Consider the following 115,343-nt stretch of genomic DNA (forward strand, 5'->3'; position numbering starts at 1 on the left):
AGCACTGTTCTAGGATGGGCTGATGGCACAGCCCTGAACTTGGGAGTTGCACGAAGCAGAAATGCACAGAGTGCGCTAACTACCCAAGAATCCCACGCCTTTAGCCGTGTGGAGTGTCAAGCCAAATAGAGAAACGGGAGTGTGGGAGTAGATGGCATTGAGAGCAGTTGTGTTCGACTTCGACGGAACGTTGGTAGATACGGAGACTAGTGCTTACGAGTCTATCAGCAGCGTCTATGCGGATCATGGGCAAAAGCTTGAGCTGGAAACTTGGGCCGTATGCATCGGAACGCTCGGCGGCTTCGATCCTCATGCGGATCTGCAGCGCAGGACGGGGAAAACATTGAACAAAGATGAACTGTACAAGTTGCACCGGGCTAGACATGCCGAGCGGCTGCAAAATGCTACCCTACGTCCCGGCGTACTTGAACGGTTGGCAGAGGCGCACAGCTTGGGCTGGAAGATCGGCCTCGCTTCTAGCTCGGACCGTGCGTGGATAGAGAAACATCTAGGCAAACAAGGAATCAGAGATCGTTTCGAAGTTATCTGTTCCTCTGATGATGTGAAGCGGGTGAAGCCCGATCCTGAGCTGTATATCCGCGCGGTCGAGGCACTCGGCGTCAGGCCGGGCGAGGCGCTTGCGATCGAGGATTCGATGAACGGGCTGCGCGCCGCGAAAGCCGCCGGCTTATGGGGCTTGGCCATTCCGAATCCGGTGACGGCGCAGATGAACTTCTCGGAAGCCGACGTCCTCGTCGACAGCTTGGATAGAACGACGTTCGCTCAAATTGAAGCGACGCTGCAATCGCGTATCGCGCAGAAATAAATGTAGAGGCTGTCTCATAAGTGAGATGAGTAAGTCCGGTTTGAGAGACTGTCGACTAATTTTTGAGGGAGCAATTTACTGCAGAGACTGCTAAAACACGGCTGTCAGATCGATTTTATTTTTTCTCACTTTTGATGATCCTCCATAAAAACCGATCTGGGAGCGGAAATTGCTCATCATTAATCGACAGTCTCTTTACCTGACTAAGCGCTCGTTATCTCGCATCCGCGCCGCTCTAATTCGGTTCCACCTGACTACGTGCTCGTTATCGCGCTTCCGCGCCGCTCTAATTCGGTTCCACCTGACTACGTGCTCGTTATCGCGCTTCCGCGCCGCTCTAATTCGGTTCCACCTGACTACGTGCTCGTTATCGCGCATCCGCGCCGCTCTAATTCGGTTCCACCTGACTACGTGCTCGTTATCGCGCTTCCGCGCCGCTCTAATTCGGTTCCACCTGATTACGTGCTCATTATCGCGCTTCCGCACCGCTCTAATTCGGTTCCACCTGACTACGTGCTCGTTATCGCGCTTCCGCACCGCTCTAATTCGGTTCCACCTGATTACGTGCTCATTATCGCGCTTCCGCGCCGCTCTAATTCGGTTCCACCTGACTACGTGCTCGTTATCGTGAAGGCCAATTTGTTCAATTTGTTCGTCCGGTGACTCTCCACGAGACTCAGCTTAATTTTCTCATGAGCAACTCTACCGGCCCCCTGTCCATCCGCCTTCTCCACACTGTCGAGAAAAGGATGGCGAAGATGAAGTAGGCGGTCGCGTAGGCCAGCGCAAAAGCGAGATTGCCATTTTCCAAATATCCGAATACCTCAAGCACCCCTAATCCGATCACGACATGCCCGATATAATGAGACAAAGATAATTGCCCTGTGCTAATTACAGCTTGAGTAAGACGAGACGGCTCGAACTTGTCGATCGCGTACAGACAGATTGCAATGATGCCCAAAGACGAACAAGTGCCCGAGAGAATGTACAAAGCGGTTGGCGGCATCGGTTTCGTTCCGAAAAGATAGGTCGCGGATTCGTGGTCTAACCATGGAGAAGTCCACCTGATCAGCAAATAAGACACGGTTTCCAAAGCTACGACACCCAGCAATGAAAACGATAGCAGCCTCGCTCGATTTTCCCGGTTCAGCCAATCCCTTCTCCCGATCCACATCCCAACGAGGAAAAAACACAACCAAGGAAACACAGGATGAAATCCGTTAAACAACAGATTTCGAACGAACCCATCCAACGTCCAGAAGCCGCTGTATTCGTGGAACTCTGCATTCCATCCTGCGCTGTAATCGAGTACGAGCAACAACATCTGCGATACAAGCAATACGATCGGGATCAGAACGAGAAGTATGCGATCGGATGCTGTGAAAAGGAAGGCAGCAACAAACAGGAACACGGCATAGTAGTGTAAAATATCGGCGCTCCAGCCGATGAGCAATAGAAACGTGCCGGCGGCAAGCAGGAATGCGGCTCTGCGAAATAAGCTGTTTCGGCTCTGGCGGATGAGCGAAGAATCCATCGTTCTCCGTGCTTTCGATGTCATTAACGATACCCCGACTCCGGCCAGCACAACGAACAAAGCCGATGCTCGCCCTTCGAACACCCCCGCGATTGCGCGTAACCACGCAGGTCCATCATTGTCCGCCTTCATGGCGGGCTTATAGTTCACGATAATCATACCGAAGATCGCCAGCGCTCTGGCCAGATCGAGAGCGGTGATCCGTGCTTTCGATGAAGGATTCATCTGCGAACCTCCTTGCAGGTACGATCCGTAGGCGAGATCAGAGCTTGCAGTTCGTAATGCAGCTTGTGTTTGCTGAACAAGGATAAATACGATTTCTCAATCAGGACCATAGGCCCCTGGATGATGTAACCCTGATCGGCCGCGCAGTTGCTGAATTGCTCGATCATTTGATCCATTTCGTCATCCTGATCAGCAGGCCGCTGCAACGTAAGATATTCGCCCTCTGGCATAACGAGATCGCCAGGCGCTTCCGTTTCGGTGTACAACGTCAGCCGATTCGAATCATCCCAAACATAATGAATGTCCGACTCGAACAAATGGGGAACTCGCCGCGCCCGTTCGACTATCTGTCTAGCGCCAAGGTTCGCGCTCGGATCCATTTCGACCAACCTTGCGAGGTGAACGGCGTCTCGCTGCTTAATCGCATATGGGCTGCTCAGGGAGCTGTAGCTTTGCTGTTCATGCAGCACTTTACGGATGAATTGCCGAAGCTGCTCCAACCGCTTCAATTCGTCCTCTACGTCATGCAAAAAGTGCTGAAGAAGATGTCGGGATTGATCCGCAGAATAATTGTCCATGCACTCTTTCAGAAGTCCGACGGGCACGCCGAGCTTTCGCAGCAGCAAAATATGCGAAAGCCGATAAATTTCGTCCATACCGTACATGCGGTACTGGTTGTCGCTTGTATAGGCCGGCTCGAGCACGCCTTTTTCCTCAAAATATCGAATTTGATGAACGGACACATTCATGAGTCTAGCCAACTCGCTGATCGTAATTTCGCTTTTCATGGGACACACTCCACTTCTGCATAAAGCTTGGGATGCCTATACTGTACACTTTAGGTCAGACCTAAGGTCAAGGGGCATAGCAAATGTTGAGCGCACAAAAAAGGCGATGCCGCCGAATAACGGAAATCATCCGTTCGTTCGGCGGCATCGCCCTACTCTTTTATTGAGAAGTTACTTGATAATCTCCGGTTCCGGAGCGTCAGCACCGCGCGTATCGACAGTTACTTTCTTCATAACTGGAGGTGTCTTCGGACGATCGTTCGCACCTTTTGACGAGTTCACGATCTCGTTAACGACGTCCATGCCTTCGGTTACTTTGCCGAAGGCGGCATATGCGCCATCGAGGTGAGGGGCGGGAGCGACCATAATGAAGAACTGGGAGCCAGCGCTGTTCGGGTTCCCGGAACGCGCCATAGAGAGGACGCCTTCCGTATGTTTCAGGTTGTTCTCGAAGCCGTTCTGTGAGAATTCGCCGGCGATCGAGTAACCTGGTCCGCCCATGCCGGTGCCTTCAGGGTCGCCGCCCTGGATCATAAAGTTAGGAATTACGCGGTGGAAAATGGTGCCGTCGTAGAACCCTTTTTTGACGAGCGAAATAAAGTTGTTAACGGTGTTCGGGGCGATTTTCGGGTACAGTTCGATGGTGATTGTTTTGCCGCTGTCCATCTCGATTGTTACGATTGGGTTATCTCCGCTAGTGTCTACTCCGTTCATTGCAGAAGCCTCCTGTGTGGCGGCAGCTCCGTTGCCGGAAGTTGCCTTTGAATTTTGGTTTTCTTCTTTCTTGCCGCAGCCTGAAGCTACGAGCAACAGAGCGATGAGCGCGATTAGCGCCAGGGTCAAGCGATTACGCGAAGTGCTCATTACAAGTCCCCCTTTGATCTCTCTATTTCCCTTCGAAATTATATCATTTGACTGGCGAGGAATCCAACCTCTCCCGTGTCGGAATATTGGCCGCAATCAAGAAAGCGTGAAAGATAGCGAGCGTAAAAGAGCTTTCTGGAGCTTGGGACCGTTGTAAGCGGTACAAAAAACAGGGCTGGCAAAATATGCGTGCAGGCCGCTTGCGGCATTGCTTTACAAGGAACGGAGTCAGGAGTAATATTCGATTCAGCAATTCAAATGTTCCATTCGTAATCGCTGAGTTTCCGCGAAAATGCGGAAAACGGGGGAACCAATCGATGGCGCGCGTGCGGTGTGAGAGCCGCGCCCGCGCCGTCCGGGGTGAATCCCGAAGCGCCGTTCCTAGGGCGGCGCTTCGGGTAGGGCGACTCTCACCGCCCGAATCCGACAGCTAACCTCGTAAGCGTTGAAGTGCTTCGTCTTGATCGGTGTTGACCGGTTCCGGGCGTTCGCACGTTGGGGAGAGGATGATGGACTTGTGACCTTCACGGCCGCAGGGTTTATTCCTCTGCGGTTTTTGTTATGCCATTTTATCGCTGAATTCCTGTGAGCAGGAAGCGGGGGAACCAGACGGACGGGCTTTAGCGCCGACGTCCATGGGGTGAATCCGGAAAGGCGGGAGCTGCAGCTCCGCCGACCGGTAGGGCGACTCTCGAGCCCGAATCCGACAGCTAACCTCGTAAGCGTACCGAGAGAGGCGACTCATGATCGTGACGGCACGGTTTATTCGACCATGTCCGGAAGCCACGAGAAGTTCCCTCTTCCTGCGGCTTCTTTTTTTATGCCAGCCGCGGGTCCAATTTCAGGAGGAGAAAACATTGGCCCATCCCAATATCGTACTCGTGTCGGCGCCTACGCCGGCCGGCGAGTCGTTCGTCAAGCTGCTTCAAACCCGGAACGTCCCGTTCGCGGTTATCGTGAACAACGCGGCGGAACGCAAGCGTATGTCCATAATCGGCGCCGATCGCATCGTCGAAGTGAATACCGCCAAAGAAGAAACGTGGATCGTTCCCGAAGTCGAAGTCGGCAAAGTATTTTTATTCGAATCGAGTCTCGCGCTCATCTGCCGATACATTCAAATTTGCCGCAGTTGGACAACGGAGCCGATTTACGTCCTGACGGAAAGCCATCAGCCGCGCCATGTGTACAAAGGACTGGGAGCCAGTTATGTCATTCATAGCCACGGGTTGAACTGCGAGTTTCTTGTCACCGACGATTTGATCGAAACTGCTAAAGGGGGCTCTTTCCATGCTTGATCTTTATATGATTGCATTGTTGGCGGGTGTTTTCGCACTGTTTTACGGTTTCCTTGTCTGGTGCGGCCGGGTCGTCGACGGAGAGAAAGGGGATCGCCCATGATTATCGTATCGATCGTCGCGGCGGCCGTCTTTCTGTATCTGATATACGCATTGGTGAATCCGGAGAAGTTCTAGGGGAGGAAAGGCTATGGGCCTGTTGCAAATCGTCATCGTTCTGGCGGTGCTGGCGCTGCTAGTGAAACCAGTCGGAAGTTATGTATATCATGCGTTCTCTAATGAACCTAGTCGGCAAGATCGTATTTTCGGCGGCTTCGAACGGTTGATCTATAAGCTTATCGGGTTGAAAAATCGGGAAGGCATGACGTGGAAAAAGTACGCGCTCGCGTTTCTGCTGACCAATATCGTTCTTGTGGCGGTTGGTTACTTGATTTTACGGGTACAGAAATATTTGCCGTTGAACCCGAGCGGCATCGATAACATGGAACAGACGCTTTCTTTTAACACGATTACGAGTTTTATGACCAATACGAACTTGCAGAACTATAGCGGGGAATCGGGCTTGTCCTACTTCTCTCAGATGGCTGTCATCATCATGATGATGTTCACGTCGGCGGCGACCGGCTTCTCGGTGGCGATCGCATTCGTCAGAGGTATCACGAGCAAGGGCGAGACGATCGGGAACTTCTTCGAAGATTTCGTGAAGGCACATACCCGGATTTTCCTGCCGACGGCCGTTCTTGCGACGCTGCTGCTCGTCGCGCTGCAAGTGCCGCAAACGCTCGATCCAACGGTGACGGTAACGACGCTCTCCGGTGCCGTGCAGAACATCGCGATCGGTCCGGTTGCCGCGCTGGAGTCGATCAAACATCTGGGCACGAACGGCGGCGGTTTCTTCGGCGCCAACTCGGCTCATCCATTCGAGAATCCGACCCCGCTGACGAACGTCATCGAAATATTGTCCATGTGGACGTTGCCCGCGTCTCTTCCTTATGTATACGGGCGCTTCGCTCGCAACCGCAAGCAAGGCTGGGTTGTGTTCGGGGCAATGATGACACTGTTCCTTGCATTCCTCGCGCTCATCTACTTCTCGGAGCTGCGAGGCAATCCCGCGATCAACGCGATGGGAATCGATGCGTCGCAAGGCAGCATGGAAGGCAAGGAAGTCCGCTTCGGCATTCCGCAATCCGCCTTGTTCACTGCCGTCACGACTGCGGCGACGACCGGAACGGTCAACAACATGCACGACACGCTTACACCGCTCGGCGGCCTTGGCGCGCTCGGCGAGATGATGCTGAACGTTGTATTCGGCGGCAAAGGCGTAGGGCTGATCAATATGCTGATGTACGCGATATTGGGCGTTTTCTTATGCGGGCTGATGGTCGGACGTACGCCGGAATTTCTCGGTCGCAAAATAGAGCCGAAGGAAATGAAGCTGATCGCGGTAGCAATTCTCGCCCATCCGTTCATTATTCTCGTTCCGACGGCGATCGCGTTCCTGACCGATCTCGGGCAAGGGTCCATCTCGAATCCGGGTTCCCACGGCATCACGCAGGTGCTGTACGAATACACGTCCTCAGCTGCCAATAACGGTTCCGGTTTCGAAGGGTTGGCCGACAATACGCCGTTCTGGAACATTACGACGGGGCTCGTCATGTTACTTGGCCGTTACGTCTCGATGATCGCCATGCTGGCAGTGGCCGGTTCGCTTGTGCGCAAGATGCGAGTACCGGAGACGGTCGGTACGTTCCGGACGGATAACACGCTTTTTTACGGCATACTGATCGGCACGGTATTAATCATCGGTGCGCTGACTTTCTTGCCGGCCATCGTACTCGGTCCGATCGTGGAACATTTGAAATTAGGATAATGACGAGGTGAACGCGCATGAGCGCCAATCGCAAATCAATGCTGACGGCTGCGATCGTAAATCGCGCAATCAAAATCAGCTTTCTGAAATTAAACCCGCGCAGCATGATGAAAAATCCGGTCATGTTTGTCGTCGAAGTCGGGACGGCCGTCGTGCTGCTGATGACGCTTTTCCCGGGAGCTTTCGGCGGGACGAAGGACGATGTCGGATTTAATGCGGCGGTATTTTTTATCCTGCTTGTAACCGTCCTGTTCGCGAACTTCGCGGAAGCTCTTGCGGAAGGCCGGGGCAAAGCGCAGGCCGATGCTTTGAAAAACACCAAGAAGGACATTCAAGCGAGAAAACGCGTCGGCGCTCAAGGCGTCGCGATCGTAGCTTCGACTGAACTGCGCAAAGGCGACATCGTCATCGTGGAACAGGGAGAGATGATTCCGGGAGACGGCGAAGTCATCGAAGGTCTCGCTTCTGTCGACGAATCGGCCATTACCGGCGAATCCGCTCCGGTCATCAAGGAAGCGGGCGGCGATTTCAGTTCCGTCACCGGCGGCACGCGCGTCGTCAGCGACCGAATCGTCGTTCGCATCACGAGCGATCCGGGGGAAACGTTCATCGACCGGATGATCTCGCTCGTCGAAGGCGCGAAACGGCAGAAAACGCCGAACGAGCTGGCGCTGAATACGCTGCTGACGAGTTTGACGCTTATTTTCCTCATCGTCATCGTAACGCTCGGCCCGATCGCGAAGTACTTGGGCATCGAATTGCAAGTACCCGTGCTGATCGCCTTGCTCGTATGCCTGATCCCGACGACGATCGGAGGATTGCTGTCCGCCATCGGCATCGCGGGGATGGACAGGGTTACCCGGTTTAACGTGCTGGCGATGTCCGGGAAAGCGGTTGAAGCGGCAGGAGATATCAATACGGTCATTTTGGATAAAACCGGCACCATCACCTACGGGAACCGGATGGCGTGTGAATTTGCGTCCGTCGGACAGTCGAGCGAGAAGGAGCTTGCGTCATGGGCTGTCATCAGCTCCTTGCAGGATGAAACGCCGGAAGGTCGCTCGGTACTGGAACTATCGAAGAAGCTCGGGTTCTCTTATGACGAAGCAATAGCCGCGGATGGTGTTTTTGTCGAATTCAAAGCGGAAACTCGCATGAGCGGCGTCGATCTGAGAGACGGACGTCAAGTGCGCAAAGGCGCCGTGGATGCGGTGAAGAAATGGGTAGCGGCGCAAGGCGGAACGATTCCCGTCGATCTGGATGCCGGAAGCGACGCCATCGCAAGGGAAGGCGGAACTCCGCTGGCGGTTGCCGTAGATCATCGAATTTACGGGCTCATTTATTTGAAGGATACGGTTAAGCCCGGCATGCGGGACAGGTTCGAGCAAATGCGCCAGATGGGCATCAAGACGATCATGTGCACCGGCGACAACCCGCTGACCGCCGCGACGATCGCTCGGGAAGCGGGCGTGGACGAATTTATCGCCGAAAGCAAGCCGGAAGACAAAATCGCGGTCATTCGACGCGAACAGTCGGAAGGCAAACTTGTCGCCATGACCGGTGACGGTACGAACGACGCGCCGGCGCTTGCTCAGGCGGATGTCGGACTTGCGATGAACAGCGGCACGGTTGCCGCCAAAGAAGCGGCGAACATGGTCGATCTCGATTCCGACCCGTCCAAAATTATCGAAGTCGTATCCATCGGCAAGCAACTGCTCATGACGCGTGGCGCTCTAACGACGTTCAGCATCGCGAACGATATCGCCAAATATTTCGCCATCATCCCGGCGATGTTCATACTGGCGATTCCCGAGATGAGCGTCCTTAACATCATGGGGCTCGGCTCGCCGAAGTCGGCGATATTATCGGCGTTAATCTTTAACGCCATCATTATTCCGCTTCTGATTCCGCTAGCGATGAAGGGCGTCGCTTACAAAGCGCTGAGCGCGTCGAAGCTGCTCTCCCGTAACATCATCGTCTACGGACTTGGCGGCGTAATCGTTCCGTTCATCGGCATCAAGCTGATTGACCTGATTGTGCATTTGTGGGTGTAAGGTGTTCCATCCAGGCTGTTTCTGAATGAAAGGGGAGTTTTCTATGGAAAATCAAATGGCAACGGTTCGCGGCGGTGTCGGCGTCTCTTATGCAGCGGTTGCGGTGCGAGCTAGTTTAGTATTCATTCTATTGTGCGGCATCATTTATCCGCTTGCCTGCACGGGCCTTGCACAGTGGCTCATGCCGCATCATGCGAACGGCAGCTTAATCAAGGACGCGTCCGGCCGAACGGTCGGTTCCGAACTGATCGGTCAGACGTTCTCCGATCCGAAGTATTTTCAGGGGCGTATCTCGAGCATAGATAATAACGCGGCAGGCTCCGGCTCGAACAACTACGCGCCGTCCAACCCGGATATGCTGCAACGGACGAAGGACTCGATCGAAGCGTGGAAGCAAGCCAATCCGGACGTTCCGGTCTCCAAGCTGCCGATTGCCCTCGTGACGAACTCCGGCTCTGGACTTGATCCGCACATAACGCCGGCCTCCGCCGAAGTGCAAATTCCGCGAATCGCCAAGCTGACGGGAATAGCGGAAGAGAAGCTGCGGGAACTCGTCGCCAAGCATACCGAAGGCCGGGATCTCGGTTTGTTCGGGGAACCGCGCGTGAACGTGCTGAAATTAAATATCGATTTGCAAACGTTGCTTCAATAAATAAGGAATCCCGCCTGCCGTCCGGGTAGGCGGGACATCGTGCGCAAACGGGAGGGAAGTCCCAAATGGACGGGTTTCGTCGCAAGACGCCTGAAGAGCTGCTCGAATCGATCGTTAAAATCCGCAGCGGCAGGCTCAAAGTGTACATCGGGGCGATCGCGGGCTCGGGCAAAACCTATCATATGCTGCGGGAGGGACAGACGCTCAAGAGCCAAGGCATCGACGTCGTGGTGTGCGCCGTGTCGACGAAACGAAGGCCGGAGACGGTCGAGCAGCTCGAAGGACTGGAACGCGTTCCGAGCCTACATTGGATGGAGGGAGAGACGGAGAAGAAAGATTTGAACGTCGAAGCGCTGCTCGAGCGCAATCCCGAAGTGGTGCTCGTGGATGGACTTGCGCACCGCAATCGACCGGGCGCGAAATTCGCAACCCGGCTGGAAGATATTCAATTTCTGCTTGGACGGGGAATCAGCGTCATCGCGACGGTGAATGTCTATGAGCTTGAAGGGATGAAGGAACTGGCTCATAAGCTGACCGGCATTGAGGCGGAGGCCGCGATTCCAGCGGATACGCTCGAGCAAGCGGACGAAGTTCGCTTGATCGACGTCAGCCCGGAGACGATATTGAAGAGGCTCAATGAGGGTAACTTGCGGAATATGAGCTTGAAGGATTCGGCGCTGCTCAGGAGAGGCAATATCGGCAAACTCCGCGAGCTCGCGTTACGGCTGATGGCCGAAGACGTGAACGAGTCGTTGGAGCGCCACCGGGAGAGGCAAGGCTTAGTTGGCCCATCCGGAGCGGCGGAGCGGATTCTCGTCGCCGCGCAATATCATTGGAACAGCTCAATCTATATTCGCCGAGGTCAGCAGATCGCGAAGCGCCTCGGAGGAGACTTGCGCATCGTCGCGTTTACGAAACCAGGTCTTCCGCTGCCGAAGGAGAAAGCTGCGTTCAAGAGAGCGATCATGAAGTTGGCCGAGAAAGTCGGCGCCGAGTTCGAGGAACTCCCGCTGCGAAGCCGCCGCCGATTGCCTAGCGCGCTCGTTCGATACGCGGTGAAACATAACGCGACCCGCATCGTGCTCGGTCATTCCAAGACGAGCTTCTGGCAAGATTTCTGGCGGGGATCGGTCTCAGAAGGCATTTTGCGCAAGACGAAAAACGTCGACGTATTTTTTATGGCGGACCGCGCGGATTACGACGGGGAACGCGTGCTGCCGACGAAGTCTGCCCCAACCCGATTGCGTTCGGAAGACGAAACCTACCGACGGCTGACGGAGGAAGAAATCGAGCGGAAAATCGAGCGGATTCGCCGGGGCAAGTTCAAAGTATATGTTGGCGCGGCCCCTGGCGTCGGGAAGACGTACATGATGCTGCGGGAAGGCAACGATCTGCTGCGCCGGAATATCGACGTCGTTATCGGGTTACTGGAAACGCACGGACGCGCCGAGACGCTGGCGCAAGTCGGAGAACTGGAGACGATCGCTCGCGCGAAGCGAGTGTACAAAGGCGTTGAGCTCGAGGAAATGGACGTGCCGGCCATCATCGCGAGAAATCCCGAAGTGGTCCTGATCGACGAACTGGCTCATACGAACGTGCCGGGCAGCGACACCCGTAAAAGATACGAAGACGTACTTGCCGTGCTCGAAGCCGGCATCTCCGTCATTTCGACGGTGAACGTGCAGCATCTGGAAAGCCTGAACGACGCCGTGGAACAGATTACGGGCGTACGCGTCCGGGAGACGGTGCCGGACAGCATCTTGAAGCTCGCAGACGAGGTTGAACTGATCGACGTCGCGCCGAAGGCTCTGCAGCAGCGCATGCGCGAAGGTAAAGTATACGCGATGGACAAAGTCGCTCAGGCGCTCGGCAACTTCTTCACGACGGGCAATCTGATCGCGCTCAGAGAGCTGGCGTTGAGGGAAATCGCGGACGATGTAGACGAGCGGCTGGAGGCGTGGGAGCGGGGCGGATCGCTGCGCGGACCATGGCGCAGACGGGAAAGTATTTTCGTCTGCGTGACGACGAGCCGCAACGCGGACCGTCTGATCCGCCGGGGATTTCGGATCGCTCATCGGCTGAAGGCGGAATGGCATGTGATGTTCGTCTGCCGCGGAGGCATGATAAGTGAGGAAGAGCGCGGCAGAATCGAGGCGATGCGCGACTTGACGGAGCGGCTCGGCGGCAAGTTTGAGATCGGGCAGGCAGCCTCGAGAGGCAAAGTGGCGGACGCGCTTCTGCAGAAGGCCGGGCAACTTCGCGCTACGCAGATGATTGTCGGACAGTCTGCCCGCGACTTCAAGTCTGCGTTGTTTCGGGTTTCCGTCGTTGGCGCGATTGTGCGGCATGGCCGGCGTATGGATGTTCTTGTCGTCGCCGATTACGATCCGCGCATTCGGTTGGACGACGGATGACGAGTTTCCATGTGCGGGAAAATGGGAGTACAATGGGGAGAGCTACTCGGCCCGGAGGAACGCCTATGAAACTCGTTTTTCATTATTTGAACAAATATCGAGGGGCCGCCTGGATGGCGGTTTTTCTCATGCTTGTCGAGCTCGCGGTGGAGCTCGCGCAGCCTTTGCTGATCTCCCGTATTATCGACGACGGCATCGTTCCCGGCGATCGATCCGTCGTCCTGCTATGGAGCGGAATTCTGATTGGCGGCGCTGTAATCGCGTTCGGCGCGGGCGTATTAAGCTCCTTCTACGCGGCGCATGTGAGCCAGAGCATCGGCTACGATTTGCGTGAAAGACTGTATGGCAAAATCCAAGGTTTCGCCTACGCGGTGTTTAACCGTTTTCCGACGTCATCGCTCATTACCCGGCTTACGAACGACGTCACCCAAGTACAAGATACGACGTTCATGGGATTGCGATTCATGCTTCGCATGCCGCTCGTTGTCGTAGGAAGCATCATCATGGCGCTTGTCGTTCATGCCCAGCTTGGCTTCTTGTTGCTACTCACTGTTCCGCTTCTTGTCTGGTTCGTCGTATGGATGGTGCGGAAGGCGGCCGGATTGTTTGGCAACGTTCAGCGTAGGCTAGATGCGGTGAACGGCGTCATGCAGGAAAACTTAAGCGGCATGCGGCTCATCCGCGTGTTCGTCAGAAGAACGACGGAAGGCGAACGGTTTGCTCGCAGCAGCGGCGAATTGATGCGGGCGACGATGTCCGCTTTGCGTCTCACGGAGATGACGCAGCCTTTCATTGTTCTCATCATGAACGCAGGCATTATCGCCGTGCTTGCTTTCGGACGCTTGGAGATCGTGGCGGGAACGGCGACGACAGGCGTTGTCGTCGCGATCGTGAACTATTCAATCCGGACGTCGGGAGCTCTGGCGACATTGTCCGGACTTGTAGCGGCATTCTCTCGAGCGAGAGCTTCGGCGGACCGGATCGGCGAGACTTTGGAGACGGAGGGGGACTCGGCATCCGACCGCGTTAATCGTTCGCCCGAAGGCATACGGGAAGGCGCTGTCGCTTTCGAACGGGTGACATTCAACTACCCGGGAACGTCCGCTGCCGCGCTGGAAGAAGTCACATTCGAGGCGAAGCCGGGAGAGACGGTTGCCATATTGGGCGCGACGGGTTCAGGCAAGTCTTCGCTTGTCCAGTTGATCGTCCGGTTGTACGAGGAAAGCGAAGGCGTTGTCCGCATCGACGGGAAAGCGGCGAACGAGTGGAATGCACAGCAGCTTCACGAGTCGATCGGTTACGTGCCGCAGGAAGTTGTTCTGTTCACTGGAACGATACGGGACAACATCGCATGGGGGTTGGACAACGTCCCGATGGAGCGCATCGAGGAAGCGGCCAGACAGGCGCAAATTCACGATACGATTATCGGACTGCCACACGGATATGAGACGTTGCTTGGGCAGAAGGGCATTAACTTGTCCGGCGGTCAGAAGCAGCGCGTGTCCATCGCTAGAGCACTGGTTCGGCAGCCGGCGATTCTGCTGCTAGACGACAGCACGAGCGCGCTCGACGTCAAGACGGAAGCGGCGCTGCTTGCCGAGATCGGAAAGACGGCGTGCACGACGTTCCTTGTGACGCAGAAGATCAGTTCGACGATCAATGCCGATCTGATCTTGCTGCTCGACGATGGGCGTCTGATCGGGCAGGGGGATCATGGGCATCTAATTGAGACGAGTCCGTTGTACCGTCGCATCTACGCATCTCAATACGGGGAGGAGGATTCTCATGTGGGAAGCGTTACGTGAACCTTTTCGATACCCAAAACCAAAGATGGAGCTGCCCAAAGGCGGAGCGATCGGGCTCGGCGTTCAGCCGGGAGGCAAAATAAAGCAGGTGCAGAAAGCGAAAGACTGGCGAGCGACGCTGCGGCGCGTCTGGCAGTACCTCGCGCGGCGCAAAGGGCGTCTAAGTCTTGTGCTGCTTATGGTGCTGCTTAGTTCTGGGCTTTCTTTGCTTGGGCCGTACATGATCGGACAAGCGATCGACCGATATTTGGGAGGCGAGGGAGGCGCGGATTGGGCGTTGTTCTTGACGGGACTGGCGGCGGTCTACGTCCTCGGGTCCGTCGTCGGCTGGCTGCAGAACATCTGGATGATCGGCATCGCGCAGGAGACGGTGTACCGTATGCGGATGGAGTTGTTCGCCCATTTGCACCGGCTTCCGATTCCTTTTTATGCTAAGCGGCAGCGCGGGGAATTGATGAGCCGGATGACGAACGACATGGACAACGTCAGCTCTACGCTGAACAGCTCTGCGATCCAACTGTTCTCCAGCGCGCTGATGCTGTCCGGCACTGTCGTCGTTATGCTGTTGCTTAGTCCGTTGCTTACGCTGCTGACGTTTCTCATCGTACCACTTATGATGATCGGGATGCGCTGGATTACGCGGCGGACGAGCGTGTTGTTCAAAGAGCGGCAGCGCAACCTGGGAGATATCAACGGCTATATTGAAGAGACGCTTTCCGGACAGCGGCTCGTTAAAGCATTTTCGCAAGAAGAGCGGGTTTTGCGTGAATTTGGCGAACGCAACGAACGTATCCGTCATTCCGGGTTCTGGGCGCAGAGCATTTCGGGTTTTATTCCGAAAGTCATGAACAGCTTAAACAACCTCAGCTTCGCGATCATCGCGGGGGCGGGAGGGCTGCTCGCGATTCGGGGCCACGTCACGGTTGGCGTGATCGTCGTGTTCGTCGAGTACGCGAGGCAGTTCACGCGGCCGTTGAACGATCTGGCGAATCAGTGGAATACGTTGCTGTCCGCCATCGCTGGCGCGGAGCGGGTGTTCGAGATCATGGACGAGGATTCGGAGACGAAGGACGAAGCGGGGGCGAGGGAGCTGTCGCCGGCGAAAGGGGCCGTTGAATTCCGGGATGTATCGTTCTCGTACAATGCGGGAGAGCCTACGCTGAAGAACATCAGTTTCTCGGCGTTTCCCGGCGAGACGATTGCGATCATCGGGCCGACGGGAGCGGGCAAAACATCGCTTATCCAGTTGCTGTCGCGTTTTTATGAGCCAGATTCGGGACTCATTACGGTCGACGGGCAAAATATTGCCGAAGTGCGCAGGGAAAGCTTACGTTCGCAGATGGCGTTCGTACTCCAGGATTCGTTCCTGTTCGAAGGTACGATCCGGGAGAACATCCGTTATGGCAAGCTAGATGCGACGGACGAGCAAGTGGAGGCGGCAGCGAAGCTGGCTAACGCCCACTCGTTTATCGTACGCTTGCCTGGCGGTTACGATAAAGTGCTGCAAGGAGACGGAAGCGGCATCAGCCAAGGGCAGAAGCAGTTGCTCGCCATCGCGCGGGCGATTCTCGCCGATCCGGCCATTCTTGTTCTCGACGAGGCGACGAGCAGCATCGACACGGTGACGGAAATCAAAATCCAAGAAGGGCTGCAGCGGCTTATGGAAGGACGCACGAGCTTCGTCATCGCCCACCGGCTGAACACGATCCGTAAGGCGGACCGCATTCTCGTGCTGAAGGACGGTCGGGTCGCCGAGAGCGGCTCGCACGAGGAACTGTTGGCGCAGAAGGGCTTATACAGCGATCTTTATTACGGCTATGTGCAGTTGCATTGATGGGCATTCAGAAAGGGGGAATTATTGCCAATGGAACAAGAACGTACGGCCGAGGAAGCGGCGAAGTGGATGTTCGGCAGAATGAGGGACGCAGGCGTTCTGTATCAGGAGGAAGCTGTCTCGTACATACGCGAGCATTTCGGCGAGCAGTTCGTCTTCGTTAACGAGAACGGGCATGCATCGATAGACAAAGAAGTGAAGAAGGCGTTCAAGAAACTCCACGGCGGCAAAGCCGCGTGGGACCGGGACGCCTTCTACTGGGGCTGGACATCGGCCATTAAAGAATAGAGGACGAACGGAGCGGAGGAAGCCGGAGCATGTATGTGCCGTCCGCTCCGGTTACATTTTTTTTGTGATAAGCACCGGAGTGGACGTCTTGATCTGGTCATACAGCCAGTGGACGTCCTTGTTGTGCATGCGGATGCAGCCTGCGGAAACGTACTTGCCAATAGACTTCTCGTTATTGTTGCCATGAATGCCGTAAGCATAGGACGTCTTTCCATTGATGGTCACTTCGAGGCCGAGCCAGCGGTCGCCGAGCGGATTGCGCGGGTCGCCGCCTTTGATTTTCTCTTTGTAGTAGGGTCGATTTTTGATTTTCTCGTGCACGGTGAACAAGCCTTCCGGCGTATAGGAAGGCTTCTTTCCTGTGGCGACCGGGAATGATTTCACAAGCTTGCCTTCCTCGTAAAAATAAAGCTTGTTCGTCGATTTGTCGATCAGTATAAACTGTTCGTATTTCGCGTATTTGGCGTATTTCTGCGCCAATTGCGATGTCGTTGCGGCCGTTGCCGCGCTTGCGTTCGCACAGGCGAACAACGCCATGACGAGCGATAGCGCTAGCAGCAAAATGCTGGTTTTTCGCCCGAGAGCGAATCTTATGCCCATTGCCACACCCTCCGAATTCGAAAATACAGCATTATATGCGGAGACGTGCGGGAATATGGGCATTTTCAGGCTCATCGGACAAAATCGGGCTTTCGGGCTTTGCAAGGGGGTCTGGTTGATCGGAGGCGTTCAGCAACTCGTCACAAGCCCGCCCGGCAGTGTCGTTGTCGATACCTTAGCGCTGTCTAACCTCATAAAACTCGCAGTCCGTGCGGGAATGATATGCGAAGTCGCCTACGCCGGACTGAACAACAATGGTGTTTCCATCGTAGCGGACAATTGTGCCTCCGCTGTCCACAATGTGATCGTCCTTGAAAACGCGCAGCCGCGCATGGCGCAGCATGGCATCTTCGAAATCGGAATCGGTCATCAGCCGAATGTTTAATGCCATAGATACGATAACTCCTTCTCGTTCGCGACGGGGAGCGGCAGGCTCGATCGTGTGCCATGCCGCTCTCCCGTTTTGCGGAATCGGAGTCTATTATACCGCAGTGCGATCAAGACGACACTTCCGTGAGAAGCTGTGAATTCGTGATCAGTGACAAATGGTTGCGCGCTGCTAGCTCGCTTTCCGAATCCGGCAGCGTCTCCAGCCGTAATGGCGGTCGATGCCGCGGGGGCGGCGGCTACGCATATCGGGCCTTCGTCTCGGCGACGATCTCGTTGATTTTGCTTTCGAGAGCGAGTATTTTCTGCTGTCGTTCGACGATCTGCCGCGAAAGCGTCGTCAGCATCTGAAGCGAGTCGAGCGTGCCTCTTGCGTCGGCTTTCTTGGAGACGCGCTTAAAGTTCGACCACGCGGGAGAACGGCTGCTCCGAGGCAGACTCGCCGCGCTCCGGTGAGCCTTGATCTGTGTCTGAAGCGGCTCAACAGTGGCAAGCCAATCTCTCGCTGCTTTAATTTTACGCGCGGCGTCGGCTTTGGCGACTTGCTGGGCTTCTGTCTTGGCGCGGATGCTCTCGCGAGCGAGTTGGACGGGCAGCTTCATCGCATCGGCTTGCATTCGCAGCAAGGAGATTAGCGATTTATTCTTGAGCAGCTTGGCGGCGGCAATCTGTTTGTTCAGATTGGCGTAAAAGTCGAAAAGCGGACGATAACGCGCTTTCGCTTGCTTGACCTGCTCGTCGAGTGCAGCCAGCTTGCTTGCATCGATATCACGGATTCGTTTGCGCGCCGCACCTATTGCTTCTTCGTTGGCGAAATGCGTGTCTTTGATCTGTGCCTCAAGAGTGACGTCTTGCGCGAGCAGGGAACTGAAATCGTTGTAGAGCCGGGTCAGCTTGGCCGCGTTCCCTTCGTCTGCCGCCTTGACGGTTGCATCGAATGCGGCTTTGACGGGAGCGTTCAGCTCGATCGAGGCCGCTGCCGACACCGGAGTAGGTGCGGTAGTGAGGCCGATGTACAGCAGGGCGGAGAGCAGGACAAGCGTGATTTTCGTTACGTTTGTTCGGAATGACATGGACATGGGGATTCCTCCTTCGAGAAATGGTTTAGTTTGGCGCCGAACGCAAAAAGCACCCGCAAGCAAGGCCGTCGCAGGGCCTTGGCTTACGGGTGCTTCCTCGTAAGGTGTTCACGCAATACGCTAAAATTTGGTTGTGTCGTTCACTATACCTGATCGTTTGAAAGGATGTCAAGAGGTTTTAGAGAACATGTGTTCTATTGGTAGGTTCAAAATAAAACCATCTGCTCCTCGATCAGTTCCGGCGAGTCGTTCTTAACGTTACCGACGAGCTGTGAGACGGGGTATGCTCGCATTTTCTCCGCCTCGTAAGGAACGAGCATCTTAGTCAGTCGCGTGACATCAACGTTGCTGCGGGCTAGCCACTCCGCTTCGTTTTCAGGGTGCAAAATGACCGGCATTCGATCGTGGATATCGGCAACCAGGCCATTTGGCGTCGTTGTGATGATCGTGCACGTGTGCAGCTTGCTGCCGTCGGGAGAGAGCCATGAGTCGTAGAGTGCGGCCATCGAGAAGACGGCTCCATCTTTGAGTGTGATGCGCATCGGCTGTTTCGCGTTCCCGTTTTTCTTCCACTCATAGAAACCGTCGGCCGGCACGATGGCCCTTTTGCGGCGAATCAACTGTTTGAACGACGGTTTCTCAAGAATCGTTTCCGCACGCGCGTTAATCATTTTGCTGCCGCTTTTGTCGTCCTGTGCCCATGAAGGAACGAGTCCCCAGCGCAGCGCGCCGAGCCTATTCGCGTTCCCGTCATTTATGACGGCAGACACCATCTGGGTCGGCGCTACATTATATTTCGGCGAGTGGTAGAGGTCGTCTGTCGACATACATGAATACCGCAGCAAAAGTTCCTCTAGGGTCATTTCGATCGTAAATCTTCCGCACATCGTCCGTCCCCTCCAATGAATTCAGTATATAAGCAACCGGAGCAAGAATCCAACGGGGAAGCTTGTTTGTCGCCATTCGCCCAAATAATTGCTGGCAATCGGCAATGGATGAGAGTAAGATAAGGAATATATAAATCCGGTATTTATGAAACTTGATTTCATCAGGTGAAACTAATTGAGGCGGCGAACGGAGGCGCAACAGCATGAAAAACAGCAAAATGTACAGTCGGCTTCTTGAATTCGGACGCACCTATCACCCGATCGTGCACTCTTTGCTCGTAGGTACGATCCTGGCGCGTCTTGCCTCTTCCATGAGTTTGCCGTTTCTGGCGATTTATTTGGCGAAGCATACGGAATTAAGCGCGGTTATGATCGGTGTTATCATCGGCGCTGGTCCGCTTGCCGGTACGGTTGGCGGGTTCGTCGGCGGAGCGATGTCGGACTTGTTCGGACGACGGAAAATATTGCTGGGGGCACTGTTCGGGTGGGCGGTCGTGTTCTTCGGCTTCGCGTTATCCGATAGCGCGGTGTTGTTTTTCCTGTTCAGTATGCTGAACGGGCTGTGCCGATCTTTCTACGAACCGGTGTCGCAGGCGCTCATGGCAGATTTGTCGCCAAAGGAAATCCGATTCAAAGTGTTCTCCCTTCGCTACTTGGCGATCAACGTAGGCGTTGCGGTCGGCCCGCTGCTCGGTGCGCTGTTCGCGGCGCTGGACAGCACGCTGCCTTTTCTCATCACCGCAGTCATCTATTTGGTGTACGCCGTTGCGCTGTATGTGCTGTTGAATCGGTTCGGCATTCGCCGTATCGAGGGGGAGCAGAAGGCTGGACAGACGTTTCGCACCGTCCTGAACGTCGTTCGTTCTGATCTTGTGCTTCGCTACTTCTTGCTCGGAAGTATAATTACCGCCATCAGTTACTCGCAGATGACAGTCACATTGTCTCAATATGTCGGCGAAAAATTTGCGGATGGCGTTACGCTGTTCGCCGTTATGATGAGCGTGAACGCGGTTACCGTCGTCGCTCTGCAATTGTCTTTTACGAAATGGGCGGACAAGCATAAGCCGATTACCGTGCTGACTGTCGGTGTCATTTTCTATGTGATCGGTAATATCGGTTTCGCTTTTTCGGTCGGATGGATTACATTTATCGCTTCGATGATCGTGTTCACGTTCGGCGAAATGCTGACTTTCCCGGCGGGCAACATTCTTACCGATCGGATTGCGCCGGAAGGAATGAGAGGGGCTTATTACGGAGCTCAATCGTTCAGCAACCTGGGCCATTTTCTCGGTCCGTGGGTTGGCGGTCTCCTGCTCAGTCGTTATAACGGAACGTTGCTGTTTCTGGCGATGGCAGTCGTTGCGTTGTTTGCGATCGTGTTTTATAGAGCGGGGGAAACGTTGATCAATACCGGCAAGGCGAAAATACGCGAATCGACCTAGGCTAGGCGCTTTCAAGCACTGTAGAAGAAACACCCCGTTGCCGATATATGGAAGTGACGCAAGAGCGTACATACAACAAGGCCGAACGATCGTGCCCGCGGGCAGGCTAATCAGCAACGCCCTTGTTTTCGGTCCGAATCTCAGGTGGTAGCTTGCAGCATCTCCATGAACAGCAAAAAACTCCCCAACGAAAGCCGTTTGGCGAACGTTGAGGAGTTTTTGCTCTGTTGCCCTATCACACGATGCGATTAACCGTTTTTAGCTTCGCAAAGATCACAGCATCTACAAAACGCTTTTTCTCATAAAAATATTCCTTTAGTAATCCCTCTTCCATAAAGCCCGCCTTTTCCAAAACCTTTCTTGAGCTATTGTTCCCTCGATGGATCAGAGCTTCAATTCGATTTAATTCAAAGACTTCAAATCCATATTTCAATACGGGTTCCAATACTTCTGCCATATAACCCTGACGCCAATATTTTGGCGATAATTCGTATCCGATCTCAGCCTTATAATGTTTCTTAGCCCACTTATGAAAACCGCAAGTGCCAATGATTCGATCTTCAGATTTAAGACTTATTCCCCATCTAATAGCAAGCGATTGATTAAATTTCTCGTTCCAATTATCGATTAACTCTTCAGCCTGTTTCACTTCCGTGAAGCTGTCCAAATCATAAAATTCCGTCACTTCATCTAATGAGAAATAGTTGAACAAATCGGGCGCATCCTCCGATCGTAATTGTCGGAGAATTAATCTTTCTGTTTCAAGGACTGGAAAGTTCATTGGTCGTCCCTCTCTTCAAGTTTGTTTCAACTGACAGATGTTTTCCGAACGTCCGAAGCCTCAAACAACAACCGTTTGTTCGCGTAGGCGACGGCAGCGCAGCAGGCGTAAAGGATGGCGGAGACGGTGAGCGCCGACTGTACGCCGAGCCAGTCGGTTAATGCGGCCATAAGCAGCGCCGAGATGCCGAATGTTGCGTAGACGAGCGTTCCTTTGGCGGCGAACGCTTGAGGCAATTGATCCGGTTCGATGGATCTCTGGAACAATGTTCGCTGTGCGATATCGCGCAGTTGGAACGCGGGTCCCATCAGGAAGTTTAATACGAGCGCCGCGATCGGGACGTGAATCCATGCGAAGCCGAAAGTCATGGCACTGAATGCGATGGAACCGTACAAGATCGTGTGCCCGAGCTTACGATCGACCCAGCGAGATAAAGCGATGCCGAACGCACCGCCGACGAGCGCGCCGAGCAAGTAACTGGCGTTGATAAAGCCCCACCAATCTTCTCCCCGGTGGAGCAGTTCCTTCACGTAAACGAGCATAACGCCGCCAACGAAAATACCGCCTGCCAAACCTTCGAATAGTTCGAGCATCGAGACTACACGCAGAGCGGGGACTCGCCAAAGGACGAGCCATCCTTCCTGCAGCTTCTCGCGTAAAGTTCGCGGTTGTTCAGACGCCATTTCATCGCGCGAAGCTTTTGCATGAATCTGCTTTTTATCCTCCGTGCGCTCCCGTTCGCGGATAAGAGCCATAGCGATCGTCGCCAGTGCGAACAACGCGAAAGTCGTCCACATGACGTTCTGCGCGCCGATGGCGACGAGCAGCGCAGCCCCTGCCGCCCAACCGGCTAGCCGCACGGTCTGTTCGATCATGGAAAGCAGACCATTCGCTTTCAACAACCGGTGTTTTTCGACGAGCTTTGGCACGATTGCGTTTTTGGCGGGGGTAATCCAGGCTTCCAACCAAGACAGCAGTAAGACGAATAACAGAATAATCGGCGGCGAAATCGGAACGGACGAGACGAACATAGCCAATGTCAGAACGAGCAGAAGCAAAGTTTGGAAAGTTTGTGCATACGTGAGCAGCCTGCCGAGCGCAAAACGTTCCAATGCGATCGGTGCGAGTATGCCGCTGACGAGATTGGCGAAGCATCGCAGGAAAGGGATGGCGGCGGTATAAGCTGCAGAGCCGGTTGCGTCGTACAACAAAGTAATCAATGCGACGATGTAGAGAACATCGCCCAATGCGGATAAAGACTGCCCGGTCCAGAGCAGTCGGAAAGCGTATTTTTGCATAGCGAATAACCCCTTGTTTCGTGGTGTGAAAAATTAGACTTTTGGTTGTAGTTAAGCAAGGGTAGGTTATTCGCGTTTTTTACAATGGACTTCCTCTTCTCCGAGTCGATCTTATATGATGAAAATTAACAGAAAAAGCGGCTTCCGTAAAGGGAAACCGCTAAGCCATGTTTTGGGGAGAAGCGGAACGCAACAAAGCGTGCATCCTGAGCGTCAAACAAACAAAGCAGTATCGAAGTGAAGGGGCCGATAAGGATGTCGAAGCTCACTAGTATTTGCGTATTAATTGCTTTTTTGATAACCGGCTGCAGCGACCGCGACAACCGCAGCTTTTCCCCAGTCGCAGTCGAATCTCCGATGCAAGACGCCAACACAAAGCCGGCTTCGGCTGACGCTTTGGCAACTGTTATCGAGAAGTTGAACGGCAAAGCCCGCAAGCTTGGCCACGACCATTCGATCGATATCTTATGGTACGGCTCTTTTGCCGATTCAATAGAGATGAACGTTCGCAGCTACGGAGATATCGAGCATAAGCTTACGGACGAGGAGTTGGAGGCATTTAAGCAACGCCTGTTCGAGCTGAACGGCGCTCCTTTTTCGATTAAACTCTCTGTCAGCGAGTGCTGCGGTGACAATCTCGCCCCGATCGGTATCGTGACCGAGATCGACAAGGAAAGAAACCGGATCCTCGTCGTGAGTGAAACGAAGAAAAACGGCAATACGAACGACCCGGCCGCCGTATGGATCGGATTAACGGACGACGCGAATGTATACATAGACGGCAAACCCGCACCGCGCGAATTTGGAGACGCCCTTATCGGCAAGGAAGCCCGAGCATGGACGACCGGCCTCGTAGAGGAGTCGTATCCCGAGCAAGTCACTGGCATTAAAGTGATGCTCGATTAGCTGATTCACTCACGATCACACTAAAATACTGTTCAGCCCTCTTGTCGCGGATGCGGCTCAAATTCGACTTGCGGGTATTCGAGCTTTAATTTGTTCAGCGCGGATACGATGATTTTCAGCACAAGATAATCCCGGAACCAGCGATTGTTCGCAGGTACGATATGCCAAGGGTTCGTTTTTGTCCCGGTTGCTTTGAACACAGCTTCATAAGCTTTCGTGTACTCGTCCCAGAATTCCCGCTCGCGCAGGTCGCTCGGATCGAACTTCCAGCGCTTCTCCGGGATTTCCATCCGCTCATTGATTTTCTTTAGCTGGAACTCAGGTGAAATATGAAGAAAAATTTTTATGATCGTCGTACCGTTGTCCGCTAGCATTTTCTCGAAATGTTGAATTTGCTTGAGGCGGGTGGCGGCCGTCTCTTTGTCGATGCGCCCGTGCACGCGGGTGATAAGCACATCCTCGTAGTAGGAGCGGTTAAAAGAAACGATGTAACCTTTGGGAGGCGTCACTTTGTGAGCGCGCCATAAGAAGTCGTGAGCGGCTTCGTCGCCTGTCGGCTGCTTGAAACTTTCAGCGCGAAAACCTTGCGGATTCAGGCCGGCAAGCACCTTTTTGACGACGCCGTCTTTGCCGCTGCAGTCCATCCCTTGGAACAGGATAAGCACTCCGTTCGTTTTGGAGGCGAACAACCTCTCTTGAATATCCACCAGCTCGTCCTTTAACTTGGCGAAACTTTCCTCGACTTCGTCTTTGCTGGCGAACCCTGCGGTGTCTTCAGGATCGAAGTTTTTCAGAAGCACTTTTTTCTTCTCGTCAAGACGGTATGCATCCAGCATGCGTATCGCTCCTCGTTATCGGATAAGTGCCGTATTTCTACTATACTATAGTAAAACAAGTTTCCAACGATTGCTAATCCAGATTTGCAGCGTAAAGGTGGTTCCAACTATGTCTTTATATTATTACTTGACCGCGAGCAACGAGGAAGAGGAAGGGTTGCGGAGAATGGAGGCCCGGGCGCTGTTCGGGACGGAGGGGGAGGGCGGCGGACTGCTATGCGGGACGAAAATCGATCCCGGGCGAAGCCCGTTCCTGAAGCTGCGTGTCGACGTGTTGTTCGAAGCGGCGGAGTTGAGCGGGATCGCGGAACTATCGGCAGATCTTGATCTGGCGGGGTCGACGTTTAAGGTGCTGGCGCTAGACAACGGGGCGAAGGGCGAAGACGGGAAGTTCGATTATGGGGAAAAAAGAGCGATGGAGCGGGCGGTCGGCGGACGGATAAGAGGGACGGCGAATATGCGCGAACCGGACCGGACGTTCGGCTTCGTGCGGGCGGGAGGCAAGTGGCTGTTCGGCGAATGCGCTATGGGCGAAGCCGTATGGCTACGGCATAATGACAAGCCGAGGAAATATTCGACTGCGCTGAGCACGCGCGTCGCCCGTGCGGTTGTGAACATCGCGGTTCCAAGGCCGGAAGGTGTTCGTGCGATCGACCCGTGCTGCGGCATCGGAACAGTGCTCGTCGAAGCGAGGTCGATGGGCATCGACATCGACGGTCGTGAGCTCAATCCGCTGGCGGCGATGGGCGCGCGGGAGAACTTGGCGTACTTCGGCTATGAAGACACTAAAGTCACGCTCGGAGACATGAGGCAAATCACCGAAACGTACGATGCTGCGATCATTGATCTGCCCTATAATCTGTGCTCCGTTTTGCCCGACGAAGAGAAGCTCGAGATGCTCCGGAGTGCGCGGCGTTTCGCACGGCGGGTCGTTCTGGTCACCGTCGAAGACGTCGATCGGTTCGCCGCTGAGGCGGGTTTCGTCATCCGCGACCGCTGTACGGTGAGCAAAGGCAAGTTTGTTCGCTCTGTACTCCTGTGCGAGTAGGGGAAGCGTTGACGCATACGATTGCGCTATATTGGCGGCAGACAATCACTTACGATTACGAAAAGATGCCACACCTTAGAACGAGTTAATGCGCGAGACGCAGTAAATCCCACTCGCGGTGTGTGAATCCGGCCAAGTTAATGCGTCGGGCGCAGTAAATCCCCCTCGCGGCGGATGAATCCGGCCGAGTTAATGCGTCGGGCGCAGTAAATCCTGTTCGCGGTGTGTGAATCCGGCCGAGTTAATGCGCGAGACGCAGTAAATCCCGCTCGTGGCGGATGAATCCGGTCGAGTTAATGCCCGAGACGTATTAATCCTGCTAGATGTAATTTTTCTCGTCTTCCACGTAGGCGAAGCCCCATTTTGCCGGAGTAAAGGATTGAAATTCCGGCGCGTTTCGTCCACAATGGACTGAAAGAAAAACTTAGCGAATGGCGAGGAGAGAAACAGCGATGAAATATATAAGCACGAGAGGGCAAGTCGCGCCGATCGGCTTTATCGATATGTTCCTGATGGGGCTCGGTGAAGACGGCGGCCTGATCGTTCCCGAGCACATTCCGGTAGTGTCGTCGGAGCAGTTTGAAAGCTGGTCAGGGCTCAGCTTCCAGGAGCTCATGTTCGAAGTATTCCCGTTGTACACAAACGGTGAAATCCCCGATGCTGACCTAAAAAAGCTGATTCAAGACAGTTATGCAGGGTTTACGAGCCCTGATGTGCTTCCGTTAACGACGTTAAACGACTCGTTAAGCGTGATGGAGCTGTTTCATGGCCCGACGTTCGCTTTCAAAGACGTTGCCCTTCAACTAATGGGCAACTTGTACGCTTACGTCGCGAAGCAGCGGAATGAAATCATCAACATTCTTGGGGCGACTTCCGGAGACACGGGCGCATCGGCGATCAGCAGTGTCCGTGGCAAAGAAGGCATCCGAATTTGTATTTTGCATCCGAACGGCAAAGTGAGCCGCGTGCAAGAACTGCAGATGACGACCGTGCAGGACGACAACGTGCTGAACTTGTCGGTGAACGGTAATTTCGATGACTGCCAAGGCATTATTAAGGAGCTGTTCGCGGATTTGCCGTTTAAGGCCAAATACCATCTGCGGGCAATTAACTCCATTAATTTCGTGCGTATTCTGGCGCAGTCGGTGTATTACTTCTACGCTTGCTTGCAGTTGCCGAAAGAGAAACGCGCGAACGGCGTCAGTTTCAGCATTCCGACCGGCAACTTTGGTAATATTTTCTCAGGCATGCTTGCGAAAAAAATGGGCGTTCCGATCAACCAACTGCTGCTTGCGACGAACGAGAACAACATTCTCGAGCGGTTCATCCGGGAAGGCGTGTACAAGCCGGAAGGCTTCCGCATGACGCACAGTCCGTCGATGGATATTCAAGTGGCGAGCAACTTCGAGCGTTATTTGTACTATTTCCTCGGGGAAGACGCTGCTGCGGTATCCGCTCGCATGGAGCAGTTTAAATCCGAAGGCCAACTGACGTTTACGGCGGACGAGGTCGCTCGCATCCAGCAGGATTTGTCCGCATACGGCGTTAGTAACGACGAATGCTTGGAGACGATCCGCTCGTATCAGGACCAATACGGCTATTTGTTGGACCCGCATTCCGCATGCGGCATTGCCGCTTACGAGAAAGCGGGGGCGCAAGACGCGGGCGCGTTCGTCTCGCTTGCGACGGCGCACCCGGCTAAGTTCGATGAAGCCATTCGTCTCGTCGGCATAAAGCAGAAGTTTCCGGAGCGGATCGAAGAGCTGTTCGACAAGCCGCAACGGCAAACGGTCGTCGACAATGCCAAAGCAGAAGTCGCGAAACAACTGGAAAATTTCTTCGTCTGAGCTGCGATAACGTTAAATGGAAGTTGAGGGGAACCGTTTTGTTGATTGGAGCGATAGAAGCCGGCGGCACGAAATTCGTGTGCGGCATCGGCAATGAAAACGGCGAAGTGTTGGATCGGGTCAGCTTCCCGACGGAGCAACCGGAGACGACACTCGCGCGAGTGATTGAATATTTCAAGGACAAATCTATCGAAGCGCTTGGTGTCGGGTCTTTCGGGCCGATCGACATCGATCGGACTAGCCCGACGTACGGCAGCGTGACGACGACGCCGAAACCGGGCTGGGCGAATTACCCGGTGCTTCCCGAACTGCGCAAAGCGCTCTCCGTGCCGATCGGCTGGGACACGGACGTGAACGCGGCGGCGCTCGGGGAAGCGACTTGGGGAGCGGCGCGCGGTCTCGATAGCTGCATGTATTACACGATAGGAACAGGCGTCGGGGTCGGCGTCTTTGCCGAAGGCAAGCTCGTGCACGGTATGGTGCATCCCGAAGGCGGACATGTGCTTACACGTCGCCATCCGGAAGACACGTACGCGGGCAAATGCCCTTACCACGGCGATTGCCTGGAAGGGATGGCGGCCGGTCCGGCGATCGAAGCTCGCTGGGGCGTTAAAGGCCATGAACTCGCCGCTGATCACCCGGCTTGGGAGATGGAAGCTTTCTACATCGGGCAAGCGCTCGCGAGTGCTGTGTTGCTGCTGTCGCCGAAGCGGATCATTCTCGGCGGAGGAGTCATGCATCAGATGCAGCTCTTTCCGCTTGTTCGCGAACAAGTGCGCCGCAATTTGAAAGGTTACGTCGTCGCCGCTTCTCTGGAAGCGGGTATCGACGAATACATCGTCCCGCCGGGGCTCGGCGACAATGCTGGTCTCTGCGGCTCGCTTGCGCTCGGCCTCCAAGCGCTTCGCGAAGTAAAATAGTTTCACCCTTAGAACCGTTCCTTCGGGAGCGGTTTTTTGTTGCGCGAATAGCCCAAACGCCCGATACTTCAATTCGCATAAGATGGGAAAGTTATTGACAGCTTACTTGTTTATCATAGATAATATATATGAGCATATATTCATATGTATTATTAAAGCGAGGAATTCACCATGAGCCAGCAACGATTAAATAAGATTTTGTCCGAGGAACATAACGAGGTGTGCACTCATGGTCATGATCATGATCATGATCACGACCATACGCACGATGCTCCAGTCGGTAAGAACCGCAACCGGCAAAACGCTCATTCTCATGCCCACGGTCATGGCCACCACCATCACGGCCACGGCGGACACAGCCACCATCACCACGGAGAAGCAAGGGAAGGCAACAAACGCGGGCTGACGATTGCTTTACTCATTACCGGAGCAATTATGATACTCGAATTCGCGGGCGGTCTCATCACGAACAGTCTCGCGCTGCTGTCCGATTCCGGCCATATGCTCAGCGATGCCAGTTCGCTTGCGCTTAGTCTCGTCGCAATCTGGTTCGCAACGAAACCCGCCTCTCCTCGCAAAACGTTCGGATTCCATCGGTTCGAAATATTGGCCGCGCTCTTTAACGGAGTGACGCTGTTTATCGTTGCCGGTTTTATCCTTTGGGAAGCGATTCGCAGATTCTCGGCTCCACCTGAAGTGTCCAGCTTGTCTATGATTATGATCGCCTGCGTCGGTCTCGCTGCCAACTTATTGAGTGCTTTTGCCCTTATGAGGCAAGGGGATGTGAAAAACAACATCAACTTACGCAGCGCATACTTGCACGTCCTCGGCGATGCGCTAGGTTCGGTCGGGGCTGTTGCGGCAGGCATTATTATGCTTGTTACGGACTGGTATATTGCGGACCCGATTATTAGTGTTCTCGTTTCTCTGTTGATTTTGCGTTCGACGTGGGGCGTCGTGAAGCACACTGTCCATGTTCTGATGGAAGGTACTCCGGATGGTGTCGATCAAGCAGAAGTGAAAGAGGCGCTTGTTGCGATCGAAGGCGTGTCGGGTGTTCATAATTTGCACATATGGACGATCACATCTGGGATGCATGCGCTAAGCTGCCATCTGCTCGTCGAAGACGGGGCGCAAGCCCAGCGCATATTACAGCAGGCTATCAGTCTGCTTGAACAATCTTTTGACATCGAGCATGCGACCATTCAAATTGAGACGACGGAAATTCAGCATCCGAACATTAACGTTTTCTAACGTGATTCTAAGAAAGAAGAAAAAACGTTCCTGCGACCGCTTTTGCGTTCTCCTTGGTAAATTATCGGTATAAATGATTGTGTTATAGTCATTCCAACAGCAAAGTTGCCGATAGAAGGCAGCTAGAACCGGCTTGGAGGAATGATGACAGGATGATGAACAAATGGATGGCGAAAACGGTACTCGCTTGCGGCATCGCGGGTATGGCGCTTCTCGGTTCGATGGCCGGACACGCGCCGAAGGCGAGCGCGGCAACGCAGCAATCGCTCGATCTGATCTCATTCGGCAAGACGTTTCAAGGAACTCCGTATCAGTTCGGCGCGACGCCAGGCATTACTTATGCGTTCGACTGCTCCTCGTTCGTGCAATATATTTTAGGTAAATTCGGTATCGACCTTCCAAGGACTTCGATCTCTCAAGCGTACGAGGGGGAAAAAGTCGACAAGGCGTACTTAAGCGTCGGCGACCTTGTTTTTTTCCAGACGAACGGTTACAGCATCAGCCATGTAGCGATTTACGCGGGTAGTGGCAAAATACTTCACGCAAGCAGCAGTCAAGGCGTCACCGTATCGGACATGAACACGAGCTATTGGCGCAGCGCCTACGTAACGGCTCGTCGCGTTCTTTAAGAGGTTGTTAAAAAAGCTTGAATATAAAAGAAGGAGCGGCTCATATGGGCCGCTCCTTCTTTTAGTTAGCGCAGAACTGCACCTGTCCCTTATACCTCGTCAAGGGAGATGCACCATAAGATGGTCAAACCGTCTTGCAGTATGCTGGCAGCGTGCTAAGTGCTCCATAAGATGGTCAAACCGTCTTGCAGTACGCTGGCAGCGTGCTAAATGAACGATAAGATGGTCAAACCGTCTTGCAGTACGCTGGCAGCGTGCTAAATGAACGATAAGATGGTCAAACCGTCTTGCAGTACGCCGGCAGCGTGCTAAATGCACCATAAGATGGTCAAACCAACTTGCAGTACGCAATGCCGCCAAAAACCATGAAAACATGGCAACAGGCTAGCGTAATCACTTTTTATCGAACGCCGTCGTGAAAGCTTTCTCGAGATCGGCTGCGCTTTCGGAAATGATGAATAGCACGTAGTTGCCTTTGACGACGATTTTGTAGTTTTTCGCATTTTCGTACTGGTCAGGCAAATAATGCTCGAACATTTTCTGCACATCTTCGGCGCGTTTAACGATGCCTTTCTTGATCGCGTCGATCGATTTGGCGTTTTTCACCTCGAACACGGCGATCTCGTTTGTTTTGATGTTGATGAGCGGTGCGCGGACCGAGAAGCTGGCGAGCGTCGACGTATCGATGCCGTAGCTTTCTTTAATCTGATCGGCGGACATTTCGTTCAGATGAGGTTGTTCGACTGCTTTAAGCATTGCGTCAACGATGTCGCTCGAGGCAGGGCCTACAGCCGGGCTTGGGCTCGGAGACGGTGTCGGCTTTGGTTTTGGTTTTTCTGTCGGTTTCGGCGTTGGCGTTGGCTTCTTTGACGGTTCGGGTTTCTTGGTCGGCGTCGGCTCTTTCGATGGTTCAGGATCTTTGCTCGGTTTCGGACTTGGCGTCGGCGTCTCGCTTGGACTCGCCGAGGGGCTCTCGGAAGGGCTTGCCGAAGGGCTTTCGGAAGCTTCTTCGCTAGGCGAGGCGCTCGGGCTACCCGAAGGGCTTGCGCTGGCGGAGCTGGAAGGCGAGGCGCCTGGCGTGGAACCGCCGTTATTGTTGCCGCTGCAAGCGGACAGGGCGCTGCCCAAAATCATCGTTGTAAGAATAACAATCAGTGCGCGTTTTTTCATTGTTGATATCTCCCTTACTGATCGTGTGATTTAGTTGTCGATCTTCATGATTTCTGTGTTGCCGACGAATGTCGCGGTGTTGAATAACATGAGCGTATTCGTGATGCCGTTAGCTTTCATGTAATCGGCGATACTTCCGTTATAGTAGCGGATGTCGATGACATGGATTTCTTTAACGTGTTGAGTCAAGAATGGAAGGAAAGCATGTGCGTAAGAGTCTTTCACGACGAGCAGCTTATCCAGATCGGCTTGGCCGTCACCGAAGTCGCTCTTTAACTTCATAAGTGCATGAACGCCGCCCAGAAAGTACGAATATTGGTCCTTTTTCCGAAGAAAGCTATCGTCGTACAGGCTCGGAAGCGTCTCGTCCGTATCCGCGACGTAGACTTCCGTATGCGTCTGCTTTTTCGGCACGAACGCCTGAATCTCATCCGGCTTCAGCATGCTGAACTGTCCGCGTGTATGGAAGCTGCCGAGGAAAGATTCGCTGACTGTTGTTACATCGAAATCAGTGATCGACAACGGCTTCCACCCCATCTGTCTGGCGTAAGCTTCGTAGGCGTAATAAGCGCCTAGCGTCTTCCAGTGATGGTCCGTCCGATAATAGAGGTTTTCCGTCGCATGCGGACGTAGGAATTCAAAGCCGTCCATGTACGTCAGATTGCCGATTCCTTGCAGTCGGTCTGCAATCGCGTCATTAACATTTTTTTGCGGATAGTTAGGCGCTTTCCATGGCAATCGTTCCGGATACATGCCAACGGAAGTCGGCACGAGCATAAACGCTACATTCGTCTCCGGGTGCATGGCGGCGAACTGTTTTACCACATCGGCGTATTTTGCGACAAGCGCCGCATCCGGTTCCGAGAACTTCTCGAATAAGTATCCGTCCTTGCCTTTATAGATGCCGTTGTTCTCCTGTTGCAACCGCATTTGCTCGAAAGCCGATTTAACCGACACCCAGTCCCCGCGAAGCGGAAAATGATCCGTGACGAACTTCTCAGTATCGTCCGCGAACTTCTTGGACATCAGGTTGTCCCAGGTGAGCCGAGGCACAGCTTGCAAATAACGGTTTTCCAGCTCGGAGAACTTGACGACCGGCGAAAGGATGAACGTCAGCGACAAGAGGAACAGCGTCGCGACGAATCCGACCGCAAGCGACCGTTCCGATTTGTTGTTGATCATGCTGTTATCCCCTTGTCGTTAAAATCGGAAATAGAGAAACGGATTAAAGGTTGCGTCGACCAGATAAGAGACCGACAGGAAAAACAATCCTGCGCACCAGACGACATTCGCGGCGGCACGAACGCCTCCACCCATCGCCGGAGCTGTGGAAGCGCGTTTCTTCCACGCTAGGGAAGCCATGATCAGCAGGGTGAGCAGAAGCGCATTCGTATACGCGAAGTAGATCGTTAAGTCGTCCCAGATCGGACGTCCGCTCAGCCCGAACATAGCGGCAAGGTAACTGCCGACTTTCGGCAGCTCATCGAAGGCGAACAACGCCCATCCGACGAGAATAAGCACAATAGCGTAACTATGCCTGATCCATCGCGGCGCTTTGGCGAGCAGACGGAGCCCGGCCCATTTTTCAAAGACGAGAATGACGCCGAAGTAGAGTCCCCATAGCATGAAGTTCCAAGCTGCGCCGTGCCATATGCCGGTCAGTACCCAGACGATCAGAATGTTGCGCAACTGTTTGCCGAGCCCGCGTCGATTGCCGCCAAGCGGGATATAGACGTAATCCTTGAACCAACTGCTCAAGGAGATGTGCCATCTTCTCCAGAAGTCGGTAATGCTTTGCGCGGTATACGGCTTGTTGAAGTTTTCGTTAAACCGGAAACCGAACATCAACCCAAGTCCGATGGCCATCTCGGAATAACCGCTGAAATCAAAGTAAATCTGGAAAGCGAAGGCGACGATGCCTAGCCAAGCGGTAAGCACAGGCAAAGTGCCGATATCCGTGTCAGAGATCGCGTGCCAGAGCAGGCCGATGTTGTTGGCGAGCAGCACTTTTTTGGCGAGTCCAATGATGAACCGACGTACGCCTTCCGAGAACATGGCTATCGTGACCCGGCGTTCCCCGAGCTGCTCTGCAATCGTGTTATACTGCACGATCGGCCCCGCGACGAGTTGCGGGAACAGGGCGACGAACGTACCGAAGTCGATCCAATTGCGTTGAGCTTTCGCCGTCCCCCGATAGACGTCGATAATGTAGGACATCGATTGGAACGTATAGAACGAGATGCCGATCGGCAGTGCAAGCTCAGAAAGCGGAATGTCCGTGCCGAGCATGGCGTTGACGTTCCCGATAAGGAAATCGGCGTATTTGAAATAGGACAGCAATGCCAGATTGACGATGACCGAGGCGACAACAATCGCTTTCCTGCGTTTCGGTCCCCATTCCGGCTTGCTCAGAAGCAACCCGAAAATGAAATCCGTCACGGTGGAAATCAGCATAATGACGATGTAGACCGGCTCGCCCCATGCGTAGAAGACGAGGCTGGCCAAGAACAGCATCAGGTTTTTCAGCCTGCGCGGCGACAGCCAGTAGAGCAGCAACACGGCAGGCAAGAACAGGAATAGGAAAAGCAGGCTGCTGAACACCATAGCCGGTTACTTCGTTGCGAAGAAGTTATCGTATGCTTTAACAGCTTCGTCCGCTTTCTCCGAGATGACAAACAAGATGTAATTTCCTTTGACGACCAGTTTATAGTTTTTGGCGTTCTCATAGGGCTTCGGCAAATAGGTCTCGAACATCTTCTGCACGTCGAGGGCGCGCTGCTTGACCGCCGCTTCGACGGTTGCGACGTCTTTGGCGTCTTTCACTTTCAAGATGGCGATCTCATCCGACATCAAGTTAACGGAAGGTGTGCGGATATCATAGGCTTCGAGCAAAGCAAGGTCGAGCTTCTGGTAATATTCTTTCGCCATTTTCTCGTCCAGTTCAAGCAGCGGCGGTTGCTCGATTTGCTTAAGTATTTGTTCAACCATTTCTTTGGGAGTCGCAGAAGGTTCTACCGCCTTTTCTTTGCCGCTGGAGCAAGCGCTCAACATTGCGCCTAGAATTACAGTCAATAACAATGCAATAACAGATTTTTTCTTCATGTTGCACTCTCCTAGATGGGTTTTTGCGAATTCGACAAGACTACTGACGCGGTCCAAGGAAAAAAGGTTACAGCAAAAAAGTTTGACGGAAGTTGTAGACGCGAAAACGAGGGAATCCCGCTTGATTTTCGAACTTTAGGAAAATTTAGGAATGGTCGTCTCGAAAGATGGGCGGCAATCGATTATAATTGAATTGGCTCCTGCGAAAATTGAAACTTTTTGGACGGGCTGTCGTAAATGAGATAGCGAACACTTGAATAACTGCAATCCATAATAGATTTCGGAAGGAGTTCTCACTTCAATGACGATTTCGCTTGTAAAAGGACAGAAAATTGATTTGACGAAAGGTAATGCCGGATTGACCAACATCGTGGTCGGTCTTGGTTGGGACCCCGTCGAGAAGAAGGGGTTCTTCAGCTCCAAGAAAATCGATATCGACTGCGACGCTTCCGCGCTATTGCTCGACGAGAATGGCAAACTTCACGGTAAGAACCTTGTCTGCTTCCATAACCTGAGAAGCCCGGAAGGTTCCGTCGTTCACTCCGGCGACAACCGTACGGGAGAAGGCGAAGGCGACGACGAGCAAATTCAAGTCGATCTTGCTCGCGTACCTGCGAATATTCATAAAGTTTTGTTCGTCGTTAACATCTACGATTGCATCAACCGCAAACAGGATTTCGGCATGATCAAGTCCGCATACATTCGCGTGTTGAATAAGCAGAACGACCAAGAGCTTGCTCGCTATAACTTGACGGAGAATTATGCGGGCAGAACGGCGCTGATCGTCGGCGAAATCTATCGCAATAACGGAGAGTGGAAGTTCAGCGCGATTGGCGAAGGCACGAATTCCGCCCACGTCGATTTACTCGCTCGCGACTATATGTAATGGCACACCAATCCAAATTTCATTGAAAAGGGGCAACAACAAATGACAATCAGCTTATCCAAAGGGCAAAAAATCGATTTGACGAAAACAAACCCAGGTTTGACGAAAGTACTTGTGGGCCTTGGATGGGATACGAACAAGTATGACGGTGGCAAGTCGTTTGACCTGGATGCTTCCGCGTTTTGCCTGAACGCAGGCGGCAAAGCTCCGACCGAGAAAGATTTTGTATTCTACAATAACTTGAAAAATGCGAATGGCTCTGTTGCCCATACGGGAGACAACTTGACAGGCGAAGGCGACGGAGACGACGAGCAATTGAAAGTCAACCTTGCCGAAGTTCCTGCTGATATCGAGAAAGTATCTTTCTGCATTACGATCCATGAAGCGCTCGAGCGCAGTCAGAATTTCGGACAAGTATCGAACGCGTTCGTTCGCATCGTTAATGAGGACTCCGGGGAGGAACTGATCCGTTACGATCTGGGCGAAGACTTCTCCGTCGAGACGGCGATTGTCGTCGGCGAGTTGTACCGCCACGGCGGCGAATGGAAGTTCAATGCGGTTGGCGCCGGCTACAGAGACGGACTCACCGGATTGTGCAAAGATTTCGGGCTAATGTAAGGCATCGATGCGATAAGCTGAGAGGGGACCGCCTGAACGGCAAGTCGCGGTTCCCTCTTTTTTTAATTGAAGGAGGCATTGGCAATGGCGGTCAATTTATCCAAAGGACAGAAGGTCGACTTGACCAAGTCCAATCCCGGGCTCGTGAAAGTGAACGTCGGTCTTGGCTGGGATACGAACAAGTACGACGGGGGAAGCGCGTTCGACCTCGACGCATCCGCATTCTGCCTGAATGCGAACGGCAAGGTGAATTCTGATCGCGATTTCATGTTCTATAACAACAAAACGGGAGCGAACGGCGGCATCGTGCTTTCCGGCGACAATCAGACGGGCGAAGGCGCGGGAGACGACGAGACGATGTCGATCAACCTGAGCCTGATTCCCGCCGACATTCAGAAGATCGCTTTTTGCATTACGATTCACGATGCGGCGGCGCGCAATCAGAACTTCGGACAAGTAGCGAACTCCTATGTCCGCATTTTCACGGAAAGCGGCGAAGAGTTGATTCGCTACGATCTTGGGGAGGATTTCTCGATCGAGACGGCTGTTGTCGTGGGAGAGTTGTACCGCTATAACAGCGACTGGAAATTCAGCGCCGTCGGCGGCGGTTACCGCGACGGATTGGGCGGCTTATGTCGCGACTTCGGCGTTCAAGTATAAGGAGGAATATACGCGATGACGATCAGCTTATCCAAAGGACAAAGAATCGATTTGACGAAGATGAACCCGGGCTTGAAGAATGCCATTCTCGGACTCGGTTGGGATACGAACAAGTATGCGGGCGGCCAAGAGTTCGATCTGGACGCGTCGGCATTCCTGCTTCATGAGAACGGCAAAGCAAACGGAATCGAAGATTTCGTGTTTTATAACAATCTCAATGCATACGGCGGAGCGGTCGTTCATACGGGCGACAATCGCGACGGCGAAGGCGAGGGGGACGACGAGCAGATCAAGCTTGATTTCTCGAAAATTCCCGCGCACATTCACCGGATCGGCATTACGGTTACGATTCATGATGCGGCTGCGCGTATGCAAAATTTCGGGCAAGTGTCCAATGCTTTCGTCCGCCTGGTGGACGAAGCGACCGGAGCGGAAATTCTTCGCTACGATCTGGGTGAAGATTTCTCCGTGGAGACGGCGATCGTCTTCTGCGAATTGTATCGCAATGGCGGGGAATGGAAGTTCCAGGCGGTCGGGTCCGGGTTCTCCGGCGGCTTGTCCGCGCTTGCCAATAACTACGGGCTTGATGCTAAGTAAACCTGCTCCCCTCGGAGTATTCAGACACGCCCTAGCAACGGAGGTTTCCGCTGAATGTCGATGTTAATCGTTAAAGGCCAAAAAACGGACGTTACCAAAGGAAACCCGTCGCTGCAGCGTATCGTTGTCGGGATGGGCTGGCAAGCGGACGCCGGATTAGATCTCGATTTGTCGGTTTTCCTGCTGCGAGGGAATGGCAAAGTCGGTTCCGATCACGATCTTGTGTTCTACTCCAATCCGGCAGGCGGGGCCGGCTCCGTCTCCCTGACAGAAGCGGAACGAAAAAGCTATGGCGGACAAGCGGATCGCGAGCAGGTTAACATACGGCTCGATGCCGTGCCGCAAGAAGTCGAACGAATCTCGTTCTCCCTGACGATCTACGAGGGAGACCAACGCAAACAAAATTTCTCGCTTGCGAAAGACGCGTATATACGAATTGTCGACGAAGCGACGGGCAGCGAAATCGTTCGCTACACGCTTGGGAATTCGTTTAACGTCGAGACAGCGATTGTTGTCGGAGATCTGTATCGGCACAGCGGGGAATGGAAGTTCAACGCAGTCGGTGCCGGGTATTCCGGCGGTCTGGCCTCCTTATGCGCGAGCTTCGGCATCGATGTGAAGGAAGAGGCGCGGTCGTCAGAGCAGTCTTCCCGGCAATCTGCAGCGGGACAAGCTGCACCGGTAGCCGAACCGCCGCCGAAGCCCGTTCCATCGGCGCCGCCCGCTGCAACGCCTCCGTCTTCGATCCGGCTGGATAAGATCGAGCTCCGCAAGAAGGGCGACGTCATTAATCTGCAGAAAAACACGGATACCGGTACACTGGGCGAAATTCTCGTTAACTTGAACTGGAACCAACGCAAGTCGGGAGGTTTGTTCAAGTCTTCCAAGGGGGTGGACCTCGACCTCGGCTGTCTGTACGAGCTGAAAGACGGTAGCAAAGGCGTTGTTCAGGCGTTAGGCAACTCGTTCGGGAATCTTCAGCGTGTGCCATTTGTGGCGCTTGATGGAGACGACCGGACTGGGGCTGTCGCAGGCGGGGAGAACTTGCGCATTAACGGAGCCCAAGTTGCGAGAATCAAACGCATCGTCGTGTTTGCCTTCATCTACGAAGGCATTGCCGATTGGTCGGAAGCCGACGGAGTGGTAACCGTCAAGCAGACGGGAGGGCCGGATATCATCGTGCGAATGGACGAGTATAACAACAGAAAAGGGATGTGCGCCATCGCGATGATTCAGAACGTTAACGATCAGACGTTCAGCGTCGAGAGGCTTGTACAGTTTTTCAGCGGCCATCAAGAGTTGGACAAGGCGTACGATTGGAATATGCGTTGGGTAAAAGGTAGCAAGTAGAAAGTGGGCACATTCCCGGGTATCCGGGCAGGAGGAACAACATGGCAGACTTTTTTCATAGTTTTATAGATAACTTTTCAAGTTTTTTTAACTGGGAGCATATGTCTTCGCTGCTGGCGGAGCCATCCACATGGGGCATTATCGGCACGCTGGTCATTCTTGAAGGCTTGCTCTCCGCGGACAATGCGCTTGTGCTTGCCGTCATGGTTCGCCACTTGCCGAAAGAGCAGCAGAAGAAAGCTTTGTTTTACGGGATCATCGGCGCTTATATATTTCGTTTTCTCGCTATCGGCATCGGTACGTATCTCGTCAAGATAACGTGGATCAAGGTCGCCGGCGGCTTGTATTTGCTCTGGATCGCACTTAGCAATTTGTTTAACCTCGAGTTTGCGTTGGCACGTGTCGGCGGAGTGAAATTGCTGCCATACATTCGCCGCAAGAGCGAGGAGGATCAGGCGGAAGAAGCGGCCGGCAACAGCGGGCTCGGCTTCTGGCGCACAGTGCTCATGGTGGAAGCGATGGATATCGCGTTCAGTATCGACAGTGTTCTCGCGGCGTTCGGCGTCAGCGAAGAAGTGTGGGTGTTGTTCCTCGGCGGTATTCTCGGCGTTCTGATGATGCGCGGCGTCGCTCAAGTGTTCCTCAAATTGATCGAGAAGTTCCCGGAACTGGAAAAAGCGGCGTTTATTCTGATCGTCGTCATCGGCGGCAAAATGATCGCGGGCGCGTTTCACTACGAACTGCCGCACGTTGTGTTCTTCCCGATCTTGATCGCGATTTTCGTCGGCACGATGATCTACAGCTCAGTCAAGCAAAAGTCGGATCGTTCGAAGGGCACATCGGAATCCGCCTGATCTAGAAAGTCGACACGGACGGCGCGCAATCGCGTAATAAAGGAACGGGATATCCCTCATGTTCAGATGAGGGATATTTTGCAATAAGGGGGTGTGGATCAGTGAAGTATTTCGACTATTTGACGCCCGAAGAGATGAATGCCTTATTCTTTCATCGGCCTGCGGCGTTCGACAATCGTGACGACAGGGAACTGCTTGCGTATGCGGTAGGAGCGGCATTGTACATGCCTGCCTTGCGGGCGTCGATCGCGGAGGAGCTCTTAGCGAGAAAAATTCGCGGGCTGACATCTGTCGTACTCGATCTAGAGGATGCAGTCGGAGACGATCAGGTCGCGCTAGCTGAGCAAGGGCTCTGCGAGACGATGGACAAGCTTGGCGGATATTTGCGGCACGGCATGATGGACGAAGAAGCGCTGCCGCTTATTTTCATCCGCGTACGTTCCGTGCAGCAATGCCGGGACATAATTTCAAGGCTTGCGGGCCATGCGCATCTCGTGACCGGTTTTGTTTTCCCGAAGTTTACGGCGGAGACGGGGGAAGCGTACTTCCGCATTCTCGCGGAGTATAATCGCTATAGGCCAGAGGGAACTCCCCTATTGTACGGCATGCCGATTCTGGAGACGCCGGATGTCATTTTCAAGGAAAGTCGACTCGCATCGCTTACGGCGATCTATGAGGTGCTGACAGATTACCGGGACTACGTTCTGAATGTCCGTATTGGGGCGACCGACTTCTCGGGCATCTTCGGCCTGCGGCGCAACCCGGATATGACGATCTACGACATTGCCGTCATTCGGGACTGTGTCGCGGACATTATTAACATGTTCGGCAGGGAAGGCAGTCGCTACGTCATCTCCGGTCCCGTGTGGGAATATTTCAAAAGCGACAGGGTGTTGAAGCCGCAACTGAGACAGACGCCTTTCGCGGAGTCGATGGGCAAGGACGGGCTGCGGTTGCGCATGTCCTACCTGGACCATTACGTGGACGGACTGATTCGCGAGGTTGCGTATGACAAGGAAAACGGCATCGTCGGCAAGACGGTGATCCACCCTTCCCACTTGCAGCCGGTTCAGGCGATGTACGTCGTCACCCACGAGGAATATATCGACGCCGCCAGCATTATCTCCAATAGCGGGGGCGGGCTGGGCGTTATGAAGAGCGAGTACGAGAACAAGATGAATGAAATCAAGCCGCATCTGAGCTGGTCCAATCGGATTATGCGCAGAGCCAGAATATTCGGGGTGTTGCATGAGGGAATCAACTTCACCAGTCTTCTCGCCGACGAAGCGAGAGCGGGAGCGCTCGTATAGCCTGGCCGGCGGGCTGTCCGTTCGCGTGGCCGTCACGCGCAGCCCATACGGGCTGGAGCAGGCGGACTTGTTCGGCATGGCGGCGCGGAAAAACAAAAAGCGAGGATTCCTGTTCGTCAGCAAAGCGCTAGGCAAACATATCGCCGTCCACCCGGCGCTAGGATTGACGGCAGGCGCGCTGTTAGGCGACTTGTATGCCACGACTATGCTTGGGCGAAAGTCGACGATCGACGGCGATCTGGTCAGATCGGCGTTCGCGGGAGACTCGCGATCGACGGATACGCTGTACAAGCAGCTCATAACGGACAAAATCCGGCTTAACGAGCCGACACTATTCATTGGCTTCGCAGAGACGGCGACGGCGCTCGGGCATAGCATGTTTGACATTTTCGCCGGCAATGTCGCGTATGCGCATTCGACACGAGAGCGTGTTGCGTCGATGCGACCGCTTCTTGCGTTCGAGGAGGAGCATTCCCACGCAACGGCGCACCGCTGCTATGCGGACGACGAGACGTTGTTCCGGGAAGCATCGCGCATCGTGCTCGTCGACGACGAACTGACGACGGGCAAGACGGCGCTTAATATCATTAAGGAATTGCATGAAACGTTTGGGCAGCGGGATTTTGTCGTGGCCAGCTTGCTCGATTGGCGGTCTCCGGCGAGCCGCAGTCGGTTCGCGGACATGGAACGGGATCTTGGCGTTACGATTAGGTGTCTGTCCCTGATGGAAGGGGATATTGACGTAAGCGGCGAGCCTGAAGAGGTAACTTCTGAAGGGACGTCGGAGGTAGAACCGTCGAGCGTATCAGTCGAGGGAAATTTCGATCGCATCGACATATCCGGCTTGTTTGCACATGCGGAAGCCGCGTACTTGAAGCACACAGGACGGTTCGGCGTGACGGCGCGACAGGGCGAGGAACTGGACAGCGAAGTGGCGAAGGCTGCGGAGGCGCTAAGAGCGGTTCGTACGGGGAGGCTCATCGTATGCATCGGCACCGGCGAGTTTATGTTCGTACCGATGCGTATCGCGGCGCAACTCGGGGAAGGCGTTGTGTTCCAATCGACGACGCGCAGTCCGATCCATCCGTTGCGCGAGCCGGAATATGCGGTAACGTCGGCGTACCGCTTCGATGCGGTCGACGATTCCGAGGTGGCGAATTTCGTTTACAATATCGAGCCTGGGCAATACGACGAGGCGTTCGTATTCGTTGAACGGACATATGACGCGGAGCCGGGCGAATCGTTCGAAATGGCGCTGCGGGAGCTTGGCATCCCGTCCGTACGCATTGTCGCTTTCGGCGGCGGATCGGAGATAAGATTATGATTTACACGAGACCTGACGGCATTCAACTGGCATCGCCTGTTCCAATGGGCAGCTATTCTCCAGACGATGTCGTATTTCTGCTCAAGGATTTGAGCGCGATCGCTTTGGAGAGAGGAACGGAGGATCGCGAGGAGGCGATTCAGGGCGGCAAGCATTATTCGGAAATGCTGCCGATTGAATACCAGCCTTCTGAGCCATATCTCCGGTTGTACGAGGAGACGCTTCGCGGTACAGCGAGGCGGGTGGCGACGGCGGCAGCCGTCGTCGCCGAACAGATTATGGCGAAGCGAAGCGGAGATGTCGTGCTCGCTTCGTTAGCGAGAGCGGGGACGCCGATCGGCGTTCTGATTAAGCGCTATATGCGCGAATTCGGCGACGGCCGCAATCCCGCCCATTACAGCATCTCGATTATCCGTGGGAAAGGTATCGACGACAACGCGCTGTTCTATATGCTGCAAAAGCATCCCGAAGCGGACATCCAGTTCATCGACGGTTGGACCGGCAAGGGCGCGATCCGTAAGGCGCTCATTCAGGCATGCGACAAGTTCAAACGCGATTACGGCATTCGACTAAGCGATGATCTTGCGGTGCTCGCCGATCCGGGGCGCTGCTCGGAAACATACGGAACGCAAGAAGATTTCCTGATCCCGAGCGCCTGTCTGAACGCAACGGTGTCCGGCTTGATGAGCCGAACCGTGCTGCGGGACGATCTTGTAGGCCCCGGCGACTTTCACGGCGCCAAGTACTATCGCGAGTGGACGGCAGAAGACCGTTCGAACGCATATGTCGACGAGATAGCCCGCCATTTCAACGATGTACGCACAGAGGCGCGCAATATTGCGGCCGACCTGCTTCGGCGGAAGGACGAGAATGCGACATGGAAGGGCGAGTCGGACGTGCGCCGCATACAGCGCGATTATGGCATCGACGACGTCAATCTCGTCAAACCTGGCGTAGGTGAAACAACGAGGGTGTTATTGCGTCGGGTACCGTGGAGAATTCTCGTTAATGACCGCGACAATCCGCATCTCGCGCCGATTCTTATGCTGGCCTCCGAACGGGGCGTACCCGTAGAGGAATATCCGGATTTGACCTATTCCTGCTGCGGATTGATTAAGCCGCTTGGGAGGGATGAACGATGATATTCGCCAGCGATCTCGATCGGACGCTTATTTATTCGCGCAGCTCGATGGGACCATTCGAAGCGGAAGATGAGCTTATTCCCGTCGAGTATTACGATGGCGGTGCACATTCGTTTATGACAAGACGGGTGGTGGCACTGTTGCGAGCGTTGAACGATCAGGGGCTGTTTGTCCCGGTCACGACGAGAACGACAGAGCAGTATATGCGAGTACACGGCATTAGCGAAGGGCTGCGGCCGCGTTACGCCATCGTCAGCAACGGAGCCCGCATACTCGAAGCCGGATTGCCCGACCCGGAATGGGAGAGCGCGGTACAAGCCGCTGTTCGGTCGACGTGCGCGCCGGGTGATGACATCGAGCGGCTATTCGAGCAATTGGCTGCAGCGGGGGCGTATCGCAGGAAAGACATGCGCGACGAGTTGTTTCGCATGTACATCGTCGATAGGGAACGTCTGGGAGAAGCGATCGTGCCGGAACTAGAACGACTTGCGCAAGGCAGCGGTTGGACATTCTCGCTACAGGGTCGCAAGCTGTACCTGATGCCCGAACCCGTGAGCAAAGGCGCGGCCGTCAGGTATGTCAAGGAAAGAACGGGAGCGGGGCATGTGTTCGGGGCGGGCGACAGCCTTCTCGATGCAAGCTTGCTCGATGTCGCAGACGAAGCGATTGCCCCGCGCCATGGAGAGTTGTATGCCCGGTACGGTGCTGCGAGCAAGTACCGATTCACCTCCCGGTCAGGCATCGGGGCATCAGAGGACATTTTAGAGGAAATCAGCAACCGGCTGGAGGTCGAAAGCGCATCATGAGCGGCAAAGTAACGAACGTTTACTTCAATCGGTGGTTTTCGACCGCGTATCATTATATGAACATGATCCGGGACAACCCGGATGGCGAGCAATTCCGCTTCTACGGCACTCATCCGGATATTAACCATATGTCGCTTCAGGCGTGCGATCATGCGGAAACGGAACCGGCGCTTCGCGGAACTGCCTATGTAGACTTCGCGCTCGACTTTTGCCGCAGGCATCGGATCGATCTGTTCGTGCCCCGATTGAACATGCTGGACATCTCTCGTGAGATAGACAGATTCGAGGAAATCGGCACTCGGGTCATCGCATGCCGCGACGCAGACTTGCTTGAAGCGATTGTAGAGAAGGACAAGTTTTACGAATCGATGGCGGGAGAGGACATCGTCACAATTCCGGATTACGAGCTTGCCGAGACGCCGGAACAATTTCGCTCCGCATACACGAAGCTTGTTTCCCGTGGCCATCGGGTCTGCTTCAAACCGACGGAAGCCGAAGGCGGGATGGGCTTTCGGATCATCGACGATCAGCTTGACTCGTTCGCAACGCTTTATGGTCACGTGACGCTAGCGATGACGTTCGAGCAGGCGTATGCCGCTCTTGCAGGAGCTGAGACATTTCCGAAGCTTATGGTCATGGAAATGCTCGAAGGGGACGAGTATTCGATCGACTGCCTGGCAGATGCCGAAGGCAAGCTGCTGGCCGCCGTTCCGAGAAGGAAACTGGCCGGGCGCGTATATGAGATGGACGCTGTTCCGGAATTGATGGAAATCGCGGAGCGGATCGCCGTAAAATGTCGTATTCCGTATGTATACAACGTCCAAGTGAAATACGGACAAGGCGTGCCGAAGCTGCTAGAGATCAATCCTCGCATGTCCGGCGGCTTGTATCTGACTTGTCTGACGGGTGTTAACATGCCGTATCTTGCGGTGCAAGCGGGACTCGGCCGTCCATTCGAGGTACCGAAGCCTCGTTACGGCATCCGAGCCAGTTATGTCGAACAGGCCATCTTGCTGGCCGATTCCGAGGCAAAAAGCGGAACAACCGATTCGGAAATTGACGTAGGCTGACGAAAACCCTAAACTGAGATCATTAGACCGCAAGGGCGTGTCTGGAAACTCCGAGGGCAGCAGATTTTGCCGAATTTTCGTTCCATGCAAGGCGCGATTGTGCAGGCGTACCGGAGGTACGTCAAACAAGAGGAACGCAGCAGGGGGCGAAAAGGCGGTGAAAGATGCCCCTGAGCGGGTTTGCAGACACGCCCTAGACAGGGAGGTACGCGTCAAGTGCTTCGTTCCAAATGGGGGATCGCCTCCATCATCGTCGGTTACATTGCAGGATTAGTCGCTTCCAAGTTTTTATCGATTCCGGTCGCTCTCGTATTCCCGGTGCTTGGCACGATGCTCGGCTCGACGATTCGTCAAGCTGAGCTGAAAGTGGCCAGGCTCGCTGCCGAGCGAGAAGCGGCTAACGCTTCCGCCAACGCTGCGCGGATCGAACAGCAGCCGCAGCAGCAAATTCGCGGGCCGGGGAACACGCAGGCGAGCGCCTCTTCTCAGACGCCGGATACTTCGAACAGGGCGTCCGCGCCGAGCACTTCGAATCTCGGGCCAGAGTGGGAATCGGTCGTCGAGTATATCGGTACCATCGAAGATATGGTGCTGCTCGAAGGAGAGAAGGACAATCTCGACAACGAGATCGTTCAGAAGACGTTGTCGCTGCTCGTCCGACTGAATCGGGTTATTCCGCAACTCGTCGTGCTCGGCAACGGGGACATCAACCATAAGATCCAACGGCTTGTTCTGAAGGATCTGAACGGTACGATCACGCCGTTTATCCACCTGAGCGGCGAAGCGAAGCGACAGAACCGCAGAATTTTGCTTAATAGCATTAAAGACATCGACAACCAGATTACCACTTATACAAGCTTTATCGAGCAGAAAGATTTAATGGAGCTTAAGAGCAAGGCCGAACTGATTCACCAGCGCTACGGCGCAGGCAATTAACACGACGGGGAGGATTTATGCATGAGTACGCAAGCTATCGTATTAAAAGAAGCGGATACAGCCAAGGTGCAGCAGGAAGCGCAATCGACGATTCAAAGAATTTCGACTACGGACGCCACCCAACTTGACTCGTTAATGGACGAGATCGGACGGATGGGGCAGAAGACGATGGAGAAGGCAGGCGCCAACTTGACGCTCCTCGAGCGCCCGTTGAACGATCTGCTCACCGGCAAACGTTCCGAAATCGCCGGCAACATCATGAAGCTTCGCAACGAAGTCGACGACTTGAATCGCAGCAAAGATTTGTCTTTGATGCAGAAAATTTTGCGCAAGACGCCGTTGAAAAATTACATTGCGAAATACCAATCGGTACGCACGAACGTGCAAGCGATTATTTCGAGCTTACGCAACGGCAAGGACACGCTGGAAGAGAACATCGTCCACATGCGCAACTTGAAACAAATGTGTTTGCAGGAAATGTACAACGTTCAGCAGCGCATCGAACTCGGCAACCAACTGAAGACTTTGTTCGAGCAAGAGATCGCGAAGCCGGAAAACGAAGGTCGCAAAGCGCAGCTCGAGCGCGGCTTGCGCAAAGTCGTGACCCGCATTCAATCGTTCACCGAGATGATCATGCTATACCAGCAGGCAATCGCCGGCTCCGACATTATTAATGACAATAACGATAAGCTGATCGATTCCGTCGATGCGACGATCGACAAGACGCAGCATCTGATTACCGTCTCCGCAATGATCGCGACGGCGCTTGACGATCAGATGAAAGTGATCGATGCGGTTAACGCGACGAACGATATGCTCGGCAAGCAGTTCGCGGAGAACGCGCGCATGCTGAACGAGACGACGGAGAAGACGACCCAGGCGATGACGCGCTCGGCGATGAGCATGGAGCAGATCAACCAGGCGATGAACGATCTGACGCAAGCGATTACCCGTTGCGAAGATTCGAACCGCACGATTATCGCCTCGGCGACCGAGCAGACGACGCGTATGCAGGAGATCAACAAACAAATGGGCCAACGCCTCGGTCTTCAGCCTGGCGCGACTGCCGCTACGGCACAATTGCAGCAGCCTACGATCGCCAGCCTGCTCGATTAATCGACACGCCCTAAGCTCCCTCGGGAGCTTTTTTCACAATTGCCTTCCGGTACGAGCCGCCGCAATCGGTCGTCATATTCCTCCACTGCAACGGATAGACTACGGTATTCTTCCGTATTCAATCCGGCAGCGAAGGGGATGACCGTCTTGTTCATGGGCTGGGTGCTCGGAATTGCCATCGTCGTTCTGATCGTCGCGGCAAGCAACGAGAGAGCGGAGTCGATTATGGAGATCGCGAACAAACGGTAACTGTGAACTTATTCTATTCGATGCGGCATTTATCATTGCAAGTTCAAAAAGACGCTTCGGCTTTTTGAACAACCGCTCTTGGAGGAGAAACAGAAGATGAAACACGAAATATTGTACCAAGGTGCATTCTCTTTGCTTAAGCTTCAGTTGAATCAAGGGGAAACGATTAAGGCGGAATCCGGTGCGATGGTGTCGATGTCCCCGACAGTCGACGTCAAAGGATCGATGGACGGCGGCATTATGGGCGGACTTGGACGGATGCTCAGCGGGGAGACGTTTTTCTTCCAGGAACTATCGGCGAACAGGGGCGGCGGGGAAGTGCTGCTTGCACCGAAATCGATGGGCGACATTCAGGCGGTCGAACTGGACGGCTCGTACCGGCTGTTCGTTCAGAAGGATGGGTTCCTCGGCGGGACGAGCGGTATTCAAGTGAATACGAAAATGCAAAATTTAAGCCGCGGACTGCTGTCCGGCGAAGGCTTCTTCATCATCGAAATTAGCGGCAGAGGCACCGTGTTCCTCGCTTCCTACGGCTCGATCCACGCGATTAACCTTGCGCCGGGAGAAGAACGCATTATCGACAACGGTCACCTCGTCGCTTGGCCGGACTATGTGAATTACAATATCGAGAAGGCGTCTAAAGGCTGGTTTTCTAGCTTTACGAGCGGAGAGGGACTTGTCTGCCGTTTCCGCGGCGAAGGCATAGTCCTTATTCAGACGCGTAATCCTTCAGGCTTCGGCAGCTGGATCAAACGTTTTATTCCGACGCGATAATCTAAAACGTTTCCTTAAAGAACCATAAGTTTTTGAGAATTTTCTGTGAATTTCGGGCACGCCTGCGCTATTCTGCTATAATGTTGCCTAAGAGGCTTACAGAGAAGAGGTGCAGGCTGATGGACATGCAGCCTACCGTGGGCAGGGGAATGCCCGTCATATCCTATGAGCAGTTGTTCGAGCACTACAAAGACAAGGTCAACAGTTTCGCGTGGAAAATTTTAAGAAGCAAGATGGACAGCGAGGAAGCGGTGCAAGAGACGTTCCTGAAGCTGTACGTCAACTTCGAGCGCCTCGATCCGGCGGGCTCGGTATCTTCTTTGATTTTCACGACGGCCAAAAATATATGCATCGACATGCTGCGCAAACGCAAGACGAAGCTGTCTCTCAACCATCCGATGATGAAGCACGAAGGCTGGGAGGATCAAGCGGGAGACGGCATGCATCCCGAGGAAGCGCTGCTCGTCAAGGAAGCTTCCGATGATTTGCTTCTGGCTATCCGCAAGCTGCCCAAAGCTTACCGGCTCATGGTGTATCAACGTTATGTGCTCGATCTGTCGATGGAAGAGATCGTCGAGCTCAATAACGTCAAGATGAACACGGTGAAGTCCCGTCTGAAACGCGGCAGGGATATGCTGAAGAAAACGCTGGATCGAAGCTGACGAGAACAGGAAGCCGGGAAATCGCGGAGATCGCTCTGCCGTTTCCCGGCTTTTTTACGACACGAGAATGGAGAAGTGGATAGCAGTGAAAGCGAGATCCTGGCTCACTTCAGTATTGGCATTCCTATTCATCCTCACCGGCTGCGCGAATAACGATAGCCTTACAGTGGCGGCGACGGCTTCTTCGTCCGCTTCGCCGAAGGTAGCGCCGGTTGTGACGAACGCGTCGAAGCCGAATTTGATCGTCATTCAGTTGGAGGCGTTCCAATCGTTCCTCTTGAACCGTTCGGTCGGGGGGCAAGAGATAACGCCTGTCTTGAACGAGTTGATCAAGCAATCCGCCTACTTCCCGCGTTTCTACTTGCAGAACGGGGCGGGGAATACGTCGGATGCGGAGTTTATGGCCAATACGTCGTTGCATCCGCTCGACGGCGGTCACAGCATCGCTATGGACGCGGCGGACAAAGCATACCCGAGCTTGCCGAGATTGTTAAAGAAAAACGGCTACAACACGATGACGCTCCATACGAACAATGTGATGTTTTGGAACCGGAAGGAGTTGTACGAGGCGATTGGCTTCGATCGTTTTTACGACAAATCGTTCTTCGGCACGGATAATTCTATCGCTTTCGGTGCGAGTGACGATGTGTTGTACGGGAAAAGCGCGGAGCTGTTAGCCGCAACCAACCAACCGTTCTATGCGCAGCTTATCAGCATGTCCAGCCATTATAGCTACAAAATTCCGGACAAGTACCAATCGATTGACTTGCCGAAAGCGTACCAAGGCAACATGGTCGGGGATTATATTGAGGCGACTCATTATGCGGACGAAGCTCTAGGGCGTTTTTTCGCGGATTTGAAAAAGAAAAAGCTGTGGGACAACACGGTGATAGCGATCTACGGGGACCATACCGGGATGATGATGAGCTTCGTTAAAGAGAAAGAAGCCGCGGCGCTGAAAGAGCTGCTCGGCAGGGTGTACGATCAGATCGACGCGCTCGGCGTACCTTTTATCGTGCGAGGCCCCGGCGTGAAAGCCGGTCAGTACGATACGGAGGGCGGTCATCTGGACATTATGCCGACGTTGTCGGGGCTGCTTCACGTTCAACCCGAAGGAACGACGTTCGGATACGATTTGCTAAAAGGCGAGAAGCATCCGGTTGCCGTCAGAGCGGCGTTCGCGCCTGCGGGATCTTTTGTCTACGGAGATCGTTACTATGATTCAAAATCGAAGTCGGCGACGGACGTTAAGACGAGACAGCCAATTGCGGCGGATGGCAAAATGCTTGAACTGGCAGGGGAAGTAACGAGCCGGTTCAAGCAGTCCGATAGTTACATTCGGGCATTGCCGGCCAAAGAGAACACTTTCGGCACGAAGCTGACCGTGATGGAGAATACGAAAGTGTACGAGCGCATGGATAAGTCATCGAAGGAAGTCGGGAAGCTCGCTGCGGGAACTTCCGTTGATTTCTTCAAGAACGAAGGCAATTGGTACCAATACGCCGACGAGAAAGGCAACGAGCGCTGGATCAACTTGCCGCAGCCTGTGATCGAAGTATACAAGAGGGTGCGCAATCCGCAGAAGACAAAAGCCTATGTGGAACCCGACACCTCTTCCAAAGCGCTGATCGAAGTTGGAGCACAGGATCTATACGCTTTGAAAGAGTGGAAGGGCACCGGATGGGTGCAAGTGTCGACATGGACAGGCAAAGATTTGTGGATTAACGTGAACGGGTAAGCAATCACTTCGATTCGCCCGGCAAGTTACGGGATCGAAAGAATATCCCGAATATCCTCGTCGGTGAGCGTTGATAGCGATTCCGAACCTGGTTGGACGAGTTCGTCCACCAGGTTCTTTTTGCGCTGCTGAATCGTATACATTTTCTCCTCGACGGTGCCTTGGGCGAGCAAGCGGAGCACGTGCACGACTTTGCGCTGGCCCATGCGGTGGGCACGGTCGGCCGCTTGTTGTTCCACGGCGGGGTTCCACCACAGATCGTACAAGATGACCGTGTCTGCACCGGTCAAGTTCAGTCCCGTTCCTCCGGCTTTCAAGGAAACGAGGAACAAGTCGCGCTCGCCGTCGTTGAACCTCTCGCTCATCTCTACGCGTTCTTCGGAAGGCGTCTCGCCGTCCAAGTAGAAGAATGGAACGCCTTGCGCACCGAGTTCGCGTACGATCAACTTCAACATCTCGGTGAACTGCGAGAAGATTAGCGCGCGTTTGCCCGAGGCACGGCATTCATCGACAATTTCGAGGAGTTGCTCGAATTTCGCAGAACCCCCCTCGTAATCTTCGACGAACAATGCAGGGTGGCAGCAGAGCTGCCGCAACCGGGTAATGCCCGCCAATATTTTGATCCGGTTGCTTTGCAGGCCGAACAGCCGGTCCTCGTTCAGATGTTTTAACGTTTCTTTGCGGAGTTTGGCAAGGTAGGCCATGTACAGCTTCTTCTGTTCCGGGAACATCTCCGACGATTGCATCGATTCGATTTTCTCCGGCAATTCCGCGAGGACGTCCGCCTTCATCCTGCGGAGCAGGAACGGTCGGATGCGTCTTGAGATCGCTTCTCTCGGCATCTCTGCGAACGACTTACGATCCGGCAAAAGTTCAGGGAAGACGACGTCGTAGATCGACCAAATTTCTTCAGCGGCGTTCTCGACGGGCGTGCCTGTCAAAGCAAAACGATGCAGCGCCTGTACGCTCTTCACCGCGTGGGCCGTCTGCGTGTAGTAGTTCTTGAACGCTTGCGCTTCGTCCAGGAACAGCGTATGGAACGCCGTGCCGGCGTAATCGGCGATGTCTCGGCGAAGCAGAGGGTAGGACGTAATCAGTACGTCGGTCGCGGCGAGCCGCTTCAACGCACGGGTTCTCTCGGATTTCACGCCGTCGGCGATGACAACGCGGATGTTGGGCGCGAACCTTTTTAACTCATTACGCCAATTGTAGGTCAGCGACGCAGGGCAGACGACAAGCGCCGGCATCCCGCTTTGACGGATTTCCGGGAGAACGGACGCAAGATAGGCGATGCTTTGCAGCGTCTTGCCAAGACCCATATCGTCCGCAAGAATGCCTCCGAACCGGTAATGAGCGAGCGTTCTGAGCCATTGGTAGCCGAGCTTCTGATAATCCCGCAATACGGGGGCGACGCAGTCCGGCACCGGGAAGTCGAGGCTGTCCGGGTTTCTCATACGGGACAGCAGTTCACGGAATGATTTGCCGAGTTCCAACGAGCGGCCAGGACGTTCGGCGTCGACGAGATGAAGGCCGCGCACGACCGGCAGCCTCATGCCGCCTTCCGTCAAATCCGCTTCCCGCGCGCCGACGTCGTTCATGAAACGGATGATTTCTTCGTAGTCCCTGCTTTCGAGCGGGACGAATGCGCCTCCGGGCAGCTTGTAATATTTGAGCTTTTCGCTGAGTGCTTTCAGCACGTTGCGGATTTCATGTTGCGGGATACCTTCGAATTCGAATTTGCAATCCAGCCAATCCGTCTTCTCATCTGCATCGACTCTAATTCTTGGCGGCGAGTTCGGGACGTACAGCCGGGATTTGACCGCGGTCGTGGCGTAGACGTGCAGCAATGTTTCAAGCTGCGGAACGACTCTATACAAAAATTCGTATTCGGGTTCCTCCTCGTCCATGAAGAAGCCGCTTTCCGTCCGAATAAAGCCGGCGCCGTCCATCAGCTCCAGTATTCGGGTTTCCCGTTCGACATCCCGCACGAGAATGCGATCGGCTCCTCTGGAACGCTCGCCATCTTCGAGCGGGTTAACAACGATATCTCCGTAATGGAATTCCAGGCCCGCCAGCAGCCGATCCCTCACACGATCAAGGAAAAGCTTCGCTTTAAGCGGCGCCTGGAAAATGCGTTCGTTCACCGTCCGAGAAACGTCGACGCTGCCGAGCGATTGGAGCCCGGGCACGACTTGATGCAGGAAAGGTTCGGTCTGCGCGCGGGAAATAAGGATGCGTGAACGACCGGATGAGCGTTCCAGCAGCTTTTTAAGCTCGGACAGACGTCGGCATCGATCACCGTCCACTTTATGGAACGCGCCTTCCGACAGCACAAGCCCGTAAGCTTCCAACACCGTCAATCTGTCCAGCCCGTCAACTTCGAGATAATAACTATCATCGTTGTCTGTCGTCTTCTGCTCGCGATCAAATCGGAAACGAAGGGGGAGCGGCTCCCGAGTCGTCCGCACCCCCTCGTATATCGTTCGGTCATGTTCGAGCTTGACGTTCCTGGCTTTCTCCAGCAACGGTGCGATCTCCTTCCATGCCGAAGGCGGGACGAGCAACATCCGCTCTCCGCCTGCCGGAGCGGCGAAAGGCGAATAAGAACCGGACGTTTCACTGACCATGCTTTCCTGGCGGCGTACGTCGGCGAGCTTTCGGAGCACTGCGTCGTCGACTTCTTCGAAAGCGTGCTTGTCGGGCGCGTAGGCGAAATGCTTCGAGAAGGCGTATCCTTCGCCGCGGTCCAGCTTGTCGAGAAAATCCCGGATTTTGGCCGGGGCGTATGTTCGTTTCGCACCGACCTTTAATTCGATGCCCAACATGTACTTACGATAGCCGTAAGGAAAAGGGCTGACGATGAAGTCGACTAACAGAAGCTGGCGGTCGGTGAAAAATTTGTTCGTGCGGTTCGCTCGTTTAGGCTGATCTGCAAACAGGTCAAGTAGATCTTCGGAGATTGCGCCGTCCGAAGCGACGTTGGCGTCGCGGGAGCGAGGCGTCAGACCGATTCCGTCCCTATCGGGCATAAGATCATTAATATAGGAGTGGTTTGCCGTCGACTTTCTTGCGCTTGTCTCATCCAGAATCGCAATAAGAGCCGCAGCGACATGCTTGCAATGCTTATCGTAAGAGTCGAGCGCAGGGCAACTGCAATGGGCTTCGACTTCACCGCGTCCGACGAACCGAATGTGTACGACATACTCGATATTGTTGCCGAAAATAACGGCACGATAAGAGGAACCAGGCTGGTCGCCTGATTCCAGCTTCACATTGCCCGCGCGGTAATCTGCTTCTCCGCGCTCGATCGAATAAGAACCGCAAAGCTGTTTGATCGTTCGTTTCGTGAATTGCGCGTTCATCATTGGCCACGCTGATGCAAGCCGGACAGCGAGCGGAGTCGCTCCTTGCGTCCAGGGAGCTGGGAGAGGAATATGCGAAGATCGGGGAAGTCGTCCAAATTCAGCGCGTAGAACACCCACTGTCCGCGTTTTGTTTCCTGAACGAGCCCGGCGCTCTTCAATCGCCGCAGATGCTGGCTTGCGTTCGGTTGGCTTGTCCCGAGCAGCTCCACGATGTCTCCGACGCATAATTCCCGCTCTTGCAGCAGACCCAATATCGCCAGTCTTGTCCGGTCACCGAGCAGCTTCAGCAACTCGGCCATTTCCGCCAATTTATCGCTCATTTTCGTAACCTCATCTCTCCGCGCGCAATAATAGCGATTATTATATTCGTGTATACCGATATATTTATTTTATATCATAAAACGTTAATGCAAGCAAAAACGATTGTGGCGAAAATGTCAGCCACCTTCGAGCTAATGGGCGATATCCAACAGAAGCGAAGCGTCTGGCGGAACCATTCTGAGTCAACGGATCAGTAGACAGTCTCATTCCGGCGCGCTCCTCCTTGTTATCATAGCGGCAGAATTTTCCGTTATTTGAAAGTATGCTACCCTTCAAGGGAGAGTATGGCGGAAATTTTTTCCGTAATTATCGAGAGTTTGGCCCCCAAATGGCTGTTTCTGCAGGGAATAACGGAAAAAATGTGCGTTATCCCGGTCTACACAGGCGAGAGATCACCGAATAACGGAAAAAGTTTCCGCTGATCGGTGGGGATCCCTATTCATCCAAATGTACAGGGTTCGTTCATTGTGCGTCGCAGTTTAAAAGTCACCTAAAAAAGCGCTTGCAATTTGTTTGTTAGCTGTTTTATAATGAATCCGAAACGTTTTGGAAAGGTGTTTAACGCATGGCGACTATTAAAGATATCGCAAAGAAAGCGGGCGTATCCGTCACGACGGTATCCCGGGCGCTGAACGGTTACGACGACGTCAGCGAGGATACGCGAAAGAAGATCAAGAAGGTGGCAGAGGAGCTGAGTTACAGCCCGAACGCCGTCGCCAGAAGCCTAGTTTCCAAAAAGACGAGAACGATCGGCCTTATTATTTCGGATATTAACCGCGCGGGGGCGAAAGATGCTTTCGCATACGAGATTTTGTGCGGCATCAACGACAGGGCGGGCGAGCTGAACTATGATTTGCTGTTATTCAGTACGAACCCGTCCAAGCAAATGGAGAAATCGTATGTTTCCTTGTGCCGGGAAAGAAATGTAGAAGGCGCGATTCTGTCGGGTTTGCGGCTGGACGATCCGTATTTGCACGAAGTTATTGAGCAGAGTGCGTTTCCGTGCGTACTGGTGGACATCCCGAAAACGGGAGATAACGTGGCCCACATTACGTCGGACGGACGGCTCGGCGCCGCGATGGCGGTTCGGCATCTGCTGGATTACGGTCATCGCAGCATCGCCATGATCAACGGTCACGATCAGGCGTTTGTCAGCAAAGATCGTCTTGAAGGCTACCGCGACGCGCTTCGCCAATACGATGTGCCGATCGACGATGGCCTCGTGTACGACGGGCAGTTCTCGGAAGACGGAGGCGCGGAGGCGATGTATCAGATTTTGCTTCGCCATCCCGACGTTACGGCCGTATTTTGCGCAAGCGATCTGATGGCACTCGGGGCTATGCGGGCGTTGGAGAAGCTCGGGCGCAAAGCGCCGGAAGATATTTCGATCGTCGGGTTCGATGATATTACGATTGCGTCTTATTGTTCGCCGAAGCTGACGACGGTTCGTCAAGATAAGTACGAACTTGGTTACCAGGCGGCGCAATTGCTGATCGACATGCTGGATGAGAGGACGGACAATCGCAAAATTTTACTGAGCAACCAGTTGGTCGTCCGGGAGAGCACGCGGCGCGTATAGAAGCGCGGGCGTTCTTTTCACCCTCAATCCGAAACGTTTCGGAAGAACTAAAAATTTTCTATTTTTCCGAAACGTTTCGGAAGGCGAATGATTTGTTTTAGGACAAACTAGAAAAAACAGGATGGAGAACGAAATGAACTACAGAGTAATCAAAAACAATGATTTGTTTCTGATGACGGACCATCACGGCGATATCATCGAAGGCAACCCTCAAGGCGGCCTATATACGAAAGACACGCGTTTTCTAAGCAAGCTGGAGCTGAAGCTGAACGGGAAACGCCCGCTGCTGCTCTCCTCTGCCGCCGATGAGAATTATGTCGCCCGCATTCGCCTGACGAACGAACATGAGGAAACAAACGGCGTCGTGAAACTGTGGAGAGAGTCGGTCGAACTAATCCGCGAGAGGTTCATCTACGGCGAAGTATTGTACGAAACGATATCGGCGACCAACTTTTCTACCAAAGCGCTGGCGTTCGATATTGAAGTATCGTTCGACGCTGACTTCAGTGATATGTTCCTTGTGCGCGGGTTTCAGCCGGCCGATGAGCTGGGCAGGATCGAGAGCAGGCATTGCGACAAGGATGGCTGGCACGCGGAGTACGCCGGAGCTGACGGCGTCCGCAGATCGACCCGCATCGTGTGGGATGCCGAACCGGATGAAGCGACGCCGGAAGGCGCCGTCCGCTATGCCGTTCGACTGGAGCCGAAGCAGCAGCGCCAGATAACGTTTACGGTAATCCCGTCCGTCAACGGCGAGGCGCCTGTGATCACTCCGAAGGACGAGGCGCTTGCGGAACTGAAAAAGCAATACGAAGAGTGGGTAGAACGCTGCGCGAAGGTGGAGACAGACTCCGCTGTACTCGGCGGCTTGTACAATCGGGGCGTGCAAGATTTGCGCGTGCTGCTGACCGATTTCGGTCAAGGCTTGATCCCTGTCGCAGGATTGCCGTGGTACGCGGTTGCTTTCGGCAGAGACAGCCTGATCGCCGCGCTTCAGATGCTTCCGATCTTCCCGGAAGTTGCTAAAGGCACGCTCGGAATTATGGCCGCCAACCAGGGGACGGAACTGAATCCGTGGAAGGACGAGCAACCCGGCAAAATATTGCACGAACTGCGTAATGGTGAGCTGGCAAGATCCGGGCAAGTGCCGTTCGCACCGTATTACGGCAGCATCGATTCGACGCCGCTGTTCGTGTTGCTGGCCGCGGAGTATTCACACTGGACCGGTGACACCGCAACGGTGGAAGAATTGCTTCCGAATCTGGAGCGGGCGCTGGCATGGATCGATCAATACGGCGATCGCGACGGCGACGGCTGGGTAGAGTATTACCAGGAATCGTCCAAGGGCATTGCTAACCAAGGGTGGAAAGACTCTGCAGACTCGGTTGTGCACGCCGACGGGGCGTTCGCCGAAGCGCCGATCGCCCTCATCGAAGTTCAAGGTTATGTGTATCAAGCGAAAAGCAGATTGGCACCGGTTCTTGCGAAGCTTGGACAGACGGAGTGGGCCGCGCGGCTCGTCGAAGAAGCAGAACGCTTGAAGGCGAAGCTGGACAACGACTTCTGGATGGCTGATGAGCGATTTTATGCGATTGCGCTGGACGGCGACAAAAAGCAAGTGCAGTCCGTTACGTCGAATCCAGGCCATCTGCTGATGAGCGGCATTCTCGCTCCCGAGCGGGCTGAGGAAGTGGCAAGTCGTCTTGTTGCACCGGACATGTTCAGCGGTTACGGCATTCGGACGATGTCCACCGAATCGACTGGCTACAATCCGATGAGTTACCACGACGGTAGCATCTGGCCGCACGACAATTCGTTAACGCTTCTCGGCATGAGCCGAATGGGGCTGAAAGCGGAAGCCGCGACTGTCATTTCCGGATTGCTCCGGGCGGCCAGCCGTTTCGAGTACAATCGTCTGCCGGAGCTGTTCTGCGGGTATGACGAGTCGGTCGGTTACCCTGTATCTTATCCCGTTGCTTGCTCTCCGCAAGCGTGGGCGGCCGGAACTTCCGTCTCGATCGTGCAGGCGCTGCTGGGCTTACGGCCGGAAGCGCTGCAAGGAACAGTCGCGTTAGACCCGTTCCTGCCTGAAGGTATCGACAGCTTGACCGTGAGAGACATTCCTGTCGCGGCTGGGCGATTGTCCGTCTCGCTGAGTAGAAATACTCGCGGAGAAGGCAAGCTGCAAGTCGAAGTTTTGGAAAATACGAGCGGATGCCGCGTGATCGTAGTCGATCCGTCCGCTGATCTGATTCCGAATTAAGCGGCTCGATTTATCGACCGTTTGATTATATAACACAAATAAAAGGGAGGAAGATTTACAATGCAAAAAAGACTTTATACCATGTCGTCGATTATCCTTTCGCTCTCTCTCGTACTGTCCGCTTGCGGCAACTCGAACAAAGGAAACGAATCTTCAGCTTCACCTTCCGCTTCTCCGACCGCATCCGCTTCCGGCGAAGCTTCCCCTTCCAAACCGGTTGAGCCGGTTGAAGTTACGCTAGCGGGCTGGGGCGCTTCCCCCGAAGAGCAAGCTCTTCTGCAGCAAGTATTAGACGAGTTCCAGGCGAAAAACCCGGACGTTAAAGTCAAATACGAAGTCATTGCCGACCAGTATATGGACGTTATCAAGACTCGCCTGATCGGCAACGAAGCTCCGGACGTATTTTACCTGGACGCATTCGAAGCGCCGGGACTGATCGAGAAAGACGTTCTCGAGCCGCTTGACGGCTACGTTACGCCGGAGTTCGACGCAGGCGATTTCGAAACGCCAATGCTGAACGCGTTCAAAACCGCCGACGGCAAAACATATGGTTTCCCAAAAGACTATTCCACGCTCGCTTTGTTCTATAACAAAAAAATGTTCGCGGACGCGGGTATTACGGCGCCTCCTGCAACATGGGATGAACTGCAAGCCGTTTCCGAGAAACTGACGAAGAAAAACGGCAAAAAAGTAGAAGTATACGGTTTGGGTCAAGCGCCTGAGCTCGCTCGCCAAATGTTCATGATTAAAGCGTTCGGCGGCAAATTGGCCGACGACCAAGGCAAAGCTGCATTCGCTACGCCTGAAGGGGAAAAAGGACTTTCCCTCGTCATCGACCAGCATACGAAAGCGCAAACAGCGGGTCAACCATCCGACGTCGGCGCAGGCTGGGGCGGCGAAATGTTCGGCCAACAGAAGGCGGCAATGGTGCTCGAAGGCAACTGGGCGATCCCGTACATCCAATCGAACTTCCCTGACGTTGACTTCGGAACGGCGGAAGTGCCGACGGTTAACGGCCAGAAAGGTACGATGGCGTTCACGGTTGCATACGTCATGAACAAAAACTCCCAGAAGAAAGAAGCGGCTTGGAAGCTGCTGTCTTACCTGACGGGCAAAGAAGGCATGAAAACGTGGACGAGCAAAGGCTTCGCTTTGCCGACTCGTAAATCGGTTGCGGCTGAACTTGGCTTCGACAAAGATCCGATCCGCGGCGCGTTGGTAGCGGGCGGCTCTTATGCAACGCCATGGCAAGCGGGTTCCACGCTGCCAACGATCATGAACAACTTCAACAACCAATTCGTAGCGGCTTACTCCGGCCAGTCTTCGCTGACCGACGCAATGAATAAAGCGCAAGAGACCGCTAACAAAGAAATCGCTGCCGGGCAATAATAAATCGGAATCATAGAAGCGCCGGGATGGAACGCATGCGACGTTCCGGTCCGGCGCCTTCTAATCCGCTTCCGCGTCGGCGTGGAACGAGTGAAGCCGTTGATGCTCATGCTGGACGGCTATAGTCGTTCCGTGCCCCGACGCGAAATGTCGAGAGGAGAGACGCCAACGATGGCGAGAACAAACGCCAAACGAAAATGGAGGGAAGGCGCGTCGGGTTATGCTTTCATGTCCCCTGCCCTCCTCATTCTCGGATGTTTTCTGATGCTGCCGATCGCCTATGCCATTTATTTGTCTTTCCATAAAGTTAATTTGCTCGGCCACGTGAGCTACAAGTTTACCGGGACGTCGAACTTCGAGCGGATGATTGATGACCCGCGATTATGGATCGCCTTGAGGAATACGGCCAAATATGCTTTGATCGTCGTTCCGTCGCAGACGCTGCTCGCGCTTGCGCTGGCCGCGGTATTGAATATGAAGCTTCGTTTCCGGAACTTTTTCCGGGTCGCCTTCTATTTGCCGACCGTCACGTCATCGGCCGTGCTCGTGCTTATCTTCATGTGGATTTACAACAAAAACGGTCTGCTGAATTATTTTCTCGAGCTTGTCGGATTACCGACTTACAACTGGCTAGGGGACCCATCCGTTGCTTTGATCGGTATCATGATTATGAACATCTGGTCGACGGCTCCGCTGTTCATGGTCATTTATTTGGCAGCGTTGCAGGATATTCCGGACAGTCTGTACGAGGCGGCGGAAATCGACGGTGCGAACGGGTGGACGAAGTTCTGGCGCATTACCGTTCCCCAACTGAAGCCGGTAACCTTTTACGTTCTCGTCATGGGCATCATCGGCACGTTCCAACTGTTCGATCAATCTTACATTTTCTCCGCCGGATCAGGCGGGCCGAACAATGCTACGCTGACGGTCGTGCTGCTCATTTACCAATATGCGTTCAAAAACCTGGACATGGGCTACGCGTCTGCGTTGGCGTTCATGCTGGCGGTCGTCATCATGCTCATCACCGTCATCCAGCGGCTGATCTTTAAGGAAGAAAAACTGAACTAGGAGGAGATCGCAATGAATAAATCGTTAAAACGTTTCAGGGCGGTCTTCTACGTCCTGCTCGGAGTGTACGCGCTGATTACGTTTATTCCGTTTCTGTGGGCCGTTTCCGCTTCCTTAAAGTCGCTTCCCGAGATCGTAAAAGGCGGTATTAATTTTATCCCGCATCATATTACATTCGATAACTACAGGACGATCTTTAAGCAAGAGCCGTTATTCGTCCGCTGGTTCATGAACAGTGCGTTAATCGCAGTATCGGTTACCGTGTTTAACCTATTGTTCAACTCAATGGCCGGCTATGCCTTGGCAAGAATCCGGTTCGCGGGCAGCTCTCTGATGTTCTACAGCATATTGGCGATGATTATGATTCCGGGTCAGCTGACGATTATACCGAGCTATTTGATTATCAAATCGCTTGGCTGGCTGAACAGTTATCAGGCGATCATCGTCCCTATGGGCGCGCAGGCGACTTACATTTTCATGATGCGCCAGTTTTTCATCAGCTTCCCCAAGGAGCTTGAGGAAGCTGCGGAACTGGACGGGCTCGGCAAGTTCGGCTTATTTACCCGCGTCGTGCTGCCGCTCGCCAAGCCGGCGCTTGCCGCGCAGACGATCTTTATTTTCATGGGGGCATGGAACGAGTTCCTGAAGCCGCTTATGCTCATGTCGGATAAAGCGATGTTCACGTTGTCCGTTGGTCTGAACACGTTCAAAGGGCAGTACATCAGTTTCTGGAACTACATTATGGCCGCGTCCGTCATTATGACGATTCCGGCGCTTCTCATCTACATTGGCTTTAATCGCTTCTTCGTTAAAGGCATTACGTTTACGGGGAGCAAGTAACTGCTGTTGTTATAGAGTACAATCAAGGAGTCTGCCAATCGGCGGCTCTTTTTTTTGCTTGATGAAGCTATGTGTCATTATGTAAGATGGCCGAATAAGAACGATGAGTCAACAGAAGTAACGGGATGTAAATAGATGTAACTAGGATGTCCGGGACACACTTCATACAATGAAAGGAAAGGGAGGGGCAGGTCATGTTCGTTCCGTCCATCAAGCGAATGAGATTTACGATTTCTGCCAAGCTCATAGCAGCCTTGCTGGCCGTATTGGCGCCGCTTTCGATGCTGACCCTGCTGCTGAACCAGCAGGGGAGCAGAACGATTTATGAGGAAATATCTAAGTCCGTCCACAGCAGGGACGCGTTCTATATACAGTCGCTGGAGAATGCGCTTCAAGGCATTAGCCAGCTTATGTTTGAGTTTGTGATCGACAAAGAACTGATGGAGGTTGGCATTTCGGAGGAGCCGATCACAAGTTACGGGCGGATGAGCCAGGTGCTCGCCGTGCAGAATCGGCTGCACATGCTGAAAGCATCCAGCACGTATATTGCCGAGGCGAAGGTGTTCCTCCCTTTCAGCAACAGAACGATTGTCTCGAATGATTATTTGTCCGACATTCCTTCCGATGAGTATGAAAAATTGGCCGATAATGTGGATCCGAGCCGGGTGATGGCCATTGGGAAACGGTTGTTTATGAGCATGAGGTTCCCTGTGAGCGCGTCCGGAAGAAAACCTGTCTTCGTCGTTGTTGTCGAGCTGTCGGCGGACAAGCTGCGCGAAAGCTTAAAAAACATTGTCAGTCCGGACCAGGGAAATTCCATTTTGTTTAACATCGATGAGCAATGGGAGATTACAAGCGAACGAGACGGAGACGTCGCACGAACAATGAGGTCGTTCGCGGAGCAACAATTGCAGCAAGATGTGGCGGTCGGCATGACTTCTACTGAGATTGAACGCGTGCCTTACTTGATCTCCTATCGCAAATCGACTGTTCTGAACACCATTCTGCTCGTTTACGTCCCGCAGAACAACATTCTCGGCTCCCTGCACCGTTATGAACGGTGGATCTGGGCGCTGCTCGGTTTCTCGTTGTGTATCGTCTTCCTGCTGTCAATTTCCATTTATCGCATCATCCATCATCCGCTGCGCCGGCTTGTAGCCGCTTTCCGCAAAGTGGAGGACGGTAAGCTTCTTCCGATCGAAGTCAGCACGAGGCGGGATGAATTTCAATATTTATACCGCAGATTTAACAGCATGGTCTCGAGGCTGGAAGTGCTGATCAGCGAAGTGTATGAAAAAGAGATTCTTAGCCAACGCTCGGAGCTTAAGCGACTGCAATCGCAAATCCATCCGCATTTTATGTACAACTGCCTGTTTAGTCTGAACCGCTTGATTCAAGAGGGCGAGAATGACCGCGCCTATCGGTTTACGCTATATTTAGGGGATTATTTCCGCTTTATTACGCGCAATGCGGAAGATCGGATTCCGCTTCGGGATGAAATGAAGCATGCCCAAGTGTTCGTGGATATGCAATCGATTATGTATGGGGATTGGATTGACGTCGAGTTCGAACCGCTTGCCGACACGTACGGAGAGCTGCTTGTGCCCCGCCTGATTGTGCAGCCAATATTGGAGAACGCCTACAAATATGCTCTTGGGTCACCTGATTTGAAAGGGGAACTGTGGGTGCACACCTCTGAGTCCGACGGTTATTTGTCCATCTGGATCGAGGATAACGGAAAGACGTTATCGGATGCCACATTGGCGGAGCTGGCAGCGACACTCTCGAAGAGCGGCAATTTTATGGAGGAAACGACCGGCGTCATTAACGTGCATCGTCGGATTGAGTTGATGTTCGGCAGCGGCAGCGGCTTATCGCTGACGAGGTCGCAGCTTGGCGGATTGTGCGTAGAAATTCGGCTGAAACTGGATAGCAGCGGAAAGGCGGAGACAGATGTATCGAATGCTGATCGTGGATGACCTGCCCATTATCGTGGAAGGGCTTGTGAAGATGTTCGGCAAGAAGAAGCCCGAGCTTGAACTGTTTCAGGCATTCTCGGCTTATCAGGCGCTTGAAGTGCTGAGCCGAACGAGGATCGACATCGTATTGTCCGACATCCGAATGCCGGGAATGGAAGGGACGGAGCTGTTGCATGAAATCAAGCGTCGCTGGCCGCTATGCAAAGTGATTTTCCTGACCAGCTTCGATGATTTTCATTATGTCAAAAATGCCATTTCCGGCGGCGGCTTCGATTATTTGCTGAAGACGGAGAGCGACGAGGGTATCGTGCGATCGATCGACAAAGCGATTGCGGAGCTGGACGCGCAAGCGGAGGCGAACCGGAAGCTGCTGGAGGCGAATTTTCAGAGCAGGCAGGCGACATTGCTTATGCAGCAGCAGTACATCAATGAACTGCTCAAAGGAAGAGCGCCGCTGTCAGAGTCCTCCATACGGGCTAAGCTTCGCGAGACGGGGATGGGCTTGTCTATGGAGCTGCCGGTATATGTACTGCTCGGACGCATCGATTCCTGGGGCGGCAAAGGAACGCGCGAAGGCCGCAAGCTGATGTTATATGCGGTACAGAACATCGCGGCGGAGAAGCTGCAATCGACGGTCAGGTTGTCATCAGCGGAAATGGACGATTCGAATGTGGTCTGGCTGCTGCAGCCGATGAACGGTTCAGGCGCGGAGAGCGGCGAAGGCGAGCAGGATGACGCAGGGAAAACCTGGTTCGAGTGGGTATACGGAGAATTGGATACGATTCAAGCTAACTGTCGCGAGACGATCGGCCTTGAAGTGTCCTTCGCGATCAGTCCTTCCGCTGTACGCTGGGAATCGCTTCCGGAAGCCTATGACGCATTGCTGTCTCTCATGTGGGGAGATCAGGGAACGGGAAGCGAAGTGAGGCTGAAAGGACAGAGCGGGCACAGCGCCCCGCGTTCGTCGTTTGAAGCGGCCAAGATGAAGCTGGCCAACCGCAAAACGAAAAAGATCAGTCTGCTCGGTCACTACCTGGAAAACGGCGGTAAAGCGGATTTCAACAGCCTGTTAGACGAGATTATTGACCATGCGGCGGAGGAAAACCGTTCCGGCTTCGTCAAGCTGGAGGTGTATCATGGGCTTGCTTCCGTGTTTCTTTCTTATCTTAATCAATACCCGTTGGATGGGAAGCTGGCCGCGCAGATCGGCCTGGATCGCCTGTCGCATGCCGACGTGAATTTGTCGTGGGAGGAGCTTCGCGCCTATTTCCGGAAGCTCGCGGAGCTGTTGTTCGATAATCGCGACCAGCCTGCCGTGGAGGACGAGCATATCGTGGTGCATCGCGTTAACGAGTACATCAACAGCCATCTGGCGGAGGATGTTTCGCTAGCCAAACTTGCAGGCATCGTTCACCTCAATCCCTCCTACTTGTCGAGATTGTACAAAAGAACGGCAGGGATCGGCTTGTCTGAGTATATCAATATGGCGCGGACGGAGAAAGCGAAGGAACTGCTGAAGCATTCCGCTTATAAAATTTACGAAATTTCCGCGATGGTCGGTTATGACTCGCGCTTGTCGTTTATCCGTTTCTTTAAGGCGAGCATGGGCATGACCCCGCAGGAATATCGGGATTCGTAGCCGCTGCGCCGTGAGCCAAGAAGTAGTCAAGGAATGTAACGGGATGTCAACAGGTGAATCTAGTTGCGGATAGGCGCGGGTTTATATACTTGTGGCAGAGGGGAGGAAAGTGCTTCGACAGCAATTCCAACCGATCAAGAAATCACTACGCAACCAGGGGGAGTATCAATGAAACGTAATGCTAAAGTCGGACTAGCCGCGCTGTTATCCGCCATGCTGCTTACCGTGACCGCTTGCAGCAGCAATAACAATGAGGCTGCCAATTCTCCGAAAGCTTCAGCGCCTTCTGCAAGTGCCACTGCGAGCGAAGCCCAGAGCCCGGAAGCGATCGACCCGCTCGGCAAGTACGATCCGCCAATTGAACTGACGACGATCCGCAGCATCGATGCACAGCAAGCTTTCGAACCGGGAGAGGACATCAACAAAAATACGATTTACGATTATTATGAGCAGAAGCTTGGCATCAAGCTGAAAAATAATTGGGTCGTCAACACGGTGAACGACTACGACTCGAAGCTGAAAATCGCAATTGCTTCGAACGACCTGCCGGATTTCTACAAAGTCGGCATCAACGATATTAAGCAGTTGGTCGACAATGACATGATTATGGATTTGACGGAACTATGGGATAAATACGCGTCGGCGGACACGAAAAGCGAGTTTACGAAAGATGGCGGACGCCAGTTGAAAGCCGCAACCTTCGATGGCAAGCTGATGGCGATTCCTGTGACGAACAGCCCGTACAACGCGATGAATTATGTCTGGGTTCGCAAAGATTGGCTGAAAGAAATGAACCTGCCGGAGCCCAAAACGATGGCGGATCTCTTCAAAATATCGGAAGCGTTTGCGAAACGGGACACGGGCGGCAAAGGTAAAGCGTACGGCTTGAGCTTGTCCAAGTCGCTGTCGCTGTCCGGATATTTCGCCGGTTATCACCTGTACCCGCAGCAATGGGTGAAAGACGCCTCCGGCAATTTGCAATACGGCAGTCTTGATCCGAACATGAAGCCGGCGCTGAAGCAATTGCAGGATATGTTCAAGGCGGGGCAGATCGACCCTGAATTCGGCGTTAAAGATACGAGTAAAGAGCTCGAATTGATTGCAAACAATCGCGTCGGATTGACATACGGCGCATTCTGGTACAGCGCCGCTTTCGATAGTGCGGTGAAGGACGGCAAGCTGGTTCAGGATTGGGAAGTATACCCGATCCCATCCGTTGACGGGCAACCGGCACTTAATCCGGCCAGCGCGTCGGTCGACAGATTCTACGTGGTCAACAAAAATGCGAAAAACCCGGAAGCGGCCATCAAGCTATTGAACCAATGGATCGATTACTCCCTGCATCCGAATAATGAGAACAACGTTCTCGTCTTCAGCAAAGCGCACAAAGATACCGGCAAGTTTTTCTGGGACATCAACCCGGTTGTTGTCAATTCGATGGATGCATTTGTCAAGGGCGGAGAGTTGATCCCGCAAGCGCTTAAAACGGGTGATGCATCGATTCTCGGCGTTGATGTAGACCGGATCGCCAGATACGAAGCAGCCAAGAAGTATATGGAAGGCGAGGTTACCTTCCCGAACTGGCTTCAGTATATGATCGTAAAAGAAGGCGGCACCTTCGCGATGATGTACGACGGCTACAAGAACAACGAGTTCCACTTTAACGAATTCTATGGTGCGCCTACGGCAACGATGGGCGACAAAATGAGCGTACTGAAGGCAAAAGAAGACGAAGTGATGACCAAAATTATTATGGGCGCTTCCGTGGACGAATACGACAATTTCATCGCCGAATGGAAAAAACTTGGCGGCGATCAAATTACAGCAGAAGTAAACGAGTGGTACAAGTCGCAACAATAAAATGGCTTCGGGGGAGAAGGGGATGTTTCATAACCTTCTCCCTTCCTTAAGGAGGGGAGCAGACTGTTACGCAAAGAGTGGAGACAAAACCGGCTGCTGCATTTGATGATCCTCCCCAGTTTGATCATCGTTCTCATCTACAGCTATGGACCGATGGCGGGTGCCGTCATTGCATTCAAGAAGTTTTTGCCTGCAAAAGGCATATTCCATTCGCCGTGGGTGGGATGGGATAATTTCCGCTATGTGATGCTGATGCCGGATACGCCGAGGATCATTGCAAATACGGTTGTCATCGGAGCGTTGAAAATATCGCTTGGCATCATTGTTCCTGTTGCTGCGGTTCTTTTGCTGAATGAGGTGCGGCTTACGTTATTCCGCAGAACGTTCCAGACGCTTGTTTATTTGCCGCATTTTTTGTCATGGGTCATCCTGAGCGGTATCCTGATAGATATTTTGTCCCCGTCATCGGGAGTCATCAATCAAGCGCTTGTTTGGCTAGGTGTCAAGCCCATTTATTTTCTCGGCGATAATCATTGGTTTCAGTTTACGATTGTAATGTCCGACATCTGGAAAGAATTCGGCTTCTGGACGATTGTTTATTTGGCAGCACTGACCGGTATTAATCCAACTTTATATGAAGCGGCGGAAGCGGATGGCGCAGGACGCTGGAGACAGATCTGGCATGTGTCGCTACCGGGTATGACGCCGATCATCGTGTTGATGGCCGTATTAAGTCTCGACAAGCTTCTCAACGCCGGGTTCGAACAAATCTTTAACCTGTACAGCCCGCAAGTGTATGAGACAGGCGATATTCTTGATACGTTCGTGTATCGTATCGGTTTACAGCAGTTCCAATACGGCGTAGCTACAGCCGTCGGTTTGTTCAAGTCCGTCGTTTCGTTCACGCTGATTTCGGTATCCTATTATCTGGCTTATCGGTTGGCCAACTATAGAATTTTTTAAGGAAGGTGATCGTTATGCCATCGTATCGACTAAGTATCGGCTACCGGCTGTTTACGATAGGCAATATGGCCTTCCTGACGCTGTTGGCCTTAACCTGTTTATTTCCGCTTATCCATGTGTTTTCGGTATCGCTAAGCTCTGCCCAAGCGGTCTCGGCCGGTGCGGTAAAGCTATGGCCGGTCGAATTCAGTACGGCTTCCTACGAAGCCGCACTAGCAAAGAAAGAGTTTTTGCAAGCGTTCTGGATAACGATTCAGCGCTCCGTTATCGGCACCTCGACCAGCATGATTCTTATGATATTGCTCGCCTACCCCTTGTCAAAGGACAACAGGCAGTTTCGGTTTCGTACGGTGTACGCTTGGTATTTTGTCTTTACGATGATTTTTGGAGGAGGGCTTATTCCTACGTACGTGGTGGTCAAGTCGACGGGGTTGATCGACTCGATCTGGGCACTTATTATCCCGTCCGCAATTATTGTGTTTAATGTGGTGGTGCTTCTTAACTTTTTTCGTAATCTTCCGAAGGAACTGGAGGAGTCGGCTAAGCTGGATGGTGCAAATCATTGGACGATTCTGTGGCGCATTTATGTGCCGGTGTCTCTGCCTGCGTTGGCCACTGTGTTGCTCTTAACAGTGATTTGGCATTGGAATAGTTGGTTCGATGGACTTATCTATATGAATCAACCTAGGCATTACCCACTGCAGACGTATTTGCAGACGACGATCGTATCGAAGGATTTGTCAGAGATGAGTGCTCAAGAAGCAGAAAAATATCTCCGTGTGAGTATCCGGACGGGAAGAGCGGCACAAATTTTTATTGCGGCGTTGCCGATCTTGCTTGCTTATCCGTTTTTGCAGCGTTTCTTCGTGAAAGGCATGATAATTGGGAGTGTAAAGGAATGACCATTTCCTCTCCCTGCAAGGGGAGAGGAAAGAGCAAGTTTTCCGAATCAAAGAAAGCGCTTTCATTAATTAAATTTAGAGGAGCGTGAATTAGAATGACAACATGGAGGAGCAAGAGCAAAAAATGGGCGATCCAATGGCTAATCTTATGCTTGATCGTCCCGGTATTTGCCGGAGCGGGGGTTGCGCCGAAGAAAGCGGCGGCGGCAGCCGTAAATTTGTTTGAAAACGGGGGCTTCGAGCAGCAGTCGGGGGGTAATCCGGTTGGCTGGGTGAATACGGGGAATGCAAATTTTGGCATCAGCACCGCAGTGAAACATTCCGGCAGTTCCAGTGTTTTCTTCGAGTATCCGAACAACGGGGACACGGCAACCTGGAACTATAATTGGCGTTACGGGTCCAATATCCCTATTGATGACAAGGAAGAGTACGAGTTGTCCGTCTGGGTCAAGGCGGATGATCCGACTAAGCCTGGACGGCCTTCGGTGAATTTGGATTACATTGGCGACAATGGTTGGATGACATCGCGAATGATGGCTCTGGATAACGTTACGGGCGATTGGCAGCGTCTTATATTTCGCTTCGAAATCGTTCCCGGCGTAAGGCAAGTGGTGCCATACCTTTTCATTACAGGGGGCACAGGCAAGATTTACTTCGACGATGTATCGATTGTTCGATTGTCGGCTTCATCTGCAAACAAGTTTGATAACGGTGGATTCGAGCTGCAGGCGGGAGGGAAGCCTGTCGGCTGGGTGAATACGGGGAATGCAAATTTTGGCGTCAGCAGTGACGTCAAACATTCCGGCAGTTCCAGTGTTTTCTTCGAATATCCGAACAACGGGGACACGGCAACCTGGAACTATAATTGGCGTTATGGGTCAAGTATTCCTATTGACGACAAGGAAGAGTACGAGTTGTCCGTTTGGGTCAAGGCGGATGATCCGACTAAGCCTGGACGGCCTTCGGTGAATTTGGATTACATTGGCGACAATGGTTGGATGACATCGCGAATGATGGCTCTGGATAACGTTACGGGCGAATGGCAGAAGCTTGTTTTCCGCTTCGAAATCGTTCCGGGCGTAAGACAGGTGATGCCATACCTTTTTATCACAGGCGGCACAGGCAAGATTTACTTCGACGATATATCGCTTGTGCAATTAAACGTAGGCAGCGCCCCTGAATCAGTAGAAGGCACGTACAGCGTCTGGACGGCCCCAAATATCTCGAATGTGAAACGGGATGCCGCCCCGCTTGCTTCAACTGCCGTTAACCTGGAGATGGCAAAGCGCGAATATCAGAGCGGGCAAGTACTGCTCACAGCTCATGGCGGATATGTAAACATCACGAATTCCGAAATCTCGGATTTAACCTCGGGCAGCGCGACCATTCCGGCAAGCCAGATCGAGAAGTTCGTGCAGCATTATGTCAAAACCACCAACAGGTCTAATAGCGCCTATGAGCCGGGCTGGTATCCGGATGCCTTAATTCCGTACGCGCCGTATATGACCTTGAATGAATCCATTCAAGTGCAAAGCGGAAATAATCAGGCGATTTGGTTTACCGTCAAAACAGATGAGAACACGCCAGCCGGGTTGTATACGGGAACGATATCGATCACGGCTAACGGTACAACGGAACAGGTGCCGATTACGGTAAGAGTCAGGGATTTTGCGCTTCCGGCGGAAAATCATGCACAAACCGCCTTTGCGGTATGGGGTGACTGGAACCTTAGTTATGGCTATCCTGGACTGGTGGAGAACTCTCCGGAATATTGGCAAATCATGCGGAACTACTATGAGTTTCTATTAAATTATCATGTGACGCCAACCTACTTGCCTATCCCGTGGGATTATGAGCATTATGCAGATTTGGCGGCGCCTTATGTCAATGATCCGCGCGTATCGGCATACAATATTCCTTACACGATAGGCGATTTTGATAAAGGACCAAACGGCGACCAAGAAAGCAGGGCGGAGAAGCTCGTCCAAAGCTTAAAGAATAAAGGTCTGATAGGTAAAGCCTACTACTATCTGGGCGGAGAAATTGATGAACCGCCGCCTGAGAAATATCCTCTTGTTAAAACGCGCAGCCAGCAGATTAAGGCGATTGATCCCAATTTAAGACATGTTGTAACCGTTGGTCTTCATCCGGATCTCAAAAATGATGTGAATACGTTCGCACCATTGTTCCGCGAGTTTGACAGCGATGAGTATTTGCAACAGGTCAAGGATTTTCAAGCGAATGGCGGCAATATGTGGTGGTACGGCTGTGTTGTTCCTACGAATCCATACCCGACATACCATATTGACGACGACTTGATCAGTGCGCGGCTCATTCCTTGGATGCAGCGTTCATACGGTATTGAGGGGAATCTGTATTGGTCGGTTAACGTGTATGCCAAATGGACCGGCTTTCAATATATTGCACGCGATATTTGGAACGATCCGATGGCATTCCCGGGTGCTAACGGCGACGGATTCCTGTTATACCCTGGCTATAAATATGGCTTGAATGGTCCGATTGGGACATTGAGACTGCAGGCGATTCGCGACGGCAACCAAGACTATGAATATTTGTGGCTATTGGAAGAGCGGATTAAGCAAGCGGCGCAGCAGCTTGGGGTAGTCGTCTCCGCCAAGGAACTAATCCAGCCATACTATGACCGCTTGTTTACGAATGTGAAAGCATTTACGAAGAGTCCGCAAGACTTGCAGCAGGTAAGAAGTGAAATCGCCGATTACATCGAAGAGCTGGCGATGAATCCGAAGGCGCTAGTCGTATTCAAGGATCAGCCGATGCAATATTCTAAAAAAGAGGTCATCGTGTACGCCGAGAAGGGGACGACGGTTTCGATCAATAACGTATCCGTTAACGCGGAACCGATTGCCGGCAATAACGTCAGCGACCAGTATCGCTATGTCGCGGATTTCAATCTGGGTATGAACAACGTCACGGTCAAGCTGTCGAAAGGCGGAGCTGAGCGCGAGCTGACGAAATCGGTGTGGCTCAAATCCCGCGGGCTTGAGCCGATTATGCTGAACAAGGTCATTCACGATTTCACTTCGGCAAACGGGATTTTGACCGATGATAATGCTCAGATCGTCGGAGTGACGAATGATCACGCGGCGGGGGGAGGAAAGGCGCTGCAAGTTAGATTCCCGGATGGAGCAGCAGGCACGTACCCGTATCCCGGCATCTCTATTCCGGTGAAAGAAGATTCGAAGGATTTTTCTTGGGCAAGTACAGTGGAGCTAGACATTTACCGTGCTTCTGGCGATGACGAGAGATGGTATAACATTCTGTTAAGAGACCCCGATGGAAATATATTATATAACGGGCAGCTTGCAGACCTCCGCCAAGGAGACAATCATATCTCGTTTGATTTGTCGAAAGTGACAAAAGACATATCCAATGTCAACTCCGTTCAGATCTGGACATGGCCCTATGCGCTCGGAACGGACATTTATATCAGCAACCTGTATTTGCATGGCGTGGATAAAGAGGCGATGAAGCAATACGACCTTCCTTATAGCCAAACAATTCCGTATCTCGATGGCAAATTGAAGGAACAGATTTGGGATACGCGGACGTCGCTAACTAATCGCTCGGGTACGACGGATAATCAGGCTGCAGCTTCTTTTACTTACAACGATGAATATTTGTTGGCAGCGGTGTCGGTAAAAGATAATCAAATCGTCAATTCCGGCTCGGCAAATCCGTGGGATGACGATTCTGTGGAAATCTATGTGGACGGCACCGGTAAGCAAGGTGCTTATGACGATCATACGGTTCGCTATGTATTCCGCGCGAATGATCCTCAGGTGCATATTTACCGGCAAACGCCAAAAGCGAATGAGCAGGTGAAATATGGCTACGAGGCTACGGAGGAAGGCTACAATATCGAAGTTGCCATTCCATGGCGTTCGCTGGGTATCACGCCGATCGCTGGCAACATCATCGGAGTCACTGCCCATGTGAATGATAAGGATGTCAATGATGCGAACGCTTCAGCCGCAGGCATGCTGGCGTTGACGGAGAACAGCTCTCAGGATGCCCAGTCCTCGGTAGCTTGGCTGCCCAAAAAATTTACGAAAGCAAAAGCGACCTATAGGCTTGAAAAGGTTGGCAGTGACGCGATGAGTATCGATGGCGTTGTTAATGAAGAAGCCTGGAATATGAACTGGAATATCGGTTATAAAGCCTTTGGCAATTTGCTTGATGCAAGCAGCGGCGGTAGATTGGGATTGCTGTGGAGCCCCGATTATTTGTACGCGGCCTTCGATGTGAAGGATGGACACATCAGATCCACAACAACCAATCCGGTATGGGTGGATTCAAGCGTTGAATTGTTCGTGGACAGTAATTTCGTTCAAGGTGCGCGCGATCCCGGCACCCATCAATACACGATCAGGGTAGATGATCCTGCAACCTATTATAACGGTGCTGTGAATGCCGACAAGACGCAAGGAATCATCCAAAAAAGCACGCGGACGACGGATGGCTATCAGGTCGAAATGGCAATTCCGTGGACTACGATTGGCATTACCGCCGAAGCGGGCAAAAAGATCGGCGTTACGGCGCACATTAATTTGGTGGAACCAAACAATCCGAACGGAGTAGCCCTCAGCTTGGCGGACAATGGTCTTGCCGACGGAGCTAATACGGCTAATTATGTTGCCTTTGAGTTGAAGGCGCTGCCGATTCAAGTTGTCGACACGATTCCACCGGAAATTACGGGCGCCAAGTCATCGGAGCCGAACGTGAATGGCTGGTATAACACCGATGTGACTGTCCATTTTACGGCATCCGATTCGGGATCGGGCATCCAGAGCGTGACACCTGACACCGTCGTGTCAGCAGAAGGTGCGGATCAATTCGTAACAGGAACGGCGGTCGATTCGGCGGGTAATTCGAGTTCGGCCACTGTCGGCGGAATTAGCATTGATAAAACTGGCCCAGTGATCGTGGATACCACCTTGGCCTCCGGCTCTTTCAAGACGACGGACACGATTACCATCGATTTTACAGCAACGGATGCCCTGTCCGGGCTTGATAGTGTGGAAGCCAAGCTGAATGGTGATACCGTGACACAGGGACAATCCATTTCCTTGCAATCCAACGCAGGAAGTAACGTACTGGAAATCACCGCAACAGATAAAGCGGGCAACGTGACGGTCAAGTCGCTTCCGTTTGCTGTAGACCTTTATGTAAATGTTGATATCAAACCGGAAACCTTGAATCCTAAGAGTCAAGGGGGAGACAATTCGATCACCGCTAAAATTGATTTACCTGCAGAGCTTGATGTTGCGTCCATTGATCTCCAATCAATCAAGCTGATCTTAAACGGGTCTTCCATCTCTGCACAGAGTTCCAATCTTTCCGGTGGGGACAACCATTCGATCACGGTAAAATTCAACCGGAAAGAATTGATCGCTTTAGTCGGAAATCAGTCCGGAACGGTGACGATTATACTAGCCGGAAATACATCCGGAGGCGCTGGTTTCACTGGTTCTGATACGATTAATGTCCTCCACAAATAAGAAAATGGATGGATGAGTTGCTGAAGTCCGGCGAGGCGGCCGGCTCCGACAAGCTGACGCTTTCATGGCCAGTCTCGGAAAAGCCTGCAAACTACCATCTTTATCGCATCGGAGAGAACGGAGAGCTTGTCTACTTGAAGGAAGAAGTATCCGACGGTCGGATCACCGTCCAATTGCTGGAAGATGGTCGGGTAGCAGGTTTGGTATTTGTGAAGAAGTTCGATGACCTATCCAAGATGCAATGGGCGCAAGAAGCCATTCGCGAGCTTGCCGCCAGACAGATCCTGAAAGGCACTGCAACGACAACTTTTTCTCCTGATCGTCAGATCACGCGCGCTGAGTTCGCGGTAATATTGGCAAGAACGCTGGGGCTTGCCGATCACGGAAACGGCAAATTTGAAGACGTAAGCGCTGATGCTTGGTTCGCAGGCGCAGTCAATTCTGCTGCACAAGCGGGATTGATCAGTGGTCAAGGCAACGATCGCTTTGCTCCGAATGCGGCAATTACGCGCGAGGAAATGGCGGTTATGCTGCAGCGGGCAGTGGAATGGCAGACCAAGCAAGCGCTCCAGCCTGCTTTATCGCACAGCTATGCGGATGACGCGCAAATTTCTCCGTGGGCAAGAGGAGCAACTCAAGCTTTGGCAGAGTTGGGCATTATGGTTGGACGCAGCAATAACCAGTTTTCGCCGAAAGTGTCTGTTAATCGCGCAGAAGCAGCGCAAGCCGTCTTTAACTATTTGAAGAAGCAATAATATCGACCAAGGGCTGTTTCTAAACGATCTTTTCGTGCGGAAACAGCCTTTAGGATGGCGCGAAACAAGAACGTTATTGAGGAAGGTGTTACATCATGGCTGACAAGGAATACTCATTCGACCCGATCGTTCCGTTCTTATTTATTAAAGACAAGAAAGAACAAATGATAGAAGCAATGAGAAAGTTGAACCGGGAGGCGGGGCTGCGCCGATTCATTCTCGTTTTTCCGACGTGGGACGGCGAGGCGAAAGGGGCAACGATCCAGAAAGCATTCGAAGCCTTCGGCGATCTTGTTGGCGAAGTCGGGAGCCGCATGGCCGCTGACGGCATTGAAGTCGGATGGTGGTGCGCGCCGAGTTTGTCGATCGATCCTCTACCGTCGGAGGGAGAAGTTTCGGCCTCGGCACAAAAGATAGTAGGCATCGACGGTGCAGTATCCAAAGGAGCCTATTGTCCGTTGGACAAACAATTCATGAGCTCGATGGGGACGTATATGCAAACGGTTGTGGAGCGAGGCAGGCCGCCGTATATTTTCTTCGAAGACGATTATGAAATGAGCAATCACGATGTGGTCAGATTCGGCTGCTTCTGTCCGCTCCATATGAAACGCTTTTCCGAGTTTGTCGGTAAAGAGGTTTCGAGGGAAGAGCTGCAGGCGTTGTTCCGTTCAGGCGGAGATCAGGCTGTGGCTTATCGGAAAGTATGGGCGAATCTGATGAAGGACTCACTCGTGGAACTGTCAAGCAGCATGCGGAGAGCGGTTGACGAGATCGCGCCGGACACGCGTATGGCACTGTGCCAATCCTTCGTGTGCGATTTGGACGGCGATTTTACGGAAGGTGTAGCCAAAGCTCTTGCAGGAGGGACGAGGCCGCTAGTTCGTTTGTTTGGCAGCGATTATAGCAGCGATCAAGCGGATCATTTTGCTTCTCTCACGTTTCATATGCTGCATGCCAAGATGACGCTGGGCGACGAGTTCGAGCTGATCCATGAATCCGATCCGTTCCCGCATTCGCGGTTCTTTTTCTCGGCGGCCAAGCTGCGGGCTCTGATGTCTTTAGCATTGTTCTACGGGTTTGACGGCTCCTTGTCCTATGTTACGCAATACACGGACGGACCGCTCGAAGATGAAGGTTACTTCCGGATGATTGGCCGAAATAGGGCGTTTTTTAATGAGTTGATGCGCGTCGTGCAAGGTTTCCGCATCGTAGGTCCGCAGGTGCTGTACCGACCTCATGCGCAGGCGCACCGACCTGTTGTCGGCAACCATCCCCCTGTGATTGTGACGTCGGCGTGGGCTGCGGTGCTGGGTAAGATGGGGATTCCCTATACAGCCCGGAGCGGTCAAGGCCCTGTCATGATATGCGGAGAAGATATTCTCGATTTGTCGGACGAGGAGTTACGAGAATTGCTAGGCTCCGGTGTGTTTCTGGACGGGCTTGCCGCCATGTATGCTTGTCGCAGAGGGTACGGGGATATGCTTGGCGTCGATGTGACGGAGCTGGAGGTGGCGCTCTGTGACACGCTCGTCAGCGAACGATTAACGAAGCTGGATGAGTGGACGCCGTCCGAGGCCGGAGAGCGAATGTATTTTGTTAATCTGGCTATGGCTGTACAGCAATACGCCAGTGTGTTCCACATTAAGCCGAAGTATCAGGAAGTTCGCGTGATGTCGGAGTTATGGAACGACTGCGATGAAGCGGTTGTTCCAGCCGTGACGCTCTATGAGAACAGCCTGGGCGGTCGGGTTGCGGTGATGGCGTATGATTTACGGCAGAATGCGTCCGCCTCGATCTACAATCACAAGCGTAAGGAACAAATCAGAGGCATTACGGAATGGCTTGGACGGAGCAATCTGCCGGTTTACGCAGTCAAGGACCCGAACGTGTTCGTCAGCGCTCAAGAAAATCCGAAAACCGGAGACAAGCTGATTGCGGTGTACAATTTAAGTCTGGACCCGCTGGAGCAAGTTACGCTGGCGATTGATGCGGGCTGGAGTAGATCTTATGCCTATCGCCTGCAGGATGACGGTGTTTGGACGTTGGTGGATCAGGCTGATAACGTGTTGGCTAAAGATAAGGTGCTGTTGCGTGTTCAGGGAGCATTCGCTACGTTGCAGCCGCTTGTGTTACGATTGAGCAACCAAGCGATGTAAGGTGGAGGTTAACAATGAAAGAAATAGACTTGTTTGTCATGAGCGGACAGTCCAACATGCAAGGAGAGAGCGAAAGTCCAGTTGACCTAAGCATTCCTTGGGAGATGGCTTGCGAGTATAAATACGTCGGCGACTCACTCGTGCAATTACGGCATCCCGTCGGGGAGGATATCACCGACGATCGAGGCTCGTTATTGCTGGCTGCGGCTCACTTGGGCAATGGAAGTCTCGTCCCTTCCTTCGCCGAGCATTATTACCGTCAATCCGGCCGAAGAGCTTGCTATGTGCATGCTGCCAAGGGAGCTACGTCGGCGGCAGAATGGCAGAAAGGTACGCCTCGGTTTGCTTGTCTTGTGAATAAGGTCAAGGGTGCGGTGCAACGCCTGGAACAGGATGGTTTCGCAGTGAAACGAAAAAATTTCGTTTGGCTGCAAGGCGAGTCCGACGGCATCAATGGAACGGGCCGCGATGCATACGCTGCCCTGCTGAAGCAGTTCAGGCAGGATATGGAGGCGGAGCTTGGGCTGGAAACGTTCATGATGATCCGTATTGCGAAGTTTCACTCGTTCCCCTGCATCCCGATCATGGAGGCCCAGGAACGGCTGACCCGTGGATCTGACAAGTTTGTCATGTTGACCCGCATTACCGGTACCTTCACGATCGAGAACGGCTTGATGCAAGGAAGCAGCGCGCCTTTTCACTATACGAATGCCGGATATGAGAAGGTCGGCGAGATCGCCGGGCGGAACGCGGCTAAGCATCTCGACGGGGTCGTGTTTGAACTGGAGGAAGAATGTTATCCGGAGCTTGAGTCAGACACGAAAATTTGATTTACACGAGAACGTATGTTTGGTATAGTGGTTGTAGAAAAGTGATCAAACGGTGAGTGAAGCACACTCCAATTCGCGCGAAAGCGCGTAGGGGTGTGCTTTTTTGCATATGCGAACCATCGCGGCGACGAAGGTGAGTGGTGTATAATGAAAGCAACAGACCGGCGCAAGAAAGAGAAACTGAAGCTCGATCAAATGATGCGTGTGCTGTTCCGGTTGTCCAAGCGACTGACGGTTCAACTCATCAACGGTTTGTTCGGGGAAAGCTTTGCCGATACGGATGTAAAGGCAATTCATTACGGCAACGCCGAGTTTATTTCGGACGAATACGAACGTATTGTCGGAGACTTGTTCATGAAGCTGGATACGCGCCTCGGCCCCGTTCATTATCACGTCGAGTTTCAGACGATGAACGATCAGTCGATGGTCATTCGCATGTTTCGCTATGGCTTCGAGAAAGCGTTGGAAGTGGCTGCAGGAGAAGCGGAGGACGGCGTGCCGCTTGTTATCTTCCCGAAGCAAATCGTCATTTTTCTGGAGGAAAATGAAGCGATCGGCGACGAGTTGCTCTTCCGTATGCGGATGCCGGACGGGACAGAAATGGTGTACAAGGTGCCGGTGCTGCGGTATTGGACGCTGACGGCCCGTGACCTTCAGGAGCGGAAGCTATTCGCGTTGTTGCCTCTGCAAGTGTTCTCTTCGCGCAAGAACATGCGACTAATCGCTGCGAGCCAACGATCCGACAATGAGAAACGGCGGTTGTTTGCCGGAGAGTTCGAGCGGTTGAAGGCGACCATTAGGGAAACGCTAGACGTCATCCAAGAGTTGCACGGACAGCAGCAAATATGGCTAGGGGATATGGATAAGATTTTGCGTGTGCTGGATAACATTGTGAGCTACTTATACCGAAATTACGGTGATCCCCAACAAAACGAGGAGGCTAGCCGGATGATCAAGACGTTTATCGACCCGGAAATATTGAAAAAAGGACGGAAAGAAGGCCGGGAAGAAGGGCTGAAAGAAGGACTGAAAGAAGGCCGGCGCGAAGGCTTGCAGGAAGGCAAACTCGCAGTAGCCCGCAATTTGCTGAAACTGGGAGTCGACATCGGAACGATCGTTGAAGCTACGGGGCTAACTCCGGAGGAAGTGGCGGGCTTGGGCAGAAGAAGAAGGCAGGGGAAATCAGAATGAAATCGCTCGTATTAGCGGAGAAGCCAAGCGTTGCCAAGGAAATCGCGCGCGTGCTAGGCTGTACGAATAAAATGAAGTCCTATATGGAAGGACCCAAATACATCGTCACTTGGGCGCTCGGCCATCTTGTCGAGCTGTCTGAGCCGGAAGATTATGATACGAAATTTAAGTCGTGGAATCTCGAAGATTTGCCGATTGTGCCGCCAACGATGAAACTTAAACCGATCCGCGAAACTTCGCATCAATTCCGGGCGGTGGCGGATTTGTGCAAACGCGGCGACGTGGGCGAGCTTATTATTGCCACGGATGCCGGACGCGAAGGGGAGTTAGTGGCGCGCTGGATTATGGAGCTTGTAAAATGGCGCAAGCCTTTTAAGCGTCTGTGGATTTCGTCGCAGACGGACAAAGCGATTGCCGAAGGTTTCGCCAAGCTGCGGCCGGGAACCGAATACAACAATTTGTATGCATCGGGCGTATGCCGGGCGGAAGCGGATTGGCTGATCGGTCTCAATGTAACACGGGCGCTGACGAGCAAACATAACGCGCAGCTTGCGGCAGGCAGGGTACAGACGCCTACGCTTGCGATGATGACGGCGCGGGAACAGGAAATCCGGCGTTTCGAGCCTGTGCCGTATTGGACGGTGACGGCCGAACTTACAGCTGGGTTTACGGCGACCTGGCGCGGAGCGGAAGCGCAAGACGGCCGATTATTCGACAAAGCGAAAGCGGATGCGCTTGTTGCCAAAGCAGGCAAAGGAAACGCGACGGTATCTGTGTTGAAAACAACGGAGAAATCCGAACCGCATCCGCTTGCCTATGATTTGACGGAATTGCAGCGCGATGCCAATAAGCGACTGGGGTTCTCGGCCAAGCAAACCTCCTCGGTGCTGCAGCGGCTGTACGAGCAGCATAAGCTTGTTACATACCCGCGAACGGACTCCCGTTATTTATCGTCGGACATGGTGCCGACGCTCAAAGGCCGCCTCGAGAGCATTGCAGTTGGGCCTTACGCACAGCTGGTCAAACCACAGTTGCGCAAGCCGCTGACGGTGTCGAAACGCATTGTTGACGACAGCAAAGTAACCGATCACCACGCCATCATTCCGACAGAGCAATGGTTGAACTTATCCGCGCTCAGTACGGAGGAGCGAAAGCTGTACGATCTGATCGCCCGCCGATTTATCGCGCTCTTCTATGCGCCGTACCGGTATGATGAGACGAGTGTGACGCTTTCGCTTAACGGCGAGACTTTCCATGCCAAAGGCAGGGTTCAGAAGGACGCGGGCTGGAAAGAGGTTTACGGGACCGACGGCGGTTCGTTTTCCGATGACGACGAGGATGGCGATGAAGCGGAACGACGTCGCGAGGAGAAGACGGCACAGTCGTTGCCGCCGTTGCAGATGGGGCAGTCTCTGCCTGTCACGCGCTTGCGTCTCGGAGAGCATAAGACGAAACCTCCAGGTCGATTCACCGAAGCAACATTGCTGACGCAGATGGAAAAGCACGGACTAGGCACGCCAGCGACGAGGGCCGACATTATCGAGAAGCTGCTGTCCACCGACACGATTGAACGGCAGCAAAGTTTACTCGTACCGACCGGCAAAGGCCAGCAACTGATCGAGCTTGCGCCTGAGGAACTGCGCGCGCCGGAGCTGACGGCCAAATGGGAATTGGAACTGGAGAGAATCTCGCGCGGGAAAGGCGACCCGAAAGCGTTTATCATCGGCATTCGCGAGATGACCGCTAAGCTGGTGTCCAACGTGAAAACAAGCGGAGCCGTCTACAAGCCGCATAACTTGACGACGTCCAAATGCCCGGAATGCGGCAAGCCGATGCTCGAAACGAAAGGCAAACGCGGCAAGATGCTCGTCTGCTCGGACCGCGAGTGCGGGCATCGCAAGCCGCTGGAAGCGGCGGTCTCTAACAAGCGCTGTCCGCAATGCCGCAAACGGATGGAGATTCATACGGGCAAAGCCGGTAAATACGCACAATGCCGGCCTTGCAACGTGATCGAAATGCTGGATGATAAAGCCGGAGGAAGAACGAATCGCAGGGCCCAGCAGCAGCTTGTCCAGCAATACGCCCCGAAGGAATCGCTCGGTTCGAGCCTTGGTGACGCGTTGCTTGCCGCATTTCAGAAGAACGACCAATAAGTAGCCAGTCACGCATGCGGACGAATGTCTCGCGTTCAAATGGGAATCCTAACCGGCAGGTATGTCACCCTAGCGAGATCGGAGAGAAGCATTCGATGAACCGAGCCTCATTGATGTTCCAGTTTTCGGATGAAACGCAGGCGCGGCTGGCGAGCGATACGCTCATGGAGCTCGGTTACGAGCCGCAAATGCACGAAGGGGGGCGCCTCCACATCCACGTAGAGAACGAAGATTTGACTTCCGCTCTGGAAATCGTACAGTGTTACGCGGGTCAGTTGCTGGAGCGTGCGCCGGCGGAGTCGGCAGAAGTGACTGACTTGGCGTACGGCATGGACGATATTCGCATTCCGGCGCATACAGTGAACGAAGATTGGGTGGACGCTTACCGCGCAAATAATGATTCGGACGGCGAGATCAGGCAGGGCAAGTTCAAGCCGGACGACGGTTCGTACGACAGTTTCAGCGCTACCTGAACATCGCAACGACCCATTCTCATGTTATCTCCGATGGGAAGCGGCGAACATGCCGGCCGTGTAACCAGTCGAGAAAGCCGCTGTAATGTTGTAGCCTCCCGTATAGCCGTGAATATCCAGTACTTCGCCGCAGAAATAGAGACCGGGCATGAGCTTCGATTGCATCGTGCCCGGTTCGATTTCTTTTAAATGCACGCCTCCGCCCGTTACGAAGGCGTCTTCGATCGATAGCGTACCGTATACCCGGATCGGAAACCGTTTGATCAGTTTCGCCAGCTTCAGCCACTCCTGCTTCGGAATGTTGTCATAAGAAACATTCTCCGGCACCCCGGCCCAGCCAAGCAAAATCGGAATCATTTTCTCCGGCAATGTCCCCTTCAGAATGTTTTTCGCCGATTTTTTCGGTTCCATCTCTGCCAGTTTTAACGTATGCGAGTAAACTTCATCTTCCCTGAAATCGGGCATCAAATCGACCGATACTTCCACATTGCCAACCCCGAACTGCTTCAGTGCCTTCACAACGAACTGGCTGCATCGCAAGGCGATCGGACCGGATAACCCGAAGTGGGTGAAAATCATATCCCCGCGATGCTCTATTAATTTTTTACCTTTCGGATTCCATACCGACAACGTGACGTCCCGGAGAGAGAGTCCTTGCAGTTCCTTGCTTGTGATAAACGGCTCGTTGGACGTAAGAGGCACCTCCGTTGGAAAAAGCTCCGTAATGGTATGCCCCGCCTTCTCCGCCCAAGCATAGCCGTCTCCGGTCGAACCCGTCTGCGGAACGGACTTGCCGCCGGAGGCGACTACAGCAGCCTGGCACCCGATGAGTTCTCCTGTGCGCAGCTTTACGCCGGACACTTTTCCTCCTTCGTACAGGATCGTATCAACGGCTGCGTTCGTTCGGATATCCACGCCCTGCTTGATCACTTGTCCGACGAGCGTGTCTACGACTGTCTTCGCTTTATCCGTCACCGGGAACATGCGGCCGTTGTCTTCCTCTTTCAGCCGGATGCCAAGGCTCTCGAAAAAATCGATAATATCCTTGTTATTGAAATGGTTAAAAGTGCTGTACAGAAACCGTCCATTGCCGGGAATATGCCGGATCAGCTCTTCGAGCTCCTTGTTATTTGTCACATTACAGCGTCCGCCGCCGGAGATGCCAAGTTTGCGCCCGAGCTTGTCCCCTTTGTCCAGCAGCAGCACTTTCGCGCCGTGTTTGCTGGCAGAGATGCCCGCCATAAGGCCGGCGGAACCTCCGCCGATGACGATGACGTCGTAGTTCGCGATCATGTTTCGTTGCTCCGTTCCTTCGAAGGCATTATGGCTTGATGAACCAAGCATATCATTTCAATCGTCCCCCCGCCAATTGAACGCTTGCCAGCGTATAACTTTCCTATTATTGTTACTATTGTTGACATATGTTTTAATCTAATTGTTTTATAGGACACGTTAATCGTACTTTATATATCCAACTGTTCGTGTCGGGGGTTAACGCCATGTGGAAAGATTCGCTGCTGCAAATCCTTGTTGCCTTCTTGCCGGCGTCGATGTTCATCATCTGGTACGCCAAGCCGGAGAGAACCCGGTATACATCGATTTTCCTGAGCGTTGCCTGTTGTTTGGCAATGTTGTTATGTACCCGATTTGCGATTGTCACACCAAGCGGCTACATAACGGATTTCCGCGATATTCCCCTTATTATCGGTTCGTTGTACGGCGGTTTCCTGGGTGCTTCGCTTCTGTTTGTCGCTTACGCCGTCACCAAACTATGCGAGATTGAGCAGACAAACACTCTATATGTTTTTATTGCTTTGGCTCTGCTATTCGTACCGTACCTCTTTTCACGAATTCCTGCCTTTCATAGAAGCGGCGGGAATCGAAGGTTAAAGATTGTCTTGCATTTGGCGTGTGCTCTGCTTTTGCTTAATGGAGTTGCTCGCGTTACCGTCCTGCACGGACTTTCCGATTCCGGGGAGGACTTGAGCTGGACGGATCTCGTCGCTTTCGATGCTCTGTTCATCATTGCTATTTTGCTAATCGTTCATTTTACGGAGCTGGGTATGCAGCGCGTGCAGCTTCAGCGACAGTTGACTGAAGTATCCATCAAGTATAGAAACGAAATGCGCAGACTGCAGCAGTTTATCGATAATGCGCCGCTTATCGTCATTTTTTGCGACAATGAAGGTACGATCACCCATGTAAACGAGATGGCGTCGAAAATCGCGTTCCCGCTCGGGCGAAATGATATTTTGCATCGCAGCTTTCATTTTTTCGCCCGCCAGACGAACATGTCCGCCGAAGAAAATCCGATTACACGAGTGGGTCAGACGGATGCACGGCACACGGAAGTGATGCGAATCGGCGGGAAGATGTTCTACACCGTCACCTGTTCGTTCAAGCAATTGCCGTCTGAAGTTTCGAACGGCATTCTGTTCATCGGCCACGATATTACGGAAACGCAGATGCTGAAAGACGAAGTCAACCGGATGGAAAGACTTAGCCTTGTCGGGCAGATGGCGGCGAGCATCACGCATGAAATCCGCAATCCGATGGCGGTCATACGCGGATTTCTGCAGCTGCTTAACGAGCGAAGCTCTCCGGAGCAGCAGACCTATTTTCGCATCGTTATGGAAGAGCTCGACCGCGCCAACGCGATCATTAACGACTTTCTTTCGCTCGCGCAGAACAGGATTGTGGAGAAGGAGTCGTGCAGTTTGAACGAGTTGCTGCACGAATTGAAGCCTCTTTTATTGGCTGATGCCAATATGCGAGGGCAGACGCTCGATTTGAGGCTATCCGATTCCATGGATTTGCTCCCGATGAACGTAAAGGAAATCAAACAATTGTTGCTTAATCTTGCGCGAAATGGAATGGAAGCAATGAACGCAAGCGGCGTGCTCAAGATTGAGACGCGCAATACGCAGGACATGATTCAACTTCGCATCGAAGACGAAGGAGTCGGCATCGCGCCGGAGAAGCTGGAAAAGTTGTTCGAGCCGTTCTACACAACGAAAACAAACGGGACTGGACTTGGGTTGGCGCTTTGTTTAAGCATCGTCGAGCGGCACAATGGAAAAATCAAGGTCGAGTCGACCCTTGGCGTCGGCACGGTATTCCATGTCCACTTCTGCAAGCCGGGGCGGGATTGCTGGTGAGTTCATGTTCATACTTTTGACAAAGTCGGATTCGGGCGGATAAAAGGGAACGAAATGGAAACAATACGGGGGACTTAGCCAGACAAGGAGGTTTCTCCCATGACTAGCGCACAAGGGCCGTCGAAATCCGGGCGGGACAATGCACAAAACAACCGTAAAAAAGAACCGCCGACCGCCCCCGGATTCGACAAGAAACTGGACGGACCTAACCGTCCGTCGACTTAAGCCAAATAGACGTGGATAAATATATCGACGAGTCTTATGCAGACATGAAACCTGCAAAGGGACATGACGATTCGGCATTAGACCCGTTCGAAATCAAATTTCGACCGGAGTTCCGCGACAACCGGGGGCCGCGGGAGCCGTTCGTGAACGCAAGCGGAGTCGTAATTGGCGATCATGACTACGCGTCACCGAACTCGCCGTTGGAGCAGTGGAACGACGAGACGGATCCCTCCGTAATGGTGGGAGAGCAATGGGTACATCCTTTTAAGGATATCGGTTTTCAAACCAGCGAGAACCGGGATTGGTTCGAAAGAGGCATCTTGCCATCCCGTCCGTTCGGTCATCCGACGCATGAGACGGCTTCTGCAATTGACGACGAAGACTATTTTCCGGTTCCCGAAGTGCTGGATGAGCCGTGAAGTTGGGCCTCGGACGGTCAGGCTTCCGCATCTTTGACGGACGTCGAGACGTCGCGGTATAATGAGCGTAGCGGATACGAACGACCGCAAGCTTCATCATTACCGGAAAGCGAGGGGCTTATTATGTCGATGTCTTTCGAACGATATATGCTCGATATGATTCAACCGATGCGGGACGATCTCACCCGGGTCGGCATTACAGAATTGAGAACTCCCGAAGAGGTGGAGGCACAGCTTCCGACTGCGAAAGGAACCGTTCTCGTCGTGATCAACTCCGTGTGCGGATGCGCCGCCGGTCAATGCCGTCCGGGCGTCGCCCAAGCGCTGCAACACGAAGTCGTGCCCGACCATCTGTTCACTGTGTTCGCTGGTCAAGATAAGGAAGCGACGGCGAAAGCCCGCGAATATTTCTTGCCATATCCGCCTTCTTCGCCTTCGATCGCATTGTTGAAGGACGGCGAGCTCGTCCACTTCATCGAAAGACACCAAATCGAGAATCGTGGCGCAGATGACATTGCTGCGGATTTGACTTCGGCGTTCGATCGTTACTGCCGATAATTCATGCTTCCCGGGGGCCGCGCCATTGCGATGGCTGTGCCCCCGGGTTATTTTTTGTTCATTGGGAGGTTCGTCATGATGTCTCTTCAACAGGAAATTATCGCGAAGCTGGGTGTCAAACCGAGTATCGACGTCGATCAAGAGATTAAGCTTCGGGTCGCTTTTCTGAAAGATTACGTGAAACGCGCGGGTGCGACGGGGCTGCTTATTGCGATCAGCGGAGGCATTGACAGCGCAGTGGCAACAGGCTTGTGCAAGCTCGCAACGGACGAATTATCACAGGAAACCGGCAAAGAGTATATTACGGTTGGCGTTTTCCAGCCTTACGGGGAGCAATCGGATATTCAGCATAGCTATGCGGTCGCAGAAGCGTTTGCCTTGACGCATAAAGTCGAGACAAATATCGAAGAAGCGGTTGACGAAATCGCGCTCGAGACCGAGTATGCGTTCAAGACGCTGAACATTCATCGACATATCAGCCGCGGAGGCAAAGGCAACGTGAAGGCGCGTACGCGGATGGTTGTGCAGTATGCACTCGCATTCGATCTGAACCTGCTCGTCGTCGGGACCGATCATGCGTCCGAAGCCTTGACCGGCTTCTTCACGAAGTGGGGCGACGGAGCGGTTGACATTACTCCGCTCAGCACTTTAAATAAACGACAAGTGAAACAGCTCGCCGCACGGCTCGGCGTACCGGCCAGCGTCATTGACAAGGCGCCGACTGCCGGTCTATGGCAAGGGCAGACGGATGAAGATGAGCTTGGCGTTACATACGAAGACAACAGTGCGTATTTGGAAGGCAAGCAGATCGGCGAGAAAGCGCGTGAAATTCTCGAGAAGCATTATTTGCGCACGCAGCATAAGCGGGATCCGATTCCCGGTATCTGAGGCCGATCGGATGATTATCGGAGTCGGGTTGGACGTCGTCGAGTTGGGAAGGATGGAGAGACTGCTCTCCGGAACGGGGCGAGACCGGTTTGTCGACCGGGTGCTGACCGTACGGGAGAAGATGATATACGCCACTCTGCAGCAGAGAAGGTCGCTAGAGTTTGTAAGCGGCAGATTCGCAGCCAAGGAAGCGGTCGTGAAAGCGATCGGCTGCGGCATCGGTTCGAAAGTCGGCTTCCGAGACATTGAAGTGCTGCCCGACCCTCAAGGCAAGCCGGTATGCGGCTTATCAGCAGCTTCGTTGAAGCGTTTGGGTTGGGAAGAGCAAGCCTGCCGGATTCATCTGGCGATTACACACGAGCGCTCTATGGCTGCCGCCACGGCTATTGTCGAGAAGGAATAACGGACAGTCCTGCCAATAATAAAGGTAGGGCTGTTATTTTTTGGTTCAATCAAGCGGAATTGTAAATTTACGAAGAGGAAAACGTGACGTATAATGGAATATGTTAAGCAAATGCAAGTAGAAAGACCTTGGAAACAGACTTCGGAATAATGGGGCTAAGAGATGACTACAAACTTTTTGACGATCATGATGAAACATTTCGAGCACATGAATATCGAAGTCGCTGCCGCTGCAGAAACGGCGCTGGACATCGAAACCCATAAGGAAAAGGAGGATATTTACGACTGCAATCGCTTTCTGTTCGTGAAGGAAGGCAGAGGGACGTTAACCGCGCAAGGCAGGCAGATCGAGATGAAGGCGGGCCGGCTATTTGTGTTGCTCTCCGGCATGTCGCATCGGATTTCCGTTGCGGAAGATGCTCCGCTGACGCTGCAATGGTGTCACTTCCGCAGCAGCTACGAGGATCGCGATCTGTACCGCACCCTCCAGCTTCCTTTCAGCGTGAATGTGAATAACGTACCAGCCGTCTCTTCTCTTTTTTGCAAATTGTACGAGGAATTGGCTCGGGACAAGCTGACATCCAGATTGAGAATTAAGGCGATCATGCTGGAACTGATCAGCGAATATTTGGAAAGTCTGCCGAATGGCGAGCAGGAAAGCAAACTTCAGTCGTCTCCTTCGGAAGAACTGCAGAAGATCAATGCGGTGTTGCAATATATCGATGAACATCTTGCGGATAACATTACGGTCGAAAGCTTGGCCAAGCAAGTGTTTTTGCACCCGAACTATTTTATTGTTTTTTTCAAAGGCATACTCGGTTATTCGCCGATTCAGTACGTAAACATGAGACGGATGGAAGTCGCCAAAGCGATGTTGTTGCTGCCCGAATGTAACGTGTCGGCTGTCGCGCACAAGGTAGGAATGCAAATCTATTATTTCTCGCGAATGTTCAAAGCGCATACCGGGCTGACTCCGAGTCGCTACCGTAAGCAGGCCGCGGCGTTCGCATCCGCAGCCGTCGCCGGTGACGACGCGGAAGAGAGGAGCACGCAGAAGGCATGAATGACGGCAAGACGACGTATTTCGGCGCGGAGCTCTTGAATTGGTATCGCAAGGAACGAAGAGATTTGCCATGGCGGCGAAGCAGAGACCCGTATCACATATGGGTGTCGGAAATCATGCTGCAACAGACGAGGGTTGATACGGTCATTCCGTATTTCAACCGTTTCGTAGACCGTTTTCCGACCGTGGGGGATCTCGCCGAAGCGCCTGAAGAAGACGTGCTCAAACATTGGGAAGGGCTCGGCTACTATTCGCGCGCCCGGAATCTTCAAGCTGCCGCCAGGGAGGTTGCGGAACTGTATGGTGGCCGCGTGCCGAACGGAAAGAAAGAAGTATCAGGTCTTAAGGGCGTTGGCCCGTATACGGCAGGCGCGATCTTAAGCATCGCTTACGATCAGCCCGAGCCAGCCGTGGACGGCAACGTTATGCGCGTGCTGTCGCGTTACTTCTGTCTGGAGGAAGACATTGCGAAGCCGGCGACGCGGATCGGCATGGAAAGCCTGGCGGCTTCGCTTATTCCTGAAGGCCAAGCAGCGGACTTTAATCAAGCGCTCATGGAGCTTGGCGCGATGATATGCACGCCGAAGTCGCCTTCGTGCGACTTTTGCCCGGTCGCCATTCATTGCGCGGCCAAGCGGGAGGGACGCGAGAAGGAACTGCCCATAAAGACCAAAGCGAAGAAGGCGCGCGACGTCTATCGCTTCGCGGCTTTGATCGAAGGTGTCGGCGCACATGCCGGACAAGTGCTCGTCCGACGCAGGCCGGATACGGGGCTGCTTGCGAAGATGTGGGAGCTGCCCCATATCGAAGCGACGGATGCGGCTGCCTGGGAAGATGTTGCCGAAGGCGTGAGAAGGCTGGAAGCGGCGCTAGTCGACGAAGGGCTTGGCGCTTCAGTGTCGGCGCGTACGGTTGGCGAGGCGCAGCATATCTTTACGCACCTTGTCTGGCATATTAAAGTGCTGCCCGCGACGGTCGCGGATGAGAGGTTCGCTCCAGCTCGAACCGGATATGAATGGGTCGGCCCCGAGCAATTCGAGTCGTATTCATGGCCGAACGTATTTCGGAAGTTGTTAACGGAGTATTTTGTTAACAGGATGTAGGAACGGGACATATAGTCGTTTGTGCACACCCGCGGCGGACACCGCGGGTGTTTTTGCGTCTGGCGGAACGACTAGACCGGGAAATGTCCAAACATTTTGCTAACAATCCTCAAGGCAACTCGCCTTTTCGGTTAAGGAAAAACACACCTTTCAAATATAAAGCCGTCACAAGATTTAATACTTCGAGCTTAAAGTTACTTTGTGGCGAAGATGGGGTAGGGAAACCCGAGCCTGAAGATCCGAAACCCGAACGGAGATGAGATTCTCGTATAATCGACGCTCGCATTACGCAAGACGCGCCGTGTGGGCGAACTGAACTTAGGGGGAGCGTAATGAAACTTACCGAATTTTACAAGCAGCTCTTTCTCGAGGCAATCAACGCGTACGAGCCCGTATGGGAGGAAGAAGAACGAGTACCGTTCGGCTACCGCTGGCGCAAGCGCAATTATCCATTGCACGAGCTGTTTCAGATCAAAGACATGCACCCGGGCCAACCCGTGCTCATGTTTACGCTGGTGCTTCCGGAAACTTACTTGCAAACGACGATTTACGAGGAAATCAGGCGTTACCCGTCGGCGTTTGATATGTCTATCGTGCTGTACAACAAGCAGCTTTGGCTAAACGCGGCGCTGCAGACGGACAAGCTGCAAGATTCGATCATGGGGTTCTTGAACCAGGCAAGAGGCGAACTCATGAATGTGCTGGACTGTCTGATTTCCATACCGGAAGAGGCCGCAAGTTCGAATCATAGTCGGATCAAAAGTCGACCACAGGGAGAGATGGGAATTGAAGATGACCATTCGCGTTAAAATGCTTGCCGGGTTCAGCGTCGTGCTTGCGCTGCTCGTTATCCTTAATGTTCTGGCGATCAGCCGCATGCAATCGCTCAAAGGTTCGATCTCTAATGTTCAGGACATGTGGCTTCCGAGCATTAATAAGCTGTCGCAGATGCGGGGAGATTTTATCGGACTTGGCGGGGGCGCGCTCCTGCTGAAATTCGAGACGGACGAGAAAGCAAAAGCGGGTTATGTAAAAACGTTGGAAGACACGATGAACAAGTTTAATGCGGATATGGACAATTATCGTTCCCTCGTATCTAGCGAGGAAGAGCAGAAGCTTTACGACGAGGTAAAACAGCGCGCCGAGGAATATTTCTCCGCCCTGAATACGACGATCGAACAATCGAAGGATCCCTCGATCAAGCCGGATATTGCAAGCGTCAGGGGCACGCTTCCGGTTGTGCAGGCGGGCAAAGACGCGATCACAAGATGGATTCAATATAACGTGGACGAATCGAACAAACAGGTTCAGCACACGTACGATACGAACCGAATAACGATAGTCGTGCTTTATGTCGTTGGTATAGCGGCGCTTGTTGTCGGCATCGGCTTAGCGATTGTGCTGTCGCACCGGATCGTTCGAGCAGTGAAGCAAGTTCTTCATGTGGCGGGAGAAGTTGCCGGCGGGGATTTGCGCAGTTCGCTCGAAGTACGGAGCAACGACGAGATTGGGATGCTGGCAGGCAAATTTAATGAAATGATCGCGAACCTTCGCAAGCTGATCGGAGATACAGTCGGGTCGGCGCAGAACGTTGCTGCAGCGGCGCAGGAAATTTCGGCGACGACGGAGGAAATCGCGCGGGGCAGCACCGATCAGGCAGAATCCGCTCAAACGATCAACGAGCTCGTTCAGGAGATGAGCAGAGCGGTAGGCGCGGTAGCCGCCAACGCAAGCAGCGTATCGGAATTGTCCGAACGGACCAAAAAAGGCGCAGAGCAAGGCGGATTGGCCATCGCGGCTTCAATAGGCAGTATGGAACGTTTATCTGGCCAAATGCAACTGCTCGAGCAGGATTCTCAGAAGATTGGTCAAATCATAGAAGTGATCGATGAAATTGCGGAGCAGACGAACCTGCTGGCGTTGAACGCCGCAATCGAGGCAGCGAGAGCGGGAGATCAAGGCAGAGGATTCGCAGTCGTCGCGGACGAGGTGCGCAAACTCGCCGAGCGAAGCGGCGAAGCGACGAAACAGATTGCGTCGATCATCAAAGGCATGCAGCATAACACGGACCAGAGCGTAAAGGCGGTTGAGGAGGCGACATCGCAATCGTCCCGTACGGGACAGACGTTCGACAGCATTGTGCGAATGGTCGGAGAGACGGCAACTCAGATCGCGGAAATCGCCGCTGCAAGCGAGCAGCAGGCTGCCCAGTCCGAGGAAGTGATGCGCGCGGTCGAGACGATCGCCGCAGCGAGCGAACAGTCGGCAGCCGCAGCCGAAGAGACGGCAAGCTCCTCCCAGTCGCTTGCCCGTCTGTCGGAGCAACTAAACGAGAGCGTGTCCATATTCAAAGTGTAGAGGAGTGCCGGAAGCGATGAGCGACTACATCGTCATAGGCCTGAACGGGGAGCCATATGCGCTCCCCTTGGCGGACATTCAGGAAATCATCAAGCGTCAGCCGGTAACCGAAGTGCCTTGCGATAAACCGTACGTAAAGGGCATTATGAACTTGCGCGGCAGAATCGTTCCCGTCATTGGGCTCGGCGACCGCATCGGCATGCCGGAAGCGGAAGCGAGCCCGGCCTCGCGAATCGTCGTTGTCAGCGCGGAAGACGGAGACATCGGCGTATGCGTCGACGTGGTCGAGCAAGTCGCGTCGCTGGAAGAAGTGTTGCCTCCGACGACGGAGCAGACGGGCGGCGTATCGCGCGGCTATTTGTCGGGCATAGGGAAGCTGAACGGGCGGCTCATCGGCGTTCTGGATCTTAAGGCGGTACTTGGGCAGAAGGAGGTTAGGTAAGATGGACTCATTCGCATCAACCTATTTAAGCGTGTTTCTGGACGAACTGGAGGAACAGCTACAGACGCTGGACCACGCGATTCTCGAGCTTGAGAACGGCGGAGAAGGAGATACGGTTCAGCGTATTTTCCGAGCTGCGCACACGCTGAAGGGTTCATCTGCCGCGATGGGCTTCACTGCGATAAAGGACGTAACGCACAAAGTAGAAAGCGTGTTCGATCTGTTGCGCCAAGGGCGGTTAACGGTCAGCGGTCCGTTGATCGACACGCTGTTCCGATGCATCGATGACTTGAAGAAGCAGAAAGAAGCGTTAAAAGTCGGCCAAGTCGACGATAAGGCCGATCCCGGTTTAATGGACGCGTTGGAGAAAATTTTGGCAGGCAAGCCGCTTGACGACGAGGGCGGCGAATCCGGAGCAGAACCCGAAACCGCGGCGCCTAACAATGCCATCGGCAATGAGACGACGGACGAAGCGGAGTTGTCCGAATCGTCGCCTGGCATTCGCTGGCGGCAGGGCGAACTGGAAGAAATGGCGAAGAAGAGACGGGAGAACGTTCCGCTTCATATGGTGTCCGTTACGCTGGCGAAGGAAGCGGATATGCCGACCGTGCGAGGAATGCTCGTGCATCGAGCGTTGAGCGAGACGGGAGAAGTGTTGGCCATCCACCCGCCGCTGAACGAGTGGGATAATGAGGAACTGTTGGTGTCGGCGCCGATTTCGTTCGTTGTCGCGTCCGAGCGAAGCGCTTCCGAAATCGAAGGCAATGTGCTGCAACTGTCCCAGCTTTCCGAAGCAAGGGTTGCCGCGATAGATGATCTGCTCGCATCCCCTGTCAACGAGCTGCCGCTCGATAGCGGAACAACCGTTCCGGCAAGCGAGGAGACTGAGATCCATATGCCGGAGGCGCCAAGCGAGGCAAAGGAGAAGCCGGAAGCTGTTGCAGGCGTAGAGGGTAAAGTTCAAGTTCAGCAGACGGTCAGAGTAGATGTCAAAAGGTTGGAGCATTTGTTAAACTTAGTCGGCGAACTGATCATCGACAATACCCGGCTTCAAGAAGTTCGCAAGAGGCTTGACACTCGAGGCTCTCAGCAGGAAGAAGGCGCCCTGTTGGGTGAAGTTGCCGATCATCTGAACAGAGTCATCGCCGAGTTGCAGGAGGGGATGATGAAGACGCGGATGCTTCCGATCGAACAGTTGTTCAACCGGTTTCCGCGCCTTGTTCGGGATTTGTCGCAGCAGGCGGGCAAAGAAATTCATTTTACGATTGAAGGCAAAGAAACGGAACTAGATCGTACGCTTATCGAAGAAATCAGCGATCCGTTGATTCATATTTTGCGCAACGCGGCGGATCACGGACTGGAAGCGCCCGAGACGCGGGAACGTCTGGGTAAGCCTCGCAAGGGCAATCTCCGACTGCAGGCGATGCATCAGGAGAATGCCATTGTCATCCGGGTGACGGACGACGGTCGCGGTATCGATGCCCGTAAAATCAAGCAAAAGGCGCTGGAACGCGGCGATATCAGCCAGGAAGAAGCGGCTCGCATGTCGGACAAGGAAGCGATCGGGCTGATCTTCCGTTCGGGCATGTCGACGGCGGAAAAGGTGACCGAGCTGTCCGGACGCGGCGTTGGCATGGACATTGTCAGAACGCAGATCGAGAAGCTTAACGGCTTGATCGATATTGATACCGAGCTCGGTCAAGGAACGATCATCTCGATTAAGCTCCCGTTGACATTGGCGATTACAAGATCGCTGCTAGTCGAACTTGGCAAACATACGCTTGCGATTCCGCTCGTACACGTGCTGGAAACGTTCCAGCTATCGAACGCGTCGATTCAGCGTGTACACGGCAAAGAAGTGTGCACCGTACGCGGGGACATTTATCCTCTCGTCAGATTGCACGACAGGTTGGGCACGGAACCTCGCGCCGATGGCAAAGGTTACGCTGTCATGATCGGCGCGGCGGAGAAGCGGGTTTGCCTTTACGTCGACAAGCTCGTGGCGAACCAGGAAATCGTCATGAAGCCGTTGTCCGCTTACGTAGGGCAAGTGCCGTACATATCGGGCTGCTCGATACTGGGCAACGGTTCCATCTCGCTTATTCTGGACGTCAATTCGGTCATGCGCGATTCGGGCACGGCGAAGGATAGCAAGACGGACGAAGCGGCATTAAGTCAATCGAGCAGGGTGACTAAACGGGTTACTTTCTCGCTCGGCGACCAGCAATATGCGCTCGATATTAACCAGGTGAAAGAAATTATTCGCGTGCCGGCAATGTCTCAAGTCGGTATGGCGAACTCGGAAGTGCTTGGCGTCTTTAGCTTGCGGGATTCGCTGTTGCCGGTATTCGACCTGTCGAGATATTTGGGCCATCACGAAGCGGAAATCGGGGAAGACTCGAGAATTATCGTGATGAAAGGGACGGCAGACGGGCATATTGGCGTGCTCGTCGACTCCGTGGCGGAAGTGTTCAATATGCCGGAGAACGAAGTGGAACCGACGCCATCGAGCATCGGCAGCGAAGTTTCGAGATACATCCGGGGTATCCACAAGAAGGGCGACAATCTTACGTTTTTGCTGCAGGCGGATGCACTCCTTGATGCGGTCGGATGCACTGCATAAGCCTGTTTGTCATGATACACGAGGAGGATTAGGCTTTGATACAGCTAGGCGAAGAGAGATCGAAACAGTTGCAATACATCGGAATCGAAGAAGCGGATTTGGCATACATGAAAGAGAAAACTTCCTTGTTCGATACCATTACGAATATAGTCGTGGACGAGCTGTATGAGCGCATTACCACGCAGCCTGAGCTGCAGGCGATCATTGAGAAGCACAGTACGCTGGAACGGCTGAAAGAGACGCAGCGTTGGTACTTTCGGTCGTTGACGTCGGGCGTCATCGACGAACCCTTTTTCGAAAAAAGGCTATACATCGGTAAACTGCACTCGAAAATCGGTTTGACGACGCAATGGTACTTAGGTACGTATGTGTTATATCTCGATATCGCGACATCGCATCTGAAAAGGGCGATTCCCGATGAATGGCTTAAAGTGTCTTATACGCTCACAAAATTGTTTAATCTTGATTCGCAAATCGTTCTCGAAGCTTACGAGCAGGATGAAAAAGCGAAAGTTGAGCAACTGGCGGCGGATCGACAACGGATGTTGACTAAAGTCAGCGGAGTCGTGCAGGAGCTTTCCTCGATGATGGTGCAACTGAACGCTAGCAGCAATTCGGTCGCTACCAGCGCTTCGCATACCGCGAACGTTCAGGAAACGTCGCACGCCAAAGTGGGGGAACTGTCGAAAAGCATCGACGAAATTCATGAACTCGGCTCGACGATGCGGGAAATATCCGATCAGACGCATCTGATCGGCCTAAACGCCGCGCTCGAAGCGGCTCGCGCGGGTGAAGCCGGACTCGGCTTTGAAGTCGTTGCCAACGAGATTCGCAAGTTAGCGACGCATTCCAAGCAATCGCTCGTTACGATTCAGACGAAGCTGAAGGAAATTCGCTCCTCGCTCGAAGAAGTAAAACAAGGAAGCGAAGAGACGGTCCGCTACTCGCGTCAGCAAGCGGCCAGTTCGCAAGAGTTGTCGTCGTTCGTGCACATGATCGATACGGTAGCCGCAGAATTGAACGGGCTGCTGGAAGAGTAGAGCAACCGCTCGAAATAACGCGAACAGGGACTGTCCTCGCCATCCATGATGGCAGGGACAGTCCCTGTTCGTTCGTTAGCAGATTACTTCGCTGCGTCGTAGATTGCGCCGACTGCGTTCCAGTCGACGACGTTCCAGAACGCCGCAATGTAGTCAGGACGTTTATTTTGGTATTTCAAGTAGTAAGCATGCTCCCATACGTCGAGTCCGAGCAGCGGCGTGTCGCCTTCCATGATCGGGCTGTCTTGGTTAGGCAGGCTGTATACTTTCAGCTTGCCGTCTTTGCCCAGCGCGAGCCAAGCCCAGCCGGAGCCAAAGCGCGTAGCGCCTGCAGCAGCGAAAGTTTCTTTGAACTTATCGAAGCCGCCAAGTTCGCTATCGATCGCAGCAGCGAGAGCGCCTGTCGGAGCTCCGCCTGCGTTAGGAGCGATCGTTTTCCAGAACAGGCTGTGATTCGCGTGTCCGCCGCCATTGTTGCGAACGGCCGTACGGATCGCTTCCGGAACTGCGTTCAGGTCTGCGATCAGATCTTCAACGCTTTTGCTTTCCAGCTCAGGAGCGGATTTCAAAGCGTTGTTCAAGTTCGTTACATAAGCATTGTGGTGGCGTCCGTGATGGATTTCCATCGTTGCCGTGTCGATGTGGGGCTCGAGCGCGTTTGTCGCGTAAGGAAGTGCCGGTAATTCATGTGCCATAATATTACCTCCCAAATGTATGTTTGCTGATTATGTAGCTCCAGCGATAGCTGACGTTGCTCACGACTATTATCCCTCATATTCCCGAGTAAATCAACATTGATGTATAAAAAGTCGAAGTCGCCCGGACATTGCTATTTTGCCAAATCGCTGGTCGATTATTCGCCATGAATTACGGAATCTTACGAAATTCCGGCAAAAACTGCAGTAAATACTCTATAATCGTCGAAAATAAAGCGTTTTCATCGCGTTTTCTGTCGTTTTTGCGAAAAAATTTATGTTTTTTTAATAAAAAAGCTAGAAATTTCGCAAAATTGTCGTAAAATTAAGAGACTGTTAATTCGTTATCTGTTTGTAAAAGTCACGGTTCGGGGGATATCAGCATGCAGATTCGTTCTTTCCAATTGTCAGACTACAGGGCGGTTGCGCAACTTCTGGAAGAAGTGTTGTCGGAGGAATGCTGCGAGGAGACAATGGGCGCGTTTGCCCGTCAGTTGTCGTGGGACAGCGAACTTGTGCTTATTGCGGAGAAGGAAGACGAAATCGTCGGCGTATTGATCGGGACGATCGATCAGTCCAAAGGTTACGTGTACCGCATAGCCGTTCAAGAGGCGTTCAGGATGCAAGGGGTCGGGCGGGCGCTCGTATCGACGATGGACAAGCGTTTCCGACAACGCAAAGTGATGAAAGTGCTCATCGCGAAGGACAAACATAACGAATTGCTGAAACCTTTCTATGATTCGCTAGGGTTGAAGCCGAGCGATTTTGTGATTCCGGCGCAGCCGTTGTCGATTGTTGCAGGTTAATGGCATAAATAGGAAAATAGTAAAAGTTGAACTATCCCAAAGGCATATCGATCGTCATTGATTTTGGCGGTCAGATATGCTTTTCTTATAATATCGAACGTAAGCTGCTCATGAAGAATAAACAGCGTTAATATATGGATAGACGGAGGCTAAGGGGGATAACTGTGCCGGAAAGCCCGTACGCGGAGTGCGTCATTAAAAGCTTCAAACATAACGGATCTGTACACCGGGTATGGCTAGAAAATTGGCTTGTTCCAGCAGGGAAGCTTCATCCCCGCCACGCGCACGAAGATGTATGGGTGCTTCTGAACGATCACACGGCTATCGTCGAAGCGGACGGCAAGGAATGGGTCAGTCGCGTACCGGCCGTCTCTTTTTTCATGCCGGACCGCTGGTACAATGTCGTAGCGTTGATCGAGGATAAAGGCATACGCTACTATTGCAATCTGGCTTCCCCGCCTTACCGTTACGGCAATGTGATTACTTATATCGATTACGATTTGGACGTATCGTTCATGCCGGACGGGACGGTCGTTGAACTTGATCGTGACGAATTTTTTAAGCATAAGGAAATGTTCAGGTACGGCGAAGACGTTGAAGCCCGCGTGGAGGCGGCACTTCTTGAGTTAAGGGGCGCGATCGCGGACAGGGCGGTTCCGTTCGGAGACGAAGTCGTTTACGGCTATTATGAAGAGTGGAAAAATACGAATCGAAATCGAACGGATACGGCGGAAAGGAGCGGGCGCTCATGAAACAGCAATCGGAGCCAATCGCGCCTTCCGGAGGCAGAAGGCGCTCCTCTCGTAAATCGGCAATGGTCGGCTGGCGCAAAGAATTATGGGACTGGACGAGGGCGCTTGTTGTGGCCGCGGCAATCGTCTTGCTGTTGCAGGCGTATGTTTTTCAGCTATCAACCGTCAAGAAAATATCGATGGAACCGACGCTCCATGAGAACGAGTGGCTGTTCGTCAACAAAATTTCGCTGGAGTTCGGCAGCGTTAAACGCGGAGACATTGTCGTACTGAAGGATCCAAGCGACGGCCCGGAACATAAAGATTATTTGGTGAAGCGCGTCATAGGGATGCCGGGCGACACGCTCGAAATTCGCGCGGGGGAGCTTTACTTGAACGGTGAACTGACAGTCGAACCTTATACCGACGTGAAAATCGAAGACGGAGATTACGGTCCGACGACGGTTAGCCCGGGACATTATTTCGTGATGGGGGACAACCGCCACGAGCGGGCCAGCCGGGACAGCCGCGCGTTTAACGAGGTGCCCAAATCGATGATTAAAGGAAGAGCGGACTTGATTATCTGGCCGATCAGCCGTTGGACGAAGCTGTGAGCGAAGCTGGCGTAACTCGCGATGCCGCATTCTGGCGTCGCCTGAAAGAAGAGATGGTTTCAGCCGCTGCCTCTCTTGGCATAGACAAGCTGAGAGTCGCATCGGCAGAACCGTTCGCGGAATTACGGGAAAGGCTTGTTCGGCACCGGGAGCTCGGATATGAATCGGGCTTCGAAGAACCGGATCTGGATTTGCGCACAGACCCGGCTCTTCTTATGCCAGGCGTTCGCTCCATTATTGCGATCGCCGTCGCTTACCCATCGAAGCTGCAAGGGGCGCCGGTCTCCGAGCCCGGCAAACGACGGGGCATTCTATCCCGTTCCGCCTGGGGTGAGGATTATCACCAGGCGTTGAGACATAGGCTAGCGAAGCTTGACGAGTGGATTAAGGCGCGGGTTCCCGAGGCGACCACGATGTCAATGGTGGATACGGGCGCATTGTCGGATCGCGCTGTCGCGGAGAGGGCCGGCATTGGCTGGAGCGGCAAAAATTGCTCCGTTATTACGCCGGAGCTTGGCTCGTGGGTGTACCTGGGGGAGATGTTGACGGACTTGCCGCTGCCCGCAGACGGAGGCATAGCTGAGGGGTGCGGCGACTGCACGATCTGCATCGACGCCTGCCCGACCGGCGCGCTCGTCGGTCCGGGGCAGTTGAACGCGCAGCTATGCATATCCTATGTCACGCAGACGAAAGAAACGGTAGACGAGAAAATGATGGAGAAAATCGGCAATCGGTTATACGGTTGCGATACGTGTCAGATCGTCTGCCCGGTCAATCGGAAAATCGACGTGAGGCGTCACGCGGAGCTGATCCCTGATCCCGAAGTGGCCAAGCCGCTGCTTCGTCCCCTATTGAAGATGGGCAATCGCGAGTTTCGCGAGATGTTCGGATACACTTCAGCCGCGTGGCGGGGACGCAAGCCGATTCAACGCAATGCGTTGATCGCTCTAGGTAATTTCAAGGATAAGGAATCGGTGCCGGACGTGGCGAGGGTGCTGATCGAGGATCCAAGGCCGGCGCTTCGTTCAACCGCAGCCTGGGCGCTCGGCAAAATCGGCGGCGAAGAGGCGGAACGCTCGCTATCCGACGCACTTGCCACGGAAACCGACGTAGAAGTCGTAGATTCGATTGGCAAAGCGTTGAAGCGGGTGTGATTATTTCCGAGGAAATGAGAGTAATTTCACCTTTCCGCTGTTACTTGGAATGCCGATTATGCCGAAATATCGTATAGTGGGTGTTCAAAAAACCTCGTAAAGGGCGGTTCGAACCGACTGAAAACCTAAGGCAGGAGTGTCCAGCGATGAAATTAGTCGATATCGAGACGGTCGAAACCGGGCAAACGTTAGGGAAAACGATCTTCTCCTCGAACGGGACGGTATTGCTGTCCAAGGGCGTTCAATTAACGGTATATATGATTAGCACATTAAAGCGTCTCGGAGTGACGACGGTTTATTTGGACGATCCGCTGTACCAGGATATCCCGGAAGACGAAGTGTTGAACGAAGAGACGAAGAGAGCCGTCATTCATTTGATGTCGGAAACGTTCGAATCGTTGCGTTCGGGCAAAGCGTTTAATACGAAAGCGGTCAGCCAGACCGTCGACGAAATGCTTGACGATATTTTGAAAAACCAGAATATGCTCGTTCATTTGTCGGATATTCGGACAGAAGACAACGCGATGTTCGTGCATGCGATGAATGTATGTATGGTTTCCTCCTTAATCGGTCTGAACATAGGTCTTAACATGATTCAACTGAAGGAACTAGCCATCGGTGCGCTTCTGCATGATATCGGCAAAGTCGGTGCACCCGAAGCGCAGGAAGGCCGCATGCATCATGCTTGGCGCGGATTTGAACTGATCAAGAACAAGCGCGAATACAGTCTGTTGATCGCGCACGTCGCATTCCAGCACCACGAGTGGATCGATGGCAGCGGAGCCCCGAGAGGGCTGAACGGGGAAGATATCCATACGTATGCGAAAATCGTGGCCGTTGCGAACGTCTATGACAACCTCGTCTACGGAGCGGATGGTGAGGGCCCGCTCATGCCGCACATCGCGTGCGAGCAGCTCAATGCCATGTCGGGTACGCGCCTGGACCATGAAGTGCTGACGCAGTTTATGCGTATCGTCTCGATCTACCCGAACGGGATTTCCGTCAAGTTGTCCACTCGGCAGACGGGCGTTGTTGTCGGGCAGCATCGGGGATTGCCAGGACGGCCGATCGTGCGCATAATCGACAAAGAAGGCGACGAGGCGGTAGGCTTCAGCGAACTGGACTTGGCGCAGCATCCGACGGTGTTTATCGAAGCTGTATTAACATAAAGCTGATGAAACCTGACGAATTGTTTTCGTTTGCGAACTGCAGTTCGGCCATGCTATCATAGGACGACAGCCCTGCTCATTGCGCATTGAGGCATGAACGGGGCTTTATGCTGAACGTGGAGGCGGTTAGGTTATGTGGTCCTACATTATCCCGATATTGACGCTGATCGTCGGGTTGATTCTTGGTTTTGTCGTCGGCGTATTCTACTTGCGCAACCAAATGACGAAGATGCAAAACAACCCGGAAATGCTGCAGAAGATGGCGAAGCAGATGGGTTACAACATGAATAGCCAACAAATCGCGCAAGCGCAAAAAATGATGAAAAACGGCGAGGGCGGCCAAAAGCCGAATTCGGGCGGAAAAGACAGGAACAATCCGCGGTTCCGTAGATAGCGAGGAGGAAGTCCCTTGGCTGGAGCGAAAGATTACAGCAACAACCAGGTAGGCAACAATCGCGAGCAAATCGAGCATCATGTGAAGGAAATTTTGAAGTTGATCGGCGAGAACGTCGAACGGGAAGGCTTGCTGGAAACTCCTGCGCGCGTGACCCGGATGTACGAAGAAATTTTCGCCGGTTACAGTGTAGATCCGCGAGACGTGCTCGGCGTCACGTTTGACGAGCAGCACGAGGAACTTGTTATTGTGAAAGACATCGTCTATTACAGCCAGTGCGAGCACCATATGGCGCCTTTCTTCGGGAAGGCCCACATCGGATATATTCCGAGCGGCAAAATCGCCGGACTGAGCAAGCTCGCGCGGCTTGTCGAAGCGATCACGCGGAGACTGCAAGTGCAAGAGAGAATTACGTCGCAGATTGCGGACATTCTCGAAGAAGTGCTGAAGCCTAACGGCGTCATGGTCGTCGTGGAAGGCGAGCATTTGTGCATGTGCGCGCGCGGCGTCAAGAAGCCCGGCAGCAAGACGGTCACTTCCGCCGTTCGCGGACAGTTCCGTCAAAGCTCCGCGCTTCGCTCCGAATTTCTGGAGCTGCTTAAGCGATAAGATCTATTAGGAAAACCGCCTCAGCAACGATCGTCGTTGCCGGGGCGGTTTTTTTTCATATCAAGAAGTTAAGACTCGTTGTTCGAGACAGAACGAGCCGGAGAAAGTTGCTTGAGATTACTTTAGTGGACAAAAGACCATAATAAGTCGGCTAAATCCGCCATGTCGGATAAATGGGGATAAGATTATGATGAGGGTTATGAAGATGATTACAAACGTTCATATATGGAGGAATAATAATGTCTAACCCCGCTAAACTTCGCCTTGGCCTCATCGGGGCGGGCAATATCGGCAACGTACATCTGCAAGGGTTCGGCCAATTGCAAGACGAGTGCGAGTTCGTCGCGATTACCGATGCGTATCTCCCGCTTGCGGAACAACGCGCTGCCCATTACGGCATTCCTGTCGTCAGCCCTACGCCCGAGGCGCTAATCGCTCGCGACGACGTTGATGCGGTTATCGTGGCCGTGCCGAACATGGCTCACGCATCTTTGACGATTGCTGCGCTGGAGAGCGGCAAACATGTGCTGGTTGAGAAACCGATGGGCCTTGACTCCGCTGCTGCAAAAGAAATCGTTCGCGCGCAGCAACGTTATGGCAAGACGGTCATGGTTGGCCACCAAATGCGCTGGGAGCCGCTTTCCTTGCAAGTTAAGGAACAAATCGACCGCGGGGAGCTCGGCAAGATCTATTCGGCTAAAACGGGCTGGTACCGCCGTAAAGGCATCCCGGGCTGGGGGACGTGGTTTACTCGTTATGAACAATCCGGAGGAGGCCCATTGATTGATATCGGCGTTCATATGTTGGATCTTGCGTTTTTCCTGATGGGCGATCCTAAGCCGGTTGCTGTATATGGTTCCACATACGCCGAATTCGGTCCCCGCAAGAAAGGCATCGGCACGTGGGGCAAGCCGGACTGGAACGGCGTCTACGATGTAGAAGACTTTGCGACGGCCATCATCAAAATGGAAGACGGAACGTCTTTGACGCTCGAAGTGAGCTGGGCGGTGCATATGGACACGGACAATTCCCCGTTCGTTCATCTGATGGGCTCTGACGGCGGCGCCGTCATCCGCGGCAACGAAGGCAAGTTCCTGACGGAAAAGTTCGACCGCACAGTCGACGTTACTTTGACGCCCCCGGAAGGGGACGAAGGCTCCCGCATTCGTCTGAGCCGCCACTTCTTGCATTGCATCAGAACGGGCGAAACGCCGTGGACGTCTGCGGAAACAGGGCTTCGTAGCAATTTGATCATCGACGCGATTTATGAATCTTCCCGCACCGGCAGCGAAGTTAAGCTCGACTGGAGCTTATAAAATTACATTTCCGCAACCGAAGAGCCGTTCCCCATCTCGTTGGATGAAGGAACGGCTCTTTTAGTGTGTGGAATAGGCCATTTGGTGTTGAAATTGATTTAATTCCTAGTATAATACTAGGTATATTGGCATGACGGAGTGGCAAAAGGAGCGAGGCCGATGCAACATAGCGAACGGTCGCATAACGCGTACGCAAGCAAGTGGATGGACGATCATCTGGATTTGTACAACGCGGCGCTGCTTCTTGGCGATGTCGAATGGCAAGAACGGCTGCTGAAGACAATGGCAGACAAAAACCGATTAATCGCCAAAGAACTTCGGCTTATCGCGCACGCAGAGATGCTCCGAAATTTCGAAAGTCTGAATCACGATTTAATGAAGCTGTACGAACAAATGCGCCTGTCGAACGACAACAATGAGCTTTTGGCGCTAAGGGATCGCATTTGGGAGCTTCGGGCGCATCGCATGGACGTCTACAAGAAACTGCTCGCCGTCTCGCTCCCGCCGAATGAAAGCCGTCCCTCGAACGCATAACACTTCAAAGAGCAGTAGCTTAATAAGGAACCCATCGGAGCGTTTGCGCTTTGGCGTAACGCTCTTCGACATATGGCCAGTTGACGACGTTCCACCAATCTTTGATGTAGGCGGTTCTATCGTTCTGATGTTTTAAGTAATAGGCATGTTCCCAGACATCGAGGGGGAGCAGAGGGACAACATCCCATTGCGACAAGTTCTGGTGCTTCTCGGCAGTAAGAATTTCGAGTCGATGGCTGCGCGGGCTCCAGACGAGAATCGCCCATCCGCCTCCTTCGACTTTTGCTGCCGCCTCTGAAAATTGCTTTTTGAACGCATCGTAACTGCCGAAGCTCCGTTCAATTTCCCCCAGCAATTTTCCTTTCGGTTTGCCTCCGCCTTTAGGTGACATGACATCCCAGAACAGCGTATGAAGATAATGTCCGGCTCCGTTAAACGCGAGTTCCCTTTCCCAATGCTTTACTAGGTCGAAATCCCCGGATTTTCTCGCCTCCTCCAGTTTGAGCTCGGCTTTGTTTAATCCGTCTACATAGCTTTGGTGATGGATATCGTGGTGAATGCGCATCGTTTTCTCATCAATATAAGGCTCCAGCGCTTTGTAGGGATATGGCAGTGGGGGGAGGCGGTGCCCACCGATCGGAACGGCATTGGTTGGAGAGTCGCCTGTCGAAGCAGCGTTGCCGCCTGCAGATGCCATCCAGTTACCGTTCGGCCGTTCCTCCGTGCGATCGCTTCCGTCTGCGGGCTCCGGTCCGTCACCGAGCCCTGGAGAGACGTTGTCCGTGATGTAAGACAGATAAGGGTCCTCCCCTGTCCCCGGGAAGGCAACTGCACCGGATCGGCTCAGGACGTCAGGCAGACTGCCGGCGAATTCGGTTTGGCGCGTAATGGTGACGAGAACAAGCTTGGAGCGTTGCAAGCGGTGAAGGATGCTTTTCTGTTCGGTCAATCTTTGCAATTGCCCGGTGAACTCTCGCGTTTGGTCGAAAGAAGCGTCCAGCAGCTTCGGCAGCGTATCGGCCAATTCCGGGGAAGCTGCTCTGGATGTATCTTCCTTGACGTAATCTTTGACGGACTGGGCGTAATCGTGCGTTTGCGCGAAAATGTTTTCCCAACGAAGAAGCCAATCCGAATAGGTCGTTCCAAGCTCAGGTACGATCGACCGCAACGCTGCGGCGTGTTCTTTCTCCTGCGACTTCCAGATCGCGATCTCATCAAGAAGAATAAGCGGCGAGATAGTTCCGTAGAAAGACGGCATAACGAATAACCTCCCCATGATCGGCCGGCCGAAGGCACCGTTCCGATGACCTCGTACCAAACGTATGCATAGGGAGGTGAATTCATGACATTTAGACAGGGTAGAAGGCGGCCGACGTTGAGAGTTCGGCTTTGGCCAGTGCGACTTGATGAACACTTGCGAGAAAATCTTCCGTTCTTTGAATATACTCTTTGGTATGAGTCCGATAGATCATCTCATGAATAGCCCCAGGGACGATCCATGATCGAGACAGCGCATTGGTCTGAGACTGGGCGACTCGTTCGGAAATGCCGACCGGCGCTTTGTCGTCCGAAGTGCCATGAATGAGAAAGATCGGGAAATCGTATGCCGTGTTTTGGAGGCGGTCGGACGGGATTTGCTCCAAACGGCTCCCGCTCATCAACGGAAAAAACATTTCGATCAATGAGACGGAAGGAAACTTCGGCACATGGAATCGTTGGCTAATGTTGGCGTATAGCGTACTGCTGTCGGCGATAAACGTGCTATCCAGAATCATGGCATCCACAGGCACGCCTTGCAGGGCGACTTGAAGCGCCGTGCCGGCTCCCATGGAGAATCCCCAGACGACAACTTCGTCGCTTCCTTGAGCGCGTGCGAACTGAATCGCCCCGGCCAATTGGCGGGATTCGGAAACGCCGCCGGTAGCGGCGGCGCGGTGATCGGCGCTTGCGAAGCCATAGTCGAACATGAGGACATTATAGTCGTTGCGGTGCAACAGCTCGGCGAGATCGTACATTGGCACCCACAGCTCTTCCCGGTTGGCGCCGAATCCGTGACTGAGGACGACTGTGCGGCGGCTGTCGTCCGCCGAAGGAATCCACCAGCCGTTGACAAGCGAATGGCCGTCCGAACTCGGGAAAGTCACGTCGGAATAGGAGAGTTGTTTGGCCAGCATCGGGTTGGAACCGAGAGATACGATTGGTGGATGGGATAAGAGCCAAGCGGCGTAGCCGTGCAACGCGATGAAAGCAATCGCAATTAGGCAGCAAAGCGCGATAAGCGCGCGAACTGCGATTCTCCCAAGCTTATAAACGCTTCGGCGAACGAGCGGCTGGTCGGCAACGGGAATAACCGGCGCGGAACCGTTCAAGGAAAAAGACGTCGATAACGTTGTCATGGGGATTCGCCTCGCTTTGCGTCGTATTGCTAACCTGTAAATGTATCGTAGATCGATAGACCTAGAGCGTCAATGCGACTTGGCGACTTGTAAGAGAGCCGTAATCAAATCGTAATAAAGCGCTTCCAACATTTACGGGATTGCCATTTTGCGTTATACTGAGCGTAACGCAGTTTCATAGCGTGAAACATGTTGGGAAGGGGCGTCACGGCGATGGAAGAGGAGAAAAAAACGGTCAGAGCGGTCGAGCGGGCGCTCGATGTATTGCTTTGCTTCGTTTCCGGACACGAGTGGGGATTAACGGAAATTGCCGGCCTTGTCGGTTTGCATAAAAGTACCGTGTTTCGTCTACTGGCGACTCTGGAGGAGAAAGGGTTCGTTATCAGGGATGCGGCTACGGAGAAATACAGGCTTGGCTTAAGCGTGCTTGAGCTGTCGGCCAACCTTTCGCGTTCCGACGACCCGTCCGTCGTGTTGCTGCCCGAAATGGAGCGTCTAAGAGACCAGTTGAATGAGACGATCAGCCTATATGTGAGGGATCGTGGGGAGCGCGTCAGAATACAGGCGGTGCAAAGCACGCAGGCGATCCGTAGGGTAGCTACGGTAGGAGCGCGCCTGCCGCTGTTCGTAGGTGCATCCAGCAAAGTGCTGCTGGCATTCGCGGACGCGGGTGTGAGGGGGACAATTCTGGCCGATCCCGCATGGCCTGCGCAATTGGATCGCGAGTCGTTCGGGAAACAGCTCGACGACATTATGCGTGTAGGTTACGCGACTAGTTACGAGGAGCGCGAGCCGGGTGCGGCGGCCGTCGCGGCGCCGATCTTTAACCGGTCCGGCAAACTGGTCGCGGCGCTTGCCGTGTCCGGCCCGTCTAACCGACTGACACCGGACCTCATGCACAAATACGCGCCGGCCATCATCGAGTCCGCTCACCGGATGGGAACGATGCTCGGATGATTCGATTGCGAATGGAGAACGGTGGAAGATTGAACGTTTATGAGCAACGAAGAGGGCTTTCCTGGTCATCGGCGATGACGTTGGAAAGCCCTCTTTTTGAGCTGCATTACGTTTTCGGTGCGAGTTTTTTCAAGAAATCTACCGCTTCCTGAAGCTTTGAGATTTTGACGAGTTTGAGATCAAGTTTCAAGTCTTTGACCGTCTTCTCAGCGAGATCCCAGTTGGAGGAGTTTTTGTCGTTAAACGGGACGAGGAAGTAGTCTGCCTTCTCCCTCTCGGCAGCCATCAACTTATAGTTGATACCGCCGATGAGCCCCACGGTGCCGTCAGCGCTGATCGTGCCCGTACCGGCGATCTTGTAGCCTCGCGTCAGGTCTTCTCCGGTTAGCTGCGCGATAATTTCGAGCGTCATCATCAATCCCGCCGACGGGCCGCCGGTATCGGCGAAGTCGAATTTGACCGGATCTGGCGGCGTAACTTTTAAAACAGGTTGGTTGATGAATCCGATGCCTATGCGATTATCGGACATTTTAATAAGGGGGACCGTCGTCTTGAATGTATCTGTGCCGCGCGTTCCTTCCAGCACGACGTTGTCCCCGACTTTTTTCGTCTGCAAGTAATCGGACAGCGTTTTGACTGTCAACGTTTCTTTACCATCTACTTTTGTGATGATATCTCCCTCTTGGAGCCCATTGCTCCGGGCCTGGGATTCGGCGAGCAGGCTATACACGATGACACCTTGCTCTTTCACGTCGATCGGCTTATTCATGGCTGCATAAGCGGCGATCAGAGCATTCGCTTCGGAGCTGTCACGCATCCAGGCGAGCAGGTTACGGTAGGCTTTCAAGTTCGTCGCGCCCCCCGTCGCTTCGGCGACAGGTTTGACTTCCATGCGCTTGTTAATGCGGGCATAAATAACGGAGAAAATATTCGGGTTGGAGTAAGTAGACACCGTTGTGAACATCAGCTCACCCTTCTCGTCAAGCTTATGTCCCGTCTCGACCCGGGTATGGACGGATTCCGCCGTTCCTGCGCCGTAAAGCATGTAAGGCAGTGGTTTCATATACGCAATAATAAACAGAACGATAATTACGCCGATCAGAATGGACGGCCAATATCGCCGCAACCAATGGGACTGCGTGTTTTTCATTTGCATCCGAGAAATCCTCCAATTGCTTATGGCCTGTTGCCGCGATGAGTTCGTGGGTTCATTATACCCGAAGCGGGGGAATGGAAACAAAACCGAATAGGAAGATTTTTCATGATCGCCAAAAACCTTCATCCGTGGATGAAGGTTTTTGGCACAGACGTCGTTGAGACGCCGATTGTATGGGATTATTGGGCGCGCATCATTTGACGGAGAACCGTCTGAAGAATGCCGCTATTGCGGTAGTAGTCGACGTCGACCATCGAGTCGAGACGAGCGATGACCGGGAATTCGAACGTGGAGCCGTCTTCGCGCGTCGCGATGATATTAATCGTTTGTCCCGGTTGGATGTCGTTGGACAAGCCGCCGATGTCGAACGTCTCGCGGCCGGTAATGCCGAGCGATTTCCAGCTAGCGCCGTTCGCGAATTGGAGCGGGAGAACGCCCATACCGACCAGGTTGGCGCGGTGGATACGCTCGAAGCTTTCCGCGATGACCGCTTTGACGCCAAGCAAGAACGTGCCTTTGGCCGCCCAGTCGCGGGAGCTTCCGGTGCCGTACTCTTTGCCTGCGATAACAATCAGGTTCGTGCCGTTGTCTTGATATTTCATCGAAGCGTCGTAGATCGATTCGACTTCGCCCGTAGGCAAGTAAGTGGTGACGCCGCCTTCGGTGCCTGGAGCGACTTGGTTCCGGATACGGATGTTGGCGAACGTACCTCTCATCATCACTTCGTGGTGACCGCGGCGGGAACCGTAAGAGTTGAAGTCCTCTTTCTTCACGCCGTGCTCAAGCAAGTATTTACCGGCAGGGCTGTCGGTTTTGATGTTGCCCGCAGGCGAGATGTGGTCGGTCGTAACCGAGTCGCCCATGAGCGCCATCACGCGAGCCGCATTAATATCGACGATGTCCCCGGCTTCAGGAGCAAGATCCTTGAAGAACGGAGGGTTCGCGATATAGGTTGATTTCTCGTCCCAGGCGTACAGCTCGCCTTCCGGTACAGGGATTTGGTTCCATTGCTCGTTTTGGGTAAACACGTTTTTGTATTTCGCGCGGAACATTTCAGGCGTGAGCGAAGCCTGGATCGCTTGTTGGATCTCTTCGTTCGTTGGCCAGATGTCTTTCAAGTATACCGGCTCGTTCTTATCGTCGTAGCCGATCGGGTCTTTCGTCAGATCGACGTTGACGTTGCCTGCAAGCGCGTAAGCGACGACGAGCGGCGGCGAAGCCAGGTAGTTCGCTTTTACTTGCGCGTGAACGCGTCCTTCGAAGTTCCGGTTACCCGAGATGACAGCAGCGACCGTCATGTCATTGTCGGCGATTGCTGAGCTGACTTCGTCTGGCAATGGACCGGAGTTACCGATACAAGTTGCGCAGCCGTAGCCGGCAACGTAGAAGCCCAGTTTCTCCAAATACGGGAGCAGGCCGGCTTTCGTCAGGTAGTCGGTAACGACGAGGGAGCCCGGCGTTAAGGAGCTTTTGACGTAACCTGGTTTTTTAAGGCCGCGCTCGACGGCTTTTTTGGCCACGAGGCCAGCGCCGACCATAACGCTAGGGTTGGACGTGTTCGTGCAGCTTGTGATCGCCGCGATGACGACCGCGCCCGTATCCATTTTGCTCGCCGAGCCGTTTGGATGTTTGATGTCGACGGATTGCGCGATTTTGTCGTCGGACAGGCCGTAGCCGCCTTTGTCGATCGGCGTGCGGATCGCTTCGTTGAAGTTTTGTTTCATGTTCGTCAATTCGACGCGGTCTTGCGGACGCTTAGGGCCGGCCAAGCTCGGTACGATCGTCGACAGGTCGAGTTCGAGAATGTCCGTGAACACAGGGTCCGGCGTCGAGTCGGTGCGGAACATGTCTTGCGCTTTGTAATAGTCGCGGACAAGCTCGATTTGGTCTTCTTCGCGGCCCGTCAGGCGCATGTAGTTAAGCGCCTCTTCGTCGATCGGGAAGAAGCCGATCGTTGCGCCGTATTCCGGTGCCATGTTGGCGACCGTCGCACGATCCGCGAGGCTGATATTGGAAAGGCCAGGGCCGAAAAATTCGACGAATTTGCCGACAACGCCTTTTTTACGGAGCATTTGCGTAACGGTGAGCGCGAGGTCGGTTGCCGTAGCGCCTTCCGCCAGCTTGCCCGTCAGCTTAAAGCCGATAACTTCCGGCATAACGAAGTAAAGCGGTTGACCGAGCATGCAAGCTTCGGCTTCGATACCGCCGACGCCCCAGCCGACGACGCCAAGACCGTTGATCATCGTCGTGTGCGAGTCGGTACCGACGAGGGAGTCCGGGTACACTTCGGTTACGCCGTCTTTGGATTTCGTAGCGGCGACGGAAGCGAGGTACTCCAGGTTGACTTGGTGAACGATACCGGTTCCCGGAGGCACTGCGCGGAAGTTATCGAACGCCGTTTGCGCCCAGCGCAGGAAGCGATAACGCTCGTTGTTGCGCTCGAACTCAATGTCCGTGTTCGTCTGCAGCGCGTCCGGCGTGCCGAAAGCGTCGACCATGACGGAGTGGTCGATAACGAGATCGACCGGTACGAGCGGGTTGATGCGCTTCGGATCCCCGCCGTTTTTCTTCACTGTCTCGCGCATAGCTGCCAAGTCGACAACGACCGGAACGCCGGTGAAGTCCTGCAGGACGATGCGGGCAGGGATAAGAGGTACTTCTTTGTCTTCTCGGCCGTTCGCCCAGTTCGCCAATTGCTTGACGTGTTCTTCTGTGATGCCGCGGCCGTCGAATTGGCGAATGGCTGCTTCGAGAAGCACTTTAATGGATACCGGAAGCTTGGATACCGGTCCTGCGCCTTGCTCTTCCAGCGCTTTCAGGCTGTAGAAGCGGTACGATTTGCCGGACGATTGCAGGTCCTGCGCCACTTGATAAGGGAGTTTGGACAAAACGATGACCTCCTAAGATGGATTGATTTCGCTGCGATTGGTAATCTGGATGACTGTCTGATGTTCGCTATGCAATCGCAAGCAAGTGATTCGGGTTTCATGTAGTGAAACACGATTTCAAAATACTTCATGTACTCAGTATACCCTTTCGGAAGATGCACGTAAAGACGTTTTAGCCCGAAAGAAGCGATATAGATGCTGGTTATTGGCAGATAAAGATGTGGATGGACCCGGGAAAACGTTCATTGCAATATCGTTCCGCAAGCGGCGGCAGTTTCATTCGCGTTAGTCGCCTCTCGGTCATGGAATTTGCCTGCCGATCATAGGATGGAATGACGAAGATTGCCTCGATCGCCAACCGTACGCAACGGGGAGGGATGCTCAATGCCAAGCGACAATGTGGAATGGAAGCAGGCGTTGTTCGATTACGTCAGTGTGATCAACGAAGCCGCCTTACAGGCGGATGCCCGCAAGCTGCGAGGCATACCCGACAAAGCGCATCGCGAACGGCTGACGGGGCGGATTAACCTGTCGGCCGCTCGCGATGCGCGGACTGCGATCAAATCTGTCCGCAGCGAGATGAGGGCGAGGATCGAGCGGTTCAAGACGGGGCGGACGGATGCCGTCGCAGATGTCTCGATTCATCTCGTGCGCACGATGGAGCAGCGCAAGCAGCCATGGGTTGAGGAACGGATCGAAAGGGAAAAAATTCGTTTCGTCAGGCACGGTGGTATATGGCGACTTGATACAATTAAACCGATTGGCGCGGAGGCGCCGGCGGATGCGATCGTCTACGGGGAAGACGACGTTCATGACGTATGGGACGGGGATCGGAAGGAGCCGAATCCGCCGGCCGCTCCATATATGAATCCGCAGGCGTTATACGGGTTCAAGTCGAAAGTATATGCAGGATCGTCCAACACGCATGGGTATGGAGATATCGGAGCGCGGGGCGGTGAGGCAGAAAATGAGGCTTATTATGGCAGAATGAACGGGGGAGGTGGTTACGGCTATGGAGGCGGTGGTCAAGGGATATCCCGCAGAGGTATTCCTTATTTTCGCGAGGAAACGGTCGCTTATGCCGAAAGATGGTGGAACGAGCCGAACCCGTCTTACGAGAAATTTGAAGTGAACTGCACGAACTACGTGTCCCAGTGCATCTTTGCAGGCGGCGCACCTATGAATTATACTGGGAAAAGGCCATCGGGCTGGTGGTACAAAGGGTATTCCGGCAACGAAGAAAATTGGAGCTTCAGTTGGGCGGTTGCGAACAGCTTGAAGCATTATCTCGGTAATCCGAGGACTTACGGTCTCAGAGCGGAGCAAGTATCCGGTCCTGAGGCGCTTCGCCTCGGTGATGTCATTTGTTACGATTGGGACGGTAGTGGAAGGGTCGGGCACAACGTGATCGTGACAGGGTTCACTCCGGACGGTATGCCCCTCGTAAACGCAAATACGGTCAGCAGCCGACATCGGTATTGGGATTACAAAGATTCGTATGCATGGACGGACAACACCCGGTACTATTTTTACCATATTGCCGATGAGTTTTAGAGGCGAAGCCGGAGGTTACAGATGTGATGGGGAATAAACTACGCGTAGGGCTTGTGTACGGCGGCCGCTCAGGCGAGCATCAAGTGTCGCTGCAGACTGCGCTCGCGGTGCTGAAAGCATTCGACTACGACAAATATGAAATCATTCCTTTCTATATTACGCCGACAGGGCAATGGAGATCGGGGCCGCTGCTTGCGGCTCCTCCTGCTGCGGTGGCGGAACTTCAGTTCTCGCCGAAGGCGGAGGGCGGCGTTCTGGAAAATGGTGCTGCTCCTGCGTTGTTGCCGGTACTGCAGGGCATGTCGGAGAAAGTGCTGGCAGAGGGTAATCCGGCGGACGACGGGCGGGCAATCGACGTCATGCTGCCGCTCCTTCACGGAACGTTCGGCGAAGACGGGACGATTCAAGGTTTGTTCGAAATGGCTGGGCTGCCGTATGCAGGTGCTGGCGTTCTCGCTTCAGCAGTCGGAATGGACAAAGTGGCGATGAAGACCATGTTCGCTCAGGCGGGACTTCCGCAGGTAGCTTATAGGCATTTCGTACGCTTTGCGTGGAAGAAAGATCGTGAAGCATGCTTAAAGAACATCGAGGAGCTTGGATATCCTTGCTTCGTCAAGCCGGCTAACCTCGGGTCGAGCGTCGGCGTATCCAAAGCGCGTGATCGCGCGGAGTTGGTTGCGGCAATCGAGGAAGCGCTCCGCTACGATCGTAAAGTGATCGTCGAAGAGTTTTGCGACGCGCGCGAGATCGAAGTGAGCGTGCTTGGCAACGACGATCCGCGTGCTTCCTTGCCGGGCGAAATTTGCAGCTCGAACGAGTTCTACGATTATAAGGCGAAGTATATCGACGGCAAATCGGTCATGGTCATTCCGGCTGAAATTCCGCCGGAAACCGCTTCGGCGATTCGCGAGATGGCCGTGCGCGCATTCCTGTCGATTGACGGCTCGGGACTATGCCGCGCGGACTTCTTCCTGCGTCGCAGCGACGGCGCGCTGTTCATCAACGAAGTGAACACGATGCCGGGATTTACTCCATTCAGCATGTATCCGCTTATGTGGAAAGAGTCGGGCGTCTCGTACCGCGAACTGCTCGACACGCTCATTGCGCTTGCACTCGAGCGTCACGCTGAACGCCAGTCGATCGACTACGGCGGCGACGAATAGCTCGCCGCGAGTGCTGCGTAAACCGGATGGCCCATGTTGGGGCTATCCGGCTTTTGTTTTCCTCGTATTCCCTCACTCCGCCGAAATAATGATCCCCGGGACCACTAACTGTCACGGATTCCCGCACTCCGCCGAAATAATGATCCCCCGGACCACTAACTGTCACGGATTCCCGCACTCCGCCGAAATAATGATCCCCCGGACCACTAACTATCACGGATTCCCGCACTTCGTCGAAATAATGTTCCCCGGGACGACTAACTACCACGAATTCCCGAACTCCACCGAAATAATGATCCCTCGGACCACTAACTATCACGAATTCCCGCACTCCGCCGAAATATTGATCACCGGGACCATAACTGTCACGGATTCCCGCACTTCGTCGAAATAATGATTCCTCGGATCACTAACTGCCACGAAGTCCCGCACTTCGTCGAAATAATGCTCCCCGGGACGACTATTAACCCTGCTCACCTAGCACGGCAACTAATCCACCAATTCATGCATCAATAGCGCCGCCCGGCATTCCAGCGATGACGTGCCCTAATTCTGAACTTGCGTATTCGCTTCTCTCCGGAAGCTGGTTCTAGATAGCCAGATTGTACAAGTGAATGTAGTAGACTACGCACAAATTTCTGTTGCCGTCCCAGCCGAATGCATGCATCCGCAACCGTAAAAGTATCTCCGCAAGTTGCAGCCAGCCTCATAATTTCTCGTTCGTACAGCGATAAGCCAAACAACGAATCATCTTCGTGTCCGTACCACTCGGTCATCATGCGATGAACGTGATTTTGGCAACCGACCGGATTCTCTTTTAGTTTGTCGACGGAGAACCGCAAAACGTGCCAGCCTGCGAGCGCGATTTCATTCTGTCGATCGAGCCCTCGCGAGAAACCTCGCCTATCTGCATCCCTCGCATGCGAGCCGAAATC

At 53.5% G+C, this 115,343-nt stretch carries 100 protein-coding genes and 2 riboswitches (1 of these 102 running past the window's edge); of the genes, 77 read left to right on the plus strand and 23 right to left on the minus strand.

Annotated elements, in window-relative coordinates; genetic code table 11:
• The first annotated feature begins 151 nt into the window (after positions 1–151).
• Together ACFPOF_RS17090 and ACFPOF_RS17095 are read left to right on the plus strand one after the other, a co-directional pair.
• Positions 152–826 (plus strand): HAD family hydrolase, encoded by a 675-nt coding sequence (locus tag ACFPOF_RS17090; protein ID WP_378134767.1) that lies wholly within the window; start codon positions 152–154, stop codon positions 824–826.
• Positions 827–1,084: 258 nt separating this feature from the next.
• Entirely contained in the window at positions 1,085–1,489 is a 405-nt protein-coding gene (locus ACFPOF_RS17095) for a hypothetical protein (RefSeq protein ID WP_378134768.1), read from the plus strand.
• Between the two features lie 13 nt (positions 1,490–1,502).
• On the opposite strand, the gene ACFPOF_RS17100 is transcribed toward ACFPOF_RS17095, so the two are convergent.
• From ACFPOF_RS17100 to ACFPOF_RS17110, 3 genes are all read right to left on the minus strand, one after another.
• Complete coding sequence (locus tag ACFPOF_RS17100; protein WP_378134771.1) at positions 1,503–2,585, minus strand: DUF418 domain-containing protein; 1,083 nt, start codon at positions 2,583–2,585, stop codon at positions 1,503–1,505.
• Positions 2,582–3,373, minus strand: coding sequence for a helix-turn-helix domain-containing protein (locus ACFPOF_RS17105; protein WP_378134773.1), 792 nt, complete (start codon positions 3,371–3,373; stop codon positions 2,582–2,584). Before ACFPOF_RS17105 ends, ACFPOF_RS17100 begins: the two co-directional genes overlap by 4 nt.
• 171 nt (positions 3,374–3,544) lie before the next feature.
• Positions 3,545–4,237, minus strand: coding sequence for a peptidylprolyl isomerase (locus tag ACFPOF_RS17110; RefSeq protein WP_378134774.1), 693 nt, complete (start codon positions 4,235–4,237; stop codon positions 3,545–3,547).
• 264 nt (positions 4,238–4,501) lie between these two features.
• Positions 4,502–4,697, plus strand: a riboswitch (cyclic di-AMP (ydaO/yuaA leader).
• A gap of 103 nt (positions 4,698–4,800) precedes the next feature.
• Positions 4,801–4,978, plus strand: a riboswitch (cyclic di-AMP (ydaO/yuaA leader).
• A gap of 116 nt (positions 4,979–5,094) precedes the next feature.
• Here ACFPOF_RS17110 and ACFPOF_RS17115 point away from each other — a divergent pair.
• From ACFPOF_RS17115 to ACFPOF_RS17155, 9 genes are all read left to right on the plus strand, one after another.
• The gene (locus ACFPOF_RS17115) at positions 5,095–5,532 is read left to right on the plus strand and encodes a hypothetical protein (RefSeq protein ID WP_378134776.1); all 438 of its coding nucleotides are present in this window, start codon (positions 5,095–5,097) and stop codon (positions 5,530–5,532) included.
• A gap of 99 nt (positions 5,533–5,631) precedes the next feature.
• Positions 5,632–5,709, plus strand: a complete 78-nt coding sequence (locus ACFPOF_RS17120; RefSeq protein ID WP_378136017.1) for a potassium-transporting ATPase subunit F — start codon at positions 5,632–5,634, stop codon at positions 5,707–5,709.
• Between the two features lie 13 nt (positions 5,710–5,722).
• Positions 5,723–7,402, plus strand: a complete 1,680-nt coding sequence (kdpA, locus tag ACFPOF_RS17125; RefSeq protein WP_378134778.1) for a potassium-transporting ATPase subunit KdpA — start codon at positions 5,723–5,725, stop codon at positions 7,400–7,402.
• A gap of 17 nt (positions 7,403–7,419) precedes the next feature.
• Positions 7,420–9,456, plus strand: a complete 2,037-nt coding sequence (gene kdpB / locus ACFPOF_RS17130; protein WP_378134780.1) for a potassium-transporting ATPase subunit KdpB — start codon at positions 7,420–7,422, stop codon at positions 9,454–9,456.
• A 43-nt stretch (positions 9,457–9,499) separates the two neighbouring features.
• A complete protein-coding gene (kdpC, locus tag ACFPOF_RS17135; RefSeq protein ID WP_378134782.1) occupies positions 9,500–10,108 on the plus strand; it encodes a potassium-transporting ATPase subunit KdpC in 609 nt (202 codons plus the stop codon).
• Between the two features lie 65 nt (positions 10,109–10,173).
• The gene (locus ACFPOF_RS17140) at positions 10,174–12,522 is read left to right on the plus strand and encodes a histidine kinase (RefSeq protein ID WP_378134784.1); all 2,349 of its coding nucleotides are present in this window, start codon (positions 10,174–10,176) and stop codon (positions 12,520–12,522) included.
• A 65-nt stretch (positions 12,523–12,587) separates the two neighbouring features.
• Positions 12,588–14,327, plus strand: coding sequence for an ABC transporter ATP-binding protein (locus ACFPOF_RS17145; RefSeq protein ID WP_378134786.1), 1,740 nt, complete (start codon positions 12,588–12,590; stop codon positions 14,325–14,327).
• Positions 14,308–16,161 carry an ABC transporter ATP-binding protein gene (locus ACFPOF_RS17150; RefSeq protein ID WP_378134788.1) on the plus strand — a complete coding sequence of 618 codons (1,854 nt, stop codon included), beginning with the start codon at positions 14,308–14,310 and terminating at the stop codon, positions 16,159–16,161. Before ACFPOF_RS17145 ends, ACFPOF_RS17150 begins: the two co-directional genes overlap by 20 nt.
• A 30-nt stretch (positions 16,162–16,191) precedes the next feature.
• Complete coding sequence (locus tag ACFPOF_RS17155; RefSeq protein ID WP_378134790.1) at positions 16,192–16,449, plus strand: DUF6953 family protein; 258 nt, start codon at positions 16,192–16,194, stop codon at positions 16,447–16,449.
• Positions 16,450–16,500: 51 nt separating this feature from the next.
• On the opposite strand, the gene ACFPOF_RS17160 is transcribed toward ACFPOF_RS17155, so the two are convergent.
• The 4 genes from ACFPOF_RS17160 to ACFPOF_RS17175 all read right to left on the minus strand — a co-directional run bounded on the left by ACFPOF_RS17160 (position 16,501) and on the right by ACFPOF_RS17175 (position 19,402).
• On the minus strand, positions 16,501–17,049 hold the full coding sequence (locus ACFPOF_RS17160; protein WP_378134792.1) for a L,D-transpeptidase: 549 nt from the start codon (positions 17,047–17,049) through the stop codon (positions 16,501–16,503).
• Positions 17,050–17,224: 175 nt separating this feature from the next.
• Complete coding sequence (locus ACFPOF_RS17165) at positions 17,225–17,440, minus strand: hypothetical protein (protein WP_378134794.1); 216 nt, start codon at positions 17,438–17,440, stop codon at positions 17,225–17,227.
• 235 nt (positions 17,441–17,675) lie between these two features.
• Positions 17,676–18,515 carry a hypothetical protein gene (locus tag ACFPOF_RS17170; protein ID WP_378134796.1) on the minus strand — a complete coding sequence of 280 codons (840 nt, stop codon included), beginning with the start codon at positions 18,513–18,515 and terminating at the stop codon, positions 17,676–17,678.
• Positions 18,516–18,721: 206 nt separating this feature from the next.
• Entirely contained in the window at positions 18,722–19,402 is a 681-nt protein-coding gene (locus ACFPOF_RS17175; RefSeq protein ID WP_378134798.1) for an SOS response-associated peptidase, read from the minus strand.
• 203 nt (positions 19,403–19,605) lie between these two features.
• Between ACFPOF_RS17175 and ACFPOF_RS17180 the strand changes: the two genes are divergently transcribed.
• On the plus strand, positions 19,606–20,844 hold the full coding sequence (locus ACFPOF_RS17180) for an MDR family MFS transporter (protein ID WP_378134800.1): 1,239 nt from the start codon (positions 19,606–19,608) through the stop codon (positions 20,842–20,844).
• A 235-nt stretch (positions 20,845–21,079) separates the two neighbouring features.
• On the opposite strand, the gene ACFPOF_RS17185 is transcribed toward ACFPOF_RS17180, so the two are convergent.
• Positions 21,080–21,625, minus strand: coding sequence for a GNAT family N-acetyltransferase (locus ACFPOF_RS17185; RefSeq protein WP_378134802.1), 546 nt, complete (start codon positions 21,623–21,625; stop codon positions 21,080–21,082).
• Between the two features lie 26 nt (positions 21,626–21,651).
• Positions 21,652–22,923 carry an MFS transporter gene (locus ACFPOF_RS17190; RefSeq protein WP_378134804.1) on the minus strand — a complete coding sequence of 424 codons (1,272 nt, stop codon included), beginning with the start codon at positions 22,921–22,923 and terminating at the stop codon, positions 21,652–21,654.
• A gap of 255 nt (positions 22,924–23,178) precedes the next feature.
• Between ACFPOF_RS17190 and ACFPOF_RS17195 the strand changes: the two genes are divergently transcribed.
• Positions 23,179–23,829, plus strand: coding sequence for a hypothetical protein (locus tag ACFPOF_RS17195; protein WP_378134806.1), 651 nt, complete (start codon positions 23,179–23,181; stop codon positions 23,827–23,829).
• Between the two features lie 32 nt (positions 23,830–23,861).
• Here ACFPOF_RS17195 and ACFPOF_RS17200 read toward each other — a convergent pair whose 3' ends face one another.
• Positions 23,862–24,665: a PPK2 family polyphosphate kinase gene (locus tag ACFPOF_RS17200; protein WP_378134808.1), complete on the minus strand. Its 804-nt coding sequence runs from the start codon at positions 24,663–24,665 to the stop codon at positions 23,862–23,864.
• A gap of 109 nt (positions 24,666–24,774) precedes the next feature.
• Between ACFPOF_RS17200 and ACFPOF_RS17205 the strand changes: the two genes are divergently transcribed.
• From ACFPOF_RS17205 to ACFPOF_RS17225, 5 genes are all read left to right on the plus strand, one after another.
• The gene (locus ACFPOF_RS17205; RefSeq protein ID WP_378134810.1) at positions 24,775–25,713 is read left to right on the plus strand and encodes a TRM11 family SAM-dependent methyltransferase; all 939 of its coding nucleotides are present in this window, start codon (positions 24,775–24,777) and stop codon (positions 25,711–25,713) included.
• Positions 25,714–26,165: 452 nt separating this feature from the next.
• Positions 26,166–27,560 carry a threonine synthase gene (thrC, locus tag ACFPOF_RS17210; RefSeq protein WP_378134812.1) on the plus strand — a complete coding sequence of 465 codons (1,395 nt, stop codon included), beginning with the start codon at positions 26,166–26,168 and terminating at the stop codon, positions 27,558–27,560.
• Positions 27,561–27,598: 38 nt separating this feature from the next.
• Complete coding sequence (locus ACFPOF_RS17215) at positions 27,599–28,480, plus strand: ROK family protein (RefSeq protein WP_378134814.1); 882 nt, start codon at positions 27,599–27,601, stop codon at positions 28,478–28,480.
• Positions 28,481–28,651: 171 nt separating this feature from the next.
• Positions 28,652–29,734 (plus strand): cation diffusion facilitator family transporter, encoded by a 1,083-nt coding sequence (locus ACFPOF_RS17220; RefSeq protein WP_378134816.1) that lies wholly within the window; start codon positions 28,652–28,654, stop codon positions 29,732–29,734.
• 152 nt (positions 29,735–29,886) lie between these two features.
• Positions 29,887–30,363, plus strand: coding sequence for a C40 family peptidase (locus tag ACFPOF_RS17225; protein WP_378134818.1), 477 nt, complete (start codon positions 29,887–29,889; stop codon positions 30,361–30,363).
• A 393-nt stretch (positions 30,364–30,756) separates the two neighbouring features.
• Here ACFPOF_RS17225 and ACFPOF_RS17230 read toward each other — a convergent pair whose 3' ends face one another.
• Genes ACFPOF_RS17230 through ACFPOF_RS17245 form a run of 4 tightly spaced genes read right to left on the minus strand, consistent with a single transcriptional unit; the run spans position 30,757 to position 34,635 of the window.
• Complete coding sequence (locus ACFPOF_RS17230) at positions 30,757–31,533, minus strand: DUF4358 domain-containing protein (protein ID WP_378134819.1); 777 nt, start codon at positions 31,531–31,533, stop codon at positions 30,757–30,759.
• 30 nt (positions 31,534–31,563) lie between these two features.
• Positions 31,564–32,715, minus strand: a complete 1,152-nt coding sequence (locus ACFPOF_RS17235) for a DHHW family protein (protein WP_378134821.1) — start codon at positions 32,713–32,715, stop codon at positions 31,564–31,566.
• 18 nt (positions 32,716–32,733) lie between these two features.
• Positions 32,734–34,137: an MBOAT family O-acyltransferase gene (locus ACFPOF_RS17240; RefSeq protein WP_378134823.1), complete on the minus strand. Its 1,404-nt coding sequence runs from the start codon at positions 34,135–34,137 to the stop codon at positions 32,734–32,736.
• Between the two features lie 6 nt (positions 34,138–34,143).
• Positions 34,144–34,635, minus strand: coding sequence for a DUF4358 domain-containing protein (locus ACFPOF_RS17245; RefSeq protein ID WP_378134825.1), 492 nt, complete (start codon positions 34,633–34,635; stop codon positions 34,144–34,146).
• Between the two features lie 301 nt (positions 34,636–34,936).
• Between ACFPOF_RS17245 and ACFPOF_RS17250 the strand changes: the two genes are divergently transcribed.
• The 17 genes from ACFPOF_RS17250 (at position 34,937) to ACFPOF_RS17330 (ending at position 50,727) form a co-directional block, all read left to right on the plus strand.
• The gene (locus ACFPOF_RS17250; protein ID WP_378134827.1) at positions 34,937–35,521 is read left to right on the plus strand and encodes a TerD family protein; all 585 of its coding nucleotides are present in this window, start codon (positions 34,937–34,939) and stop codon (positions 35,519–35,521) included.
• Positions 35,522–35,563: 42 nt separating this feature from the next.
• Entirely contained in the window at positions 35,564–36,139 is a 576-nt protein-coding gene (locus ACFPOF_RS17255) for a TerD family protein (RefSeq protein WP_378134829.1), read from the plus strand.
• Positions 36,140–36,223: 84 nt separating this feature from the next.
• On the plus strand, positions 36,224–36,799 hold the full coding sequence (locus ACFPOF_RS17260; protein WP_378134831.1) for a TerD family protein: 576 nt from the start codon (positions 36,224–36,226) through the stop codon (positions 36,797–36,799).
• 15 nt (positions 36,800–36,814) lie between these two features.
• Positions 36,815–37,396 carry a TerD family protein gene (locus tag ACFPOF_RS17265; protein ID WP_378134833.1) on the plus strand — a complete coding sequence of 194 codons (582 nt, stop codon included), beginning with the start codon at positions 36,815–36,817 and terminating at the stop codon, positions 37,394–37,396.
• A 54-nt stretch (positions 37,397–37,450) separates the two neighbouring features.
• Entirely contained in the window at positions 37,451–38,746 is a 1,296-nt protein-coding gene (locus tag ACFPOF_RS17270) for a TerD family protein (RefSeq protein WP_378134835.1), read from the plus strand.
• Positions 38,747–38,787: 41 nt separating this feature from the next.
• Complete coding sequence (locus ACFPOF_RS17275; RefSeq protein WP_378134836.1) at positions 38,788–39,600, plus strand: TerC family protein; 813 nt, start codon at positions 38,788–38,790, stop codon at positions 39,598–39,600.
• A 101-nt stretch (positions 39,601–39,701) separates the two neighbouring features.
• The gene (locus ACFPOF_RS17280; protein ID WP_378134838.1) at positions 39,702–40,910 is read left to right on the plus strand and encodes an HpcH/HpaI aldolase/citrate lyase family protein; all 1,209 of its coding nucleotides are present in this window, start codon (positions 39,702–39,704) and stop codon (positions 40,908–40,910) included.
• Positions 40,849–42,234, plus strand: coding sequence for a phosphoribosyltransferase family protein (locus ACFPOF_RS17285; RefSeq protein WP_378134840.1), 1,386 nt, complete (start codon positions 40,849–40,851; stop codon positions 42,232–42,234). Before ACFPOF_RS17280 ends, ACFPOF_RS17285 begins: the two co-directional genes overlap by 62 nt.
• Positions 42,231–43,376, plus strand: coding sequence for a cysteine protease StiP family protein (locus ACFPOF_RS17290; protein ID WP_378134842.1), 1,146 nt, complete (start codon positions 42,231–42,233; stop codon positions 43,374–43,376). The genes ACFPOF_RS17285 and ACFPOF_RS17290 overlap by 4 nt, the downstream gene beginning before the upstream one ends.
• Positions 43,373–44,182 (plus strand): HAD family hydrolase, encoded by an 810-nt coding sequence (locus ACFPOF_RS17295; RefSeq protein ID WP_378134844.1) that lies wholly within the window; start codon positions 43,373–43,375, stop codon positions 44,180–44,182. The genes ACFPOF_RS17290 and ACFPOF_RS17295 overlap by 4 nt, the downstream gene beginning before the upstream one ends.
• A complete protein-coding gene (locus ACFPOF_RS17300) occupies positions 44,179–45,252 on the plus strand; it encodes an ATP-grasp domain-containing protein (protein WP_378134846.1) in 1,074 nt (357 codons plus the stop codon). Before ACFPOF_RS17295 ends, ACFPOF_RS17300 begins: the two co-directional genes overlap by 4 nt.
• A 216-nt stretch (positions 45,253–45,468) precedes the next feature.
• Positions 45,469–46,188, plus strand: coding sequence for a hypothetical protein (locus ACFPOF_RS17305; RefSeq protein ID WP_378134848.1), 720 nt, complete (start codon positions 45,469–45,471; stop codon positions 46,186–46,188).
• 21 nt (positions 46,189–46,209) lie between these two features.
• Positions 46,210–47,304: a toxic anion resistance protein gene (locus ACFPOF_RS17310; protein ID WP_378134849.1), complete on the plus strand. Its 1,095-nt coding sequence runs from the start codon at positions 46,210–46,212 to the stop codon at positions 47,302–47,304.
• A gap of 39 nt (positions 47,305–47,343) precedes the next feature.
• Complete coding sequence (locus tag ACFPOF_RS17315; RefSeq protein WP_378134851.1) at positions 47,344–47,553, plus strand: hypothetical protein; 210 nt, start codon at positions 47,344–47,346, stop codon at positions 47,551–47,553.
• A gap of 96 nt (positions 47,554–47,649) precedes the next feature.
• Positions 47,650–48,327, plus strand: coding sequence for a TIGR00266 family protein (locus ACFPOF_RS17320; protein WP_378134853.1), 678 nt, complete (start codon positions 47,650–47,652; stop codon positions 48,325–48,327).
• 119 nt (positions 48,328–48,446) lie between these two features.
• On the plus strand, positions 48,447–48,989 hold the full coding sequence (locus ACFPOF_RS17325; protein ID WP_378134855.1) for an RNA polymerase sigma factor: 543 nt from the start codon (positions 48,447–48,449) through the stop codon (positions 48,987–48,989).
• A gap of 85 nt (positions 48,990–49,074) precedes the next feature.
• The gene (locus tag ACFPOF_RS17330) at positions 49,075–50,727 is read left to right on the plus strand and encodes a sulfatase-like hydrolase/transferase (RefSeq protein WP_378134857.1); all 1,653 of its coding nucleotides are present in this window, start codon (positions 49,075–49,077) and stop codon (positions 50,725–50,727) included.
• Between the two features lie 26 nt (positions 50,728–50,753).
• Here ACFPOF_RS17330 and ACFPOF_RS17335 read toward each other — a convergent pair whose 3' ends face one another.
• Positions 50,754–54,092, minus strand: a complete 3,339-nt coding sequence (locus ACFPOF_RS17335) for a DEAD/DEAH box helicase (protein ID WP_378134859.1) — start codon at positions 54,090–54,092, stop codon at positions 50,754–50,756.
• Entirely contained in the window at positions 54,089–54,412 is a 324-nt protein-coding gene (locus ACFPOF_RS17340; RefSeq protein WP_378134861.1) for an ArsR/SmtB family transcription factor, read from the minus strand. Before ACFPOF_RS17340 ends, ACFPOF_RS17335 begins: the two co-directional genes overlap by 4 nt.
• 566 nt (positions 54,413–54,978) lie before the next feature.
• Here ACFPOF_RS17340 and ACFPOF_RS17345 point away from each other — a divergent pair.
• The 17 genes from ACFPOF_RS17345 (at position 54,979) to ACFPOF_RS17425 (ending at position 81,993) form a co-directional block, all read left to right on the plus strand.
• Positions 54,979–55,992: a LacI family DNA-binding transcriptional regulator gene (locus ACFPOF_RS17345; RefSeq protein ID WP_378134863.1), complete on the plus strand. Its 1,014-nt coding sequence runs from the start codon at positions 54,979–54,981 to the stop codon at positions 55,990–55,992.
• 133 nt (positions 55,993–56,125) lie between these two features.
• Positions 56,126–58,255 (plus strand): amylo-alpha-1,6-glucosidase, encoded by a 2,130-nt coding sequence (locus ACFPOF_RS17350; protein WP_378134865.1) that lies wholly within the window; start codon positions 56,126–56,128, stop codon positions 58,253–58,255.
• A 60-nt stretch (positions 58,256–58,315) separates the two neighbouring features.
• Entirely contained in the window at positions 58,316–59,644 is a 1,329-nt protein-coding gene (locus ACFPOF_RS17355; RefSeq protein WP_378134867.1) for an ABC transporter substrate-binding protein, read from the plus strand.
• 171 nt (positions 59,645–59,815) lie between these two features.
• Entirely contained in the window at positions 59,816–60,712 is an 897-nt protein-coding gene (locus ACFPOF_RS17360) for a carbohydrate ABC transporter permease (RefSeq protein WP_378134869.1), read from the plus strand.
• A gap of 12 nt (positions 60,713–60,724) precedes the next feature.
• Positions 60,725–61,552, plus strand: a complete 828-nt coding sequence (locus ACFPOF_RS17365) for a carbohydrate ABC transporter permease (protein ID WP_378134871.1) — start codon at positions 60,725–60,727, stop codon at positions 61,550–61,552.
• A gap of 194 nt (positions 61,553–61,746) precedes the next feature.
• Positions 61,747–63,531 carry a sensor histidine kinase gene (locus tag ACFPOF_RS17370; protein WP_378134873.1) on the plus strand — a complete coding sequence of 595 codons (1,785 nt, stop codon included), beginning with the start codon at positions 61,747–61,749 and terminating at the stop codon, positions 63,529–63,531.
• Complete coding sequence (locus ACFPOF_RS17375) at positions 63,506–65,170, plus strand: response regulator (RefSeq protein WP_378134875.1); 1,665 nt, start codon at positions 63,506–63,508, stop codon at positions 65,168–65,170. Before ACFPOF_RS17370 ends, ACFPOF_RS17375 begins: the two co-directional genes overlap by 26 nt.
• A gap of 168 nt (positions 65,171–65,338) precedes the next feature.
• Positions 65,339–67,030: a type 2 periplasmic-binding domain-containing protein gene (locus tag ACFPOF_RS17380; RefSeq protein ID WP_378134877.1), complete on the plus strand. Its 1,692-nt coding sequence runs from the start codon at positions 65,339–65,341 to the stop codon at positions 67,028–67,030.
• Between the two features lie 105 nt (positions 67,031–67,135).
• Positions 67,136–67,993 carry an ABC transporter permease gene (locus ACFPOF_RS17385; RefSeq protein WP_378134879.1) on the plus strand — a complete coding sequence of 286 codons (858 nt, stop codon included), beginning with the start codon at positions 67,136–67,138 and terminating at the stop codon, positions 67,991–67,993.
• Positions 67,994–68,007: 14 nt separating this feature from the next.
• Positions 68,008–68,895 (plus strand): carbohydrate ABC transporter permease, encoded by an 888-nt coding sequence (locus ACFPOF_RS17390; protein ID WP_378134881.1) that lies wholly within the window; start codon positions 68,008–68,010, stop codon positions 68,893–68,895.
• Between the two features lie 95 nt (positions 68,896–68,990).
• Positions 68,991–74,435 (plus strand): glycoside hydrolase domain-containing protein, encoded by a 5,445-nt coding sequence (locus tag ACFPOF_RS17395; RefSeq protein ID WP_378134883.1) that lies wholly within the window; start codon positions 68,991–68,993, stop codon positions 74,433–74,435.
• Positions 74,436–74,443: 8 nt separating this feature from the next.
• Positions 74,444–75,190: an S-layer homology domain-containing protein gene (locus ACFPOF_RS17400; RefSeq protein WP_378134885.1), complete on the plus strand. Its 747-nt coding sequence runs from the start codon at positions 74,444–74,446 to the stop codon at positions 75,188–75,190.
• Between the two features lie 95 nt (positions 75,191–75,285).
• Positions 75,286–77,346 (plus strand): hypothetical protein, encoded by a 2,061-nt coding sequence (locus tag ACFPOF_RS17405; protein WP_378134887.1) that lies wholly within the window; start codon positions 75,286–75,288, stop codon positions 77,344–77,346.
• Positions 77,347–77,360: 14 nt separating this feature from the next.
• Complete coding sequence (locus tag ACFPOF_RS17410) at positions 77,361–78,176, plus strand: sialate O-acetylesterase (RefSeq protein WP_378134889.1); 816 nt, start codon at positions 77,361–77,363, stop codon at positions 78,174–78,176.
• A 147-nt stretch (positions 78,177–78,323) separates the two neighbouring features.
• Positions 78,324–79,367, plus strand: a complete 1,044-nt coding sequence (locus ACFPOF_RS17415) for an Rpn family recombination-promoting nuclease/putative transposase (protein ID WP_378134891.1) — start codon at positions 78,324–78,326, stop codon at positions 79,365–79,367.
• On the plus strand, positions 79,364–81,520 hold the full coding sequence (locus ACFPOF_RS17420; RefSeq protein WP_378134893.1) for a DNA topoisomerase III: 2,157 nt from the start codon (positions 79,364–79,366) through the stop codon (positions 81,518–81,520). The genes ACFPOF_RS17415 and ACFPOF_RS17420 overlap by 4 nt, the downstream gene beginning before the upstream one ends.
• A gap of 95 nt (positions 81,521–81,615) precedes the next feature.
• The gene (locus tag ACFPOF_RS17425) at positions 81,616–81,993 is read left to right on the plus strand and encodes a hypothetical protein (RefSeq protein WP_378134895.1); all 378 of its coding nucleotides are present in this window, start codon (positions 81,616–81,618) and stop codon (positions 81,991–81,993) included.
• A 24-nt stretch (positions 81,994–82,017) separates the two neighbouring features.
• Here ACFPOF_RS17425 and ACFPOF_RS17430 read toward each other — a convergent pair whose 3' ends face one another.
• Complete coding sequence (locus ACFPOF_RS17430; protein WP_378134897.1) at positions 82,018–83,286, minus strand: BaiN/RdsA family NAD(P)/FAD-dependent oxidoreductase; 1,269 nt, start codon at positions 83,284–83,286, stop codon at positions 82,018–82,020.
• Between the two features lie 206 nt (positions 83,287–83,492).
• Here ACFPOF_RS17430 and ACFPOF_RS17435 point away from each other — a divergent pair, with 206 nt between their 5' ends.
• The 13 genes from ACFPOF_RS17435 to ACFPOF_RS17495 all read left to right on the plus strand — a co-directional run bounded on the left by ACFPOF_RS17435 (position 83,493) and on the right by ACFPOF_RS17495 (position 96,272).
• Positions 83,493–85,151 carry an ATP-binding protein gene (locus tag ACFPOF_RS17435; protein WP_378134899.1) on the plus strand — a complete coding sequence of 553 codons (1,659 nt, stop codon included), beginning with the start codon at positions 83,493–83,495 and terminating at the stop codon, positions 85,149–85,151.
• A 99-nt stretch (positions 85,152–85,250) separates the two neighbouring features.
• Positions 85,251–85,376 carry a spore protein gene (locus ACFPOF_RS17440; RefSeq protein WP_378134901.1) on the plus strand — a complete coding sequence of 42 codons (126 nt, stop codon included), beginning with the start codon at positions 85,251–85,253 and terminating at the stop codon, positions 85,374–85,376.
• 44 nt (positions 85,377–85,420) lie between these two features.
• Complete coding sequence (locus ACFPOF_RS17445) at positions 85,421–85,795, plus strand: DUF3905 domain-containing protein (protein ID WP_378134903.1); 375 nt, start codon at positions 85,421–85,423, stop codon at positions 85,793–85,795.
• A gap of 123 nt (positions 85,796–85,918) precedes the next feature.
• Positions 85,919–86,353, plus strand: a complete 435-nt coding sequence (locus ACFPOF_RS17450) for a BrxA/BrxB family bacilliredoxin (protein WP_378134905.1) — start codon at positions 85,919–85,921, stop codon at positions 86,351–86,353.
• A 78-nt stretch (positions 86,354–86,431) separates the two neighbouring features.
• Positions 86,432–87,241 carry an ammonia-dependent NAD(+) synthetase gene (nadE, locus tag ACFPOF_RS17455; protein ID WP_378136019.1) on the plus strand — a complete coding sequence of 270 codons (810 nt, stop codon included), beginning with the start codon at positions 86,432–86,434 and terminating at the stop codon, positions 87,239–87,241.
• A 10-nt stretch (positions 87,242–87,251) separates the two neighbouring features.
• Positions 87,252–87,644 (plus strand): holo-ACP synthase, encoded by a 393-nt coding sequence (gene acpS / locus ACFPOF_RS17460; RefSeq protein ID WP_378134907.1) that lies wholly within the window; start codon positions 87,252–87,254, stop codon positions 87,642–87,644.
• A 162-nt stretch (positions 87,645–87,806) separates the two neighbouring features.
• Positions 87,807–88,706 carry an AraC family transcriptional regulator gene (locus ACFPOF_RS17465; protein WP_378134909.1) on the plus strand — a complete coding sequence of 300 codons (900 nt, stop codon included), beginning with the start codon at positions 87,807–87,809 and terminating at the stop codon, positions 88,704–88,706.
• Positions 88,703–89,809 (plus strand): A/G-specific adenine glycosylase, encoded by a 1,107-nt coding sequence (gene mutY, locus ACFPOF_RS17470; protein ID WP_378134911.1) that lies wholly within the window; start codon positions 88,703–88,705, stop codon positions 89,807–89,809. The genes ACFPOF_RS17465 and mutY overlap by 4 nt, the downstream gene beginning before the upstream one ends.
• 332 nt (positions 89,810–90,141) lie before the next feature.
• Complete coding sequence (locus ACFPOF_RS17475; protein WP_378134913.1) at positions 90,142–90,618, plus strand: hypothetical protein; 477 nt, start codon at positions 90,142–90,144, stop codon at positions 90,616–90,618.
• The gene (locus tag ACFPOF_RS17480; RefSeq protein WP_378136021.1) at positions 90,602–92,167 is read left to right on the plus strand and encodes a methyl-accepting chemotaxis protein; all 1,566 of its coding nucleotides are present in this window, start codon (positions 90,602–90,604) and stop codon (positions 92,165–92,167) included. The genes ACFPOF_RS17475 and ACFPOF_RS17480 overlap by 17 nt, the downstream gene beginning before the upstream one ends.
• A 16-nt stretch (positions 92,168–92,183) precedes the next feature.
• The gene (locus ACFPOF_RS17485; protein WP_378134915.1) at positions 92,184–92,609 is read left to right on the plus strand and encodes a chemotaxis protein CheW; all 426 of its coding nucleotides are present in this window, start codon (positions 92,184–92,186) and stop codon (positions 92,607–92,609) included.
• 1 nt (position 92,610) lies between these two features.
• Complete coding sequence (locus ACFPOF_RS17490) at positions 92,611–95,232, plus strand: chemotaxis protein CheW (protein WP_378134917.1); 2,622 nt, start codon at positions 92,611–92,613, stop codon at positions 95,230–95,232.
• 35 nt (positions 95,233–95,267) lie between these two features.
• The gene (locus tag ACFPOF_RS17495; RefSeq protein WP_378134919.1) at positions 95,268–96,272 is read left to right on the plus strand and encodes a protoglobin domain-containing protein; all 1,005 of its coding nucleotides are present in this window, start codon (positions 95,268–95,270) and stop codon (positions 96,270–96,272) included.
• An 83-nt stretch (positions 96,273–96,355) separates the two neighbouring features.
• Here the strand turns inward: ACFPOF_RS17495 and ACFPOF_RS17500 are convergent, their stop codons facing one another.
• Positions 96,356–96,967 (minus strand): superoxide dismutase, encoded by a 612-nt coding sequence (locus ACFPOF_RS17500; RefSeq protein WP_378134921.1) that lies wholly within the window; start codon positions 96,965–96,967, stop codon positions 96,356–96,358.
• 383 nt (positions 96,968–97,350) lie between these two features.
• Here ACFPOF_RS17500 and ACFPOF_RS17505 point away from each other — a divergent pair, with 383 nt between their 5' ends.
• From ACFPOF_RS17505 to ACFPOF_RS17545, 9 genes are all read left to right on the plus strand, one after another.
• A complete protein-coding gene (locus ACFPOF_RS17505) occupies positions 97,351–97,773 on the plus strand; it encodes a GNAT family N-acetyltransferase (RefSeq protein ID WP_378134923.1) in 423 nt (140 codons plus the stop codon).
• Between the two features lie 164 nt (positions 97,774–97,937).
• Positions 97,938–98,525, plus strand: a complete 588-nt coding sequence (locus tag ACFPOF_RS17510) for a DUF402 domain-containing protein (RefSeq protein WP_378134925.1) — start codon at positions 97,938–97,940, stop codon at positions 98,523–98,525.
• Positions 98,522–99,118: a signal peptidase I gene (lepB, locus tag ACFPOF_RS17515; RefSeq protein ID WP_378134927.1), complete on the plus strand. Its 597-nt coding sequence runs from the start codon at positions 98,522–98,524 to the stop codon at positions 99,116–99,118. Before ACFPOF_RS17510 ends, lepB begins: the two co-directional genes overlap by 4 nt.
• 53 nt (positions 99,119–99,171) lie before the next feature.
• Positions 99,172–100,272 (plus strand): tRNA epoxyqueuosine(34) reductase QueG, encoded by a 1,101-nt coding sequence (queG, locus tag ACFPOF_RS17520; protein ID WP_378136023.1) that lies wholly within the window; start codon positions 99,172–99,174, stop codon positions 100,270–100,272.
• A gap of 146 nt (positions 100,273–100,418) precedes the next feature.
• Positions 100,419–101,441, plus strand: coding sequence for an HD-GYP domain-containing protein (locus ACFPOF_RS17525; protein ID WP_378134929.1), 1,023 nt, complete (start codon positions 100,419–100,421; stop codon positions 101,439–101,441).
• A gap of 133 nt (positions 101,442–101,574) precedes the next feature.
• Entirely contained in the window at positions 101,575–101,835 is a 261-nt protein-coding gene (locus ACFPOF_RS17530; protein WP_378134931.1) for a YneF family protein, read from the plus strand.
• A 15-nt stretch (positions 101,836–101,850) separates the two neighbouring features.
• Positions 101,851–102,444 carry a GTP cyclohydrolase I FolE gene (gene folE / locus ACFPOF_RS17535; protein WP_378134933.1) on the plus strand — a complete coding sequence of 198 codons (594 nt, stop codon included), beginning with the start codon at positions 101,851–101,853 and terminating at the stop codon, positions 102,442–102,444.
• Positions 102,445–102,683: 239 nt separating this feature from the next.
• Positions 102,684–103,760, plus strand: coding sequence for a Gfo/Idh/MocA family protein (locus tag ACFPOF_RS17540; protein WP_378134935.1), 1,077 nt, complete (start codon positions 102,684–102,686; stop codon positions 103,758–103,760).
• 159 nt (positions 103,761–103,919) lie between these two features.
• Positions 103,920–104,294 carry a hypothetical protein gene (locus ACFPOF_RS17545; RefSeq protein WP_378134937.1) on the plus strand — a complete coding sequence of 125 codons (375 nt, stop codon included), beginning with the start codon at positions 103,920–103,922 and terminating at the stop codon, positions 104,292–104,294.
• Positions 104,295–104,313: 19 nt separating this feature from the next.
• Here ACFPOF_RS17545 and ACFPOF_RS17550 read toward each other — a convergent pair whose 3' ends face one another.
• Complete coding sequence (locus ACFPOF_RS17550; RefSeq protein ID WP_378134939.1) at positions 104,314–105,552, minus strand: Fe-Mn family superoxide dismutase; 1,239 nt, start codon at positions 105,550–105,552, stop codon at positions 104,314–104,316.
• 91 nt (positions 105,553–105,643) lie between these two features.
• Positions 105,644–106,690 (minus strand): alpha/beta hydrolase, encoded by a 1,047-nt coding sequence (locus ACFPOF_RS17555; protein WP_378134941.1) that lies wholly within the window; start codon positions 106,688–106,690, stop codon positions 105,644–105,646.
• A gap of 213 nt (positions 106,691–106,903) precedes the next feature.
• On the opposite strand from ACFPOF_RS17555, the gene ACFPOF_RS17560 reads away from it, so the two are divergent.
• Positions 106,904–107,647 (plus strand): IclR family transcriptional regulator, encoded by a 744-nt coding sequence (locus ACFPOF_RS17560; protein WP_378134943.1) that lies wholly within the window; start codon positions 106,904–106,906, stop codon positions 107,645–107,647.
• Between the two features lie 106 nt (positions 107,648–107,753).
• Here the strand turns inward: ACFPOF_RS17560 and ACFPOF_RS17565 are convergent, their stop codons facing one another.
• Both ACFPOF_RS17565 and acnA read right to left on the minus strand, forming a co-directional pair.
• Positions 107,754–108,803 carry a YlbL family protein gene (locus ACFPOF_RS17565; protein ID WP_378134945.1) on the minus strand — a complete coding sequence of 350 codons (1,050 nt, stop codon included), beginning with the start codon at positions 108,801–108,803 and terminating at the stop codon, positions 107,754–107,756.
• A 179-nt stretch (positions 108,804–108,982) separates the two neighbouring features.
• Entirely contained in the window at positions 108,983–111,697 is a 2,715-nt protein-coding gene (gene acnA / locus ACFPOF_RS17570; RefSeq protein ID WP_378136025.1) for an aconitate hydratase AcnA, read from the minus strand.
• A 378-nt stretch (positions 111,698–112,075) separates the two neighbouring features.
• On the opposite strand from acnA, the gene ACFPOF_RS17575 reads away from it, so the two are divergent.
• Together ACFPOF_RS17575 and ACFPOF_RS17580 are read left to right on the plus strand one after the other, a co-directional pair.
• Positions 112,076–113,245: an amidase domain-containing protein gene (locus tag ACFPOF_RS17575; protein ID WP_378134947.1), complete on the plus strand. Its 1,170-nt coding sequence runs from the start codon at positions 112,076–112,078 to the stop codon at positions 113,243–113,245.
• Between the two features lie 26 nt (positions 113,246–113,271).
• Positions 113,272–114,408 (plus strand): D-alanine--D-alanine ligase, encoded by a 1,137-nt coding sequence (locus tag ACFPOF_RS17580; protein WP_378134949.1) that lies wholly within the window; start codon positions 113,272–113,274, stop codon positions 114,406–114,408.
• Between the two features lie 509 nt (positions 114,409–114,917).
• Here ACFPOF_RS17580 and ACFPOF_RS17585 read toward each other — a convergent pair.
• On the minus strand, positions 114,918–115,343 hold the 3' portion of the coding sequence (locus ACFPOF_RS17585; RefSeq protein WP_378134951.1) for a DNA-binding response regulator. 255 nt of this gene lie beyond the right edge of the window; the window shows 426 of its 681 coding nt (coding positions 256–681); the start codon falls outside the window, past its right edge — the gene reads right to left on this strand; its stop codon occupies positions 114,918–114,920.

The sequence above is a fragment of the Cohnella soli genome (genome assembly GCF_042655525.1).
GTDB classification, from domain to species: Bacteria; Bacillota; Bacilli; order Paenibacillales; family Paenibacillaceae; genus Cohnella; species Cohnella soli.

What these genes read in the sequence shown, in the direction of transcription:
- ACFPOF_RS17090 (WP_378134767.1), top strand. Translation starts at nt 152, where the DNA reads ATGGCATTGAGAGCAGTTGTGTTCGACTTCGACGGAACGTTGGTAGAT.
- ACFPOF_RS17100 (WP_378134771.1), bottom strand. Translation starts at nt 2,585, where the DNA reads ATGAATCCTTCATCGAAAGCACGGATCACCGCTCTCGATCTGGCCAGA.
- ACFPOF_RS17105 (WP_378134773.1), bottom strand. Translation starts at nt 3,373, where the DNA reads ATGAAAAGCGAAATTACGATCAGCGAGTTGGCTAGACTCATGAATGTG.
- ACFPOF_RS17110 (WP_378134774.1), bottom strand. Translation starts at nt 4,237, where the DNA reads ATGAGCACTTCGCGTAATCGCTTGACCCTGGCGCTAATCGCGCTCATC.
- ACFPOF_RS17120 (WP_378136017.1), top strand. Translation starts at nt 5,632, where the DNA reads ATGATTATCGTATCGATCGTCGCGGCGGCCGTCTTTCTGTATCTGATA.
- kdpA (WP_378134778.1), top strand. Translation starts at nt 5,723, where the DNA reads ATGGGCCTGTTGCAAATCGTCATCGTTCTGGCGGTGCTGGCGCTGCTA.
- kdpB (WP_378134780.1), top strand. Translation starts at nt 7,420, where the DNA reads ATGAGCGCCAATCGCAAATCAATGCTGACGGCTGCGATCGTAAATCGC.
- kdpC (WP_378134782.1), top strand. Translation starts at nt 9,500, where the DNA reads ATGGAAAATCAAATGGCAACGGTTCGCGGCGGTGTCGGCGTCTCTTAT.
- ACFPOF_RS17140 (WP_378134784.1), top strand. Translation starts at nt 10,174, where the DNA reads ATGGACGGGTTTCGTCGCAAGACGCCTGAAGAGCTGCTCGAATCGATC.
- ACFPOF_RS17145 (WP_378134786.1), top strand. Translation starts at nt 12,588, where the DNA reads ATGAAACTCGTTTTTCATTATTTGAACAAATATCGAGGGGCCGCCTGG.
- ACFPOF_RS17150 (WP_378134788.1), top strand. Translation starts at nt 14,308, where the DNA reads ATGTGGGAAGCGTTACGTGAACCTTTTCGATACCCAAAACCAAAGATG.
- ACFPOF_RS17155 (WP_378134790.1), top strand. Translation starts at nt 16,192, where the DNA reads ATGGAACAAGAACGTACGGCCGAGGAAGCGGCGAAGTGGATGTTCGGC.
- ACFPOF_RS17160 (WP_378134792.1), bottom strand. Translation starts at nt 17,049, where the DNA reads ATGGGCATAAGATTCGCTCTCGGGCGAAAAACCAGCATTTTGCTGCTA.
- ACFPOF_RS17165 (WP_378134794.1), bottom strand. Translation starts at nt 17,440, where the DNA reads ATGGCATTAAACATTCGGCTGATGACCGATTCCGATTTCGAAGATGCC.
- ACFPOF_RS17170 (WP_378134796.1), bottom strand. Translation starts at nt 18,515, where the DNA reads ATGTCCATGTCATTCCGAACAAACGTAACGAAAATCACGCTTGTCCTG.
- ACFPOF_RS17175 (WP_378134798.1), bottom strand. Translation starts at nt 19,402, where the DNA reads ATGTGCGGAAGATTTACGATCGAAATGACCCTAGAGGAACTTTTGCTG.
- ACFPOF_RS17180 (WP_378134800.1), top strand. Translation starts at nt 19,606, where the DNA reads ATGAAAAACAGCAAAATGTACAGTCGGCTTCTTGAATTCGGACGCACC.
- ACFPOF_RS17185 (WP_378134802.1), bottom strand. Translation starts at nt 21,625, where the DNA reads ATGAACTTTCCAGTCCTTGAAACAGAAAGATTAATTCTCCGACAATTA.
- ACFPOF_RS17190 (WP_378134804.1), bottom strand. Translation starts at nt 22,923, where the DNA reads ATGCAAAAATACGCTTTCCGACTGCTCTGGACCGGGCAGTCTTTATCC.
- ACFPOF_RS17195 (WP_378134806.1), top strand. Translation starts at nt 23,179, where the DNA reads ATGTCGAAGCTCACTAGTATTTGCGTATTAATTGCTTTTTTGATAACC.
- ACFPOF_RS17200 (WP_378134808.1), bottom strand. Translation starts at nt 24,665, where the DNA reads ATGCTGGATGCATACCGTCTTGACGAGAAGAAAAAAGTGCTTCTGAAA.
- ACFPOF_RS17205 (WP_378134810.1), top strand. Translation starts at nt 24,775, where the DNA reads ATGTCTTTATATTATTACTTGACCGCGAGCAACGAGGAAGAGGAAGGG.
- thrC (WP_378134812.1), top strand. Translation starts at nt 26,166, where the DNA reads ATGAAATATATAAGCACGAGAGGGCAAGTCGCGCCGATCGGCTTTATC.
- ACFPOF_RS17220 (WP_378134816.1), top strand. Translation starts at nt 28,652, where the DNA reads ATGAGCCAGCAACGATTAAATAAGATTTTGTCCGAGGAACATAACGAG.
- ACFPOF_RS17225 (WP_378134818.1), top strand. Translation starts at nt 29,887, where the DNA reads ATGATGAACAAATGGATGGCGAAAACGGTACTCGCTTGCGGCATCGCG.
- ACFPOF_RS17230 (WP_378134819.1), bottom strand. Translation starts at nt 31,533, where the DNA reads ATGAAAAAACGCGCACTGATTGTTATTCTTACAACGATGATTTTGGGC.
- ACFPOF_RS17235 (WP_378134821.1), bottom strand. Translation starts at nt 32,715, where the DNA reads ATGATCAACAACAAATCGGAACGGTCGCTTGCGGTCGGATTCGTCGCG.
- ACFPOF_RS17240 (WP_378134823.1), bottom strand. Translation starts at nt 34,137, where the DNA reads ATGGTGTTCAGCAGCCTGCTTTTCCTATTCCTGTTCTTGCCTGCCGTG.
- ACFPOF_RS17245 (WP_378134825.1), bottom strand. Translation starts at nt 34,635, where the DNA reads ATGAAGAAAAAATCTGTTATTGCATTGTTATTGACTGTAATTCTAGGC.
- ACFPOF_RS17250 (WP_378134827.1), top strand. Translation starts at nt 34,937, where the DNA reads ATGACGATTTCGCTTGTAAAAGGACAGAAAATTGATTTGACGAAAGGT.
- ACFPOF_RS17255 (WP_378134829.1), top strand. Translation starts at nt 35,564, where the DNA reads ATGACAATCAGCTTATCCAAAGGGCAAAAAATCGATTTGACGAAAACA.
- ACFPOF_RS17260 (WP_378134831.1), top strand. Translation starts at nt 36,224, where the DNA reads ATGGCGGTCAATTTATCCAAAGGACAGAAGGTCGACTTGACCAAGTCC.
- ACFPOF_RS17265 (WP_378134833.1), top strand. Translation starts at nt 36,815, where the DNA reads ATGACGATCAGCTTATCCAAAGGACAAAGAATCGATTTGACGAAGATG.
- ACFPOF_RS17270 (WP_378134835.1), top strand. Translation starts at nt 37,451, where the DNA reads ATGTCGATGTTAATCGTTAAAGGCCAAAAAACGGACGTTACCAAAGGA.
- ACFPOF_RS17275 (WP_378134836.1), top strand. Translation starts at nt 38,788, where the DNA reads ATGGCAGACTTTTTTCATAGTTTTATAGATAACTTTTCAAGTTTTTTT.
- ACFPOF_RS17285 (WP_378134840.1), top strand. Translation starts at nt 40,849, where the DNA reads ATGAGGGAATCAACTTCACCAGTCTTCTCGCCGACGAAGCGAGAGCGG.
- ACFPOF_RS17290 (WP_378134842.1), top strand. Translation starts at nt 42,231, where the DNA reads ATGATTTACACGAGACCTGACGGCATTCAACTGGCATCGCCTGTTCCA.
- ACFPOF_RS17295 (WP_378134844.1), top strand. Translation starts at nt 43,373, where the DNA reads ATGATATTCGCCAGCGATCTCGATCGGACGCTTATTTATTCGCGCAGC.
- ACFPOF_RS17300 (WP_378134846.1), top strand. Translation starts at nt 44,179, where the DNA reads ATGAGCGGCAAAGTAACGAACGTTTACTTCAATCGGTGGTTTTCGACC.
- ACFPOF_RS17310 (WP_378134849.1), top strand. Translation starts at nt 46,210, where the DNA reads ATGAGTACGCAAGCTATCGTATTAAAAGAAGCGGATACAGCCAAGGTG.
- ACFPOF_RS17320 (WP_378134853.1), top strand. Translation starts at nt 47,650, where the DNA reads ATGAAACACGAAATATTGTACCAAGGTGCATTCTCTTTGCTTAAGCTT.
- ACFPOF_RS17325 (WP_378134855.1), top strand. Translation starts at nt 48,447, where the DNA reads ATGGACATGCAGCCTACCGTGGGCAGGGGAATGCCCGTCATATCCTAT.
- ACFPOF_RS17335 (WP_378134859.1), bottom strand. Translation starts at nt 54,092, where the DNA reads ATGATGAACGCGCAATTCACGAAACGAACGATCAAACAGCTTTGCGGT.
- ACFPOF_RS17340 (WP_378134861.1), bottom strand. Translation starts at nt 54,412, where the DNA reads ATGAGCGATAAATTGGCGGAAATGGCCGAGTTGCTGAAGCTGCTCGGT.
- ACFPOF_RS17345 (WP_378134863.1), top strand. Translation starts at nt 54,979, where the DNA reads ATGGCGACTATTAAAGATATCGCAAAGAAAGCGGGCGTATCCGTCACG.
- ACFPOF_RS17350 (WP_378134865.1), top strand. Translation starts at nt 56,126, where the DNA reads ATGAACTACAGAGTAATCAAAAACAATGATTTGTTTCTGATGACGGAC.
- ACFPOF_RS17355 (WP_378134867.1), top strand. Translation starts at nt 58,316, where the DNA reads ATGCAAAAAAGACTTTATACCATGTCGTCGATTATCCTTTCGCTCTCT.
- ACFPOF_RS17360 (WP_378134869.1), top strand. Translation starts at nt 59,816, where the DNA reads ATGGCGAGAACAAACGCCAAACGAAAATGGAGGGAAGGCGCGTCGGGT.
- ACFPOF_RS17365 (WP_378134871.1), top strand. Translation starts at nt 60,725, where the DNA reads ATGAATAAATCGTTAAAACGTTTCAGGGCGGTCTTCTACGTCCTGCTC.
- ACFPOF_RS17370 (WP_378134873.1), top strand. Translation starts at nt 61,747, where the DNA reads ATGTTCGTTCCGTCCATCAAGCGAATGAGATTTACGATTTCTGCCAAG.
- ACFPOF_RS17375 (WP_378134875.1), top strand. Translation starts at nt 63,506, where the DNA reads ATGTATCGAATGCTGATCGTGGATGACCTGCCCATTATCGTGGAAGGG.
- ACFPOF_RS17380 (WP_378134877.1), top strand. Translation starts at nt 65,339, where the DNA reads ATGAAACGTAATGCTAAAGTCGGACTAGCCGCGCTGTTATCCGCCATG.
- ACFPOF_RS17385 (WP_378134879.1), top strand. Translation starts at nt 67,136, where the DNA reads ATGATCCTCCCCAGTTTGATCATCGTTCTCATCTACAGCTATGGACCG.
- ACFPOF_RS17390 (WP_378134881.1), top strand. Translation starts at nt 68,008, where the DNA reads ATGCCATCGTATCGACTAAGTATCGGCTACCGGCTGTTTACGATAGGC.
- ACFPOF_RS17395 (WP_378134883.1), top strand. Translation starts at nt 68,991, where the DNA reads ATGACAACATGGAGGAGCAAGAGCAAAAAATGGGCGATCCAATGGCTA.
- ACFPOF_RS17400 (WP_378134885.1), top strand. Translation starts at nt 74,444, where the DNA reads ATGGATGAGTTGCTGAAGTCCGGCGAGGCGGCCGGCTCCGACAAGCTG.
- ACFPOF_RS17405 (WP_378134887.1), top strand. Translation starts at nt 75,286, where the DNA reads ATGGCTGACAAGGAATACTCATTCGACCCGATCGTTCCGTTCTTATTT.
- ACFPOF_RS17410 (WP_378134889.1), top strand. Translation starts at nt 77,361, where the DNA reads ATGAAAGAAATAGACTTGTTTGTCATGAGCGGACAGTCCAACATGCAA.
- ACFPOF_RS17415 (WP_378134891.1), top strand. Translation starts at nt 78,324, where the DNA reads ATGAAAGCAACAGACCGGCGCAAGAAAGAGAAACTGAAGCTCGATCAA.
- ACFPOF_RS17420 (WP_378134893.1), top strand. Translation starts at nt 79,364, where the DNA reads ATGAAATCGCTCGTATTAGCGGAGAAGCCAAGCGTTGCCAAGGAAATC.
- ACFPOF_RS17425 (WP_378134895.1), top strand. Translation starts at nt 81,616, where the DNA reads ATGAACCGAGCCTCATTGATGTTCCAGTTTTCGGATGAAACGCAGGCG.
- ACFPOF_RS17430 (WP_378134897.1), bottom strand. Translation starts at nt 83,286, where the DNA reads ATGATCGCGAACTACGACGTCATCGTCATCGGCGGAGGTTCCGCCGGC.
- ACFPOF_RS17435 (WP_378134899.1), top strand. Translation starts at nt 83,493, where the DNA reads ATGTGGAAAGATTCGCTGCTGCAAATCCTTGTTGCCTTCTTGCCGGCG.
- ACFPOF_RS17440 (WP_378134901.1), top strand. Translation starts at nt 85,251, where the DNA reads ATGACTAGCGCACAAGGGCCGTCGAAATCCGGGCGGGACAATGCACAA.
- ACFPOF_RS17445 (WP_378134903.1), top strand. Translation starts at nt 85,421, where the DNA reads ATGAAACCTGCAAAGGGACATGACGATTCGGCATTAGACCCGTTCGAA.
- ACFPOF_RS17450 (WP_378134905.1), top strand. Translation starts at nt 85,919, where the DNA reads ATGTCGATGTCTTTCGAACGATATATGCTCGATATGATTCAACCGATG.
- nadE (WP_378136019.1), top strand. Translation starts at nt 86,432, where the DNA reads ATGTCTCTTCAACAGGAAATTATCGCGAAGCTGGGTGTCAAACCGAGT.
- acpS (WP_378134907.1), top strand. Translation starts at nt 87,252, where the DNA reads ATGATTATCGGAGTCGGGTTGGACGTCGTCGAGTTGGGAAGGATGGAG.
- ACFPOF_RS17465 (WP_378134909.1), top strand. Translation starts at nt 87,807, where the DNA reads ATGACTACAAACTTTTTGACGATCATGATGAAACATTTCGAGCACATG.
- mutY (WP_378134911.1), top strand. Translation starts at nt 88,703, where the DNA reads ATGAATGACGGCAAGACGACGTATTTCGGCGCGGAGCTCTTGAATTGG.
- ACFPOF_RS17475 (WP_378134913.1), top strand. Translation starts at nt 90,142, where the DNA reads ATGAAACTTACCGAATTTTACAAGCAGCTCTTTCTCGAGGCAATCAAC.
- ACFPOF_RS17480 (WP_378136021.1), top strand. Translation starts at nt 90,602, where the DNA reads ATGACCATTCGCGTTAAAATGCTTGCCGGGTTCAGCGTCGTGCTTGCG.
- ACFPOF_RS17485 (WP_378134915.1), top strand. Translation starts at nt 92,184, where the DNA reads ATGAGCGACTACATCGTCATAGGCCTGAACGGGGAGCCATATGCGCTC.
- ACFPOF_RS17490 (WP_378134917.1), top strand. Translation starts at nt 92,611, where the DNA reads ATGGACTCATTCGCATCAACCTATTTAAGCGTGTTTCTGGACGAACTG.
- ACFPOF_RS17500 (WP_378134921.1), bottom strand. Translation starts at nt 96,967, where the DNA reads ATGGCACATGAATTACCGGCACTTCCTTACGCGACAAACGCGCTCGAG.
- ACFPOF_RS17505 (WP_378134923.1), top strand. Translation starts at nt 97,351, where the DNA reads ATGCAGATTCGTTCTTTCCAATTGTCAGACTACAGGGCGGTTGCGCAA.
- lepB (WP_378134927.1), top strand. Translation starts at nt 98,522, where the DNA reads ATGAAACAGCAATCGGAGCCAATCGCGCCTTCCGGAGGCAGAAGGCGC.
- queG (WP_378136023.1), top strand. Translation starts at nt 99,172, where the DNA reads ATGGTTTCAGCCGCTGCCTCTCTTGGCATAGACAAGCTGAGAGTCGCA.
- ACFPOF_RS17525 (WP_378134929.1), top strand. Translation starts at nt 100,419, where the DNA reads ATGAAATTAGTCGATATCGAGACGGTCGAAACCGGGCAAACGTTAGGG.
- ACFPOF_RS17530 (WP_378134931.1), top strand. Translation starts at nt 101,575, where the DNA reads ATGTGGTCCTACATTATCCCGATATTGACGCTGATCGTCGGGTTGATT.
- ACFPOF_RS17540 (WP_378134935.1), top strand. Translation starts at nt 102,684, where the DNA reads ATGTCTAACCCCGCTAAACTTCGCCTTGGCCTCATCGGGGCGGGCAAT.
- ACFPOF_RS17545 (WP_378134937.1), top strand. Translation starts at nt 103,920, where the DNA reads ATGCAACATAGCGAACGGTCGCATAACGCGTACGCAAGCAAGTGGATG.
- ACFPOF_RS17550 (WP_378134939.1), bottom strand. Translation starts at nt 105,552, where the DNA reads ATGCCGTCTTTCTACGGAACTATCTCGCCGCTTATTCTTCTTGATGAG.
- ACFPOF_RS17555 (WP_378134941.1), bottom strand. Translation starts at nt 106,690, where the DNA reads ATGACAACGTTATCGACGTCTTTTTCCTTGAACGGTTCCGCGCCGGTT.
- ACFPOF_RS17560 (WP_378134943.1), top strand. Translation starts at nt 106,904, where the DNA reads ATGGAAGAGGAGAAAAAAACGGTCAGAGCGGTCGAGCGGGCGCTCGAT.
- ACFPOF_RS17565 (WP_378134945.1), bottom strand. Translation starts at nt 108,803, where the DNA reads ATGCAAATGAAAAACACGCAGTCCCATTGGTTGCGGCGATATTGGCCG.
- ACFPOF_RS17575 (WP_378134947.1), top strand. Translation starts at nt 112,076, where the DNA reads ATGCCAAGCGACAATGTGGAATGGAAGCAGGCGTTGTTCGATTACGTC.
- ACFPOF_RS17580 (WP_378134949.1), top strand. Translation starts at nt 113,272, where the DNA reads ATGGGGAATAAACTACGCGTAGGGCTTGTGTACGGCGGCCGCTCAGGC.